The sequence below is a fragment of the Citrobacter sp. Cf136 genome (genome assembly GCF_030333815.1).
Taxonomy (GTDB): Bacteria; Pseudomonadota; Gammaproteobacteria; order Enterobacterales; family Enterobacteriaceae; genus Citrobacter; species Citrobacter freundii.
In genome coordinates, this window is record NZ_JAOWFE010000030.1 from 57,672 (window position 1) to 158,895 (window position 101,224).

A 101,224-nucleotide genomic window follows, 5' to 3' on the forward strand; every position below is an offset into this window, starting at 1 on the left:
CCTGAACCGTGGCATCATCGACACCATTGAGGCTGCTGAAGGTTTGTGTAGTCGCGATTTGCCCTGGCAGGAAAAGCGTCAGCAGAACCTGGCAACGGCGCTGGGGAGCGGAAAGTACAGATGGCGGAGCAAGCGTTGACATCATCTGTAGGGTCTCCCGTAAGTATGTTTGATAAGAATAGCTAAAGTTTGCTCATAGATTTGAGGAATGGAATGCTTTCCACCAGGAATGCTGGAGAGCGTCACAGAATTTTTAACGTGCGGAACAGATAGCGGGAGTGGAACGCAGCGCGTTAATCCGCTTTTTCACTGTTTTATCTTTTTGTTGAGATATAAAAAAATGCCAGAGGGGGGAATGCTGGCGGAGGGAGGTATGAACATGCTATCGCAGAGAAGTGAAAAACCTAAAGTGAACGTAGCAATACGACGGAGGCAACAGATTCATTACCTCCGTAACAGCTGTCTGGCGTTACTTCTCACGACTCAACGTTAATCCCACATCGCCGCCCGGATGTACCGCCAGCAGCGTTTCCTTTGAGTAGCCGCTTTCGCTCATCAGACAGGCACAGGCGGCGTCAAAGATAGCCAGCACCAGTAAAATAGAGGTGGTAGCCAACATGTTCAGCGGGTCGGCCTCTCGCTGAACGCCTGTGGAAATCACTAGCCTCGAGGCTTTAGCAATGGCCGAATCGGCGTTTTCAGTCACGCTCAGGATGGGCACATTCCTTGCAGCCAGTCCGGGCAGCAGCCGGGTGAGCTCGTCCGAATTACCCCCGCGTGACAGCATAATCACCAGGTCGTCGGCGCGTAAAAAACCGAGATCGCCATGCGCTGCATCCGTCGCGTTGAGGTAAATCGCTGGACGTTCCACGCAGGCAAGCATATGCGCGACTTTACGCGCTGCAATGCCAGAGGTACCGACGCCGGTGACGACGATTTTGCCCTGACAACCGCGCAGCTCCGCCATCAGCGACTGCCAGACAGGTTCAGTCAGATGCTGCCCCAGACCCGCCAGGGCATCGCTATAGAGCTGGAATACGCCGCTGGCCTGAGACCAGGAGTTACTCATGCGTCCTCCTGCATCAACTGGCGGTATTTCATATGATCCTGATACATCTCGTGGAATACCCGATATTTGCGATCGTAGTACTGCTTAATGCGATTAGTCTGCGGGGTAACCGTTTTACCAATCCGGCTCATCGCTGACATTGCTTCCGGGAAGGTATCGAACACGCCCGCGGCGATAGTTCCCATCATGGCGCCACCCAGCAGCATGGCTTCGCTCTCTTCAGGCAGCAGCATCGCACAGCCGGTGGCGTTGGCATGCTCCTGAACGAAGATCGGGTTTTTCGTCCCGCCGCCGCTGGCCATAATGGTATCGATGGTGTAGCCGCTTTGATTCATCGTTTCAATGATATGACGGGTTCCCAGCGCAATGGACTGGATGGTCGCGAGGTACTGTAACGCCATATCTTCCGGCGTGCGCGACAGCTTCAGTCCGGTGATAGCGCCTGTGAGCGTTGGGTTGGCGCGCGGTGAACGGTTGCCGTGGAAATAGGGCAGGATGTGCATATCGCGGGTTAAAAATGCGATATCTTCCGGCTCACCGGCCATTTTACGCAGCAGCGCATTCAGCACTTCATAAATGGTCTGCCCTTGAGATTTCGCCTGGGTCAACAAGGTTTCGTAACAAGGATGCGACTGAATAACGTGGTCGATTAACGCTCCGGTTGCCGACTGTCCACCTTCGTTAAGCCAGTATTCTGGCAGCACTGCTGAGTAGTAAGGACCCCAAACGCCGCCGATAAAACGCGGCTCTTTGGAAATCGCCATGTGTCCGGTAGAGGTGCCGCCAATCAGCGCGACGCGGCGGTCAAAATCCGCCACCTCGCCAGAGACACCGCTCGCGCCGAGCGTGCCGAGCGTACCGGCGTGGGCATCGATGATCGAGACGCTGACAGCGGTCCCCGGAATCAGCCCCATTTCGCTGGCGGCGCGCGGAGAAAGACCATGACCGAGCGGTTCGCCCATGGTTTTCACGTAGCGACCAATTTTGGCAGCATCATGTTCCAGCAAGTCTTCCAGCCCAATCTGGCGGAAATAGCTGTCATCCCATTTGTCTTCATGGCCCATATAGGTCCATTTACACACCGTCGAGCACAGTGAGCGCGTGTCATCGCCCGTTGCGCGCCAGGTCAGGAAATCGGGCAGGTCAAAGTAGTATCCCGCATTGGCCCAGGTGTTGGGCATATGTTGCTTCAACCACAGCAGTTTGGGCGTTTGCATTTCCGGGGAGATAATACCGCCAACGTAGTCCAGCACCCGATGATGCAGGGCGTTAATGCGCTCAGCCTGAGTAATGGCGCGGTGATCCATCCACACAATGATATTCTGTTCGCTGCGCCCGGACGGACTAATGGTCAGCGGTTTACCTTCTTTATCCAACACCACCAGTGAACAGGTCGCGTCAAAGCCCAGACCTTTCACCTGGATAGGGTTGATATCCGACTGGTTAATCGCATCGCGAACCGCGTTACACACTGCCTGCCAGATGTTATCGGAAGACTGCTCAACAAAATCGGCCTGCGGGCGGTAAATCTCGATGGCCCGACTGGCCTGGCCGACCATTCTGCCGTTGAGATCAAACACGCCAGCACGGGCGCTTCCGGTTCCGACATCCACACCAATAAAGTAACTTGCCATAATTTTTTCTCCTGAAATCAGGCTTTACGATTCTGTAATGCGATAAAGAGGATCAGCACCGCGCCCCACAGCGCCATCGTCAGATAGCTGCTGACCCCCAGCAAGTTAAGGCCGCTTTCCAGCATTTGCAGCACAATCAGCGCCAGGACCAGGCCGATAATGCGTCCGAAGCCGCCATCCGGATTGATGCCGCCGAGTACGGAGGCAAGGATGGTGACCAGCAGGTAGGACTCACCGTATCCGGCTTTTGCCGAGTTGAATTTCGCCATCATCAGAATGGCGGCGACCCAGCCGAGCAGGGCTGAAATCACGTACACGGAAATTTGTACCCGTACGGTATTCACACCACTGTAGCGGGTAGCCTGTTCATTGGAGCCGACGAGATAAAGACTGCGCCCCAGCGTGGTGTGCTCCAGCAGTACCCATAGCAGGATTGCCACCAGGAAAAAGAGCAACAGCGCCACCGGAATACCCGCAATCGTGGCGTTGCCAAGGTACTGAATGGCAATCGGGAAACCCGAAATCACCGTCCCGTTGGAGAGCAGAATATTCAGCCCGGAGATAAGTGTCATCGTGCCGAGGGTGGCGAGAATCGGTGAGACGCCGACCCAGGCAATCAGCGCGCCGTTGAGCGTACCGATAGCCACCGCCACGGCTGCACCTGCCAGCAGCGCCAGCACCAGAAACAGCGGGTTATCCGGATGGGTAACGATAATCGCTGCCATTACCAGCGAGCAGGCGTTCGCCCCGGCAATAATTGACAGGTTAATGCCGCCGGTCAGCATGGTCATACCCATCCCGAGGGCCAGCATACCGAGGATCGGTAACTGTGAGCCTATCGACTGGAAGTTAGCGACGCTAAAAAAACGGCTGCCGAGCAGGGCTGAGAAAACCAGGGCGACGACCACAATAATGACGCATTGCAGACGAATGATGGCATCACCGGGTAAAAATCTGGCGATTGTTTTCATCTCAAAGCTCCCTTGCCAGTTTGCGTTTTTCGTTCCAGGCCGTGGCACTGATGCTGACCAGGATAATGGCGCCGCTGAATACGGTGTGCCAGTAAGAGGAGACGCTGAGTAGCGTCAGACCATTTTGTAAGAAGGCGAGCAAGACAACGCCGAGCAGGGTTCCGGTCAACGTACCGCGCCCGCCGCTCATGCTGGTTCCGCCGAGTACGACCGCCGCCAGCACCGTCAGCTCAAAGCCGAGCAGCGAATTGGGTGCAACTGACTGGGTGATTTGCGCCTGAACCACGGCGGCAACACCTGCCAGAATGCCCATATAGCCATAGACGTAGAAATGCAGCTTCAGCAGATTCAGCCCCAGGCGTGAGGCCGCGTCGCGGTTGCCGCCCATGGCGTAAACCTGACGGCCAAGACGGGTATAGTTCATCAGCACTGCGGTAAAGACGATCACCGCCGCCAGGCACAGCAGAGGCAGGGTGAGGCCGTAGTCGTAGCCATCTGCCGCGGTGAAGGAGAACCAGTTAATGCCGTTCATAAACCAGTCAGGGAAACCGTACAGCCAGGTGCCTTTGGTGGCGTAAACCAGAAGGCCGTAGTAGACGTTCAGCGTGGCAATGGTAATGATGATTGCCGGAACGCGCAGCCAGTAGACCAGGAAGCCATTAATCAGCCCAAGCAGCAGGCCCACCGCAATCGCAATGGTTAACGCCAGAGCGAAGTTGCCGCCGTGGCCGATCACCCAACTGGCCATCGCATACTGGGCAATCGCGGTCATCGCCGGAAATGAGATATCGATCCCACCGGAAATCAGCACCACAAACAACCCGCAGGCGAGAATGCCGAGAATCGCGTAGCTGGTGGCCACATCTGTTAGATTGCCGAGCGAGAGGAACTCATCGGTGCTGACACTTAGCCCAACCGCCAGCGCCACGACCAGCAGGCCCAGCCAGAATTCATGTTGCCCGATTAAACGGGACAGATGCATCTTATTCATTGATTACCTCGACCACTTCAGCAATCTCCTCTTCACGGCAGTGATGAGGATTAAATTCCGCCACCAGTCTGCCGCGACGCATCACCAGCACGCGGTGGCTGTTGTAATATGCTTCCGGAATTTCATCGCAAATCATCAGCACCGCCATACCTTGTTCCGCCAAATCGCGGGCTATCTGGTAAATGCCCTCTTTGTTGGCGATATCCACGCCGACGGTAGGCGAGTCGAGGATCAGGATGCGGGGATTGGTCGCCACCCATTTGGCAATGGCGATACGCTGGGCATTGCCGCCGGAAAGGGTTTTGACCGGCAGGTGCGGATCGGACACTTTGATATTCAGTTCGCGGATTAAATCGGCGACCAGCTTTTGCGCTTTACTATGATCGAGCAAGCCGCTACCGGTGTGCAGTTGATCAAACACCGTGACGATGGTGTTGTCGTAAATCGACTGCTCCATGATCAGCCCCTGCGTCAGGCGATCTTCTGAGACGTAACCGATCCCGTGCTTAATGGCGTCGTGGTTATTACGAAGCGTGACCGGCTGACCGTTAATACGCATCTCGCCGCTTTCCGGCTGGGTCATGCCGAACAAACTGAGGCAAAGTTCGGTACGCCCGGCGCCCAACAGGCCGACAATCGAGACAATCTCGCCGCCATGTAGCGACAGATTAATGTTCTGGTATTTGCCTCTGCGGCTGAGGTTGCGCAGCTCCAGCAGGGGTTCTCGATCGTCGAATGATTTCTCCGGCAGCGGGCTGTAGTGGAAGCGTTGTCCGGTCATCAGGAAAGCCAGCTCGTGACTGTCCAGTTCGCTGGCAGGATATGTGCCCACCAGTTTGCCGTCGCGCATGACGCTGATACGGTCTGCCACTTCCATCACTTCATCCAGACGATGGCTGACAAACACCACGCAAATGCCGGCTGCTTTCAGTTCGTTAACCACCTTCAGCAGGCCATTGACCTCCTGGCGGGTTAGCGAGGCGGTGGGCTCGTCCATAATCACCAGACGCGCATCTGCGGCAATTGCCCGGCAAATAGCGACCAGCTGTCGGTCGGCAATCGAGAGTTTTTCTACTTTTTTATCGGGATCGATATTCACCCCGATACGTTTCATGGCTGCCAGCGCCTGCTGTTTCATAGCACCACGACGCACCCAGATATCACCACCCGGCAGATAGCGGTTGACCGCGATATTTTCTGCGACGCTAAAGTTGGGGAACAGCGACAGGTCCTGATAAATAACCTGAATGCCATAATGGGAAGAGAGCTGCGGCGTCAGGTGATGGAACAATTTTCCGTCGAGTAAAATCTGCGCGCCTTTTTCCGGGTGATAAACCCCGGAGATCACTTTAATAATGGTACTTTTACCACAGCCGTTTTGACCCGCCAGACAGTGAACTTCGCCTTTTCTCAGCGTCAGATTCACGTTATCCAGCGCCAGCACGCCCGGGAATTGTTTGCTGATATTCTCAAGAGTGATAAATGCGGTGGTGTCTGCCATGGACAATACCCCTGCGAGCGCCCTGACGGACGCTGAGTGTTAGTTTGGTTGATAGCGCCGACCAGACGGTCGGCGTTAAGGTTCCCTGGTGTTGGCTAAAGCCTTAGAAACCAAGTGATTGTGCGTTGTCTTTGGTGACTTCGAGGATCTTGTTAAAGCGGATCACTTTCTTCTCCGTGTCGATATCGGCTTTCCCTAAACCGTCGATACTCAGATCTGCATTGACTTCTTTGCCCTGCAACAGCTGATCGGCAACCGTTACCAGCGCATAGCCCGCATCTTTTGGATCCCACAGCAGCGCTTTTTTGATATCTCCACGCATCAGGTAAGGCGCAGCCTGCGCTGGCATGGCGATCCCGACAACGGCGATCTTATCTTTGGCGCGTTTTTTCTGCACAGCCTGACCCGCACCAATTGGACCCAGTGAGCCGAAGCCGATAATGCCCTTCATCTGCGGATAGGTTTTCATCAGATCCAGCGTGGTGGCGTAGGATTTATCAATGCTTTCCGCGACCGGCAGGCGTGAAGTGACCTCGAACATTTCCGGATATTTTTCTTTCTGGTACTTAATTGCATAATCCGCCCACGCGTTATGCAGTGGGACCGTCAGCGAACCAACATAGATTGCATACCCGCCTTTGCCGCCCATATTTTTCGCTAACTCATCGACGTTGGCTTGTGCGTATTTTTCACTATCGATGGTTTCGATATCCCACTGACCGATTTGCTCGTCCGGGGATTCGTGCGTCAGGACCACAATGCCTTTATCGCGCGCTTTTTTCAGTACTGGCTCAAGAACCTTGGCATCGTTCGGTACCACGATGATTGCGTTGACGTTTTTGGCGATCAGATCCTCAATCACTTTGACCTGCTGTGCCGGATCCGGCGTAGATGGACCGGTCTGGTAAGCGTTCACATCCAGTTTTTTTGCTGCTTCGTTAACACCGGTTTCCATGCGGTTAAACCAGGGAATACCAGTGACTTTGGCAACCACAGCAATTTCATATTTTTCCGCCGCAAAGGACGTGCCGGACAACATGCATGCAGAAACCAGGGTTGCACTGAGTAATGCGAGTTTGAATTTCATAGTTGTACCTTTCGTAGGGGGCAGGACATGTCACGGCGTGAAGTTAACAACGAATGGAAGAGGGAATGAATCATAAGTTTGGAGAATGTGATGCACGCCCATTATTGTGAATTTATGGAAATAAAATGGTTAACAATTAGTTAAATTTGCATGGTTTTACATTCAAACGTTCAAATTAAGTGTTAATAAAACATTAAAATGAAACTATTGATTAACATTTTATTATCATTTGACTTAGAGTTTGACGCCGAAAAGGTGTTTGGGTGGAATTTCCCGAAGAAGAAATTATCGAAATTGAGAACTGAATCGATACCGGAAAAGGGTGCTCAACTTTTTTTCGTTCAATGGTATCCTCGGCACACTTGCGCCAAATACGGCATCATTATTTGTGGCGGTGTTGATTTTTATCGTGGAGAACTCATGCAAGGCGTTAAACGTATCAATATGACGTTGTTTCTCGCTGTCCTGTCTTTTGGCGCAGGTGCGCATCCCCACAGCTTTATTCATCTGAAAACCGAAGTTGTGAGCGAAAATGATCGGTTCGTCGCGCTAAAAATGCGCTGGACGATGGATGAAATCACGTCGGCGGATCTGCTTTACGACGCGGGGGATGCTAAACCTGGTGATGAAATTTGGAAAAAACTGGCGGCGGAAGTGATGGCCAACGTTCTCGGGCAGCACTATTTCACCGAAGTGTGGCACGATGGGAAAAAGGTAAAGTTTAAAAACAGACCGACGGAATATGGCATGGCGCGTGAAGAACACCAGGCGGTGCTGACGTTCGTTCTGCCGCTGGCCGAAGCTCAACCACTGAGCGGTCAAAAATATACTATTTCAACCTTCGATCCGACCTACTACGTCGATATGAGCTATGACAAAGACAGCGACGCCCGACTTTCGCAGACCATAAGCCAGCAATGCCATATTTCAATGCATACGCCGACGCCGAATGAACACATGTTAAGTTTTGCGCAGTCGCTGGATAAAGAAGACGCACCGCCGGAGGATATGGAGTTGGGTAAACAGTTTGCACAGACGGTGACGCTGCAATGTCAGTAGTTTATCAACAACGCGCAGCCAGACGCCGTTGGCTCACGCTATGGCCGCTGGCGGTCTTTTTGTTGCTGGCGACAGGCGGGGGGCTGTGGTTGTGGCAAGCCTGGCCTCAGGTAATGATGCACAGTGTCGTCTGGCAGCGCGACGTTAACCAGCAGATGAGCGGGTTGCTGAAAGCGGTTGCCGCCAACCCCACACGTGCGGGCGGATCTCTGCTGTTGTTTAGCTTTATATATGGGGTATTGCACGCATTGGGGCCGGGGCACGGCAAAATCGTCATCACGACCTGGCTTGCGACGCATCCGTCGAAGCTCAAGTCGAGCATTGGGCTGACGCTGGCGTCTTCCCTATTGCAGGGGCTGGTGGCAATAGGACTGGTGGTTGTAGTCCTCACGGTGCTGCAACTGCCTGCCCGACAGCTGCATATGAGCAGTTTCTGGCTGGAGAAAGGAAGTTATGCGCTGGTTGGCATGTTGGGCGTTTTATTGTGTGTCCGTGCGCTGAAGAAATTGCGCCAGCTGCTGATGCGCCCGAAATTCACCGCCTTTACGCCGCACCATGTGCATCACGAGGGCTGCAGCTGCGGGCATCAGCATTTGCCCAACCCGGAACAACTGCAAAGCGGCGATGACTGGCGCGCCCGGTTGATGATTATTCTCTCTATGGGCATGCGTCCCTGCTCTGGCGCAATTATGGTGCTGCTGTTCAGTAAAGTGGTTGGCGTCTTTAGCTGGGGTATGGCGTCGGCGTTGGCGATGGCGGCAGGAACCTCTTTGACGATTACGTCACTGGCTTTGCTGGTACATAGCTTTCGCTCATTGGCGGTGAAAATTAGCGGGCATAAAGCGCCGGTGCTGTGGCGACAGATTGGCTGGACGACGCTGGCGTTAGCCGGTGGTGCGGTGCTTATTGTTGCTGCGGTAGTGATGTGGATGAGCGCGGTGCCGGTAGGGCGAGGGATAAGACCGTTTTAGGTTAGTGAGCGGAATGGTATGACTTGTAGGCCGGATAAGACGCGAAAGCGTCGCATCCGGCACCACAGCAGATTAGCGCTTCAGCGCATCACTCAGTTCGTCACGCATGTTAGCCAGCATGGCTTTAACAACGCGCGGGTTACCTGCAACGATGTTGCCGGTTGCCAGGTAGTTATGACCACCGGTGAAGTCGCAAACCAGTGCGCCAGCTTCACGTGCAATCAGCTCACCTGCTGCGAAATCCCATGGTTTCAGACCGATTTCGAAGTAACCGTCAACGCGCGCAGCGGCAACGTAAGCCAGATCCAGCGCAGCAGAACCTGTGCGGCGGAAGTCAGCGCACTCGGTAAACATTTTGCCAAGAATTTTCATGTAAGAAGCGGCGTGCTGCTTCGCTTTGAACGGGAAACCGGTGGCGATGATGGTGCCGTCCAGATCGCGGGCGGTGCTGCCACGCAGACGATAGCCGTTCAGCTGTGCGCCCTGGCCGCGAGTGGCGGTGAACAGTTCGTTACGCATTGGATCGTAAACAACGGCGACTTCAGTACGGCCTTTAATGCGTACTGCGATAGATACCGCGAAGTGCGGCAGACGTTTTACGAAGTTAGTAGTGCCATCCAGTGGATCGATAACCCATTGAACATCCTGATCTTCACCTGCGTGCTCACCACTTTCTTCGGTGATGATGGTGTGCTGTGGGTAAGATTTGCGAATAGTTTCGATAATAATCGCTTCGGCGGCTTTATCGACGTTAGTCACGAAATCATTGCTGCCTTTCTGGCTGGTTTCTACAGAGTCTGGGGTTTCGTAGTGTTTGGCAATTACATTACCCGCCTTGCGCGCTGCGCGCACGGCGATGGTCAGCATCGGATGCATCGGTCTCTCTCACTGGATGTTAAAGAACGGGAAAACGGCGCAGAGTATAGCAGCGAGTTCGGAATATGTCTTCGTTTTATGATAATATGCCCGAATAATCTTTAGCCGAAGAAATACAATGCTGCAAAATATTCGAATCGTGCTGGTGGAAACCTCTCACACTGGCAACATGGGCTCTGTAGCCCGCGCAATGAAAACCATGGGTTTAACCAATCTGTGGCTGGTAAATCCACTGGTTAAACCGGACTCTCAGGCCATCGCTCTGGCGGCAGGTGCCAGTGATGTAATCGGCAGTGCACAGATCGTCGATACTCTTGATGAAGCGCTGGCAGGTTGCAGCCTGGTAGTAGGCACCAGTGCGCGCTCCCGTACGCTACCGTGGCCGATGCTGGATCCGCGTGAATGCGGTTTAAAAAGCGTCTCTGAAGCGACGAATTCGCCCGTAGCGCTGGTGTTTGGTCGTGAACGTGTTGGCCTGACGAATGAAGAACTGCAGAAGTGCCATTACCACGTCGCTATTGCCGCGAACCCGGAATACAGTTCGCTGAACCTGGCGATGGCGGTGCAGGTCATCTCTTATGAAGTGCGCATGGCCTGGCTGGCAACGCAGGAAAGTGAGAAGACCGCAGAATACGAAGAAGCTGAGTATCCGCTGGTCGATGATTTAGAGCGTTTTTACGGTCATCTGGAACAAACGCTGCTGTCGACCGGATTTATCCGTGAAGGGCATCCGGGGCAGGTGATGAACAAGCTGCGCCGTCTGTTTACGCGTGCGCGTCCTGAGAGCCAGGAGCTGAACATTTTGCGCGGAATTTTAGCTTCAATTGAGCAACAGAATAAAGGCAAGTAAACGTAACGCCTCCGGCAAGTAAAAATGGCACTGAAGGTTAAATACCTGACTAAATTAGTCAAGTAAATAGTTGACTGATTTAGTCGGGAATGTCAGACTTGCCCCTGCTATGCAATACCCCCATTTTACAATAAAAAACCCCGGGCAGGGGCGAGTTTGAGGCTAAGTAAGACATGAGACTGACATCAAAAGGGCGTTATGCCGTGACCGCAATGTTGGACGTTGCGCTCAACTCCGAAACGGGCCCGGTACCGTTGGCTGATATTTCTGAACGTCAGGGAATTTCCCTGTCATATCTGGAGCAGCTGTTTTCCCGTTTGCGTAAAAACGGTCTGGTTTCCAGCGTACGTGGACCAGGCGGCGGGTATCTGTTGGGTAAAGATGCCGGCAGCATCGCAGTAGGTGAAGTAATCAGCGCTGTGGACGAGTCTGTAGATGCGACCCGTTGCCAGGGCAAAGGCGGTTGTCAGGGCGGCGATAAATGCCTGACCCACGCGCTGTGGCGCGATCTGAGCGATCGTCTGACCGGTTTCCTCAACAACATTACGTTGGGCGAACTGGTGAATAATCAGGAAGTCCTGGATGTGTCTGGTCGCCAGCACACCCATGACGCTCCACGCACTAATCGTGCACAAGACGCGATCGACGTTAAGTTACGCGCATAATAAAAGTATTTTAGAATCAGGCCGGGGTGTTACACACCCCGTTAACTCGGTCGTACATCCAGCCGGTTGCCTGATTCCTTGCATTGAAGCGATGTACGGAGTTTATAGAGCAATGAAATTACCGATCTATCTCGACTACTCCGCAACCACGCCGGTGGACCCGCGTGTTGCCGAGAAAATGATGCAGTGTCTGACCCTGGACGGAAACTTTGGTAACCCAGCGTCTCGTTCACACCGTTTCGGCTGGCAGGCTGAAGAGGCGGTAGATATCGCCCGTAACCAGATTGCTGACCTCGTGGGCGCTGACCCGCGTGAAATCGTCTTTACTTCCGGTGCGACTGAATCCGATAACCTGGCGATTAAAGGTGCAGCCAACTTTTATCAGAAAAAAGGCAAGCACATCATCACCAGCAAAACCGAACACAAAGCCGTGCTGGACACCTGTCGTCAGCTGGAGCGCGAAGGATTTGAAGTCACCTACCTCGCCCCGCAGCGTAACGGCATTATTGACCTGAAAGAACTTGAAGCGGCAATGCGTGACGACACCATCCTCGTGTCCATCATGCACGTGAATAACGAAATCGGCGTGGTGCAGGATATCGCGACTATCGGCGAAATGTGCCGTGCGCGCGGCATCATCTATCACGTCGATGCGACCCAGAGCGTGGGCAAACTGCCTATCGATCTGAGCCAACTGAAAGTTGATCTGATGTCCTTCTCCGGCCACAAAATCTATGGTCCGAAAGGTATCGGTGCGCTGTACGTGCGTCGTAAACCGCGTATTCGTATTGAAGCGCAGATGCACGGCGGCGGTCACGAGCGCGGTATGCGTTCCGGTACGCTGCCTGTGCACCAGATCGTCGGCATGGGTGAAGCTTACCGTATCGCTAAAGAAGAGATGGAAACCGAGATGGCGCGCCTGCGCAGTCTGCGTAACCGTCTGTGGGACGGCGTGAAAGATATGGAAGAAGTGTATCTTAACGGCGATCTCGAGCAGGGCGCACCGAACATTCTCAACGTTAGCTTCAACTATGTTGAAGGCGAATCGCTGATTATGGCGCTGAAAGATCTGGCTGTATCCTCCGGTTCTGCATGTACTTCTGCAAGCCTGGAGCCATCCTACGTGCTGCGCGCGCTGGGGATGACCGACGAGCTGGCACACAGCTCAATTCGTTTCTCTTTAGGTCGTTTCACTACCGAAGAAGAGATTGACTACGCCATTAATCTGGTTCGCAACTCCATCGGCCGCCTGCGTGACCTTTCTCCGCTGTGGGAAATGTACAAACAGGGCGTGGATCTGAACAGCATTGAATGGTCACATCACTAATCGGTACCGATAAGGAGAATTCAGCATGGCTTACAGCGAAAAAGTAATCGATCATTATGAGAATCCACGTAACGTGGGTTCTTTTGACAACAGCGACGAGAACGTGGGCAGCGGCATGGTGGGTGCACCAGCCTGTGGCGACGTGATGAAGTTGCAGATTAAAGTCAACAATGAAGGTATCATTGAAGACGCGCGTTTCAAGACTTACGGCTGCGGTTCCGCTATTGCTTCCAGCTCTCTGGTTACCGAATGGGTAAAAGGGAAATCTCTGGACGAAGCACAGGCGATTAAAAACACCGATATCGCCGACGAGCTTGAACTGCCACCGGTGAAAATTCACTGCTCTATTCTGGCTGAAGACGCGATTAAAGCCGCGATTGCGGATTACAAAAGCAAACGTGAAGCAAAATAATTAAGAGTTGAGGTTTTATTATGTCGATTACCTTAAGCGACAGTGCAGCAGCGCGTGTAAATACCTTCCTGGCAAACCGCGGTAAAGGGTTTGGTCTGCGTCTGGGCGTGAGAACCTCCGGCTGCTCAGGTATGGCCTATGTACTGGAATTTGTTGACGAGCCCGCGGCTGAAGATACCGTGTTTGAAGACAAAGGCGTTAAAGTTGTGGTCGACGGTAAGAGCCTGCAATTCCTCGACGGTACGCAGTTAGACTTCGTCAAAGAAGGTCTGAACGAAGGGTTTAAGTTTACTAACCCGAACGTGAAAGACGAATGTGGATGCGGCGAAAGCTTCCACGTGTAACGCGCTTACCGATAACCCCACCGTGGTCGCCTGCGCGTGGGGTTTGTTTTACCTGACTCTCTGGTTTTGCTCCCGTGAACAACAGAGAATCGATGCCCTGAGAATGTTATGGACTACTTCACCCTCTTTGGCTTGCCGGCCCGTTATCAGCTCGATACTCAGGCGCTGAGCCTACGTTTTCAGGATCTACAACGTCAGTATCATCCTGATAAATTTGCCAGCGGTTCCCAGGCGGAACAACTTGCTGCGGTTTCGCAGTCCGCCACGATCAACCAGGCCTGGCAAACGCTGCGTCATCCTTTGATGCGCGCCGAATACTTATTGTCTTTACACGGCTTTGACATCCGTAGCGAGCAGCACACGGTGCGCGATACCGCGTTCCTGATGGAACAACTGGAGCTGCGGGAAGAGCTGGACGAAATTGAACAGGCAAAAGACAGTCAACGTTTAGATGCGTTTATGCAGCGCGTCAGCGAAATGTATAACGTTCGTCATCAACTGATGGTGGAACAGCTGGATAGCGAGACGTGGGACGCAGCGGCAGATACCGTGCGTAAGCTGCGTTTTCTCGATAAACTGCGAAGCAGTGCAGAACAACTCGAAGAAAAACTGCTCGATTTTTAATTTCCGGAAGCGAAAATGGCCTTATTACAAATTAGTGAGCCTGGTCTGAGCGCCGCGCCGCACCAGCGTCGTCTGGCGGTAGGTATCGATTTAGGCACCACCAACTCCCTGGTTGCGACCGTACGCAGCGGCCAGGCCGAAACGTTGGCAGACCATGAAGGTCGCCACCTGTTGCCGTCAGTGGTTCACTATCAGCAGCAGGGTTATTCTGTCGGTTACGATGCCCGCGCCAATGCTGCGCTGGATACGGCAAACACCATCAGTTCGGTAAAACGCATGATGGGCCGCTCTCTGGCGGATATCCAGGCGCGTTACCCGCATCTGCCATATACGTTCCAGGCAAGCGAAAACGGCTTGCCGATGATTGAAACCGCTGCCGGATTGCTTAATCCGGTGCGCGTCTCCGCGGATATTCTGAAAGCGCTGGCCGCGCGGGCAACCGAATCACTGTCCGGCGAACTGGATGGCGTAGTAATCACCGTTCCGGCTTACTTTGACGATGCACAGCGTCAGGGGACCAAAGATGCCGCGCGTCTGGCGGGCCTGCACGTATTGCGTCTGTTGAACGAACCGACCGCAGCAGCGATTGCCTATGGTCTGGACTCCGGTCAGGAAGGCGTGATTGCGGTCTACGATCTTGGCGGCGGTACTTTTGATATTTCTATTCTGCGCCTGAGCCGCGGCGTGTTTGAAGTGCTGGCGACCGGCGGTGATTCCGCGCTCGGCGGCGACGATTTTGACCATCTGCTGGCCGATTATATTCGCGAGCAGGCTGGCGTGGCCGACCGTAGCGATAACCGCGTACAGCGCGAACTGCTGGATGCTGCTATTGCAGCGAAAATCGCGCTTAGCGACGCTGATTCTGTAACGGTTAACGTGGCGGGATGGCAGGGTGAAATCACCCGTGAAACCTTTAATGAACTCATTTCCGCACTGGTCAAGCGTACGCTGCTGGCCTGCCGTCGCGCGCTGAAAGATGCGGGCGTGGAGCCGCAGGATGTGCTGGAAGTGGTGATGGTCGGTGGTTCAACTCGCGTGCCATTGGTGCGTGAACGCGTCGGTGAATTTTTTGGCCGTACGCCGCTGACTTCTATTGACCCGGACAAAGTGGTCGCTATTGGTGCGGCAATCCAGGCAGATATTCTGGTCGGAAATAAACCGGACAGCGAAATGCTGCTGCTGGACGTTATCCCGCTGTCCCTGGGACTGGAAACCATGGGCGGTCTGGTGGAGAAAGTGATCCCACGTAACACCACGATTCCGGTGGCGCGCGCGCAGGACTTTACCACCTTTAAAGATGGCCAAACCGCGATGTCCATTCACGTAATGCAAGGCGAGCGTGAGCTGGTGCAGGACTGCCGTTCACTGGCGCGTTTTGCGCTGCGCGGCATCCCGGCATTGCCAGCTGGCGGCGCACACATCCGCGTGACCTTCCAGGTGGACGCCGATGGCCTGCTGAGCGTCACCGCTATGGAAAAATCCACCGGCGTTGAGTCCTCAATTCAGGTTAAACCGTCCTACGGTCTGACCGACAGTGAAATCGCCTCCATGATTCAGGATTCGATGAGTTTTGCCGAGCAGGACGTTAAAGCCCGTATGCTGGCAGAACAGAAAGTCGAAGCGGCACGCGTACTGGAAAGTTTATCCGGTGCGTTGAACGCTGATGCCGCGCTGTTAAGCGCCGCAGAACGTCAGGCTATCGACACCGCCGCCGCGCATTTGAGCGAGGTTGCACAGGGTGACGATGTTGACGCGATAGAACAAGCCATTAAAAACGTAGACAAACAAACCCAGGAATTCGCCGCTCGCCGCATGGACAAATCCGTCCGTAGCGCGCTGAAAGGCCATTCCGTGGACGAGGTTTAATATGCCAAAGATTGTTATTTTGCCTCATCAGGATCTCTGTCCCGATGGCGCAGTTCTGGAAGCTGAGACCGGCGAAACCATTCTTGACGTTGCCCTGCGTAACGGTATCGAGATTGAACACGCCTGTGAAAAATCCTGTGCCTGCACAACCTGCCACTGCATCGTACGTGAAGGTTTTGATTCTTTGCCGGAAAGCACAGAAGAAGAAGACGACATGCTGGATAAAGCCTGGGGACTGGAGCCGGAGAGCCGTTTAAGCTGTCAGGCACGTGTCACCGAGGACGATTTAGTGGTCGAAATCCCACGTTACACAATCAATCATGCACGTGAGCATTAACAGAGGGTAGTATGGGACTGAAGTGGACCGATAGCCGTGAAATCGGCGAGGCGCTGTACGACGCGTTCCCCGATCTCGACCCCAAGACCGTTCGTTTCACCGATCTGCACCAGTGGATCTGTGACCTGGAAGAGTTCGATGATGATCCACAGGCATCGAACGAAAAAATCCTTGAGGCCATTTTACTGGTCTGGCTGGACGAAGCCGAATAAGTCAACGGGCTGCCCACGGGTGGCCCGTTTTCCTGTATGCGCGAAAATAAGGATAAATAAAATGACAGAAGCCATGAAAATTACGCTTTCCACGCAACCCGCTGATGCCCGCTGGGGTGAAAAGGCGACATACAGCATTAATAATGATGGCATTACCCTGCACCTGAACGGAAAAGATGACCTCGGCCTTATCCAGCGCGCCGCCCGTAAAATTGACGGCCTGGGTATTAAACATGTCCAACTGGATGGTGAAGGCTGGGATACCGAACGTAGCTGGGCGTTCTGGCAGGGCTACAAAGGACCAAAAGGCACCCGCAAAGTTGAGTGGGCCGCTCTGGATGAGGCGCAGCGCAAAGAGCTGGATAACCGCCTGAAAATTATTGACTGGGTGCGCGATACCATTAACGCCCCGGCAGAAGAGCTGGGCCCGGAACAGCTGGCGCAACGCGCAGTAGACCTGCTGTGCTCTGTTGCCTGCGATAACGTCTCTTACCGCATCACTAAAGGCGAAGATCTGCGCGAGCAGAACTACATGGGATTGCATACCGTAGGTCGTGGCTCCGAACGTCCTCCGGTGCTGCTGGCGCTGGATTACAATCCAACTGGCGATAAAGAAGCCCCGGTTTATGCCTGCCTGGTGGGTAAGGGAATTACTTTTGACTCCGGCGGATACAGCATCAAGCAAAGCGCATTTATGGACTCGATGAAGTCTGATATGGGCGGCGCGGCAACGGTGACCGGCGCGCTGGCGTTCGCCATCACCCGTGGTCTGAACAAGCGCGTGAAGCTGTATCTGTGCTGCGCGGATAACCTGATCAGCGGCAACGCCTTTAAGCTCGGCGATATTATTCACTATCGCAATGGTAAAAAAGTTGAAGTGATGAATACCGATGCCGAAGGGCGTCTGGTACTGGCCGATGGACTGATTGACGCCAGCGCGCAAAAACCAGAATTGATCATTGATGCTGCGACGCTGACCGGCGCGGCGAAAACTGCGCTGGGCAACGATTACCATGCGCTGTTTAGCTTTGACGATCAACTGGCTGCCCGTCTGCTGGCAAGCGCGGCGCAAGAAAACGAGCCGTTCTGGCGTCTGCCGTTGGCAGAGTTCCACCGTAGCCAACTGCCGTCTAACTTTGCCGAGCTGAATAATACCGGCAGTGCGGCCTATCCGGCGGGTGCTAGCACCGCGGCGGGTTTCCTGTCCCATTTCGTGGAAAACTATCAGCAAGGCTGGCTGCACATCGACTGCTCTGCAACCTATCGCAAAGCGCCAGTTGAACAGTGGTCTGCGGGCGCAACTGGTCTGGGTGTGCGCACGATTGCAAATCTGCTGATTGCCTGAACGGTGTTTTTGTAGGCCGGGTAAGCGAAGTGCCACCCGGCATTTTGCCTGATGGTGACGCAGTGCGTCTTATCAGGCCTACAACCCATATACATAATTTGTGATCTCTATGTCCGAAACGAAAAACGAATTAGAAACCCTGCTGGAGCAAGCGGCGACAGAGCCTGCGCATCGTCCGGCATTTTTCCGTACTTTACTGGAGTCTACCGTCTGGGTGCCGGGTACAGCCGCAGAAGGCGAGGCGGTGGTTGAAGACAGCGCCCTCGATCTTCAGCACTGGGAAAAAGAAGACGGCACGACCGTGATCCCGTTCTTCACCTCCCTGGAGGCTCTGCAGCAGGCGGTTGAAGATGAGCAGGCATTTGTCGTCATGCCGGTGCGTACATTGTTTGAAATGACGCTCGGCGAAACGCTGTTTCTCAACGCGAAACTGCCGACCGGCAAAGAATTTATGCCGCGTGAAATCAGCCTGCTGATGGGGGAAGAAGGGAATCCGCTCAGCACCCAGGAAGTACTGGAAGGCGGTGAATCGCTGCTCCTCTCTGAAGTCGCTGAACCTCCGGCGCAGATGATTGACTCGCTGACTACGCTGTTTAAAACCATTAAGCCGGTAAAACGCGCGTTTCTCTGCTCGATCAAAGAAAGTCCGGATGCCCAACCCAACCTGCTGATTGGCATTGAAGCGGATGGCGATATTGAAGAGATTATTCATGCCACGGGGAGTGTTGCAACGGATACGTTACCGGGTGATGAACCGATTGATATTTGCCAGGTGAGGAAAGGTGAGAAGGGCGTGAGCCACTTTATCACTGAGCACATCGCACCGTTCTATGAACGTCGCTGGGGCGGTTTCCTGCGCGACTTTAAACAGAATCGGATTATCTAAATTGTAAGCCGGATAAGCGAAGCGCTATCCGGCATTTCCAGCTTTATAATATCGGTTCTACCGGTAAATCGTTGCGAGCACCCCACTCGCTCCATGCGCCGTCATACAATGCGACGTTAGAAACGCCCAGCGTGGCAAGTGCCAGCACCACCACGGCAGCCGTTACGCCGGAGCCACAGCTGGCGATAATCGGGCGGTCAAAGCTCACGCCGTGACTGAAGAAAATAGCATCCAGTTCGTCGGTAGTTTTCAGCTCGCCGTCACGAACCAATTCTGTCCACGGTACATTAAGCGCACCGGGCACATGACCACGCTTCAGGCCAGGACGAGGTTCGTCAACTTCTGCGTTAAAACGCGCAGCCGGACGGGCATCGACAATCTGTGCGGTTTTTTCATGACTGGCCAGCAGTACATCGGTAACACGCACAACAGCGCCAGGCGTAAAGGCCACGTTAAATTCACCTTCAGGTAAATCCTCATCGCCTTCTTTGAGCATTAGATCATCGCGCTTCCAGCCTGCCAGACCGCCCGCCAGAATGGAGACATTTTCGACGCCAAATGTCCGCAGCATCCACCATGCGCGTGGCGCGGAAAACAGATTACCGTCATCGTAGATAACCAGATGCTTATCCTGATCAACGCCCAGCTCGCGCATCGCAACGGCAAAAGCTTCCGGGCGTGGCATCATATGCGGTAGCGGTGAGGTATGATCGGAAAGCGCTTCAATATCAAAAAAGACTGCGCCAGGAATATGGCCCGCACGATACTCCTCGCCAACGTCGCGATCTTCCTGTCCTGGAGGTGCCATTCGGGCATCAAGAATTTGTATTTCCGGGTCGTCAATGTGTTCGGCAAGCCAGTCGGCAGCGACAAAGAAGGCGGTGGTCATAGGCATCTCCATTTTTACCAGGTTTTGGCAAATTGTCGGATGTTTACCGTAAAGCGACAAGTAAAACAGGCTGATTTGTCAGGTGAATCCACATTAATCACTAAAATTAAGACAACGTTGTTCAGTTACTGACTTCCACCGCCGGAAATCTGACGCATAATAGTTGTTCTACGTAGCTAACGGGCCACTACGGCCAGGGATGAAAAATGAAACATTTACGCGTAGCGGCCTGCATGCTGATGCTGGCACTGGTCGGGTGCGATAATAATAACGAAAAATCACCGACGGCTGCGAAGCCTGATGCGCCTGCGCCACAGACAGCGCCAGCAAAAGATAAGGCTCAATTACAAAAACTGATGCAGCAAAGCCAGGGCAAGTCGCTGACGCTGCTGGATGCCTCAGAGGTCCAGCTCGACGGTGCGGCAACGCTCGTGTTGACCTTCTCCATTCCCCTCGATCCGGATCAAGATTTTTCCCGCGTCGTGCACGTTGTTGATAAAAAAAGCGGCAAAGTGGATGGTGCCTGGGAGCTGGCGCCAAATCTGAAAGAGCTACGCTTACGCCATCTGGAACCTAACCGGGAACTGGTCGTTACCATTGAGCGTGATTTGCTGGCGCTGAATAAAGCGACGTTCGCTATTGATTATGAAAAAAACATTACCACTCGCGACGTCCAGCCAAGCGTAGGGTTTGCCAGTCGCGGCTCGCTGCTGCCGGGAAAAGTGATTGAAGGGCTGCCGGTGATGGCCCTTAACGTTAATAGCGTAGATGTGAACTTCTTCCGCGTGAAGCCTGAGTCGCTCGGTGCGTTTGTCAGCCAGTGGGAATACCGCAATTCGTTGACTAACTGGGAATCTGACAATCTGCTGAAAATGGCGGAACTGGTGTATACCGGACGCTTTGACCTCAATCCTGCGCGCAACACCCGTGAGAAGCTGCTGTTGCCGCTGAGCGATATCAAGCCGTTGCAGCAAGCAGGTGTTTACATCGCGGTGATGAATCAGGCTGGACAATACAACTACAGTAATGCCGCTACGCTGTTCACGCTCAGCGATATTGGTGTGTCTGTACACCGTTACCATAATCAACTGGATGTCTTTACGCAGAGTCTGGAAAACGGCGCCGCGCAGCAGGGGATTGAGGTCACGTTACTCAATGAAAAAGGACAGACGTTGGCGCAGGCTACCAGCGACGCTCAGGGTCATGTCAAACTGGAGACTGATAAAGACGCGGCTTTATTGCTGGCCCGCAAAGACGGGCAAACCACGCTGCTGGATCTGAAGCTCCCGGCGTTGGATCTGGCTGAATTTGATATTGCCGGTGCGCCGGGATACAGCAAGCAGTTCTTTATGTTCGGCCCACGCGATCTCTATCGTCCTGGCGAAACGGTGATCCTCAACGGATTACTGCGTGACAGCGATGGCAAAACGTTGCCCGACCAGCCGGTGAAGCTGGAGGTCGTGAAGCCCGACGGACAAGTGTTACGCTCGGTGGTTAGCCAACCGGAAAACGGCTTGTACCGCTTTAGCTGGCCGCTGGACACCAACGCGCCAACCGGCATGTGGCATATTCGGGCTAATACGGGCGACAACCAGTCACGGATGTGGGATTTCCACGTCGAAGACTTTATGCCGGAGCGAATGGCGCTCAATCTCACCGCAAGTAAGATCCCGGTGGCACCAACTGATGACGTGAAGTTTTCGGTAGTGGGCTACTACCTGTACGGCGCGCCCGCTAACGGCAATGCTCTGCAAGGGCAGCTTTTCCTGCGCCCGCTGCGCGAAGCGGTGCAGGCATTGCCGGGGTTCCAGTTTGGTAATATTGCCGAAGAAAATCTTTCCCGCAGCCTCGATGAAGTTCAGCTCACGCTGGATGACCACGGACGCGGCGAAGTGACCACCAACAGCCAGTGGCAGGAGACGCATTCCCCGTTACAGGTGGTTTTGCAAGCCAGTCTGCTGGAGTCGGGGGGCCGTCCGGTGACGCGTCGGGTTGAGCAAGCCATCTGGCCTGCGGATACGCTGCCGGGCATTCGTCCGCAGTTTGCAGCGAAAGCCGTCTATGACTACCGCACCGATACCACCGTGAATCAGCCTATCGTTGATGAAAACAGCAACGCCGCTTTCGACATTGTGTATGCCGATGCGCAAGGCAAGAAAAAAGCGGTGTCCGGTTTGCAGGTGCGTTTGATCCGCGAGCGACGAGATTATTACTGGAACTGGTCTGAAGGCGAGGGCTGGCAATCACAGTTCGATCAAAAGGATCTGGTTGAAGGTGAGCAGACTCTGGATCTTAAGGCCGATGAAACCGGTAAAGTCAGCTTCCCGGTTGAGTGGGGCGCCTATCGTCTGGAAGTGAAAGCTCCGAATGATGCGGTGAGCAGCGTACGCTTCTGGGCCGGTTATAGCTGGCAGGATAACAGCGACGGCAGTGGGGCTGTGCGTCCCGATCGCGTGACGCTGAAACTGGACAAACCCAGCTATCGTCCCGGTGATACCATGAAGCTGCACGTTGCCGCTCCCGCTGCTGGCAAAGGTTATGCGATGGTGGAATCCAGCGAAGGCCCGCTGTGGTGGCAAGAAATAGACGTACCGGCGGATGGTCTCGATATCTCCATCCCAATCGATAAAACCTGGAATCGCCACGATTTGTATCTTAGTGCGCTGGTGGTTCGTCCTGGCGACAAGTCCCGTTCGGCAACGCCAAAACGGGCGGTCGGTTTACTGCATTTGCCGTTAGGTGACGAAAACCGTCGTCTGGCGCTGGCGCTGGAAAACCCGGCGAAAATACGTCCAAACCAGCCGTTGACCGTCAAGATTAAAGCCAGCGTCAAAAATGGCGACGTACCAAAACAGGTTAACGTGCTGGTCTCTGCCGTTGATAGCGGGGTGCTGAACATTACCGATTACGCCACGCCGGATCCGTGGCAGGCGTTTTTCGGGCAAAAACGCTATGGCGCGGATATTTATGATATTTACGGCCAGGTGATCGAAGGGCAAGGACGCCTGGCGGCGCTGCGCTTTGGTGGTGATGGCGATGAATTAAAACGCGGCGGTAAGCCACCGGTTAATCACGTCAATATCGTGGCGCAACAGGCGCTGCCGGTCACGCTTAACGAGCAGGGCGAAGGTACGGTGACGTTACCTATTGGTGATTTCAACGGCGAGCTGCGGGTAATGGCGCAGGCCTGGACTACGGATGACTTTGGCAGCAGCGAAAGCAAAGTGATTGTCGCCGCGCCAGTAATTGCTGAGCTGAATATGCCGCGCTTTCTGGCGGGGGGAGATACGTCGCGCCTGACGCTGGACGTGACTAACCTGACTGACAAACCGCAAACGCTGAATATTAAGCTCGCGGCCAATGGTTTACTGGAGCTGATGGGGCAAGATCCCGCACCGGTAAATCTGGCTCCAGGCGTAAGGACTACGCTGTTTATTCCGGTGCGCGCGCGGGAAGGGTTTGGCGATGGCGAAATTCAGGCAGAAATTAGCGGTCTGACTTTACCGGGTGAAACGCTGCCTGTTCAGCATAAACAGTGGAAGATTGGCGTGCGTCCGGCGTTCCCGGCGCAAACCGTTAATAACGGTGTCGCACTTCAGCCGGGCGCGACCTGGCAGCTTCCGGGCGACGAACTGACCAATTTCTCCCCTGTGACGATGCAGGGGCAACTGCTGTTCAGCGGTAAGCCGCCGCTAAACCTGGCGCGCTATATCCGCGAACTGAAAGCGTACCCTTACGGTTGTCTGGAGCAAACGGCGAGCGGGTTGTTCCCATCCTTATACACCAACGCAGCGCAATTGAAGGCGTTAGGTATTGTGGGCGACAGCGATGAAAAACGTCGCGCGGCAGTTGATATTGGGATTTCCCGTTTAGTGCAGATGCAGCGTGATAACGGCGGTTTTGCGCTGTGGGATAAAAACGGGTCGGAAGAGTACTGGCTGACCGCGTATGTCATGGATTTCCTCGTCCGGGCAAATGAACAGGGCTACAGTGTCCCGGTAGAGGTGATTAACCGGGGCAACGAGCGGCTACTGCGCTATTTGCAGGACCCGGGCATGATGTCGATTCGCTATACCGACGACTCTTCAGCAAGCCGGTTTGCCGTACAAGCCTACGCCGCGTTGGTTCTGGCACATCAGCAAAAAGCTCCGCTCGGCGCATTGCGTGAGATCTGGGAGCGTCGTGCGCAAGCAGCCTCTGGTTTACCGCTGTTACAACTGGGGATCGCGCTGAAAAATATGGGCGATGCCAACCGCAGTGAACAGGCGTTGACGCTGGCCCTGAATACACCGCGCCGCGATACGCAACAGTGGATGGCGGATTACGGCAGTGCGTTACGGGATAACGCGTTGATGCTGGCCTTGCTCGAAGAGAACAAGATCAAACCTGACGTGCAGAATACGCTGCTGAACACGTTGTCAGAACAGGCCTTTGGACAGCGCTGGCTCTCGACGCAGGAAAATAATGCGTTGTTCCTTGCCGCGCGTACGTTACAGGATTTGCCTGGTACGTGGCAGGCGCAAACTTCACTCTCGGAACAACCATTAGCAGGGGATAAATCGCTAACCCGCAATCTGGATGCCGATGCGCTGTCTACGCTGAGCGTCACCAATACCGGTAATTTACCGCTGTGGTTGCGTCTGGATGTGAGTGGTTATCCACAAACCGCACCGACGCCTGCCAGCAACGTTCTGCATATTGAGCGGCAAATCCTGGGAATTGACGGAAATAGCAAATCGCTAGATTCGCTGCGTAGCGGCGAACTGGTGCTGGTCTGGCTGGAGGTAAAAGCCAGCCAGAACGTGCCGGATGCGCTGGTGGTCGATTTACTGCCAGCAGGGCTGGAACTGGAAAACCAGAATCTGGCCAACGGCAGTGCCAGCCTGCAGGATAGCGGCAGCGAAGTGGCGAATCTGCTCAATCAGATGCAGCAGGCAGATATCCAGCACGTTGAGTTCCGTGACGATCGCTTTGTCGCCGCGGTGGCGGTCAACGAAGGACAACCGGTTACGCTGGTGTATCTGGCGCGGGCGGTAACGCCGGGGACCTACCGGGTTCCTGTCCCGCAGGTGGAATCAATGTATATTCCGCAGTGGCGCGCGACCGGTGCGACAGAGGGACTTTTGATTGTCAGACCGTAAATGATACGCGGGTTGGGTAAACGCGGCTGCTGGCTCTGGCTGGCAGCCGTTGCACTATTGTTTGTGGCGGCGGTTTGGGCGGCAGATAAAATCTGGCCGCTGCCGCTGCACGAAGTCGATCCGGCGCGGGTCGTGGTGGCGCATGATGGTACGCCGCTGTGGCGCTTTGCCGATGCGGATGGTATCTGGCGGTATCCGGTAACGATTGATGAGGTGTCGCCCCGCTACATTGAGGCGTTAATTAACTACGAAGACCGCTGGTTCTGGAAGCATCCCGGCGTCAATCCGTTTTCAGTACTGCGCGCGGCATGGCAAGACCTCTCCTCTGGGCGTGTGGTTTCTGGCGGCAGTACGCTCACCATGCAGGTCGCACGATTACTCGATCCCCATCCACGAACCTTTGGCGGCAAGTTTCGCCAGCTCTGGCGCGCATTGCAGCTGGAATGGCATCTCTCCAAACGCGACATCCTGACACTGTATCTCAACCGCGCGCCGTTTGGCGGTACGCTGCAGGGCGTGGGGGCGGCAAGCTGGGCTTATCTTGGTAAATCACCCGCGCAATTGAGTTACTCCGATGCCGCGCTGCTGGCTGTTTTACCACAGGCACCGAGCCGTCTGCGTCCGGATCGCTGGCCGGACCGTGCTGAAGCGGCGCGTAATAAAGTGCTCGAACGTATGGCGACCCAGGGCATTTGGTCAGTCAGGCAGGTGCAGGAATCACGCGAAGAACCGGTTTGGCTGGCGCCCAGACAAATGCCGCAGTTAGCACCGTTATTCTCGCGCATGATGTTGGGAAAAAGCCGAAGCGATAAAATCGTGACTACCCTTGATGCCGGATTGCAGCGTCAACTGGAAGAGCTGGCGCAAAACTGGAAGGGGCGCTTACCTGCGCGCAGTTCGCTGGCGATGATCGTGGTCGATCACACCGATATGAGCGTGCGTGGCTGGGTGGGGTCGGTAGATATGAATGACGACTCCCGCTTTGGTCATGTGAATATGGTGAATGCGATCCGTTCGCCTGGCTCAGTGCTGAAGCCGTTTGTTTATGGCCTGGCGCTGGATGACGGACTCATTCATCCCGCTTCGTTATTGCAGGATGTCCCGCGGCGAACCGGGGACTATCGACCGGGGAATTTTGACAGCGGTTTTCATGGCCCGGTGAGCATGAGCGAAGCGCTGGTGCGCTCGCTGAATTTACCCGCCGTGCAGGTACTCGAAGCCTATGGCCCGAAGCGTTTTGCCGCATCGTTACGTAACGTCGGCTTACCGCTGTATCTGCCCGCAGGGGCTGCGCCGAATCTGTCGCTGATTTTAGGTGGCGCGGGGGCAAGGTTGGAAGATATGGCTGCAGCGTACAGTGCCTTTGCCCGCCAGGGAAAAGCGGGAAAACTGCGTCTGCAGCCGGGTGATCCACTACTGGAACGTCCGTTGATGTCGGCGGGCGCGTCGTGGATTATTCGCCGCATTATGGCTGACGAAGCGCAACCGCTGCCGGATAACGCGCTGAGCAGAGTGGTCCCTCTGGCGTGGAAAACGGGTACCAGCTATGGCTATCGCGATGCCTGGGCGATTGGCGTTAATGCGCGTTATGTGATCGGTATCTGGACCGGCAGGCCCGACGGTACGCCAGTTGTGGGGCAGTTTGGTTTCGCCAGTGCCGTGCCGTTGCTCAATCAGGTCAACAATCTTTTGCTCTCTCGCGGGACAAATCAGCCGGAAGATCCACGCCCTGAATCCGTGAGTCGTGGTGTGGTGTGCTGGCCGGGCGGGCAATCTCTTGCCCCCGGTGACAGCAACTGCCGTCGCCGTCTGGCAACCTGGTTACTGGATGGCAGTCAGCCGCCAACGTTATTATTGCCCGAACAGGAAGGGGTTAATGGCATTCGTTTTCCTGTCTGGCTGGATGATGATGGTAAACGTGTGGCGGCGGATTGCCCGCAGGCGCACGAGCAAACGTTAATCGTTTGGCCTTTGCCGCTGGAGCCATGGCTACCGGAATCAGAACGCCGTGGGGCGAGATTACCGCCAGTTTCTGCCACATGTCCGCCGCTGGGACAAGACGCTTCGCAGCCGTTGCAGTTGACAGGCATTCGTGATGGCGCGATTGTGAAGCGTTTACCCGGTTCTGCTCAAGCCTCATTACCGGTGCAAACCAGCGGTGGGAGCGGTGAACGCTGGTGGTTTCTTAACGGTGAAAGGCTGGATGAACGCGGACGTCGTCTTACGTTACGGCTGGCGACTAAAGGGGATTATCAACTGCTGGTGATGGATGATGCAGGCCAGGTAGCGACGGTGAGATTTTCGATGCAGTAGACCAGTTAGTGACTGTTTGTTGCTAAAATTCATCTTATTTTAAAGAAATGTTACCTTCATCAATAGTCAATTGCCGGGATGCTCTTTATAATCCGCGCCAGGTCGTACATCTATATAGACAACAACAGAACACATTACAGAGGTTATCATGGCTATTGAACGTACTTTTTCCATCATCAAACCAAACGCGGTGGCAAAAAACGTTATTGGGAGCATCTTTGCGCGCTTTGAATCAGCAGGGTTCAAAATCGTCGGGACTAAAATGCTGCACCTGACCGTTGAGCAGGCGCGTGGTTTCTATGCTGAGCACGATGGCAAACCGTTCTTTGACGGTCTGGTTGAATTCATGACCTCTGGTCCGATCGTTGTTTCTGTTCTGGAAAGCGAAAATGCCGTACAGCGTCATCGCGATCTGCTGGGCGCAACCAACCCGGCGAATGCGCTGGCCGGCACTCTGCGTGCAGACTATGCTGACAGCTTCACCGAGAACGGTACTCACGGTTCCGACTCCGTTGAGTCAGCGGCGCGCGAAATCGCCTATTTCTTTGGTGAAGGTGAGGTTTGCCCGCGCACTCGCTAATCTCCCGCGTCTTTCACGTCGCAGATGCGTTGGCTGCGTTCGTTTACCCCGGTCACATAGTTTTCTATGCTCCCGGGGATGCTCGAACTTGCCGCCTTCCTGCGACGCGAAATCCTTTGGAGATGAATTAGCGATTTACATATTATTTTCGCTAATGCTTCGTGCAAACGTGGCATCCCTGCGCCAGACTTTGTACAATGCAACGCCCCGGAAGAGCAGATCGCTTGCCGGGGCGTTTCTTTTTAACCCTCCACGGGCCACAACGTGTAACAACGAGGCCGGAAAAAATTATGTCTGAATTAGTTAACACCTCTGAAGTCGTCATTCCTGCGGTTCCAAATAAAAATGGAAAAATTAACCTGCTGGATCTGAACCGTCAGCAAATGCGCGAATTCTTCAAAGAGATGGGCGAAAAACCGTTTCGTGCCGATCAGGTCATGAAGTGGATGTACCACTATTGCAGCGACAACTTTGATGACATGACTGACATCAATAAGGTGCTGCGTAACAAGCTGAAAGAAGTGGCTGAAATTCGCGCCCCGGAAGTGGTGGAAGAGCAGCGTTCTTCTGACGGTACGATCAAATGGGCTATCGCTGTTGGCGATCAGCGCGTTGAAACGGTGTATATCCCGGAAGACGATCGTGCGACCCTGTGTGTTTCTTCACAGGTCGGTTGCGCATTAGAGTGTAAATTCTGCTCTACGGCGCAACAGGGCTTTAACCGTAACCTGCGGGTATCGGAGATCATTGGCCAGGTCTGGCGCGCGGCGAAAATCGTCGGCGCGGTCAAAGCAACGGGCGTGCGTCCTATCACCAACGTGGTGATGATGGGGATGGGTGAGCCGCTGCTCAACCTGACCAACGTAGTGCCGGCGATGGAAATCATGCTGGATGACTTCGGTTTTGGGTTGTCCAAGCGTCGCGTCACGCTCTCCACCTCGGGCGTTGTCCCTGCGCTGGATAAGCTGGGTGATATGATTGACGTCGCGCTGGCGATTTCTCTGCATGCGCCGAACGATGAAATTCGTGACGAAATTGTACCGATCAACAAAAAATACAATATCGAAACATTCCTTGGCGCGGTTCGTCGTTATCTGGAGAAATCCAACGCTAACCAGGGCCGTGTGACCATTGAGTATGTGATGTTAGATCACATCAATGATGGCACTGAACACGCGCATCAGCTGGCAGAACTGCTGAAAGATACGCCGTGTAAGATCAACCTGATCCCGTGGAACCCGTTCCCGGGCGCGCCGTATGGTCGTAGTTCTAACAGCCGTATCGATCGTTTCTCCAAAGTGTTGATGAGCTATGGTTTCACCACCATTGTGCGTAAAACACGTGGCGATGACATCGATGCAGCCTGTGGTCAGTTGGCGGGCGACGTTATCGACCGTACCAAGCGTACTTTGCGTAAGCGTATGCAGGGCGACGCTATCGACATTAAGACCGTTTGATGTTGGCGCACTACGGTATAATTCTTGTACCGTAGTGCAACGTAAGCCATATGAGGTTTTTTGTTGTCGTCGTCAGGTCAATAATAACGGTGCGTTTTTGTCGACTTTAAGGCAGTATGTAACGGCGTAACAAGTGTTTAGCCCTCAGGTTTACGCCGTTTTGTCATTGATAGTCTGACCGTTTTATACTGTCTGACGAAGGTTAACTGACCAGATGTTTCGCGGTGTGGGTGAGCATTGTGGCTCGCCGGCATCAGAACCCAAATATTACGCAGCTGTAGCGAATGAATACTGAAGCCACGCACGACAAAAATGAAACACTATCCACCGGCATTCGTCTGCGCAATGCCCGTGAACAACTCGGATTCAGCCAGCAGGCAGTCGCGGAGCGACTTTGCCTGAAGGTCTCCACGGTACGCGATATTGAAGAAGATAAGGCGCCAGCCGATCTTGCTTCAACATTCCTGCGCGGGTATATCCGTTCTTATGCGCGTCTGGTGCATATTCCTGAAGAAGAACTGTTGCCAGGGCTGGAAAAACAGGCTCCGATTCGTCCTGCCAAAGTCGCACCGATGCAGAGCTTCTCGCTCGGTAAGCGTCGTAAGAAACGCGACGGCTGGTTAATGACCTTTACCTGGCTGGTACTGTTTGTCGTTGTCGGACTGACTGGCGCCTGGTGGTGGCAGAACCATAAAGCGCAGCAGGAAGAGATCACCACCATGGCCGATCAATCCTCCGCTGAGTTGAATGCCGGTAAAGAGGGTGCGCAGAATGTACCGTTAGATACCAGCGCTGCAGCAAGCCAGGATACCACGTCGGCTGCTGAAAATGGCGCGGTAACGGATTCAGCGTCAGCGCAACAAGATACCGCAGCGGCTCAGGCCCCGGCTGCTGATGCGCAACAAAACGCCGTCGTTGCCCCTTCTCAGGCTAACGTCGATACTGCAACCACAGCGCCAGCTACCGCGGCACCGCTGCCGACCGATCAGGCAGGTGTGACTACACCTGCAGCCGATCCTAACGCGCTGGTGATGAACTTTACCGCCGATTGCTGGCTGGAAGTCACCGATGCGACCGGTAAAAAACTGTTCAGCGGGATGCAGCGTAAAGATGGCAATCTGAATTTGACCGGTCAGGCACCGTACAAACTGAAGATTGGTGCTCCGGCGGCAGTGCAGATTCAGTTCCAGGGTAAACCTGTCGATCTGAGTCGTTTTATCAGAACTAACCAGGTTGCGCGTCTGACCGTTAATGCCGAACAATCACCGGCTCAGTAACAGACGGCAATGCGGGAGATTTTTTAATGCATAACCAGGCTCCAATTCAACGTAGAAAATCGACACGCATTTACGTTGGGAACGTGCCGATCGGCGATGGTGCGCCCATCGCCGTACAGTCTATGACTAATACGCGTACCACGGACGTGGAAGCGACGGTTAATCAGATTAAAGCGCTGGAACGCGTAGGCGCAGACATTGTTCGTGTCTCTGTACCGACAATGGATGCCGCAGAAGCGTTCAGGCTTATCAAACAGCAGGTTAACGTCCCGCTGGTTGCCGATATACACTTCGACTATCGTATCGCACTGAAGGTGGCGGAATACGGTGTTGATTGCCTGCGTATTAACCCAGGTAATATCGGCAGTGAAGAGCGTATTCGCATGGTGGTGGATTGCGCTCGTGATAAAAATATTCCTATCCGTATCGGCGTCAACGCCGGATCGCTGGAAAAAGATCTGCAGGAAAAATACGGTGAACCGACGCCTCAGGCGCTGCTGGAATCCGCGATGCGCCACGTGGATCACCTCGATCGTCTGAACTTCGATCAATTCAAAGTTAGTGTTAAAGCGTCTGACGTTTTCCTCGCCGTAGAATCCTATCGCCTGCTGGCGAAACAGATCGATCAACCGTTGCATCTGGGGATCACCGAAGCTGGTGGCCTGCGTAGTGGTTCGGTGAAGTCCGCGATCGGCCTTGGCCTGCTGTTATCTGAAGGGATCGGCGATACGCTGCGTGTTTCTCTGGCGGCCGATCCGGTGGAAGAGATCAAAGTTGGTTTCGATATCCTGAAATCGCTGCGCATTCGCGCGCGCGGGATCAACTTCATCGCTTGCCCAACCTGTTCGCGTCAGGAGTTTGACGTTATTGGTACGGTTAACGCGCTGGAGCAACGCCTGGAGGATATCATTACGCCAATGGACGTTTCGATCATCGGCTGCGTAGTAAACGGCCCTGGTGAAGCGCTGGTTTCTACGCTGGGCGTGACGGGCGGTAACAAGAAAAGCGGCCTGTATGAAGACGGCGTGCGTAAGGACAGACTCGATAACGACGACATGATTACGCAGCTTGAAGCCCGCATTCGTGCCAAAGCAAGTATTCTGGACGAAGCGCGTCGTATCGACGTGCAGCAGCTTGAAAAATAACAACGTGATGGGAAGCGGCATGCTTCCCGTGTATGATTGAACCCGCATGGCGCCCGCATTGTTCGGGTTAGCGCTGAGGGTTCATTTTTATATTCATAAAGAGAATAAACGTGGCAAAAAACATTCAAGCCATTCGCGGCATGAACGATTATCTGCCTGGCGAAACCGCCATCTGGCAGCGCATTGAAGGCACTCTTAAAAACGTGCTCGGCAGCTACGGTTACAGTGAAATCCGCTTGCCGATTGTAGAGCAGACCCCGTTATTCAAACGCGCGATCGGTGAAGTCACCGACGTGGTTGAAAAAGAGATGTATACCTTTGAGGACCGTAATGGCGACAGCCTGACGTTGCGTCCTGAAGGGACTGCGGGCTGCGTACGCGCCGGCATCGAACATGGTCTCCTGTACAATCAGGAACAGCGTCTGTGGTATATCGGGCCGATGTTCCGCCACGAACGTCCGCAGAAAGGACGCTATCGTCAATTCCATCAGCTGGGTGTCGAAGTGTTTGGCCTGCAAGGCCCGGACATCGATGCAGAACTGATTATGCTGACCGCTCGCTGGTGGCGCGCGCTGGGTATTTCTCAGCATGTCAGCCTGGAGCTGAACTCGATCGGTTCGCTTGAAGCCCGCGCTAACTACCGTGATGCGCTGGTTGCCTACCTGGAACTGCACAAAGAGAAACTGGACGAAGACTGCAAGCGCCGTATGTACACCAACCCGCTGCGCGTTCTCGACTCCAAAAACCCGGAAGTACAGGCGCTGCTCAACGACGCGCCTGCACTGGGCGACTATCTGGATGACGACTCGCGCGAGCACTTCGCGGGTTTGTGCAAACTGCTGGAGTCCGCAGGCATTGCCTACACCGTCAATCAGCGTCTGGTTCGTGGTCTTGATTACTACAACCGCACCGTATTTGAGTGGGTCACCAGCAGCCTGGGCTCTCAGGGTACCGTGTGTGCCGGTGGTCGTTACGACGGTCTGGTAGAGCAACTTGGCGGTCGTGCAACGCCTGCCGTGGGCTTTGCTATGGGTCTGGAACGACTTGTTTTGTTAGTTCAGGCAGTTAATCCGGAATTTAACGCAGATCCTGTTGTCGATATATACCTGGTCGCTTCAGGGGCGGACACGCAGTCGGCAGCAATGACGCTTGCAGAACGTCTGCGCGATGAAGTTCCTGGTGTGAAACTGATGACAAACCACGGTGGCGGCAACTTTAAGAAACAGTTTGCCCGTGCCGATAAGTGGGGCGCCCGCGTTGCACTGGTACTGGGCGAGTCCGAAGTGGCTGACGGTACTGTTGTAGTGAAGGATTTGCGCTCTGGTGAGCAAACGGCAGTAGCGCAGGATAGCGTTGCCGCGCATTTGCGCACTTTACTGGGCTAAGGAGAAGGACAGCGTGGAAATTTACGAGAACGAACACGACCAGGTTGATGCGGTAAAACGCTTCTTTGCTGAAAACGGCAAGGCGCTGGCTGTTGGGATCATTTTAGGGGTTGGCGCGCTGGTTGGTTGGCGTTACTGGACCAGCCATCAGACGGAGTCCGCACGCTCTGCTTCTCTGGCGTATCAAAATACGGTGACTGCGGTTAGCGCGGGTAAACCGGACAGCATTCCTGCCGCTGAGAAATTTGCTGCAGAGAATAAAAATACCTATGGCGCGCTGGCTTCACTGGAACTGGCGCAGCAGTTTGTTGACCAAAATGAACTTGAGAAAGCCGCAAGCCAGCTGCAACAAGGCTTGGCTGCGACCAGCGATGAAAATCTCAAAGCAGTGATAAACCTGCGTCTGGCTCGTGTTCAGGTTCAGCTTAAACAGGCTGATACCGCGCTGAAAACACTCGAAACCATTAAAGGTGAAGGGTGGGCGGCCATTGTTGCCGATCTGCGTGGTGAAGCGTTGTTGAGTAAAGGCGACAAACAAGGTGCGCGTAGCGCATGGGAAGCGGGTGTGAAAAGCGATGCCTCTCCTGCTCTGAGCGAAATGATGCAGATGAAAATCAATAATTTGTCCATCTGAGAGGGACCCGATGCAATTGCGTAAATTACTTCTGCCAGGGCTGCTTTCCGTTACCCTATTGAGCGGCTGTTCACTGTTTAGTGGCGAAGAAGATGTCGTTAAGATGTCCCCATTACCGGTGGTTGAAAACCAGTTTACTCCGTCTACGGAATGGAGCACCTCTGTAGGAAACGGTATTGGTGATTTCTATTCCAATCTTCATCCTGCGCTGGCGGATAACGTTGTCTATGCTGCCTCTCGCGCTGGTGTAGTTAAAGCGTTGAACGCAGGCGACGGCAAAGAAGTCTGGTCTGTGAATCTGGGTGAGAAAGATGGCTGGTTCTCCCGTGCATCTGCACAGCTTTCTGGCGGTGTAACCGTGGCCGGCGGTCATGTTTATATCGGCAGTGAAAAAGCACAGGTTTATGCGCTGAACACCAGTGACGGTACTACCGCATGGCAGACGAAAGTCGCTGGTGAAGCGCTGTCTCGTCCTGTTGTGAGCGATGGCGTGGTATTGATCCACACCAGCAACGGTCAGTTGCAGGCCTTAAACGAAGCCGACGGCGCCATCAAATGGACCGTTAACCTCGACATGCCTTCTCTGTCTCTGCGTGGCGAATCCGCTCCGGCAACCGCCTTTGGCGCAGCTATTGTTGGCGGTGATAACGGTCGCGTAAGCGCTGTGCTGATGCAGCAGGGCCAGATGATTTGGCAGCAGCGTATCTCTCAGGCGACAGGCCCAACGGAAATCGATCGTCTGAGCGACGTTGATACCACGCCGGTTATCGTCAATGGCGTTGTTTACGCGCTGGCTTATAATGGTAACCTGACGGCGTTGGATCTGCGCAGTGGTCAGATCATGTGGAAACGCGAACTGGGCTCGGTGAATGATTTCATCGTCGACGGTAACCGTATCTACCTGGTTGACCAGAACGATCGCGTGCTGGCACTGACCACCGATGGCGGCGTGACGCTGTGGACGCAAAGCGATCTGCTGCACCGTCTGCTGACGTCCCCGGTATTGTATAACGGCAATCTGGTCGTCGGTGATAGCGAAGGCTACCTGCACTGGATTAACGTTGACGATGGCCGTTTTGTTGCCCAGCAGAAAGTTGACAGCTCAGGTTTCCTGACCGAGCCGGTCTCTGCTGATGGTAAACTGCTGATCCAGGCGAAAGACGGTACGCTGTACTCTATTACGCGTTAATCGTCGCGGCCGCTCGCTTTGAAAAACGGCTCCTGGTGCAGGGGCCGTTTTACTGTTTTTAACAACGGAGCAAAAATGTGCCCGTTGTCTGATGATTTTTTAAATGAGGCTTTAAACATGGTACCTGTGGTCGCGCTTGTCGGGCGCCCTAACGTTGGCAAATCCACGTTATTTAACCGTCTAACTCGCACCCGAGATGCGCTGGTTGCGGATTTCCCGGGTCTGACTCGTGACCGTAAGTACGGTCGTGCGGAAATTGAAGGCCGCGAGTTTATCTGTATTGATACCGGCGGTATTGATGGCACCGAAGACGGTGTTGAAACCCGTATGGCGGAACAGTCGCTGTTGGCTATCGAAGAAGCGGACGTTGTGCTGTTCATGGTGGACGCGCGTGCTGGCCTGATGCCAGCGGATGCAGCTATTGCGAAACATCTGCGCTCGCGCCAGAAACCGACGTTCCTGGTAGCCAACAAAACTGACGGACTCGATCCTGACCAGGCGGTTGTTGATTTCTACTCTCTGGGTCTGGGTGAAATTTATCCGATCGCGGCGTCCCATGGTCGTGGCGTTCTCAGCCTGCTGGAGCATGTTCTGCTGCCGTGGATGGATGACGTTGCTCCGCAGGAAGAAGTCGACGAAGACGCGGAATACTGGGCGCAGCTGGAAGCCAAAGAAAATGGCGAAGAAGAGCCTGAAGATGATTTCAATCCGCAGGATTTGCCGATCAAACTGGCGATCGTGGGTCGCCCGAACGTAGGTAAGTCCACACTTACTAACCGTATTCTTGGCGAAGATCGTGTGGTGGTTTACGACATGCCGGGGACCACGCGTGACAGTATTTATATTCCGATGCAGCGCGATGAGCGCGAATATGTGCTTATCGATACCGCGGGCGTGCGTAAGCGCGGCAAAATTACCGAAGCGGTAGAAAAATTCTCAGTTATCAAAACGCTGCAGGCGATTGAAGATGCCAACGTGGTGATGCTGGTGATTGACGCGCGCGAAGGGATTTCCGATCAGGACCTGTCGCTGCTGGGCTTTATCCTCAACAGTGGGCGCTCACTTGTTATCGTTGTGAACAAGTGGGATGGTCTGACGCAGGAAGTAAAAGAGCAGGTCAAAGAGACGCTGGACTTCCGTCTGGGCTTTATTGATTTTGCACGCGTACACTTTATCTCTGCGCTGCACGGCAGCGGTGTGGGTAATCTGTTTGAATCGGTCCGTGAAGCGTATGACAGCTCCACCCGTCGCGTGAGCACCGCGATGCTGACGCGCATCATGACCATGGCAGTAGAAGATCATCAGCCGCCACTGGTGCGTGGTCGTCGTGTGAAGCTGAAATACGCCCACGCGGGCGGTTATAACCCGCCAATCGTGGTGATTCACGGCAACCAGGTCAAAGACCTGCCGGATTCCTACAAGCGTTATCTGATGAACTATTTCCGCAAATCTCTGGACGTAATGGGCACGCCGATCCGTATTCAGTTCAAAGAAGGGGAAAACCCGTTTGCCAACAAACGCAATACGCTGACTCCGACTCAGATGCGTAAACGTAAGCGTTTGATTAAACACATTAAAAAAAGCAAGTAATCGTTGCTGATGCAGATAAAAACCCGCGCTTGTCGCGGGTTTTTTTTCGTTATTCCAACGTCAACCTCAGCCCGCGCAATGTCAATCACTATTCGTTTTTTACCAAGTTTAAATCTAAGAAAGTAGACAATTGTCGAGTTTTCATCTTAAAGTCCCCCGGTTGGTACTAGACAAAACTACTGCCAGGTTATCAAATGGTTAAATAAATCTTCGCCGCATGTAAAAAATCGACCAGCTACGTAACTGGTCGGCGTACATCGCGGTGTTTACACGCACGACGACATAACTTTCGGGAGAATTATGCAATCCTCTGTTAATCAAAAAGAAAGCCGAACTTTCTTCGGTCATCCTTATCCGCTCGGCTCATTGTTCTTTACTGAGATGTGGGAGCGTTTTTCGTTTTATGGCATTCGTCCGTTACTGATCCTGTTTATGGCGGCTACCGTTTATGACGGTGGCATGGGACTGGCGCGTGAAAATGCCTCGGCGATTGTCGGTATCTTTGCCGGTACCATGTATCTTGCTGCGCTGCCAGGTGGCTGGCTGGCGGATAACTGGCTTGGTCAGCAAAAAGCGGTGTGGTATGGCTCCATCCTGATAGCACTTGGTCACCTGTCGATTGCACTCTCGGCCATCATGGGTGACAACCTGTTTTTTATTGGCCTGATGTTCATTGTGCTCGGTTCTGGCCTGTTCAAAACCTGTATCTCGGTGATGGTGGGTACGCTGTATAAAAAAGGCGATGCGCGCCGTGACGGCGGTTTCTCGCTGTTCTACATGGGTATCAACCTGGGTTCCTTCATCGCGCCATTGATCTCCGGCTGGCTGATTAAAACTCACGGCTGGCACTGGGGTTTTGGTATCGGTGGTATCGGAATGTTGGTGGCATTGCTCATCTTCCGTATCTTTGCCGTTCCGGCGATGAAACGCTACGATAGCGAAGTGGGCCTGGACTCGACCTGGAACAGCCCGGTTGTGAAACGTAATGGTGTAGGCGCGTGGCTGCTGGCGCTGGCAGTTGGTGTAGCAATTGTTGTTACCCTGATTGCGCAGGGAGTGATTGTGATTAACCCGGTCGCGGTTGCCAGCATGCTGGTGTACGTGATTGCCGCGTCAGTTGCGCTTTACTTTATCTATCTGTTCGTCTTTGCGGGGCTGAACCGTAAAGAACGCGCCAGGCTGCTGGTTTGCTTTATCCTGCTGGTTTCCGCTGCGTTCTTCTGGTCTGCCTTTGAGCAGAAACCTACCTCGTTCAACCTGTTCGCCAACGACTACACTAACCGTATGATCGGCGATTTTGAAATCCCGGCAGTATGGTTCCAGTCGATTAACGCTTTGTTCATCATTCTGCTGGCCCCGGTATTCAGCTGGGCGTGGCCAAAACTGGCGAGCATGAATATTCGCCCAAGCAGTATCACCAAGTTTGTCATCGGCATTCTCTGCGCAGCGGCGGGCTTTGGCGTGATGATGCTGGCGGCGCAAGACGTGCTGGCAAATGGCGGCGCGGGTGTTTCTCCATTCTGGCTGGTAGGCAGTATCCTGATGCTTACGCTCGGCGAGCTGTGTCTGAGCCCAATTGGTCTTGCGACCATGACGCTGTTGGCACCGGAAAGAATGCGTGGACAGATGATGGGTCTGTGGTTCTGCGCCAGTGCGCTGGGTAACCTGGCCGCGGGTCTGATTGGTGGTCATGTGAAGGCCGACCAACTTGATATGCTGCCAGATCTCTTCGCGCGCTGCTCGATTGCGCTGCTTATCTGCGCCGCGGTACTGATCGTTCTCATTGTTCCGATTCGTCGCATGCTGGAGAATACACAGACTAAACCGGCAACTAGCGCCTGATAGCACCTCGATGATGCCGGGGCAGACGTTATGCCCCGGTAATTCAACTTTTGAGGTGAGAACATGCTGTTAGGGTTTGTTGGGCTGGGCGCAGTCGTTGAAACGGCATACTTGCCCGCATTACGTAGCCTCTTCGGTGATTCATTACGCTGTGTGGGGTTTGATGTTCAACCCACAAAACAGCCAGCAGGCGTGACGCGTTGTACGTCGCTCGAAGAGCTGCTTACTCAGCCTCTTGATACCCTGTTCATCACGACCGCATCCTTGCATCACCTTGAGGTGCTTGAACAGGCCCTGGCCTCTCCCATCGCACGTATCGTGGTTGAAAAACCTATTGTCGCCACGCTCTCCCAAATTGAAAAACTGAAAATGCTGCTGGCTCAACCAGCCGCTGCCGATCGTGTACTGGCACTCGACCACTGGATGGCGCGCATCGAAACGGTGAAACGAGGGTTGGTCAGCACTTTTGCCGAGATTGTGAAAATCGAAGGTTTTTTGCAGGAGCCAAGTGGATTTAACGCTGCAGGGGAGCCGATAGCGCTTAACTTTGCCACCGGTGAACCGGACACGCGTGAACTTCGCCACCCGGATGGCGTGATTCTGGATATCGGTACGCACGTGCTAGCAATGCTGCGGGAAACGGTACGGTATCTGGGAGGGAATAATGAGATGGTGCTGCGGTTAGTGAGTGCTAAAGACCGTCTGGGACGTGATATCCCCCAGAGTGACCTGACCACGGCAGAAGGCGAGGCGCATCTTCAGGGGCAGATTAGTGGCATTCCACTGGATATCTGGCTCAACAAATATGCGGGGCCAGCTGGTGGGCAAAAAGGTCTGCGGCTTTATCTGCGTGACGGACGTATTATCAGCCATGACCGACGCGGTACAGAAGATGTACTGGAAGTGATTGACGGCGAGGTGGTACAACGCTGGAGCATTACCGGTACGATTTACGCCCATTGTCTCGCTGAGCAAATTCTGGGAGCGCAAAGTTTGTTTGAACATTGTCCGCAGGAGGTGAGCCAAACGACACTGCGCAGGCTGGAAGAAGTGGAGTGCCTGTTAACATTGCAGCAGCAGTTACGTGGGCCACATTAAGTGCATGGTGTTAAAATAAAAGCAGCAATACATTTTCTGTATAAGGACACGATATGTCGATTACCTGCCCGGATTGTCATGCAGAGCTGGAGCCGCAAAATGGTGTGGCGCACTGCGAGCATTGTCACAAAGATATTCAACTGGAAGCGCGTTGTCCGGAATGCCATCTGCCACTGCAAGTATTAAAAGCCTGCGGAGCGGTGGATTATTTCTGTCAGAACGGCCATGGCCTTATTTCGAAGAAACGCGTGGAATATAATGTCATAATATAAATTACATTATGAATAACTTTTGCTGATTAATATTTATTATGAATGCTAATCAGCTTTAATTATTATTACAAATGTTTTATCTTGCTTTGATAATCTGGCTGATTTTTTAGGATTATATTTAGGTTATAAAGGCATTCATTAGGTTGAATCATAAATATAATGTTCCTGTTGTACAGCAACTTTGTTAATACAGGAACATGTTATGGCCCGAAGGGCGCGCTTTGTTATCTTGCTTGTTCTATTCGTTTCTGGTGCAGTTATTGCCGGGGACAATATTGTTGCGCCTGCAGCAACCAATAACATAAGTGAGTCTACGTTGCCCGATCTCGGCAGTGAGTCGGTACTAAAAGAACAGCATAATAACGAAGATCAATCCATTAAAGAGAAAGGTGCCGACTATTTTATTAACTCTGCGACACAAGGCTTTGAAAACCTGACGCCTGACGCGTTGAAATCACAGGCGCAAAGCTATTTGCAAAATCAAATTACCTCCTCCACGCAATCGTATATAGAAGGGTTAATGTCACCGTACGGAAAAGTACGGACAAGTTTATCTGTTGGCGAAGGTGGCGATCTTGATGGTAGCTCTCTCGACTATTTTGTTCCCTTATACGATAACCAATATACATTGATTTTTAGCCAAGTCTCCGCGCAGCGTAAAGAGGACCGGACCATTGGAAATATCGGTTTTGGCTTGCGTCAAAATGTGGGGGATTGGTTACTCGGCGGCAACGCTTTTTATGACTACGATTTTAGCCGTGGGCACCGTCGCTTAGGTTTGGGCACTGAGGCATGGACAGATTATCTGAAGCTCTCTGGCAACTATTACCATCCACTTTCTGACTGGAAAGAGTCTGAGGATTTCGAGTTTTATGAAGAGCGCCCTGCTCGGGGATGGGATATTCGGGCTGAAAGCTGGCTGTCATTTTATCCACAGATCGGTGGGAAATTAGTCTACGAGAAGTACTATGGCGATGAAGTGGCATTATTTGGTACCGACAATTTACAAAAAAATCCCCATGCGGTAACCGTTGGTCTCAATTACATGCCAGTGCCGATGGTCACGTTGGGTGCAGATTACAAAGCCGGTACCGGAGATAATGCCGACCTTAGCATCAACGCAACCGTCACTTATCAGTTAGGTACGCCCCTGGCGGCTCAGCTTGATCCGGAAAACGTAAAAATTCAGCGATCTTTAATGGGCAGTCGTACCGATTTTGTCGAGCGTAATAATTTTATCGTTCTTGAATACCGTGAAAAAGATCCCCTTGATGTTGCGTTATGGCTCAAAGCCGATGCGACCAATGTCCATCCTGAATGCGTAATTGAAGACACGCCTGAGTCTGCGGTGGGACTGGAGAAATGTAAGTGGACGATCAATGCGCTTGTCTCTCATCACTACAAAATCATCTCCGCCTCCTGGCAGGCAAAAAATAATGCCAATCGCACATTAGTGATGCCAGTAGTAAAAGCTGATGCCCTCACTGAAGGGAATAATAACCGCTGGAATCTGGTCCTCCCTGCGTGGGTCAATGCGGATACAGAAGCACAGCGTACAGAGTTAAATACCTGGAAAGTGCGCATGACCCTGGAAGATGAAAAGGGGAATAAGCAAAACTCGGGTGCTGTGGAAATTACCGTCCAGCAGGATCGTAAAATCGAATTGATTGTCGATAACGTCGCCGACGCCGATCGTACCGATCATAGCCATGAGGCCAGCGCTTTGGCGGATGGCGTCGATGGTGTTGTGATGGACCTGGTGCTGACTGATTCATTTGGGGATACGACCGATCGTAACGGTAAAGTGCTGGTGGATGAGGCTATGGCACCTGAACTCTATGACAGCAATGACAAAAAGGTGTCGCTTTCCTCCACAGCTTGTACCGCCGAATTGCCCTGCGTCTTCATTGCCAGCCGTGACAAAAAGGGGGGAACCGTCACGCTCTCCAGTACGCTTCCTGGTACGTTTCGCTGGAAAGCGAAGGAAGACGCCTACGGCGACAGTAACTATGTTGACGTGACGTTTACCGGTGATGCGCTTGATGCGTTGAATGCGCTCATTTATCAAATGAAAACATCTTCTCCCGTTAATTTGAGCGGCAAACAAGATAGGCATCCTGTCGTCAATAATACCTATCGATTTGTACTGTGGCGTGATGCCAATAAAGACGGCGTTTTCCAGATGTCAGAACAACTGGCAGAAGATGAAATGGCGCTTTATGACTATCAATGGGAATTTACCGGGCAAAGCGTGACGGGAAATACCGGAGCACAAGCCAATACCCGCAATGAAGATCTGGTGTTGCCAGCAACAAATAGAGAGGCTGCGCAAAAATTCGCTGCTCATGAGCAGGATGGTATTCAGGGCTATGGCATACGCGTGGTGTATAGCCAGAAATAGTGTCAGCGTAGTGGCTGACCAGCCAGTCGCTGAATGTTGAAGAAAAAGGAGAGTCTTGATGCAATTAGTATTAAAACGGCGGCTGACGAAGGTCGCACTGGCGTTGGCTGTGGCAGGGTATTGTGCTGTGCCTGCAGTCGCGGCTAATGGGAATCTGAAAGCCGGTCAGTGGCAAAGCGCGACAGAAAGTACCGGTACTATTCAAGGGACTATCCCGTGGATTACACGGGCTGCAGATAAAACGGCGGAAACGGATAAAGCACATGTCACGGTGACGATTGACCGTGGTAGTCGAACCGTGGCAACTGAAGGTGACCGGCAGTTTCACGCGGGCGACAAAGTGAAGGTCAACTGGGCTATCGGCGATACGGAAGGTGACCTGGATGCGGATAACACGGCGACCAAAGCGACTGTGCAGTGGATGAGCTATAGCGATCAGAATGGCGGCGATGCACAAGAGATAGGTACAAAAGGCAGCGACACCTATGAAATTCAGGCTGCGGATGCCGATCGCTACATCGGTATTAAAATTACGCCTACCACAACTACCGGCGATCCGAATGTTGCCACAGAATTGCTGCTAAACGATCTGTCGACCAACGCTGGCGGTGGTTCTGACGATGATGACATTCCGGAAGGTCCGGTGGTCGATGAAAATGTCCACGTCGTCATCTACGAGGCGGGTACAACAACCAATCTGTTGGGCACGAGCACCAAACTTAAAACCAACACCACCTATAAAGTGCTGCTGTGGAAAGATAAAAACGCCAGTCGCTCTTACGATGCAGGTGAAGAAGTTACCAGTGATTACAACTACCGCTGGAAATTCACCGGTAACAGTCTGCAGTTGGGCACTGTGGGTGGGATTGTCAACGCTACCTACAACAATAGCGATCTGGTTATTCCGCTTACCAACGCCGAAGCGAAGGCTGCCTTCGATAATGCCGATGGCGTTACCCTCGGCAACGATGGCGTCCAGGGATATGGCTTGTCTATCGACTACCAACGTAAATAAAACCGTGCAAGACCGCTTCCTTGGGGAGCGGTTTTTCCGCGCCCTTTGTTTAGCTCGGGGTTAAGCAAAGTGTGTTGAAACGCGAACACAGAATAAATGGGTAGTGACTGCTCAAGGATGGGGGATCTGGCAGGTGAATAAAGTTTATCGCTCTTTACTGGCGTTAGCTCTGTTAATGGGTGCAGTGCCGGTACTTTCTGCACTAAAAAGTGGGGCATGGCAGGAGTTGCGCACAGCTACGGATGCGATAAACGGCACCCCGCCGACGGCGGACAGCGCGTTCGTTCCGGTTTATCAGGGCAGCGTTGTCCTCTCTCCCGGTGAAGCGCACGCTGTGGCCTTCAGCGCGATGCCCCGCGACTTCAGCGTTGACGATTCAGCCAGCGCACTGCAGCTGGCTAATCCGCTCGATACCGAGGGCGATCTGTTCGCCATACCGCCGCTGCGCTGGGAAAGCGAACAGACGCCCGCTATCAGTTTAGTCTGGGCAGATGCCGCCACACCGGATGAACCGCTTAACCCGCAGCCGGTCGCCAATAAAACGTTCTGTGCGCAGAATATGGCCGGCGGGCATTACGTGGTCTGGCCACAACTGGAAGATAGCAGTGCGCTACCCGCGCTTTACCTCATTACGTCGACGGGAACACCGAACAGCAATACGGTTGCTTTAACCGAACAAAAAGTGGCGATTGACGTAGCTACCGCCGTGGGCGAGCCACTGTCACTCAGCGCCGTGCCGATGGACGACACGTTAAAAGCAGCCAAGGTCAAAGCAGGGGAAAGTATCACGCTGACCGTTACCACCCGCGATTGCGCCGGTAACGTGGTGGGCAATACCGCATTTATTATTACCCGCAGCGATGCGCTTAACCGCCAGAACATCGTCAACAATAATGCACCGGTACACGTTGGTGATACGGAACTGACCACCACGGCGACGGAATACCACGGTGTTACGGGCGCTGACGGCAAAGCGACAGTGACCGTCACCCAGGCAAACGGTCCCGGCGTAAAAACTACCCTGACGGTGATGCCGGCAAACAATACGGCGCTAAAAGACAGCGTCGATGTCATTTTCACCACCCTGACCAGCCCGGACAGCGACAAAGCGGCGATGTGGGGGCATATGGAAGAAAGCGCTACGGCAAACGTCGATGGCGTCACCTATACCTTCACGCGTCCAAAACTGGCAGCGGAAACCAGTGGCACTAGTGCTACTTTTGCTACCAGCAATGAAAGTTGGGCGCAGTTTACCTGGGATAGCGCGGATAACCACTGTGCCATTTTGCCGGATGCCGAACAGCTGGTAGCGCTGCGGGCCGCCCACAGCACCGCGGCGGCCTATCCCGGTTGGCCAATTGATACCTACTGGTCGTCCACGAAAGATCAGCTCGATATTTATCACTACGCTACCAGTATGGGGAGTGGGGCGGTGATACGAGAAAGCAACAGTACGGCTTTACTGGTGAGCTGCGTGGATAAAGCGCTGCCTTTAGCGTATCCACAAATCACGCTTTCTCCCGATGCGCCATACAAGGCGGAAGTCGGCGAGACGATTGATGTGATAGCCAGCGTGGTTGACCGGAATACCAATAAACCGTTGCCTTATCGCTATCTTGAACTGTTTGTCGACCCCGCCTCTAACCGTAAAGGGGAGCATAAAGATGAGTGGGATTATCTGCGGGTCGTTGTCCGTAGTGATGATATGCGTGCATCGTCCCCGGAACACTATACCGGGGTAACGGACGCGAACGGTCAGGTACATTTGTCGTTAAGTCATGACAATGGGATAGGGGTAGAAACGCCGATCCGCATTGTGATGGCGGATGATGAAGGCGCAAGCATCACGTTCCCCTTTAATGTGATTTTTACGGTGATAACCAGCCCAGACGTTGACGGGGCGAATATGTATGGCCATATGCAACGGGGTATTGTGGAGAAGGGTAATCTCTACAAGCGTCCGCTATTGGCGTTCGAAACAAGTCATAAAACCGGTCAGCAAAGTGAAAATAGCGAAGAATGGGCCACCTTCGATTCTCTGATCTCTGCCACGAATCAGTGCGGCGCAGGTCAGGTCCCCGACACGGGTTCTCTTGAAACGCTCTACAGCGCACATCCTGATAATAAAATCCTGACAGAACACGGCTGGCCGACGGCGTCTGATGCTTATATGGCCGATGATGCCACGCAGATGGCGTACTTTAATCTGGACGATGGTAGCAAGGGGGTCGGTGGCTCAGCCCACTATCTGACCTGTTCAGCCAATGAAATGGTGGCTCAACTGAGCGTCTATTTCAATGACGATGTTTCGTTACGCCTGCCCGTCGCCAAAACAGGCGAGCAAATCAAAATGAACGTCCATTCGCAAAATGCGTTGAACGGAGCAACGATAGCTAATGTGAAGTTTTCAGTCACCATGGGGCTCGGCAAAAATCGCAGCGGGATGACCACCGGCTTTACTGACCCAAGTCAGGGGGAATTGCTATTTGACAGCGTTGCCTATGGCGCGGGTACATCTTCAATGACGTATGAGGGGATGACGGATGCGAACGGTGACGCGCAAATTATTCTTGAGCAGACACGCGGCGTGGGGTTAATCACACAGCTAAGCGTAGTACCGATTGATTCACTGCTAAACTCGCCTATCTCGCGTAGCGTGAAGTTTACCGTTCCGACAAGCCCGGATACGCCAAAAGCCCATATGTGGGGGCATATGGCGGACGTCATAACCGTGGATAATCTCACGTTTGAACGCCCGAAACTGGCGGCAGAGTCAGGGGCAACCCGAACCCAGGATGAAGCGAATGAAACCTGGGCTCGCCTCACACATGCCGATGCGCTGGGAAATACCGCAGCCGGGGGATGTGCGCTTAATCGTCTGCCACGTATCGACCAGCTTACCACTTTGTACAATGCCAACAATGACGGCGAGATACATACGGTTGCCGGATGGCCTGTGGGGCTGGGCTACTGGTCCGTCACGTACGCCAGCCAGTCCAGCTGGCAACAGATATCGTTGTCGGGTGGAGAGGTGACGGCGGGGGGCGATGTTTCGGATTACGTCAGTTGCCTGACCAGCGATAACCCGGCGGCGGCGTCCATCACCATTGAACCGGTGGATGCGTCGCAATGGTATGACAACAACGTTAATAGCGTACATGCGGTAAGAGTGAAGAAAGGCGAGACGCTACAACTGAAGGTCACGGTGAAAGACGCCAATGGAAACCCTGTGCCGCAAGCGCCTTTTGTCATGAGCCGTGGTGATGGTTTTACCCGACAGAATGTTAAACATGCCGCTGGCAGCGGTGATGGTATTGTGTCGCCGGTGGTCATTGACGGCGAATCTGTTAACGACACGGCGACGAAAATCGGCGGCCTGACGGGCGTGGACGGTAGCAAAATCATCAATGTGACCCGCCCGGATACGCATGGCACTAAAGTGGCGATAACGGCGGCGCTGTACGGCAATGCCAGCGTGAGTGCCAGCCTCGACACCATCTTTACGGTGGTCACCAGCCCCGACTCGGACAAGGCGACGCTGTGGGGGCATATGACGGACACGCTGACGGCGGCAGACGGTACGAGCTACCACCGGCCGCTGCTGTACGCGGAGCTGAGTAATACCCTCAATGTGATGAGTTATACGGAAGATAACGAGGCGTGGTCCCGGTTTTACGGCCCTGATGGCCGCAAAAACAATGCGGAGATGTGCGCGGCCGGGTATTACCCTGCCATCGACGCTCTGGACGCGCTTTATCGCCAATACCCGGACAGAAGCATCAAGACGGCACAGGGCTGGCCGATAGACTACTCCTACTGGAGTGGTAGCTATGTGAGTAAGTTTTCTTCTGAAGCGCCCATCGATTTTTATGTCGTCGATCTGGATGATGGCAGCCATCATTCGGTGTCGGCGACGGATACCAGCGCCATGCAGTACCAGATTTGTACGAGTACGGGGGCTGCACAGGCAACGATGATCGCGCTGACCTCGACGGTGGCAATAGACAAAACCGCGCAGGCGGTGAAAGTGAAGACGGGTGAAAGAGTGCCGTTAACGATCACCACCACGGATGCTGCCGGCAACCCGGTAGGGAACGCTGTGTTTACCCTGACGCGAGACCGAGGTTCGATACGCGGCAGCAGTGCGCTTACTTCCTGGACCATACCAACCATGGAGCTGGTGCTGACCGGACAGGCGCCGCAGACCTGGCTTTATAACGGCACCTATTATGGGGTCACCGGCTCGGACGGCACGCTGTCTCTTGATGTAGGTGAAGATACAGGGCCGGGGTTGAAAACGGTGTTGAACGCCAGCTTGTATAAAACCCCAGCGGCAACCTCGTCGCTGTCGACAGTGTTTACCGTACTCACCAGTCCAGACAGCAGTAAAGCCCAGATGTGGGGGCATATGCCGGAGACTTTCACCGCCAGCAACGGCGCGGAATTTATGCGCCCAAGGCTGAGGTATGAGCTGAATTCAACCACGGATACGGAGTCGGTCATACAAAACAATGAAATGTGGTACACGGTGAAAAATGTGAATAGCGGGCGCGGGGCCTGCACGATGAACCAAATGCCGACGGCGGCCGATTTAACGTCGCTGTATAACGATCACCCGGATAGCGCATTAACCGCTGATTACGGTCTTCCGATGATCGCCTCGTATGGGTGGTGGGCGGGTGATAAGACGCTAAGCGGGCAAACGTCTTTATATCAATACATTAATTTTCGTAATGGTGTCATGAACACAACGACATCTTCGTCCCCGACCAACGTAACGCAGTTGTGTCTGACGGCAAAACGTGAGTATGCCATTACGCTTGACTCCTCCACTCTATGGAATGAGACGTACGCAAGCTTCATGAGTAAGAAAGGTGAAACGTTACCGCTAACGGTTAGCGTAAAAAATGCTGCCGGCATCCCACAGGCTAATACCGTGGTGGTGGTGGGGCGTTCTTCATCGACCACGCGCGCCAGTACGGTGATAACAAACAACCCGGCTTACATGACCTTGACGCCCGTTACGCCTGAGGGGAGTGCGACGAGTTTCAATTCCGGTTCGTCGAAATGGTATGGGATGACGGATGCTGATGGTAAAGCGCAATTGACGTTAGCGCAGGACAATTCGAGCGGCCTGAAAACGACGGTAACCGCCACGGTGGAGGGAGACAGTTTATCCACGGTGAGTAAAAACGTGATCTTTTCCGTTCTCACCAGCCCGGACAGCGATAAGGCTGCCATGTGGGGCCATATGCCGGAAACGGTGACGAACAGCGCTGGCGTCACATTCCATCGCCCTTATCTTGCTGCGGAGACGTCGGGTTATACTTCCAGCGTTGCCAGTAGCAATGAACGCTGGCCGTTGAGGTTGCAATCTACCACGCTGACGACCGGGAAGTCCGACTGTGATGAGGCGTATCAGCCTTTATTAAGCGATCTGCAAACATTGTATGCAGATAATCCCAGCGGAGTGTTGTTTGAACGTTATGGTTGGCCGGTGAATGAAAAATGGTTCTGGTTTGCGGTAGATCGCGCGGCGAATACCGGGAACTATCAGTCTATGCGGCTGGATGTGGGGAACGTATCGTCAAGCAGTTCTGCGAGTAATACAGGGGCGCAGGTTTGCCTGGTCGACCCGCATTCACCGGTACCTGCGACGATTGAACGGACTTCCAGTATTGCCCTCGATAGGTAAGCGATGCGGTGAAAGTCAAAAAAGGCGAAGAGATCCCGCTCACCGTCACCATGAAAGACAGCAGCGGCAATCCGTCTGCGAAACCAGCAGCGATGGCGTAGTCTTTAAGCGACCACTGTTGATGAATGAAGCGCCGTCGCATGATAACACCTTTGGTCCTATCGCTATGGGTGATGAAATCTGGACGCTGTTTAACCATGACGGTGCGGGGCTGGCGAGTAAATCGGGTTGCCCCGAAAACTATCAGCCGACATTGAGTGAGTTGCAAAAGCTGTATAGTAACTACCCTGGCGGTCAGATAGGGGAACGGTTTGGCTGGCCGATTGATCGCTCTAATTTTTCTTGGTGGGTTTCCGACCGAGTGGGCAAGAATGACCAGACCATCAATCTTACCAGCGGCTATGTGAATGCAACGAAAACGGCAAGCGATAATCAGGCACTGGTTTGCCTGGCGAACCCGCACGCTTCCGCTGCGATGATGACGCTATCTCCCCCGCGATAGATACGAATAGACAGACGGCAGCGGGCTACTTAGCTTTTGGCTGGCGCTTTTTCCCGGCAGCCGTTACCGTTTTTATCTCGCTTTCCACCCAGCCGTCGTTCAGTCGGGTGGTGAGCAGGTTGCCGGGTCTGGCCTGTTTGGTTTTCTTTAGCACTGTGCCATCGCTTGTTGTCGTGACGCTATAGCCGCGCGCTAACGTTGCCAGTGGGCTGACGGCTTCCAGATGCGTGACCGCGTTGCCGAAACGCTCGCGCTGCTCGCTTAGCCGCGCGCGAATATTTTCCGCCAGTCGATATTCCAGTTGCTGAATACGTGTTTGCGCGCGGTGGATACGCGGCTGTGGGTTCTGCTGGTTCAGCCGCTGCAGCATGCGCTGCTGACGCTGATTGGCCTGTTTAATTTTATTCTCAAGTGCGAAGTTCATTCTCTGACGCAGTCGTTCCAGCACGGTCTGCTGGCGGGCCAGACGCAGCTGCGGATGCTGCTGTTGCAAGCGGTGATTAAGCTGGGTGAATCGGCGAGTTCGGTTGGCGAGATAGTAATCCATCGCCATTTCCAGACGTTGCTGACCATGCTGAATTTGACGCAGCAGTTCGAGCTGATTGCGGCTGACAATTTCTGCAGCCGCCGACGGCGTTGGCGCACGCAGATCGCCGACGAAGTCAGCGATGGTCACATCGGTTTCATGGCCGACGGCACTCACCACCGGAATGCGGCTGGCAAATATCGCCCGTGCTACGCGCTCGTCGTTAAAGCTCCACAAATCTTCCAGCGAGCCGCCGCCGCGCCCGACGATTAATACGTCACACTCGCCACGGGCGTTTGCCAGCTCAATTGCGCGCACAATCTGCCCCGGCGCATCGTCGCCCTGGACAGCGGTTGGATAGATAATAACGGGCAGGGAAGGGTCGCGGCGTTTCAATACGTGGAGAATATCGTGTAGCGCTGCCCCGGTTTTCGAGGTGATCACCCCGACGCAGTGGGCCGGCGATGGCAGCGTTTTTTTGAACTGCTGATCGAACAGCCCTTCAGCCTGCAGTTTGGCCTTCAGTTGCTCATACTTCTGTTGCAACAGACCTTCACCCGCAGGCTGCATGCTCTCAACAATTATCTGGTAGTCCCCACGCGGCTCATACAATGTAATGTTGGCGCGCACCAGCACCTGTTGCCCGTGCTGCGGACGGAACGTTACCCGGCGGTTGCTGTTGCGAAACATCGCGCAGCGAACCTGAGCGGTGTCATCTTTGAGCGTGAAGTACCAATGACCGGAGGACGGCTGAGTGAAATTGGAGATTTCACCGCTGATCCACACTTGCCCCATTTCCTGCTCAAGCAGCAAACGAACCGTCTGATTCAGGCGGCTTACGGTAAAAATTGAGGTGGTCTGAGAGGATAACATGTGAGCGGGATCAAATTCTAAATCAGCAGGTTATTCAGTCGAAAGTAACATGCTCACAGAGGAGCGCAAGGTTTTTTTGCAAAAAAGTGTGGATGCAATCGGTTACGCTCTGTATAATGCCGCGGCAATATTTAATAACCTCCCAGGTGAGATATTGCCCATGCTACGTATCGCAAAAGAAGCCCTGACGTTTGACGACGTCCTCCTCGTTCCCGCTCATTCTACCGTTCTGCCGAATACTGCTGACCTCAGCACCCAGTTGACGAAAACCATTCGCCTGAACATTCCTATGCTCTCCGCAGCAATGGACACCGTGACGGAAGCGCGCCTGGCAATTGCCCTGGCCCAGGAAGGCGGCATCGGTTTTATCCACAAAAACATGTCCATCGAGCGCCAGGCTGAAGAAGTTCGCCGCGTGAAGAAACACGAATCTGGCGTGGTAACTGACCCACAGACCGTACTGCCAACCACTACTCTGCGCGAAGTGAAAGAACTGACCGAGCGTAACGGCTTTGCAGGCTACCCGGTGGTGACTGAAGATAACGAACTGGTCGGTATCATCACCGGCCGTGACGTGCGTTTTGTGACTGACCTGAACCAGCCGGTTAGCGTATATATGACGCCAAAAGAGCGTCTGGTGACCGTTCGTGAAGGCGAAGCGCGCGATGTCGTTTTCGCCAAAATGCACGAAAAACGCGTTGAGAAAGCGCTGGTTGTTGATGACAGCTTCCATCTGCTCGGTATGATCACCGTTAAAGATTTCCAGAAAGCTGAACGTAAACCTAACGCCTGTAAAGACGAGCATGGTCGTCTGCGCGTGGGCGCTGCGGTTGGCGCGGGCGCAGGTAACGAAGAGCGTGTTGACGCGCTGGTTGCCGCGGGCGTTGACGTACTGCTGATTGACTCCTCTCACGGCCACTCTGAAGGCGTACTGCAGCGTATTCGTGAAACTCGCGCTAAATATCCTGATCTGCAGATTATCGGCGGTAACGTTGCGACTGGCGCAGGTGCTCGCGCGTTGGCTGAAGCTGGCTGCAGCGCTGTTAAAGTGGGTATTGGCCCTGGCTCCATCTGTACTACCCGTATCGTGACCGGCGTCGGTGTTCCGCAGATCACCGCCGTTTCTGATGCCGTTGAAGCGCTGGAAGGCACCGGTATTCCGGTTATCGCCGATGGCGGTATTCGTTTCTCCGGCGACATCGCTAAAGCGATTGCTGCTGGTGCTGCCGCAGTGATGGTTGGTTCCATGCTGGCGGGTACTGAAGAATCCCCGGGCGAAATCGAACTGTACCAGGGCCGTTCTTACAAATCTTACCGCGGTATGGGTTCTCTGGGCGCGATGTCCAAAGGGTCTTCTGACCGTTACTTCCAGAGCGATAACGCCGCTGACAAACTGGTCCCGGAAGGTATCGAAGGCCGCGTAGCCTATAAAGGCCGCCTGAAAGAGATCATTCACCAGCAGATGGGCGGCCTGCGCTCCTGTATGGGGCTGACCGGCTGTGGTACTATCGACGCGCTGCGAACGAAAGCAGAGTTTGTACGCATCAGCGGTGCGGGTATTCAGGAAAGTCACGTTCACGATGTGACCATCACCAAAGAGTCCCCTAACTACCGCATGGGCTCCTGATAAGTTTCCGCGCCCGGCTATATGCCGGGCGAATTTGTTTCACTTGCCTCGGAATTAGCGTCAATGACAGACAATATTCATAAACATCGCATTCTCATCCTCGATTTTGGCTCGCAGTACACTCAGCTGGTTGCACGTCGCGTACGTGAACTGGGCGTCTACTGTGAACTGTGGGCATGGGATGTTACGGAAGCACAAATTCGCGAATTCAACCCAAGCGGTATTATTCTTTCCGGTGGCCCGGAAAGTACCACTGAAGAAAACAGCCCGCGTGCGCCGGAATACGTTTTCAATGCGGGCGTGCCGGTGTTCGGCGTGTGCTACGGCATGCAGACCATGGCAATGCAGCTCGGTGGTCATGTTGAAGGTTCTAACGAACGTGAATTCGGCTATGCGCAGGTTGAAGTTCAGACCGACAGCGCGCTTGTCCGCGGTATTGAAGACTCCCTGACCGCAGACGGCAAACCGTTGCTGGATGTGTGGATGAGCCACGGCGACAAAGTGACTGCCATTCCGGAAGGTTTCGTGACCGTTGCCAGCACCGACAGCTGCCCGTTTGCTATCATGGCGCACGAAGAAAAACGCTTCTATGGCGTGCAGTTCCACCCGGAAGTTACCCACACCCGTCAGGGCATGCGCATGCTGGAGCGTTTTGTGCGCGACATCTGTCAGTGTGAAGCGCTGTGGACGCCGGCAAAAATTATCGATGACGCCGTTGCCCGCATTCGTGAGCAGGTTGGCAATGACAAAGTTATCCTCGGTCTGTCCGGTGGCGTTGACTCCTCTGTGACGGCGATGCTGTTGCACCGTGCGATCGGTAAAAACCTGACCTGCGTGTTCGTCGACAACGGTCTGCTGCGCCTGAACGAAGCCCAGCAGGTAATGGATATGTTTGGTGACCATTTCGGCCTGAACATCGTTCACGTTGAAGGCGAACAGCGTTTCCTCGACGCGCTGAAAGGCGAGAACGACCCGGAAGCGAAACGTAAGATCATCGGCCGCGTATTCGTTGAAGTGTTCGACGAAGAAGCGCTGAAGCTGGAAGACGTTAAGTGGCTGGCACAGGGCACTATCTATCCGGACGTGATCGAATCCGCGGCATCTGCCACCGGTAAAGCGCACGTTATCAAATCTCACCACAACGTGGGCGGTTTGCCGAAAGAGATGAAGATGGGTCTGGTTGAGCCGCTGCGTGAGCTGTTCAAAGACGAAGTGCGTAAGATTGGTCTGGAGCTGGGCCTGCCGTACGACATGCTGTACCGTCACCCGTTCCCGGGACCGGGGCTGGGTGTACGTGTGCTTGGCGAAGTGAAGAAAGAGTACTGCGACCTGCTGCGTCGCGCGGATGCTATCTTCATTGAAGAACTGCACAAAGCTGACCTGTACAACAAAGTCAGCCAGGCGTTCACCGTGTTCCTGCCGGTACGTTCCGTTGGCGTCATGGGCGATGGCCGTAAGTACGACTGGGTTGTTTCCCTGCGTGCAGTAGAAACCATCGACTTTATGACCGCGCACTGGGCGCACCTGCCGTATGATTTCTTAGGCCGCGTCTCTAACCGCATCATTAACGAAGTGAACGGCATTTCCCGCGTCGTTTATGATATCAGCGGTAAGCCACCGGCTACCATTGAGTGGGAATAATAGCCCTTTCTGTTAGCGGTTTCTGAACCGGTAATATGTAAAAAAACCCTCTTTTTATAGAGGGTTTTTTATTGCGCTCATACCGAAGCGCTGTGAATTAATCAACCAACTGTAGCTGGGGTTGAGATTGGGGGGCTACGTTCTCAACGCGAATATCCATCTGCGGATACGGCAGAGAGATATGGTTGGCGTCCAGGGCTTCTTTAATGTTTTCCAGCAAATCGTAATAGGTATTCCAGTATTCGATGTTGGGCACCCATACGCGGACGTAAAAATTCAATGCTGAAGCGCCCAGTTCGCCCAGACGAACGGTTACCCCACGTTGCTTATCGATGCGGGTATCCTGATCGATAATATGGTTAATCACGCGCTTAACGTCAGCTATCCGGCTCTGATAGCCGACGCCAATCACCAGATCGATACGGCGGAAAGGGTGGCGGGAATAGTTAATGATATTGTCAGCGATGATCTTACCGTTTGGAATGACCACTTCTTTGCTGTCGGCGGTGAGCAGGGTGGTGGAGAAAATATGTACCTTTTCCACCGTTCCGGTGACTGCCCCAATTTGTACCACTTCTCCGGCGCGGAATGGACGCAGGGAGACCAATAGTACGCCAGCGGCAAAGTAGGAAAGCGATCCTTGTAGCGCGAGTCCAATGGCCAACCCGGCGGCACCAATGACGGCAATAATGGAGGATGTTTCGATACCGACGCGACCCAATGCGGCAACAACGGCAAAGGCGAGAGTAATGTAACGTACCAGCGCGGTGAAGAACTGGATAATGGTTCGGTCAACTTTACGTTTTAAAAGTAATTTTTCCAGACCACTGGAGATCAGGCGAGAGACAAATTTACCGACAAACAGTAAAATTACGGCGGCAACGATATTCCAGCCGAATTGAATAACCGCATCGCTGTGTCCAGCGATCCATTCAAGACCGCTGCTTATTTTCGGAAATAATGAAAAACCACTCATGGTATTACCCTGTAGAATTTAAAATGGTAATGATTCAAATAAGCATTTAATTTCATACATAATATTAATGCTTTCACCTGTGATATTTTCTGGTGATATTAATTGGCGTCTATTTGAACACAGTGTGTCTTTTTATACCCAGTAAATCGGAACGTAAAAATGAGCGCGAATGGTGCAGTGAAGTGAGATTAAAAGATTGTGAATTTGTGCGAAAAACACGGTCTGTTATCGGATAACTCCGTGCGTGTGGTGGGTAAGGCAGCGTATTGTTTCATCACTCAAATCCCTTACCGGATGGTTAAATGTCAGGCGATTAGCCATCCGGTAAGGAATCTTAATGCTGAGATATTACAGGTGCGAGCGATCAGCGCGCGTCGGTTTGAGCAGGAGATGCCTGTTGCGGCTGGGTGATCTGCTGAGAGTCTTTTTTGTTCTGGTGGTGGTGCCACGCACCTATAGCGGAGTAGACGAAGCGTCCGAAGAAGAAGAGAAAGCTGATAAGCAGTACGATCCGGATCATGCGACTATTAAATCGGTGTCGTTTGCGTAGGCTGGTAACCTGGCTCACAAAAGGTTCCTTGTAGTGTACCCAACTGAGGGCGATACTCACATTAAGGCATACTGTGAGGCAATGGTCAATTTTTCGTTATGTAAAATTGCTTCAGTTGTTTTATCCTCATATGTTATGAAAATTAATATTATTATTTGCATTAATAATGAATTAACGATAAGAAACGATGAAAATAGTAATAATTGATTAATGAGGGGCTTTTTTTTTTGATATATATCAAACGTCACCCTTTACTGATAACTAAAATTGATGAGACATAGTAATGTATTTAACTTCATCATTTTAGAGTCAGGTGGGATGCCTGTCTGAATACCCCCTGCAGGATGTGCGGGATTCTACTGAGCATCTATGAAACTCAATAAAAATTATATTTGTATGAGAGATAGATGGTGGGCGTTACCTCTCATCATACCATCTTTGCTGTTGCCTATATTGAGCACTGCCAATACCTATGCCCATATTAGTACTGGGACCGTAATTCTTTTCTACATGCCTTTGGCGTTGATGATTAGCCTGATGCTATTTTTTGGCTGGGCGGCATTGCCGGGAATTATCATTTCCATTATCTGCTACAAATATCCGCAGGTTGGGTTATTTGAAACGCTCTCAATAATTTCGCACTTTATTGTAACGATAGTGCTGAGTTGGGGAGGGTATAAAGTATTTGCACCCCGGCGGAACAACGTGTCTCACGGTGACTCCCACCTGATGTTTCAGCGCATGTTTTGGCAGGTCTTCTGCCCGGCGACGCTGTTTCTGATCCTCTTCCAGTTTGCCGCGTTTGTGGGTGTTTATGAGAGTAAATCCGGCATGGTGGGGGTTATGCCCTTTAATACTGGCACGTTGATCAACTATCAGGCTATGCTGGTCGGGAATCTGATTGGGGTTCCTTTGTGCTACTTTATTATTCGCACGATCCGCAACCCTTTGCATGTCAGAGGCTATTTTTCTCAATTAAAGCAGCAGTTTGATACCAAAGTTACCAAAACTGAGGTTGCGGTCTGGCTGATTATATTGGCTGTACTTATGGCATTGCTGTGTATGCCGTTAAATGAACAAAGCTCAATATTCAGCACAAATTATACTCTGTCGTTGTTGCTACCTGTCATGCTCTGGGGAGCAATGCGTTACGGTTACAGATTTATTTCGCTGATATGGTCTGTCGTACTTATTACCGCAATTCATTATTACCAGCGCTATATGCCCTGGTATTCTGGCTACGATACCCAGCTTGCCATTACCTCATCGAGTTATCTTGTTTTCTCCTTCATCGTGAACTTCATTGCCGTACTGGCAACGCGCCAACGCTTTGTTACCCGGCGCAACCATCGTCTGGCATTCTTTGATCCGATGGTGCATCTGCCAAATTTGCGCGCATTGAACCGGGATTTGAAAAAAACGCCATGGTCAGTGCTCTGCTTTTTGCGTGTTCCGGGCATGGAGCTACTGGTAAAAAATTACGGCATTATGCTGCGTATCCAGTACAAGCAAAAACTCTCACAGTGGATAACGCCACTGTTGGCACAGGATGAGCATGTCTATCAGTTATCGGGTAATGACTTAGTTTTGCGTTTTAACACCGAGTCGTATCAGGAGCGCATTGAAGCCCTGGACAGGCATATCAAGCAGTTCCGTTTTATTTGGGATGGCATGCCATTACAGCCGCAGGTGGGGATCAGTTTTTGCTATGTCCGTTCTCCTGTTAACCATATCTATCTGTTACTGGGAGAGTTAAGCACCATTGCCGAGCTTTCTCTGGCGACCAATTCACCAGAGAACTTGCAGCGCCGAGGCGTCATGCACTTGCAACGTGACCTGAAAGATAAGGTTGCGATGATGAATCGTCTACAGCTGGCGCTGGAGCACAATCGCTTTTTCCTGATGGCGCAGCCGATTTTTGGCGTACGCGGCGACGTTTATCATGAAATCCTGCTGCGTCTTGAGGGAGATGACGGTGAAACTATCCCGCCTGATTGCTTCTTGCCGATCGCACATGAGTTTGGCTTGTCGTCCAGCATCGATATGTGGGTGATTGAAAATACGCTGAAGTTTATGGCACAGAATCGGGAAAAAATGCCCGCCCGTCGGTTTGCCATTAACCTGTCACCCACTTCGATATGTCGCGCCCGACTTCCGCATGACATCAAGCAGCTACTGGTTAAGTACAAGGTTGAAGCGTGGCAGTTGATTTTTGAAGTCACGGAAAGCAACGCCTTAACCAATGCGGAACAGGCACAGGCAACGTTACTGCAGCTGCAATCACTGGGCTGTCAGATTGCGATTGATGATTTTGGTACGGGTTACGCCAGCTATGCGCGGCTGAAGAATGTGAGTGCCGATATCCTGAAAATTGATGGCAGCTTTATTCGCAGTATCGTTTCGAATAGCCTCGACTACCAGATCGTGGCCTCTATTTGCCATCTGGCTCGGATGAAAAGAATGCTGGTGGTTGCGGAGTACGTCGAAAGTGAAGAAATACGCAGTGCGGTAATTTCGCTGGGGATTGACTACATGCAGGGGTACTTGATTGGTAAACCACAGCCATTGCATGAAACGCTGGAAGAACAGGCGCCAGACGCGCTGGCACCTGTTCTGAGTTTATGCGGCGATATCGGGTGAGGTTTCTTCTTCAATTTTGAGACGCCAGCCGGTTACGCCCTCCCAGTATTGCTGCTCTTTTTCCAGATCGAGCAGCACCAGCGCATTTTGGCTAAACCAGTCATGCGGGAAACGTAAGGTCCAGTGGTTGTCGTCGGTTATCAGAGTCAGGGTTGGCGGCGTGGTGGTCGCCTGACGCTGATTATTCAGCAGCACGCCCAGGCGTAACAGTTGAATTAACGGCAGAAACTGTTTTTTCTTGAACAGTGTAAAGCGGGGCAAGTCATCCAGTTTCACCGCTTTGCGATGATAACGAACTAATGTTGCCATCATCAGTTGTTGTTCCTGATTAAACCCCGGTAAATCGCTGTTTTGTAAGATATAAGCAGAGTGGCGATGTAAGCCGCTGTGGTTGATGTTCAGCCCAACCTCATGCAGCATCGCTGCCCAGCGCAGTAATGCTTCCAGTTGAGGATTGGCCAGTTTGGGCTGTTGCGTATGCCACTGGTCGTACATTTGCATCGTTGTTTCCAGTACGCGCCGGGCCTGTTCACTGTCAATGTTGTACTGGTTCGCCAGACTGCTGGCGGTACGGCTGCGAACGTCCTGGTGGCGAAAACGTCCTTCCATCTCGTACAGTACGCCTTCGCGTAGTGCGCCATCAGAAAGGCGAAGTTCGCGGATAGCCAACGCGTCAAAAACGCCGCACAGAATCGCGAGTCCGGGTACAAACACTGCTTTTCGTTCTTCTGACAATCCCGGCAAGCTGAGCGCATCAAATGACGCATGCTTCAGCACTTCAGATGTCAGTTTGTCCAGGCGTTCGGGGGTGATAAAACCGTCTTTTTCCCCCATCTCCAGCAGCACTTCGTGTGCCGCTTTAATCGTGCCTGACGCGCCCATTGCGACGTTCCAGCCCTGAATGCGAAACTGCCACGTTAAGGTTTCAAGCTTTTGCGCTGCCGCCATGCGGGCACGCTGGAAGTTTTCCCGGCTGATAACACCGCCCGGGAAATACATCTGGGCAAAACTGACGCAGCCCATACGGCGGCTTTCGACCAGCTTGGGTTCGAAATCTTCGCCGATCACCAGTTCTGTTGAGCCACCGCCGATATCGATAACCAGCTTGCGGCCTTTTTCCGGCTGAGTGTGCTCCACGCCCATAAAAATCAGTCGGGCTTCTTCGTTACCGGAGATAATCTCAATCGGGTAGGGGATGACTTTTTCCGCTCGCTTGAGAAAATCGGTCGCATTCAGCGCCTGACGCAAAGTATGGGTTCCCACGATGCATACGCTTGACGGGGGAAAGCCCTGCAGGCGTTCGGCGAACAGCGACAGGCAGCTTAATCCGCGTTCCATTGCCTCTTCGCTCAGCTTGTTATCTTCGCCGAGACCATCCGCCAGATGAACGCGCTGTTTCAGCCGCCCGATAATCTGCATTGCGCCATCTACCACGCGGGCAATGACCATATGGAAACTGTTTGAACCAAGGTCGACCGCAGCAAATTCCTGCGGTCGTGGAGTCTTGTCGTGTATTGGCATAGCGTTAGTCAGGTTGCTCGAGTGATTTGATGTAGTCGTAAATCGCCAATTGTGACTGAACTTTACGGCGGTTTCCGCGTGGTACGTAGCGATTACTGAGTTCTTTATCGATGAAGCGAGCCTTCACCGTGTCGCTGAACAGGATATCGATAATATCCAGCACGCGCTGCTTAAGGCGCGGGTCCAGCAGCGGAGTGGCGACTTCGATACGATAGTCGATATTGCGGGTCATCCAGTCTGCAGAGGAGAGGTATACCTGCTTATCGCCACCGTTTTCGAAAATATAAACCCGGTCGTGTTCAAGGTAGCGGTCGACAATGCTTATCACGCGAATATTATCGCTGATGCCTTCCAGGTTCGGGATCAGAGAGCACATACCGCGAATCAACAAATTAACCGGTACGCCTGAGCTTGAGGCCGCATAGAGACGATCAACCAGGCCTTTATCGACCAGGTTGTTCAGTTTTAGCGTGATACCGGAAGGCTGGCCTTGCTGCGCATTGGCGATCTCTTTGTCGATCATCGCGTACAGCAGACGGCGTGAGTTCTGCGGAGAAACCAGCAGATAATCGAACGTCACCGGACGATACGGGTTTTCGATGAAGTTGAACACCCGACGAACCTCGTTGGTGATGCGTGAATCAGCGGTAAGCAACGAGTAGTCGGTGTACAGCCGCGCCGTTTTTTCGTTGAAGTTGCCCGTCCCGATATGCGCATAGCGCACGACTTCATCACCTTCTTTACGCGAGATAAGGAACAGTTTGGCGTGAATTTTCAGACCCGGCGCGGAGAAGATGACGTGAACGCCCGCTTCGGTCAGACGCTTGGCCCAATGAATGTTGGCTTCTTCATCAAAGCGCGCCTGTAATTCCACTACCACGGTGACTTTTTTACTGTTATGCGCGGCATGGATCATCGCGTCGATGATGCGCGAGTCTTTCGCCACACGGTAGATGTTGATCTTTATTGCCAGTACGCTCGGGTCGAAAGACGCCTGGCGCAACAGTTCAAGAACGTGCTCAAAGGTGTGGTACGGGTAATACAGCAGCACATCGCGCTCGCGGATTGCATCAAATCCGTTACGGAATTTCTCATTGTCGAACCAGATGTGGCGCAGACGCGGCAGCGGCTTATTCACCAGGTTGGCTTTGCCAACGTTGGGGAAGTTAATAAAGTCTTTGAAGTTATGGTAACGGCCGCCGGGAACAATCGAGTCGTAGCGAGAAATCGTCAGTTTTTCACGTAGCACCTCGACCAACGCATTGGGCATGTCGCGCTGATAGACGAAACGCACAGGCTCTGCGGTCAGACGCTGTTTCAGGCTGGAGGACATCAGCTCCATCAGGCTCGATTCCATCTCGTGCACCAAATCGTATTCGGCGTCACGGGTCATTTTCATCGAATAGGCGTTAAGTGCGTCGTAATCAAAGAACCCTTTGAAAATATCGTCAAGGCAATAACGTAAAATGTTGTCCAACAGGATCATCGGTTTGCGACGACGCGGAGTTTCCGGCGGCAGATTCACAAAACGGGGAACCTTGTCAGAAGGGATTTCCAGCAGCGCGTAGCGGATTGTATCGCCGCGGATAATCTCTACCGCCAGATAGGTGTAGTCATCTTTCAAAAACTGGACTAAATCCGTCTCGCGGTTAATCAGGATCGGCGTGATGTGCTGGCGAAGATATTGCTTGAAGTAATGACGCAACCAGCTCTGCTGATTGGCCGATAGCTGGCGTTCATTGATTAAGAAAATCTGATTGCGCGCCATCTCCAGCAGCAACTCGTTGTACAGACCGTCAAATTCCTGATCGGCTTTTAATACGCGGGCCTGGATTTTGCCTAACAGATGGCGGGAGTGAGAGTTTGAACCCTGTTCTTCGCTAATAATGATTCGGCGCTTCAGTTCGGCAAAACGAACCTTATAAAACTCGTCGAGGTTATTGGAATAGATGCCTAAGAAACGCATCCGTTCGATCAACGGGTTTGACTTATCAGCAGCTTCCTGGAGTACACGTTCGTTGAACGCTAACCAACTGAGTTCTTTCTCGATGTATAGCTTTTCCTGACCCATTACCACTTTTACTCCGTTTCATTCACGGGACACTACCGATTTATTATGGCGAGCATTGCTCTCAGATGTCCAACTGTGCCAGAAAAATATGACAATAAACCGTCTGATAGCAAAGAGAAAGGGGGAGCGTAGATGAATACCGGTGGTATTAACCGGAAAAGGTAGTTATGCCTGTAAGCCGGATGGTGACATGCGGCTTACAGGTTGAATTTTATTATTCGTCGGCGGCGTAGCCTTGTGGCGGTAGGCGGATGCCATCCAGCCATGCAGCGTTATCACGCATTTTCAGGCGACCATCAATAAACCAGCTTACCACCAGTGGGTAAATGGTATGTTCCTGAGCCTGAACCCGCGCCGTGACATCATCTTCGCTGTCGCCTTCAAATACCGGAACCTTGGCCTGGAGAATAACCGGTCCGCCGTCCAGTTCATCAGTGACGAAGTGGACGGAGGTACCATGCTCTTCATCGCCGTTTTCCAGTACCTGGCGGTGCGTATGCAGGCCGGGATACTTTGGCAATAAAGACGGGTGGATATTCAGCAATCGTTCAGAATAGTGCGCGACAAACGCCGGGCTGAGGATGCGCATATAACCGGCCAGCACCACTACATCCGGCGCCCAGGCGTCAATTTCTTGCATCAGTTGGCGGTCGAAGGCTTCGCGACTGGCAAACTGGGCGGCTTCCAGCGAGTGTGCCGGAATATTCGCTTCGCGTGCGCGCTCAAGGCCGAACGCATCGGCCTTGTTACTGAATACTGCACGTATGGTGCCATTGATTTTTTTCTGTTCACAGGCGTCTATTATCGCCTGCAAATTGCTTCCGTTACCGGAAATGAGCACCACAATGTTTTTCATTCAATGACCACACGCTGTTCGGAATCAGAAGCTTTGATGATACCGATTTTCCATGCGTTTTCACCTTTCTCATTGAGCAAAGCCAGGGCTTTGTCCACTTCCGGAGCTGGCAGGGCGATAACCATACCTACACCGCAGTTAAAGGTGCGATACATCTCATGTTGGCTGACGTTACCCGCCGTTTGCAGCCAGTTGAAGACGGCTGGCCACTGCCAGGAAGACTCGTCGATCACGGCCTGCGTGTTGTCTGGCAGAACGCGTGGAATATTTTCCCAGAAGCCGCCGCCGGTCAGGTGGGCAATGGCGTGCACATCAACCTTCTCGATCAGTTCCAGAATGGATTTTACGTAAATGCGGGTCGGAGCCAGCAAGTGGTCGGCCAGCGATTTACCTTCAAGCTCGGTGGTTTCCGGGTCACAACCGCTGACTTCAACGATTTTACGCACCAGAGAGTAACCGTTGGAGTGCGGACCGCTGGAGCCGAGCGCAATCAGTACGTCGCCGTCAGCCACTTTAGAACCGTCGATAATCTCTGATTTTTCGACGACGCCAACACAGAAACCTGCCACGTCGTAATCTTCGCCGTGGTACATCCCCGGCATTTCAGCTGTTTCCCCACCGACCAGCGCACAGCCAGACTGCAGGCAGCCTTCGGCAATCCCGTTAATGACGCTGGCTGCGGTGTCCACATCCAGTTTGCCGGTTGCATAGTAGTCGAGGAAGAACAGCGGCTCAGCGCCCTGAACCACGAGGTCGTTGACGCACATTGCGACGAGGTCAATGCCGATAGTGTCGTGGCGTTTCAGATCCATCGCCAGACGCAGTTTTGTACCAACGCCATCAGTGCCGGAAACCAGTACCGGTTCACGATATTTTTGCGGCAATGCGCACAGCGCACCGAAGCCACCCAGACCACCCATAACTTCCGGACGACGCGTTTTCTTTACTACGCCTTTGATTCGATCAACCAGAGCATTACCTGCATCAATATCAACACCGGCATCTTTGTAGCTAAGAGAGGTTTTATCGGTCACTGCCTGCTTCCCCACATGTTTACTTGCAGTAAAAGTTAAATTCGGCGCAATTCTAACAGGGAAAGCAAACGTTTGCGAGCCTGCTCTGCATCAAGTTTTATCTGCTGGTTTTTTCAGCATTTTACAATCATTTATCTATTTGTTTGAACTGCGCCACGAAAATGAAACCGGGTACAGCCTTGTGCTTGAAACCTGCCAGCCGAATGCACAGTATCGTACTGAAACCGGTTTCTGTTTTCTGTTGCGGGCCTCATTTGGAGCGTTTTGCGCAGAGTCATCACGATAGGGGAAGGGGATGTCAGGATTTAAAGCAGATTTCATGTGGGGTGGCGCTGTCGCCGCTCATCAACTGGAAGGTGGCTGGCAGGAGGGCGGTAAAGGAATTAGCGTTGCCGATGTCATGACGGCGGGGGCGCATGGCGTGGCGCGTGAAATTACTGACGGTGTGATTGCCGGTAAAAACTACCCTAACCACGATGCCATCGATTTTTATCATCGCTATAAAGACGACATCAAGCTGTTTGCCGAAATGGGGTTTAAATGTTTTCGCACTTCTATTGCCTGGACGCGGATTTTCCCTTTAGGTGACGAAGCGCAACCCAATGAAGCTGGCCTGCAGTTCTATGATGATCTGTTCGACGAATGTCTGAGATATGGCATTGAACCGGTGATTACGTTGTCGCACTTCGAGATGCCCTACCATCTGGTGACGGAGTACGGCGGCTGGCGCAACCGTAAGCTTATCGACTTTTTTGTCCGTTTTGCCCGGGTGGTTTTCACTCGTTACCAGCACAAAGTGAAGTACTGGATGACGTTTAATGAGATTAACAATCAGGCAAATTATCACGAAGACTTCGCGCCCTTTACTAACTCTGGCCTGAAATATCTGCCTGGTGAAGACCGCGAGCCGGTCATGTACCAGGCGGCGCACTACGAGCTGGTGGCAAGCGCGCTGTCGGTGAAGGTCGCGCGTGAAATTAACCCGGCGCTGCAAATTGGCTGCATGATTGCGATGTGCCCAATTTATCCGCTGACCTGTGCGCCGAACGACATGATGATGGCGATGAATGCTATGCACCGGCGTTACTGGTTTACTGACGTCCATGTGCGCGGCAAATACCCGCAGCATCTTCTCAATTACTTTGCCCGTCGTGGCTTTGAACTGGATATCACCGAGGAAGACCGTCAGGCGCTGACCGAGGGCTGCGTTGATTACATCGGCTTTAGCTATTATATGTCTTTCGCGACCCAGGCAACGGCGGACAACCCACAGCTGGATTACGACGAGTCGAAAAGCCTGGTTTCTAACCCGTACGTGCAGAAGTCGGACTGGGGCTGGCAGATTGATCCCGTCGGTCTGCGCTATTCGCTGAACTGGTTTTGGGATCATTATCAGTTGCCGCTGTTTATTGTTGAAAACGGCTTTGGGGCGATTGACGTGCAGCAGGCCGACGGCTCGGTGGATGATTCCTATCGTATTGACTATATGGCCGCCCATATCCGCGAAATGAAAAAAGCGGTGGTGGAAGATGGCGTGGATCTGATGGGTTATACCCCGTGGGGCTGTATTGATTTAGTCTCGGCCGGGACGGGGGAGATGAAAAAACGCTACGGCTTTATCTATGTTGATAAAAATAATGACGGGAGTGGGACATTAGCACGCTCGCCGAAGAAATCTTTTTCATGGTATCAAAACGTCATCCAGAGTAATGCTGAAAATCTATAAAATTCATAGCATTGATAACAACCCCCCGCACTTATTGTGGGGGTTGTTTTATACTCATCATCCAGACGCAAACGATTTTGGTTGATCCATATCAAGCGTATGCAGTGTTGCGCCAGAGACGAAAAGCGGTATAATCCGGCGATTTTTTTTGTGGTTGCCACTCGTCTGAGGAAAGGAGAAGAGTATGAAGATCGTGGAAGTCAAACACCCACTCGTCAAACACAAGCTGGGACTGATGCGTGAAAACGACATCAGCACTAAACGCTTTCGTGAACTCGCCTCGGAAGTTGGCAGCCTGCTGACTTATGAAGCAACCGCCGGTCTGGAAACCGAAAAGGTGACCATCGAAGGCTGGAACGGCCCGGTTGAAGTTGACCAAATCAAAGGTAAAAAAATCACCGTTGTGCCAATCCTGCGTGCGGGCCTGGGCATGATGGAAGGCGTTCTGGAAAACGTTCCGAGCGCGCGTATCAGCGTGGTCGGTATGTACCGTAATGAAGAGACGCTGGAGCCGGTTCCGTACTTCCAGAAGCTGGTTTCTAACATTGATGAGCGTATGGCGCTGATCGTTGACCCGATGCTGGCAACCGGCGGTTCCGTTATCGCTACCATCGACCTGCTGAAAAAAGCAGGCTGCAGCAGCATTAAAGTCCTGGTGCTGGTTGCAGCGCCGGAAGGTATCGCGGCGCTGGAAAAAGCGCACCCGGATGTTGAGCTGTACACTGCCTCCATCGATCAGGGACTGAACGAGCACGGATACATTATTCCGGGGCTCGGCGATGCCGGCGATAAGATTTTTGGTACCAAGTAAACGAATAAGTGAAAAGAAGCCGACTTTAAGAGTCGGCTTTTTTTTGAATAAAACAACCCAATCGCTAATAACAAACAACACTCAGAGGAAAACACTATGACGCGCCGTGCTATCGGGGTGAGTGAAAGACCGCCGCTTTTACAGACAATCCCGCTTAGTTTACAGCACCTGTTCGCCATGTTTGGCGCAACGGTACTGGTGCCAGTCCTGTTTCATATCAACCCAGCTACCGTTCTGCTGTTTAACGGTATCGGTACTTTACTGTATCTCTTTATTTGTAAAGGTAAAATTCCGGCTTACCTCGGTTCAAGCTTTGCGTTCATTTCCCCGGTTCTGCTGCTGCTGCCGCTAGGGTATGAAGTGGCGCTGGGCGGTTTCATTATGTGTGGCATCCTGTTCTGCCTGGTTTCGTTCATCGTTAAGAAAGCCGGTACTGGCTGGCTGGATGTAATGTTCCCGCCTGCGGCGATGGGCGCAATCGTTGCCGTTATCGGTCTGGAACTGGCGGGTGTCGCTGCGGGTATGGCGGGATTGCTGCCTGCGGAAGGACAAGCGCCAGACTCAACAACCATCATCATCTCAATGGTGACGCTGGCGGTGACAGTATTTGGTTCCGTGCTGTTCCGTGGCTTTATGGCGATTATCCCGATTTTGATTGGGGTGCTGGCCGGGTACGCGCTCTCCTTCGTGATGGGCGTCGTGGACACCACGCCGATAGCGCAGGCTCACTGGTTTGCTCTGCCGACGTTCTACACGCCGCGCTTTGAATGGGTCGCTATTCTGACCATTCTGCCTGCGGCGCTGGTGGTTATTGCTGAACACGTCGGCCACCTGGTGGTAACGGCGAATATCGTGAAAAAAGATTTGATTCGCGATCCTGGCCTGCATCGTTCTATGTTTGCTAACGGCCTGTCGACGGTGATCTCCGGCTTCTTCGGTTCTACGCCGAACACCACGTACGGCGAAAACATCGGCGTCATGGCGATTACCCGCGTTTACAGTACCTGGGTTATTGGCGGTGCGGCGATTTTCGCCATTCTGCTCTCCTGCGTGGGTAAACTGGCTGCGGCGATCCAAATTATTCCACTGCCGGTCATGGGCGGTGTCTCTCTGCTGTTGTACGGCGTGATTGGCGCTTCCGGTATTCGCGTGCTGATCGAGTCAAAAGTTGACTACAACAAAGCACAGAACCTGATCCTGACCTCGGTCATTTTGATCATCGGCGTCAGCGGCGCGAAAGTTCACATCGGTGCTGCTGAGCTGAAAGGCATGGCGCTGGCGACCATTGTGGGTGTCTGTCTGAGTCTGATTTTCAAAGTTATCAGCCTGCTGCGTCCAGAAGAAGTGGTGCTCGACGCCAAAGATGCCGACACTGAGCAACAGTAAACCTTTGACCGGGCGGCGATGCTGCCCGGTTCTATCGCGACGCATTTCTGTGTTAAACTCAACGCGATTTTATGAAATCCTGGGTTGAGGTATCTCTGAACACACCGGCACAGCTCTCTTTGCCACTTTATCTTCCTGACGACGAAACTTTCGCAAGTTTCTGGCCGGGGGATAACTCCTCTTTACTGGCTGCACTGCAAAACGTGCTGCGTCAGGAACATAGCGGGTATATTTATCTCTGGTCGCGTGAAGGCGCTGGCCGTAGTCATTTGCTGCATGCAGCCTGTGCGGAACTGTCCGCGCGCGGCGATGCGGTAGGCTACGTGCCGCTCGACAAACGCACCTGGTTCGTCCCCGAGGTGCTCGACGGGATGGAGCATTTATCGCTGGTATGCATCGATAACATCGAATGTGTGGCTGGTGATTCACTGTGGGAAATGGCGATCTTTGATCTCTACAACCGTATCCTGGAGTCGGGGAAAACACGCCTGCTGATCACCGGCGATCGTCCACCAAGACAGTTGAATCTGGGATTGCCAGATCTCGCTTCGCGTCTGGACTGGGGGCAAATCTACAAGCTGCAACCACTTTCCGATGAAGATAAGCTGCAGGCGTTGCAATTACGCGCCAGACTTCGCGGATTTGAACTGCCGGAAGATGTGGGCCGCTTTCTGCTTAAGCGTCTGGATCGGGAAATGCGTACGCTGTTTATGACGTTGGATCAGCTTGATCACGCATCGATCACCGCCCAGCGTAAGCTGACCATTCCGTTCGTAAAAGAAATTCTGAAGCTGTAAGCGCCGCAGCCAAATGACTGCGGCAGGTTTCGGTTAACCGACGATTTCCAGTACCTGCTCCGGCGGGCGTCCAATTCGAGCCTGACCTTTGGCAACTACGATCGGGCGCTCCATCAGTTTCGGGTTTTCCACCATTGCCTGAATCAGCGCATCTTCACTCAGATTTTTGTCCGCCAGGTTAAGCGATTTATAGAGATCCTCTTTCTGGCGCATCAGCTCACGCGCGCTGGACATACCCAGCATCTGCAGAAGTTCACGCAGGGTCGCGGCGTCAGCCGGGGTTTCCAGATACAGCACCACTTCCGGGTCCACGCCATTGGACTTCAGTAATTCCAGCGTTTCACGGCTCTTGGAGCAGCGTGGGTTATGGTAGATTTTAATCGCGTCTGACATGACTTCTCCTTGCATAACAATACTGCCGGATGGCGGCCAAAAGACCTTATCCGGCCTACATATCGCGTCTGACGTAGGCCGGATAAGACGCTACAGCGTCGCCATCCGGCAAGGGTTCGATAATTACATCTTCGTGTAGGGTTTAAAGCGTTCTTGCAGCTGGCGTAGCTGGTCGATACGGGCATCGTATCTGGCCTGTTGCTGGCTACCCAGTTTCACCTGAGAGCTTGCGCTGCTGAGCATCGAAATCGCCTGATCCAGACGTCCGGCGAGGGCATACCCCTCCGCCCGCGCCGCCAGCTCCTGATCGCGGTTGTTCAGGTTGGCTTCCGTTTGCGCTAACAGATCCCAGCCGTTAGGGTCGTCCTTATGGTTAAACGTATAGCGATTCAGGATGGTTGCCGCCTCTTTGGCTTGCCCACCCTGTAAATACGCATTCGCCAGGTTGAGTTGCAGTACTGGGTTAGTGCGCAGGTCACGGGCGTTTTTCAGGCGGTTAATGGCATCACTGGTTTTCTTCTGGCCGAGATCGATATCCGTTGCCAGGTCGAGATACCAGGCATTGTTCGCGTCTGCAGCCAGCAGCGGTTGCAGCGCTTTACGCGCCTCGTCATATTTGCTGGCTTCCATCGCCTGCAATGCCCGGCCATATTGTGCCGCACGTTGCTCACGTACGTTGCCTTTCGACCAGTTACTCAGCAGGTCATCGGTCAACTGGTTACGACCAGAGTTGTACATGCCCAAGGTTCGTGCCTTAGCCAGATAAAAATCTTCTGACGACTGGACGACCACCGGACGCATCTGGTTGGCGCGGTTACGGGCATCCGACAGGCGGCTTTCAGGCAGGGGGTGAGTCAGCAAAATTTCCGGCGGACGCGAAGAGTAACGGGCCTGATCGAGCAGTTTTTCGAGGAACGTCGGCATGGCCTGGGGATCGAATCCCGAGCGTTGCAGCACCTGAATACCGATGCGGTCTGCTTCCTGTTCATTTTGTTGCGTAAAGCTAATCATCCCCTGACGTGTACCCGCCAGCGTACCGGTCAGCGCCGCCATACCCGCCTGCGGGCTAGCCATCGCTAATAAAATTGAACCTAGCGCACCTACCCACGTTAGCGGCGCACTGCGTTTCTGATCTTCCATTGCACGCGCCAGGTGACGTTGTGTGACGTGGGAAATTTCGTGTGCCATAACCGATGCTAACTGGCTTTCGTTGTCGGAATAGCGGAACAATGCGGAGTGCAAGACAACGTTGCCGCCAAAGAAAGCAAAGGCGTTGATTTCATCGTTGTTGATCAAAAAGAATGTGAAGGGTGTTTTTACCGAGTCGGCGTGCGAGACCAGACGCATCCCCAGCGCATTAATGTATTGGGTGAGCAATGGATCATTAATTAATGGCGCACTGCCGCGCAGTTGGCGTACGTAATAATCGCCCATCTGCATTTCCTGTCCTATGGAAAGCGTACTGCCTGCCGACGTTCCCATATCAGGCAGGGTGTCCGCAGTATCAGCAAATGCGGGCGCAACCTGACCGATAGTCAGTGCGGCAATGAGGGTAGCAACCAGGTTTTTTTTCAACTGCCTGAACATAACCTCTGTCCTGTATTCTTTTTTGAGATAGCCATTTGACCAATGCTGTGAAGTATCGTTCACACTCCGCAAGCTTACGGAGTGTAACTGCGAAACCTGACGATGAACACCCAGGAAAAATGTCTTTTCACTTTGCGTAATCAGCCATAAAAAGCGAAGTCTTTTTTGTGACATTTCGATACAATTCGGGATCGCAATCCCGCTATTGGGTTCATGGAAGGGTTTTATGCTCGAAATGTTGATGCAATGGTATCGTCGCCGCTTTAGCGACCCCGAAGCCATCGCCCTGCTGATTATTCTGGTTGCCGGTTTTGGCATCCTGTTCTTTTTTAGCGGTCTTCTGGCGCCGCTACTGGTCGCCATAGTGCTGGCGTACCTGCTTGAATGGCCGACTGTGCGGCTGGAACATATTGGGTGTTCACGGCGTTGGGCGACATCGATTGTGCTGGTGGTGTTTGTCGGTATTTTGCTGCTGATGGCCTTTGTGGTGATGCCCGTTGCGTGGCAGCAGGGTATTTACCTGATCCGCGACATGCCCGGTATGCTCAATAAATTGTCTGATTTTGCCGCCACCTTGCCAAGACGTTATCCGGCGCTGATGGATGCGGGCATCATTGATGCGATGGCGGAAAATATGCGCTCGCGAATGCTCACCATGGGCGATTCGGTGGTGAAATATTCGTTAGCCTCACTGGTTGGATTACTGACCCTGGCGGTCTATCTGGTTCTCGTCCCGTTGATGGTGTTCTTCCTGATCAAAGATAAAGGACAGATGCTGAACGCCGTGCGCCGGGTGCTGCCGCGTAATCGTGGGCTTGCGGGGCAGGTGTGGAAAGAGATGAACCAGCAAATCACCAACTATATTCGCGGAAAGGTGCTGGAAATGGTGGTGGTCGGCGTGGCGACCTGGCTCGGCTTCCTGCTGTTTGGTCTCAACTATTCGCTGCTGCTGGCGGTGCTGGTAGGGTTCTCTGTGCTGATCCCGTATATCGGCGCTTTTGTGGTGACGATTCCGGTGGTCGGCGTGGCGCTGTTTCAGTTCGGGCTTGGCACCGAGTTCTGGAGCTGTTTTGCCGTGTACCTGATAATCCAGGCGCTGGACGGCAATCTGTTGGTTCCCGTGCTGTTCTCCGAGGCGGTCAATCTGCATCCATTGGTGATTATTCTCTCCGTGGTGATTTTCGGCGGTCTGTGGGGATTCTGGGGCGTATTCTTTGCGATCCCTCTGGCGACGTTAATCAAAGCGGTAATGCACGCCTGGCCGGATGGTCAGGTCGTTGACGAACCCTAATCTGCAAGATCCGGCGATATCATGTCGCCGGATCCGAACTTGTCTGACCTCTATCCACACTTTCTGAATAATCTCTTCTGCTGTCGTTTTTCTCCGCATTTGTCTTTAACTTGACCTGCGTGATGTCTTTCTGTCACGCAAGGAATAAGACCAACAGGAGAGCAAAATGGGTCACAACACACACACGCAGCAAAAGGTGGGATGGGGCGGTTATCTCGCTTTTTTTTATTACGATTATCCTTTTTTCCGGCATGTTTGCGAAAAGTACCGAATGGTGGCGGGTCTTTGACTTCACCGTCCTCAACGGCGCGTTTGGGCAGATTAATGCTGCAGGCGATACGGCGGTCTCTTTTCGCGGCTCTGGAGGGATGGGAGCCAAAGACGGCTTCTTATTCGCGCTTGAGCTGGCACCTTCCGTCATTCTTTCACTCGGGATTATTTCCGTCACCGAAGGGCTAGGTGGTTTACGTGCGGCACAACAGCTGATGACGCCGGTCCTGCGCCCGTTACTCGGTATTCCCGGAGTTTGTTCGCTGGCGCTAATTGCGAATTTGCAAAATACCGATGCCGCGGCCGGGATGACCAAAGAGATGGCGGAAGAGGGTATTATTACTGAACAGGAGCGTGCCATTTTTGCCTGCTGGCAAACCAGCGGCAGCGCGTGTATTACCAACTATTTTTCCTCTGGTGCTGCGCTGTTTACGGTGGTTACCGTTCCGGTGATTACGCCGCTGGCGGTGATCCTTGTCTTCAAATTTGTGGGTGCGAACCTGCTGCGTTTGTGGATTGCGCAGCTGGAAAATCGCCGTCTGCAGCAGGAGGTCTGAGATGACAACGCAGGTACGTAAAAACGTCATGGATATGTTTATCGATGGCGCGCGGCGCGGGTTTACAATTGCTACTATCAGCCTGTTACCTAACGTGGTGATGGCGTTTGTGATTATTCAGGCGCTGAAGGTGACGGGATTGCTCGAGATTGTCGGGCGGGTGTGCGAACCGGTGATGGCGTTGTGGGGGCTACCGGGGGAATCTGCCACCGTGCTGCTGGCGGCGGTGATGAGTATGGGAGGCGGCGTCGGCGTTTGTGCCAGTCTGGTTGTTGCTGGTACGCTTTCGGGACATGATGCGACTGTATTGCTACCGGCAATCTACCTGATGGGCAATCCGGTGCAAAATGTGGGACGCTGCCTGGGAACTGCGGGGGTCCATCCCCGTTACTACCCGCTGATTATTGCGGTATGCGTCATTAATGCGCTGATCTCTATTTGGGTTATGCAGGTAATTGCCTGACAAGGAAGGTTATGAACTGTTCAATTCTTGATTTGACGTTGTTCCAGCAGGGACACGTGTACGCACCGGAAGATTTAGGGCGACAGGATATACTGGTCTCCGGCAGTAAAATTGTTGCCATCGCCCCGTCAATTTCTCCTGAAGACTTTCCCGGTTGCGAGTGTATCAATCTTGACGGCGCGATTGTGTGCCCAGGATTTATCGATCAACACGTCCATCTGATTGGCGGAGGCGGGGAAGCAGGGCCGCATACCCGCACGCCGGAAGTGCGCTTGTCACGCCTGGTTGAAGCTGGTGTAACTTCGGTGGTGGGTTTGCTGGGTACCGATGGCATTACCCGTCATCCGGAATCGCTGCTGGCAAAAACCCGCGCGCTGGAGTTTGAAGGCATCAGCGCATGGATGCTTACTGGGGCGTATTCTCTGCCTTCCCCGACGATCACCGGCAGCATCGATCGTGACGTGGCGCTGATCGATAAAATCATTGGCGTGAAATGTGCGATTTCGGACCATCGTTCCTCAGCCCCAGATACCTCGGTGCTGGCAAACATGGCAGCGCAGTCGCGCGTCGGTGGATTGTTAGGACGCAAACCGGGGATCAGTGTATTCCATATGGGCGATAGCCCGCGCATGCTGGAACCGTTGTACCAGATCCTCAACTGCTGCGATGTGCCGATTACTAAACTGTTGCCGACACACGTTAACCGTGCGGAACCGTTGTTCCAGGCGGCGCTGGAGTATGCCCGTAAAGGCGGTTATATCGACATTACCAGCAGCATTGATGAGCCCGTCGACCCCGCCACGGCTATCGCCACGGCGCTGCGGCAGAACGTGCCACTGTCGCGCATTACGCTTAGCTCGGATGGCAACGGCAGCCAGCCGGAATTTGATGAGTTAGGTAATCTCATCGGTATCGGTGTCGCGGGGTTTGAATCACTGGCTGAAACGGTGCGCCAGTTGGTGAAAGTTCATGCCATACCGCTGGAACAGGCGCTCTGTCCGCTGACGCGTACGGTCGCAGAATTTTTGGGGCTCGAACATAAGGGGCGCCTGGCGGTGGGATGCGATGCGGACATTCTGGTGCTTAACGATGCGTTGGAGGTTAATCATCTTTGGGCGAAGGGAAAAGCCGTGGTCAGAGAGAAGAAAGCCTGCGTAAAAGGGACGTTTGAATAAACGTTTATGCGGATGTCAGCCTGAAAAAGTACAGATTCACGTTTATGCCGGGTGGCGGCTACGCCTCACCCGGCCTACAAGTTTCGCAATATTAATAAGCTGCGTAGGCCTGATAAGCGAAGCGCCATCAGGCTTTTTCCAGCAAAACGTAAATCAGGCGTTCTCTTTCAGCCAGTTCAGTACCACGTCGTGGTGATTGCTGGTTTTGAAGTCATCGAACACGTGCTCAATTTTGCCTTCGGCATCAATCAGGAAGCTGATGCGGTGGATGCCATCGTAGGTTTTGCCCATAAATGACTTCTCACCCCAGACGCCGAACTGCTCGCAAACCTGGTGATCTTCATCGGACAGGAGCGTGAAATTCAGGACTTCTTTCTCCGCGAATCGGGAAAGCTTCTCTGGTTTGTCGGTGCTGATCCCCAGCACCTCAACACCAGCTTTTTTTAACTCATCCATGTTATCGCGCAAGCCGCAGGCCTGTACGGTACAGCCGGGTGTCATGGCTTTCGGGTAAAAATAAACCAGAACACGCTGTCCCTGGAAGTCGGTTAAATTTACTTGTTCTCCGTCTTGATCCGGCAAGCTAAATTTCGGTGCGATATCACCGGCTTTCAGTGGGTTCATTACTTAACTCCATCCTGTTCATCATGCTGTGAGTAATTGACGACGTTAATACTGCCTTGCGCATTGAGTTCTGTACAGAGTGCTTTAAACGCATCTTCAATATTTGCCGAATCATGTGACGCAGGACTATGTGCGGTAATTTGAATAAACAACTGCGCCGCCTTTCCATTCTCAGCCGGTTGCGTGCGTGAAACCAGTTCCGCAATATTCATTTGGTGGCTGTCAAACAGTGCGGTGAAGCGTTCAATCAAATGGGGAGAATCAGGGACATCGACCTGCACCCATACCGTAGCAGGCATCGCCGGACGAGGGCGCGCGGTCGTGCGCTTCATCACAATGAGTAAATCCAGCTCTGCGCCTTTTAATGGCAGGGTTGATTCAATCAGGGTGATGGCATTCCAGGTGCCCGACAGCAACATGATAAACGTGAACTCATCACCCAGCATGGCCAGTCGGCTGTCTTCGATATTACAGCCGCAACTGCTGACATGACGTGTGATGGTGTTCACAATTCCTGGGCGGTCGGCACCCAGCGCAGTAATGACCAGATAGTGTTGCGATGACGATGTCAAACCTGTTCTTCCTTTGAGCGGTGAGGTAATCATAAGGAAAGCATAAAAAAAACATGCATACAACAATCAGAACGGCTCTGGTCGCTTGCTTTTATTGTCGTACCAAACGTACCATTGAGACACTTGTTTGCACAGAGGATGGCCCATGTTCACGGGAAGTATTGTCGCGCTTGTTACGCCGATGGATGAGAAAGGTAAAGTCTGCCGGTCGAGCCTGAAAAAACTGATTGATTATCATGTCGCCAGCGGCACCTCGGCGATCGTTTCTGTTGGCACCACCGGTGAGTCCGCCACCCTGAGTCATGATGAACATGGCGATGTGGTGATGATGACGCTGGAGCTGGCTGACGGGCGTATTCCGGTTATTGCCGGAACCGGCGCCAATGCGACCGCGGAAGCCATTAGTCTGACGCAGCGTTTCAACGACAGCGGTGTTGTTGGCTGCCTGACGGTGACGCCTTACTACAACCGCCCAACCCAGGAAGGTTTGTTCCAGCATTTCAAAGCCATCGCTGAGCATACTGACCTGCCGCAAATTCTGTATAATGTGCCGTCCCGTACTGGCTGCGATATGCTGCCGGAAACCGTTGGTCGTCTGGCGAAAGTTAAAAATATTATCGCTATTAAAGAGGCCACGGGGAACTTAAGTCGCGTTCACCAGATCAAAGAGCTGGTTTCGGACGACTTTATTCTGCTCAGCGGTGATGACGCGACCGGACTGGATTTTATGCAGCTCGGTGGTCATGGCGTGATTTCCGTAACGTCTAACGTTGCGGCACGTGATATGGCTGAAATGTGCAAACTGGCGGCAGCCGGGCAATTTGCCGAGGCGCGGGTGATTAACCAGCGTCTGATGCCGTTACACAACAAACTATTTGTCGAACCCAATCCTATTCCCGTGAAATGGGCGTGTAAGGAATTGGGACTTGTGGCGACCGATACGCTACGTCTGCCGATGACGCCAATCACGGACAATGCTCGTGAAATCGTCAAAGCGGCGCTTAAGCATGCCGGTTTGCTGTAAAGTTTAGGGAGATTTGATGGCTTACTCAGTACAAAAGTCGCGCCTGGCCAAGGTTGCGGGTGTTTCGCTTGTTATGTTGCTCGCGGCCTGTAGCTCTGACTCGCGCTATAAGCGCCAGGTGAGCGGTGATGAATCCTATCTGGAGGCCGCACCGCTTGCTGAGCTTCATGCTCCAGCTGGGATGATTTTGCCGGTTATGTCGGGCGACTATAATATCCCGGTAACCAACGGCAGTGGTGCCGTGGGTAAAGCGCTGGATATTCGTCCACCGGCTCAGCCGTTAGCGTTAGTCACTGGCGCTCGCACGCAAATCGCAGGCGATACCTCAACGTTGCTGGTGGAAAATGGTCGTGGTAACACGCTGTGGCCGCAGGTCGTGAGCGTCATTCAGTCTAAAAACTACACGATCACCAAACGTGATGATGCCAGCCAGACGCTGACCACCGACTGGGTTGACTGGAACCGTCTGGATGAAGACGAGCAGTACCGTGGACGTTATCAAATCTCGGTTAAACCGCAGGGCTATCAGCAAGCGGTAACGGTGAAACTGATTAACCTCGAGCAGGCGGGTAAACCCGTAGCCGATGCGGCATCAATGCAGCGTTACAGCGCTGAGATGATGAACGTTATCTCTGCTGGTCTGGATAAGAACGCCACCGACGCCGCGAATGCCGCGCAGAACCGCTCTGCAGCCACCATGGATGTTCAGAGCGCAGCCGATGACACCGGTTTACCAATGCTGGTGGTACGCGGGCCGTTCAACGTGGTGTGGCAGCGTTTGCCAGCAGCGCTTGAGAAAGTGGGGATGAAGGTAACCGACAGCACCCGTTCTCAGGGTAGCATCGCGGTGACCTACAAACCTCTGTCTGATAGCAGCTGGCAGGAGCTGGGCGCAAGTGACCCAGGTCTGGTATCCGGCGACTATAAACTGCAGGTCGGTGATTTAGACAACCGCAGTAGCTTGCAGTTTATCGATCCGAAGGGGCATACCCTGACGCAAAGCCAGAACGACGCGCTGGTCGCCGTCTTCCAGGCAGCGTTCAGTAAGTAAAAATAAAGGGCTGGATAACTCCAGCCCTTTTTTTCTGATATGATACGCAAACGTGTGCGTCGGCAGAAAAACGCAATATTTATCGTTAATTCACACCCAGGAGTAATAAAGATGCAAAAGCAAGCTGAGTTGTATCGTGGTAAAGCGAAGACCGTATACAGCACGGAAAACCCGGACCTGTTGGTGCTCGAATTCCGCAATGATACGTCAGCAGGGGATGGCGCGCGCATTGAACAGTTTGACCGTAAAGGCATGGTGAACAACAAATTCAACCATTTCATTATGACTAAACTGCAAGAAGCGGGTATTCCTACCCAGATGGAGCGACTGCTTTCTGATACCGAATGTCTGGTGAAAAAGCTGGATATGGTACCGGTTGAATGTGTGGTACGTAACCGCGCGGCAGGCTCTCTGGTTAAGCGTTTAGGCGTTGAGGAAGGTATTGAACTGAATCCGCCGCTGTTTGATCTGTTCCTGAAAAACGATGCTATGCACGATCCAATGATTAACGATTCCTATTGCGAAACTTTTGGTTGGGTGAGCAAAGAGAATCTGGCACGTATGAAAGAGCTGACCTACAAAGCTAACGACGTGCTGAAAAAGATGTTTGATGATGCTGGTCTGATTCTGGTCGACTTCAAACTTGAGTTTGGTTTGTATAAAGGTGAAGTCGTCCTGGGTGATGAATTCTCACCGGACGGTAGCCGCCTGTGGGACAAAGAAACTCTGGATAAAATGGACAAAGATCGCTTCCGCCAGAGTCTGGGCGGCCTGATCGAAGCCTATGAAGCCGTCGCGCATCGCCTGGGTGTGAAGTTAGACTAATCTTCCCCTGAGCCGGCGATCGCTCTCCGGCTCATTAACCCCACCTGATTTGATTACTATTTCTTATGGTAATCCTGTTCCGAACCGCCTACGATCATCATCATAATGAATAAAAAGTTGAGGTGATTATGCGCTGGCAAGGGCGTCGTGAAAGTGACAACGTGGAAGACAGACGAAACAGCTCTGGCGGCGGCCCCTCTATGGGTGGGCCTGGTTTTCGTCTGCCCAGTGGTAAAGGCGGTATCATCCTGCTGATTGTGGTGCTGGTGGCGGGTTATTATGGCGTGGATCTCACCGGATTAATGACCGGCCAGCCGGTCTCCCAACAACAATCATCACGCTCCATCAGCCCAAACGATGATGAAGCGGCAAAATTTACCTCGGTGATTCTGGCTACAACAGAAGATACCTGGGGACAGCAGTTTGAAAAAATGGGCCGCACCTACCAACAGCCGAAGCTGGTGATGTACCGGGGCGCGACGCGCACCGGCTGCGGCGCGGGCCAGTCCGTGATGGGACCGTTTTATTGTCCGGCAGATGGTACGGTATATATCGACCTTTCATTCTATGATGACATGAAAAACAAGCTGGGCGCTGATGGTGATTTTGCGCAGGGCTATGTTATCGCCCATGAAGTGGGTCACCACGTGCAGAAACTGCTGGGTATTGAACCGAAGGTTCGCCAGATGCAGCAGAACGCCTCACAAGCTGAGGTGAACCGTCTTTCCGTTCGTATGGAACTGCAGGCGGACTGCTTTGCCGGTGTCTGGGGCCACAGCATGCAGCAGCAGGGCGTGCTGGAGTCTGGTGACCTGGAAGAGGCACTAAACGCCGCACAGGCCATTGGTGACGATCGCCTGCAACAGCAGGGACAAGGACGCGTCGTACCGGACAGCTTTACTCACGGAACCTCTGAACAGCGTTTTACCTGGTTCAAACGCGGTTTTGATAGCGGCGATCCGGGACAATGTAATACCTTTGGTAAAGGTATTTAAGATACAGAGGCAGGGATGTCCGATAACACGGCGCTGAGGGCGTTAACCGAACAGATGGCTCGTGAGGGGATCCGTCGTTTGCTGATTATCAGCGGCGAGGAGAACTGGTGTCAGGGGCAGGCGTTAGCGCTACGCGACATATTACCCGGCGACTGGTTGTGGGTAGGGGCGAATGCCCCTGCTGAACCGAACTGTACGCCACAGGCGCTGCAAACGTTACTGGGGCGCGAGTTTCGTCATGCAGTTTTCGACGCTGGGCAGGGATTTGACGCTGCGGCGTTTGCCGCCTTAAGCGGTACACTGCTTGCCGGCAGTTGGCTGGTTTTGCTGACCCCACCCTGGCATTCCTGGCACACGCATCCGGACGTGGATTCACTACGCTGGAGCGATTGTGCTGAGCCCATTCCCACACCGCACTTTGTTGAGCACGTCAAACGGGTGATTTCCCGCGATAGACAGGCTCTGCACTGGCAGCAGCATCAGCCGGTTTCCTGTCCGCACTTTCCTGCTCGCGCAGCCTGGCTCGCGGCAACCGGCGAACCCCAACCAGAACAGGCGATGATATTAAATCATTTGCTGGCTATGCCTCCCGGTGTGGTTGCGGTGACGGCCGCACGGGGTCGGGGCAAATCCGCTCTGGCAGGGCAACTCATAGCGCGGATTAACGGCACTGCGATTGTGACCGCACCTGCCAAAGCTGCAACGGATGTGCTGGCACAATTTGCCGCAGAGCGTTACCGCTTTATGGCGCCGGATGCACTATTAAGCAGTTCTGAAACCGCAGACTGGCTGATTGTGGATGAAGCCGCCGCGATCCCCGCGCCGCTGCTTCACCAACTGGTGGCGCGTTTTCCTCGTACGCTGTTAACCACTACAGTACAAGGCTACGAGGGAACGGGTAGAGGCTTCTTGCTGAAATTCTGCGCCCGCTTCCCCCATCTTCGACGCTATGAGTTGCAACAACCCGTACGCTGGGCGCAGGGATGTCCGCTGGAGCAAATTGTCAGCGATGCGCTGGTGTTTGATGATGAAACGTTCACGCATGCCCCATTGGGGGAGCTTCACTTCTCGGCATTTGAGCAACAGTCCTGGGATGCTAGCCCGGAGCTGCCGTTAGCGGTATACCAGTTGCTTTCCGGAGCGCATTATCGCACCTCGCCATTAGACCTGCGGCGAATGATGGACGCGCCTGGTCAGCATTTTCTTCAGGCATCAACCGCTGACTCAGTTGCGGGTGCTGTCTGGCTGGTCGATGAAGGGGGACTATCCGCAGAATTAAGCCAGGCCGTCTGGGCCGGATATCGTCGACCGAGGGGGAATCTAGTTGCACAGTCGCTGGCGGCGCACGGTGGTGACCCGTTGGCGGCGACGCTCGTCGGGAGAAGAGTCAGTCGAATTGCGGTTCATCCTGCGCGCCAAAGAGAAGGTATTGGGCAACAGCTGATTGTGCTGGCCCACCACTATTCCACATCGTGTGACTATCTGTCGGTCAGTTTTGGGTATACGGCTGAACTATGGCGTTTCTGGCAGTGCTGCGGTTTTGTGCTGGTGCGAATGGGAAATCACCGGGAAGCCAGCAGCGGCTGTTATACCGCCATGGCGTTGCTGCCGATCAGCGAAGCGGGAAAGCGCCTTGCCGAGCGGGAGCACCAGCATTTGCGGCGTGACGCGGAAATCCTTGCGCGATGGAATGGTGAGAGCATTCCGCTGGTCCCGCTGAAAGAGACTACGCTTAATGAGGATGACTGGGCTGAGCTGGCTGGGTTTGCCTTCGCGCATCGGCCATTATTGACGTCGCTAGGCTGTCTGAGTCGTCTGCTTGAGCACAGTGAATTACCTCTTCCGGCATTGCGCGGACGTATACAGGCTAAACGCAGCGACGCCGAATTGTGCCAACAGCTGAAGATCTCAGGTCGTAAAGCGCTGCTGGTCGTTCAGCGCGCCGAAGCGGCACAAGCGTTAAATCAGCTGGATGCTGAACGTGAACAGCGGCTACATAATCGCATTATGCAATGGCAATTTTTTCACTAACATCTTCAATTTCCTGGCATGGTCATTGCGGTTAAGCGGCGTAGAATGATTCTCATCAGTTAAGGAGATCGCCATGAAACATGACCATTTTGTTGTTCAAAGTCCCGATAAACCCGCTCAACAGCTACTGCTGCTGTTTCATGGCGTCGGGGATAACCCGGTTGCCATGGGTGAAATTGGCTCCTGGTTTGCGCCGCTGTTTCCGGATGCGTTAATCGTCAGCATTGGCGGGGCAGAGCCTTACGGTACGACTTCCGGACGTCAGTGGTTTTCGGTACAGGGCGTAACGGAAGAGAACCGCCAGGCGCGTATCGACGCGATTATGCCGGTGTTTATCGAAACCGTGCGCTACTGGCAGAAACAAAGCGGCGTTTCACCGCAGGCAACCGCGCTGATTGGTTTTTCTCAGGGTTCGATTATGTCGCTTGAGAGCATCAAAGCCGAGCCGGGGCTGGCGTCGCGGGTCATTGCCTTCAATGGTCGCTATGCCACCTTACCGGAGGTTGCAACTACCGCAACGACGGTGCATTTGATTCACGGTGGTGAAGACCGGGTGATAGAGCTCTCCCATGCCGTTGCCGCGCAGGAGGCATTAATTGCTGCGGGTGGGGATGTGACGCTGGATATCGTCGAAAACCTGGGGCACGCCATTGATGAACGCAGCATGCAGTTTGCGCTCGATCATCTGCGTTTTACCGTACCGAAGCACTATTTTGATGAAGCGCTGAGCGGCGGTAAGCCTCACGATGATGATGTGATTGAGATGATCTGATTGATAACCGTAGGCCGGATAAAACGCGAAGCGTTGCCATCCGGCACTTAACGCCCGGTGGTGCTAACGCTTACCGGGCCTACGTGACTTATTGGCCTGGAAATTATTTCTTCGGTTGATCCTTGTTCGGCCAATCGTCGTCGTCATCCCATTTATCGTTAAAGTCACGATGCGGGGGAAGCTCCGGTTTGTTGGCCAGATATTTCTTTGGATCGACGCGCTTGAGATCTTTGATAACGTTAAGCAGCACGCCTACCAGAAACACCAACACCAGAATCCACCAATATTTTGCTAGCCAGTCCATGTATTTTTCCTCTTGCAGGAACACTCATCAGGCGACGAGTTGCTCCATGATACGTTGATACATACGGGCAAGCAGCTGCAGGTCGGCGGCATTAACACATTCATTTATTTTATGAATAGTGGCGTTGACCGGCCCAAGTTCGACTACCTGTGCCCCCATGCGGGCAATAAAGCGCCCGTCGGACGTCCCGCCTGTAGTCAGTAACTGCGGTTTAATCTCATTATAGTGCTCAATGGCGTTCACTACTGCATCCACCAGTTTACCGCGTTCAGTCAGGAACGGCTGACCGGAAAGCCACCAGTCGACGGTATAGCGCAACTGATGTTTCTCCAGCAGCGCGTGAACCCGTGCTTTAATCATCTCATCGGTCAGCTCAGTGCTGAAACGGAAGTTGAACTGGATAAACAGTTCGCCGGGGATAACGTTGTTGCTGCCGGTGCCTGCCTGAATATTGGCAATCTGCATGCTGGTCGCCGGGAAGAACTCGTTACCCTGGTCCCACTCAATCGCCACCAGTTCGTTGAGCATTGGCGCCGCGCGGTGTACCGGGTTATCGGCCAGATGCGGATAGGCTACGTGCCCCTGCACGCCATGAATGGTCAGGTTGCAGGTCAGTGAACCACGACGTCCATTCTTGACTACGTCGCCAACGATTTCCGTGCTGGACGGCTCGCCAACCAGACAATAATCCAGTCGCTCATTACGCGCCATCAGTGCTTCAACCACCTTTACGGTGCCGTTTTTGGCGCTGGCTTCTTCGTCGGACGTTATCAAAAATGCCAGACGACCCTGATGGTTTGGATGCTGGGCGACAAAACGCTCTGCGGCCACGACCATCGCTGCCAGTGAGCCTTTCATATCGGCAGCGCCACGCCCGAACAGCATGCCATCGCGAATGGTCGGTTCGAACGGTGGATTGATCCAACGATCGACATCGCCGGCGGGCACTACGTCGGTGTGACCGGCAAATGCCAGGGTCTCACCTTTACCGCGCCATGCCCAAAAATTCTGTGTGTCACCAAAATCCATACGCTCAACGGTAAAACCTACCGCGCGCAGGCGTTCAATCATTAACGCCTGGCACCCGGCATCATCCGGGCTCAGGGAAGGACGGCGAATAAGCTGCTGTGTCAGCTCAATAACCGGGCACGACATAGACTACACCTCATTAAAAAACAGAGTATAACTGGATTCACTGAAACCAAGCAGCATAGGCTTACCCGGCGCGCAGAGCAATGGGCGTTTGATAATTGCTGGCATTTCAATCATCAATGCGGCGGCGGAAGCCGCATCGGTGATTTGACTGCGCGTGGATTCATCGAGTTTACGCCAGGTGGTTCCACGTGTATTGAGCAGCGCTTCCCAACCTAATTCGCTGATAAAGGACTGTAATAGCGTATTGTCAAGACCGTCGACGCGATAATCATGAAAGCGATAGTCAATACCTTGAGCTTCCAACCAGCGTCTGGCTTTTTTAATCGTGTCGCAATTCTTAATGCCGTAGAGGGTGATCATTTGAATCCTTATTAACTAATTTTGAATATCTATTCTTATGCTGATGAATGCAGATAATACATATTGTCATTCAGACGTTATAGAAAAATATAACATTGTTGGGCAATGGTTAATAATAATTCCTGAAAGTTCCAATAATCTGTGCTGAGCCACAATTCAGAATTTATCTGTTTGCATCAGCCTGTTTTTCCATCAGAATTGGCAAAGTAGTAGATAGCGTATGAATATTTCAAAATATTGCAGTAAGTCACATAAAATTTATGAGTATGGCGCATAGTGATGACATAAACCCCAAGCACGGGAGGATGTAATCACAACCATCGGTTAAATGTTCTTCTTTTGATGATGATGATTTTGTAGAATGCTCATAATAATAAGAGAGGTTGTTATGATTGAACGTGAACTGGGGAACTGGAAAGACTTTATTGAAGTGATGCTTCGTAAATAATTTTCTGGAAGAAATTCATATCCTGTAAAGGATAAAAAAAGGCGACTCAACGTAAGTCGCCTTTTTTGTGCCCGATTATTCCGGGCGCGGTTTCAACGGGAAGCGTCTGCGCACCAGCACAAAGAACAGGGGCACGAAGTAAATCGCCAGGATAGTGGCTGAAATCATTCCACCCATTACGCCTGTCCCCACCGCATGTTGACCGCCGGAGCCCGCGCCGCTGCTGATTGTCATCGGCAGGACCCCGAAGATAAACGCCAGCGACGTCATCAGAATCGGACGCAAGCGCTGGCGACAGGCGTGGAGCGTGGCATCGAGCAGATCGTGTCCTTTCTCGTTCATCTCATTGGCGAATTCAACAATCAAGATTGCGTTCTTCGCCGATAGCCCGATAACGGTAAGTAACCCGACCTGGAAGTACACGTCGTTTTCCAGACCGCGCATCCAGGTCGCCAGCAGAGCACCAATGACCCCCAGCGGCACAACCAGCATGACAGAGAAGGGAACTGACCAGCTTTCATACAGGGCCGCCAGACACAGGAATACCACCAGCAGAGAAATGGCGTACAGGGCGGGGGCCTGAGAACCCGACAGCCGTTCCTGATAAGACATCGCAGTCCATTCGAGGCCAAATCCGGTCGGCAACTGGCGCACCAGCGATTCCATTATGTCCATCGCTGTACCGGTACTGACGCCGGGCGCGGCTTCTCCGACAATCTCGACCGCGGAGTAGCCGTTGTAGCGTTCCAGACGTGGTGAACCGGTTTCCCAGCGCGACGAGGCAAAGGCCGAGAAAGGCACCATGCCACCGTTGTTATTACGGACGTACCACAAATTGATGTCGTCAGGGAGCATGCGATATTTTGCTGCCGCCTGTACGTAAACCTTCTTCACGCGACCGCGGTCCATAAAGTCATTGACGTAGCTGGAACCCCAGGCCGTTTGCAATGTATCGTTGATGTCGTCGATGGAAACGCCCAGTGCCTGGGCTTTGCGCTGATCGATATCAATTTGCAACTGCGGGCTGTCGTCCAGACCGTTATGACGAACGCGGGTCAGGGAAGAATCCTTCCCGGCCAGCTCAATCAGCTTGTCGCGCGCGGCCATTAACGCGTCATGCCCCGCACCAGCGTGATCCTGCAGCTCCATATCGAAACCGGCAGAGCTTCCGAGGCCACTGATAGCCGGAGGGCTACTGGCGAAGACGCGGGCTTCTTTAATCTTATTAAAAGCTTTGGTCGCACGTTCAATGATGGCGAAAGAGGTTCCGGTGGTGGTGTCGCGCTCATCCCAGTCTTTTAAACGGACAAACATACGCGCCACGTTTTGACCGTTCCCGCCAGGGCCTGAACCGACCGTGGAAAAGACCGACATAATGTTGTCTTTCTCATGGGTGAAGTAATACTTCTCTACTTCCTCAACCACTTTCAATGTTTGCTGCTGTGTGGAGCCGCTAGGCAGCTGTACCGAGGTGGTAAACATGCCGCGGTCTTCCAGCGGCAGGAAGGAGGTTGGCAGGCGCAGGAACAGGAAAACCATTCCGCCGAGCAGCAGGCCGTAGATCAGTATCCAGCGCAGGCTGCGGTGCAGGATCCTGGCAACGCCTTTTTCGTAGCGCTCGGCGTTGCGATTAAACATTCGGTTAAACCAGCCGAAGAAACCGGTTTGTCCGTGATGCTCGCCCTTATGCAGCGGTTTGAGCAGGGTGGCGCACAGAGCAGGAGTGAGGATCATCGCCACCAGAACAGACAGCACCATTGCGGAGACGATAGTAATCGAGAACTGGCGGTAAATAGCCCCGGTAGTGCCGCCGAAGAAGGCCATCGGGATAAACACCGCCGACAGCACCATAGCAATACCAACCAGCGCGCCCTGGATTTGCCCCATCGATTTCCGCGTCGCTTCCCGCGGTGTGAGCCCTTCCTCACTCATAATACGCTCGACGTTTTCCACTACCACAATGGCGTCATCGACCAGCAGGCCGATCGCCAGCACCATCGCAAACATCGTCAAGGTGTTAACGCTATAGCCAAAGGCGTAAAGCACGGAGAAGGTACCCATCAGGACGACGGGAACGGCGATGGTGGGAATCAGCGTGGCGCGGAAGTTTTGCAGGAACAGGTACATCACGAGGAATACCAGCGCGATCGCTTCCAGCAGGGTTTTTACCACGTCGATGATTGAGGCTTTGACAAAGGAGGTGGTTTCATATGCCACCTTATATTCCAGCCCATGTGGAAAATATTGCGACAGCTCGTTCAGACGGTTAATGACCAGTTCCGCCGTTGCCATTTCATTGGCGCCGGAGGCCAGTTTCACGCCCAGACCGGAAGCCGGGTTGCCGTTAAACCGGCTGAGGTAGTCGTACTTCTCGGCCCCCATTTCGACCGTTGCCACATCGCCCAGTTTAACTTCTGAGCCATCCTGGTTGACACGTAGAGTAATGGCGCGGAATTCATCCGGAGTCTGCAGTAGCGACTGGGCGTTGATCGTCGCGTTCAGCGCCTGCTTGTCCACCGAAGGCGTACCGCCAAGTTGTCCGACCGCAATCTGCGCATTCTGTGACTCGATAGCGTCGGTCACATCTTTAGCGGTCATCTGGAAACTGTTCAGTTTGGCCGGGTCAAGCCAGATTCGCATGGAGTACTGTGAGCCGTAAGCGTCAATATCCCCCACGCCGTTAATACGGCTGAGCGGATCCTGAATGTTACTGGCGACATAGTCGGCGATGTCCTGCTTATCCATTGAGCCATCGGTGGAGACAAAGGCGATTGTCAGAATATTGGTGTCCCCGGTCTTACGCACCGTGACCCCCTGATCCTGTACCGCTTGCGGCAGTTTACGCATTGCCGATTGCAGCTGGTTTTGCACCTGCTGGACGGCCTCGTCAGGATCGGTTCCGGCGACAAAGCTCAGCGTAACTGATGCCTGACCTGTCCCGCTGCTCTGTGACGACATGTACATCAGGTTATCGAGACCGGTCATGTTCTGCTCGATCACCTGGGTGACGGTGTTTTCCAGAGTCTGAGCCGAGGCGCCAGGATAGTTGGCGGTGACCCGTACGTTTGGCGGTGCCAGATCGGGATATTGCTCAACGGGTAGTGAAAAAATAGCCAGGGCTCCTGTCAGGCACAACAGGATAGCTAACACCCAGGCAAAAATGGGGCGATCGATGAAAAAATTCGCCATTAAAAGAGGACCTCGTGTTTCTGCGTATCGTTATGGGTATGGCTTGCTTCACTTTAGCGGCAAGGTACGGGTCAAACGTGGAGAAAAAAAGAAGATAATGTAAATTATCATGCCCGTTTACAGCATACCTTTCGTGCCAACGCCGTCAGGCCAGGATCCAGACCCGACGGCGCTTTGCGGTTCTTTACGTTAGATCACTGTCTGATTCAGCCGAGCGGAAACTGATGCTTACCAACGTTCCTCCTCCGGAAGGTTGAGAGAAGGTCAACGTGCCGCTTAGTCTTTCCGCCCGCTCACGCATAATATTTAGTCCATAGTGCCCTGTAGGCTCATGCGGCTCGCCAATACCGATGCCGTTATCGCGGATATAAACCGTGTGGTTGCCGTCCGGAGCCGTTACGCAACTGACGGCAATTTCGCTCGCACTGGCATGCTTAATGGCGTTCAGCACCGCTTCGCGGATGATCTGCAACAGGTGCACTTGCATTTGCGCATCCAACGCCTGCGTGGGTAACCGACAGTCGAGTGTGAGTTTAGCTGAGGTTTGATTTTGCAGCGTTTCCAGCATTTCATGCAGGGCGGAGGGTAAGTCTGCCTGTTGTAAGGTCAGACGGAAGGTGGTGAGCAGTTCGCGTAGCTGGCGGTAGGCATCGTTCAGCGCCTGGGAGAAATCCGCCATGATGCTTTGCGCTGGGGCGTTATCTTCCGGAATTGACCGCTTCAGCAGCGTCAACTGAATGCGTAAATAAGAGAGCACCTGTGCCAGTGAGTCGTGCAGTTCGCGTGCAATCGTCGCTCGCTCCTCCATTAACAACAGTTGCTGAAAATGTTTTTGTGCCTGGTTGAAGTACAACCCGCGTCCCAGCATTGAGGAAACGCTGTTAAGCAGCGGAGTAGAAGCATTGACGTTTGGACTTTGCCAGTGCAGTTCGCCGTAGACGGTTTCCTGCATAGTGACCGGCAGGATCTGCATCGGCAGCTCCAGGCTTTTAGTCCCTTCGCTAATCCGCCAGTTATCACCGACGGTGAGCTCAAGGAAATACGCGGCGTCATGTTCGCGGACGATCTGTAAAATATGGCGGAAGCAGTACACGTCAATCTGGCTGGTATTTAACGCCTGGGAGCACTGATACAACACCTCCAGACGGCGATTGGCTTCATGGAGATCGTGAGTTTTCTCGGCAACAGACGCTTCCAGCGAGCGATACAGCTTGTGTAATTCACTCGACATCTGGCTAAACGTTTTGCCCAGCAACCCCAGTTCATTGGGCAAACCGGTATCCAGCGGTGGGATATTAAACTGACCGTGTTCAATTTGCTGACTGGCCATCACCAGTTTATTCAGCGGACGCACCACCTGCTGGCGAATGCGCCGCAGGGTAAAGAAGACGAGGGTGAATATGCCGATCCCGCCCGCCAGCGAGATGCCAAATACCAGCATGACTTTACGCTCGGCATAATGTTGCAACGCCAGCACGAAGAGATCGATTTGATCGACGTAGTTGTTGATATTGGCCTGGTACCATTTTAAATCGCCGTCGATCAGGCGGGCATTCATTTCCAGCCAGTTAGCATGCAGACGTCCATAGCGGCTTTTTACCGCTTGTGGCACATACCACGCATTCAGATTCTGTAATGCCGGTGCGTTTAGCGCCTGCTGGAAAAGCTGGCGGTGGGCGTTAAGCTGCGAGCTCTGGCTTTGCAGATCGTAACCCAGACGGTAGCTTTGCATGCGCAATGAGCCAGCAACGTTGATGGCTTCGGCATCTCGCAAGCTGCTGGTCAGCGTGAGCAGCGCAATACCTGTTGAGAGAATTGACAGCAGCACTATGTAGAAAAAAGCTTTAGCCAGACTGGCCGAGACCGGACGCTTTACCGTCACTTGTGCATCCTCACACAATACACGTCGCGCCTGAAAACAGCGTGAACGATGCGGTGTATTTGATAAAGGTTAATAAAACGCCATGAAACTGGATGGTAACTGAAACACAATTTCATATGCGATGAAATAAATTGATCTGCCACAGGTTCTGCATAAATAGTTGTGCTTCCTGGGCAAATGAACATTGCCGCTTCCTTCCGTGTCGGTTAATAACACTCTTATAAAGAATAAGGTTTTTGCAACCAAAAAAGAAGGAAGCCATGAATCGTTTTATTATGGTCAATAGCCAGCAGTGCCTGGGATGCCATGCCTGTGAGGTCGCTTGCGTCATGGCTCACAATGGCGAACAGCATGTCCTGAGCCAACGGCATTTTCAGCCCCGAATTACCGTCATTAAACATCAGCAGCAGCGCAGCGCGGTGACCTGTCACCACTGCGAAGATGCACCCTGCGCCAGAAGTTGCCCAAATGGGGCAATTAGCCATGATAACGACAGCGTTCAGGTGAACCCGCAAAAGTGCATTGGCTGTAAATCGTGCGTCGTTGCTTGTCCTTTCGGCACGATGCAGATCGTACTCACTCCCGTCGCCAAAGGGAAGGTGAAAGCCACCGCGCACAAATGCGATCTGTGCCAGGGGCGTGAACAGGGGCCCGCCTGCGTAGAGAACTGCCCGGCGCAGGCGTTACAGTTGGTGACGGAAAACTCGCTTACCGGTCTGTCAAAAGCGCGCAGGCTGCGTACCGCAAGTCTGGAAAGCCAGCCATGGCACGCCAGCACTACCGATTTTGTTCCACATGTCATCACCAAACGTGAGCAAATGCAGGCAACGCCTGCGCGAGGTGAACCGGATAAACTGGCGATTGATGCCCGGAAAACCAGCTTTGAAGAGATCTATCTGCCGTTTCGTACGGCGCAGGCGGAGCGGGAAGCCTCTCGCTGCCTGAAATGCGGCGACCACAGTATTTGCGAATGGACCTGTCCGTTGCATAACCACATTCCGCAGTGGATTGAGCTGGTCAAAGCCGGAAACATCGATGCCGCGGTTGAGCTTTCACATCAAACCAACTGCTTGCCGGAGGTGACCGGGCGTGTATGCCCGCAGGATCGACTCTGCGAAGGGGCATGCACGGTGCGTAGTGAGCATGGCGCAGTCACTATCGGTAATATTGAGCGTTACATCTCCGATCGGGCGCTGAGTAAAGGATGGCGACCGGACTTAAGCCATGTGCAGAAAGTGGACAAGCGTGTTGCCATTATCGGCGCGGGTCCGGCGGGTCTGGCCTGCGCGGATGTGCTGGCGCGTAGCGGTATCAGTGCCACCGTTTACGATCGCCATCCTGAAATTGGCGGTTTGCTGACGTTCGGTATTCCGGCCTTCAAACTGGACAAATCGCTGCTGACGCGTCGCCGTGAAATCTTCAGCGCTATGGGGATTCATTTCGAACTTAACTGTGAAGTGGGTAAGGACGTCGCACTTGAAAAGTTGCTGGAGGATTACGATGCCGTGTTCGTGGGGGTGGGAACCTATCGTTCCATGAAGGCGGACCTGCCAAATGAAGACGCGCCAGGCGTATATGATGCGCTGCCGTTCCTGATTGCCAACACCAAGCAGGTGATGGGGCTGGATGAGTTGCCTGAAGAACCGTTTATCGATACCGCCGGACTGAACGTGGTGGTTCTGGGCGGAGGCGATACGGCCATGGACTGTGTACGTACCGCGCTGCGCCACGGTGCAAGCCAGGTGACCTGCGCCTATCGTCGTGATGAAGCCAACATGCCGGGTTCGAAAAAAGAGGTGAAGAACGCCCGGGAAGAGGGGGCAAACTTCGAGTTTAACGTCCAGCCGGTTGAGCTGGTGTTGCATGCCGATGGGCGAGTCAGCGGCGTGCGTTTCTTACGTACCCAACTTGGCGAACCTGATGCGCAGGGGCGTCGTCGCCCTGTTCCCATCGCCGGGAGTGAGTTTGTGATGCCCGCAGATGCGGTGATCATGGCGTTTGGTTTTCACCCACACGGCATGCCGTGGCTGGAGTCGCATGGCGTTAAGGTCGATAACTGGGGGCGCATTGCCGCCGATGTTGAAAGCGCATACCGTTACCAAACCAGTAACCCGAAAATCTTTGCCGGTGGCGACGCGGTACGCGGTGCGGATCTGGTGGTGACGGCCATGGCGGAGGGGCGGCACGCCGCCCAGGGGATCGTCGACTGGCTGGGCGTAAAATCAGTCAAATCTCACTAATCGGCGTCCAGGCCGGATAAGACGCGTTAGCGTTGTTATCCGGCAATGTGCCGCATGAATGCCTGATGGCGCTTTGCTTATCAGGCCTACATTGTTCCAAGACAAACCCGGTTTCACGGCGTAGTATTATTTCTCACTTCTTGCTGTGGAGCCGGTATGTCGCAAAAAATTACCCTCATCAAAGATAAAGTCCTCTCCGATAACTACTTCATCCTGCGCAATATCACCTATGACCTGACCCGTAGCACTGGGGAGGTGATTCGTCATAAACGCGAGGTTTACGATCGCGGTAACGGTGCCACAATCCTGCTGTATAACCCGGAGAAGAAAACGGTGGTCTTAATTCGCCAGTTCCGCGTCGCCACCTGGGTCAACGGTAATGAAGATGGTCAACTGATTGAAACCTGCGCCGGGCTGTTGGATAACGACGAACCGGAAGCGTGCATTCGCAAAGAGGCCATTGAAGAGACCGGCTTTGAAGTGGGCGAAGTGCGCAAACTGTTTGAGTTATACATGTCGCCGGGCGGCGTGACGGAAATAATCCACTTCTTCATTGCACAATACAGTGACAGCCAGCGAGCAAACGCTGGTGGCGGTGTGGAAGATGAAGACATTGAAGTTCTGGAACTGCCGTTCACACAGGCGCTGGAAATGATCAAAACGGGTGAGATCCGTGACGGTAAAACGGTGCTATTGTTGAACTATTTGCAGTCGTCGCATCTCATGGACTAATGCGTGGGATTTATATTTCTTTACAAATTTACGGCCAATCCGACAATTCTTATTGAGCCACATCAGTCGCGCAAGGAAGATACCGCTTAGGCTGTGTGTTTTGACTTCGGGGTTGTACCGTCCATGCGCTATCGCGTTATTCTCCTTTTCCTGCTTGGGTTGCTACCAGCCCGATTGCTCTGGGCTGCGCCCGCGCAACAGGCGTTTTCTGACTGGCAGGTGACGTGTAATAACCAAAATTTTTGCGTGGCGCGCAATACCGGAGAGCACCACGGCCTGGTCATGACCTTGAGCCGCAGCGCCGGGGCACATACTGACGCCGTGTTGCGTATTGAGCTGGGCGGGCTGGAATCGTCCAACGTCAAAGAGAGCGATATTGCGCCGCGTCTGTTGTTGGATGGTGTGCCGCTCTCGCTGAGCGGCGAGCACTGGCGTGTTACCCCATGGCAACTGATGACCGATGATCCCGCCACCATTAGCGCATTTTTACAAACCGTACAGGACGCGAAGGCGATTACCCTGCAAAAAGGTGCGCAAAATCTTTCGCTGGTCGGGCTAAAAGCCGCATTGTTGTTTATCGATGCCCAGCAAAAACGGGTTGGCAGCGAAACCGCATGGATCGAAAAAGGTGACGAGCCTCCGCTCAGTGTACCTCCTGCCCCCGCGCTGAAAGGCGTAGCGGTCATTAACCCAACACCAACGCCTCTTACACAGCAAGAGCGCAGTGAACTGCTGGACTATGGTAACTGGCGAATCAACGGTATTCGTTGCTCTATCGATCCGCTGCGTCGCGAGATGCGCGTCACGGCCCTAACGGATGATAAAGCGCTGCTGATGATTGGCTGTGAGGCCGGAGCGTATAACACTATCGATCTGGCGTGGGTGGTTTCACGTACAACCCCGCTGACTTCACGCGCGGTACGGTTAAGCCTGCCTTTTAAAACGGATGCGGAAAGTCGCGATATGGAGCTGACCAACGCTACGTTTGAAGAAAAGTCGCGGGAGCTGGTTACCCTCGCTAAAGGACGAGGGTTGGCAGATTGCGGTATCCAGACCCGCTGGCGCTACGATGGTCAGCGTTTTCGCCTGGTGCGCTATGCCCAGGAGCCAAGTTGTGATAACTGGCATGGGCCAGATGCCTGGCCCACACTGTGGATCACACGTTAAGCACCTTGTGTGCTTTGTCGACGATGTTATCTACCGTAAAGCCGAAGAACGGGAACAGCTTGTCTGCCGGTGCCGACTCCCCATAGCCCGTCATCCCAACAATCGCCCCTTTCAGCCCAACATATTTGTACCAGTAGTCGGCAATACCGGCTTCTACCGCCACGCGCGCGCTGACGTTTGCCGGCAGGACCGACTCCCGGTACGCCTCATCCTGGGCGTCGAAGATATCGGTTGAAGGCAGAGAAACTACACGTACGTTACGGCCTTCGCCGGTCAGTTTTTCCGCTGCCAGCAGTGTGATTTCCATTTCTGAACCGGTAGCAATCAGGATAACATCCGGCTTACCGCCGCCGTCCTTCAGCACATAGCCGCCGCGGGCAATTTGCTGCACCTGCTCAGGTGTGCGCTCAACCTGCGCCAGATTCTGCCGCGAGAGGATCAGCGCCGTTGGCCCGTCATGGCGTTCGACCGCTAGCTTCCAGCCTACTGCCGCCTCAACCTGATCGCACGGTCGCCAGGTACTGAAATTAGGTGTCAGGCGTAGGCTGGCGAGTTGTTCGACGGCCTGGTGCGTGGGACCATCTTCCCCCAGGCCAATCGAGTCGTGGGTATAAACCATGATTTGTCGGGCTTTCATCAGCGCCGCCATGCGCGCGGCATTACGAGCATATTCAACAAACATCAGGAACGTGGCAGTGTAAGGTACGAAGCCCCCGTGGTGCGCGATACCATTGGCAATTGCGGTCATGCCAAATTCCCGCACGCCGTAGTGGATGTAGTTTCCTGCATGATCCTCTTTAAGAGAGGAGGAGCCTTTCCAGATGGTCAGGTTGCTGGGTGCCAGATCCGCCGAGCCGCCGAGCAGTTCTGGCAGTATCGGCCCATAGGCGTTCAGGGTATTTTGCGAAGCTTTACGGGTGGCTATTTTGGCTGGGTTGGCTTGCAGGTCGGTAATATATTTCTGGGTTGTTGCTTCCCACTCCTTAGGCAGTCCGCCGCTCATCCGGCGAGTAAACTCTGCCGCCAGTTCCGGGTAGGCTTGTTCGTAAGCTGCGAATTTTTCCTTCCAGCCCTGTTGCGCTTTTTCGCCTTTCTCGCGTGCGTCCCATGCCCGGTAAATCTCTTTGGGGATTTCAAAAGCAGGATGATGCCACCCCAGTTTCTGCCGGGTCAGCGCCACCTCTTCTTCGCCCAGCGCAGCGCCGTGTGCTTCCTCTTTCCCGGCTTTATTCGGTGAGCCAAAACCAATCACCGTGCGGCAGATAATCAGCGACGGTTTATCGGTAACAGCCTGCGCTTCCTGAATGGCTTTTTTCACCGCCTCAGGGTCATGACCGTCAATGTCGTGCACTACATGCCAGTGGTAAGCCTCAAAGCGTTTTGCAGTATCGTCGGTAAACCAGCCTTCGGTTTCGCCATCAATTGAGATGCCGTTGTGATCGTAGAAGCCGATGAGTTTGCCAAGCCCCAGCGTGCCCGCCAGCGAACAAGCCTCGTGTGAAATACCCTCCATCAGACAGCCGTCGCCCATAAAGACCCAGGTAAAGTGGTTAACAATCTCATGGTCCGGCTGGTTAAACTGCGCTGCCAGCGTGCGCTCGGCAATGGCCATGCCGACGGCGTTGGCCAAACCCTGGCCCAGCGGTCCGGTGGTGGTTTCCACGCCCGGCGTGTAGCCAATTTCCGGGTGACCTGGCGTCTTCGAATGGAGCTGACGGAAGTTCTTTAATTCTTCGATCGGCAGGTCGTAACCGGAAAGATGCAATAGGCTGTAAAGCAGCATTGAGGCGTGGCCGTTGGACAGAATAAACCGGTCACGATCGTACCAGGTGGGATCTGTCGGGTTATGGCGTAGAAAATCGTTCCACAGCACTTCGGCGATATCGGCCATCCCCATTGGTGCTCCTGGGTGGCCGGAGTTAGCTTTTTGGACGGCATCCATACTCAGCGCACGAATGGCATTGGCAAGCTCTTTACGGGTCATAGGAAATACTCCTTGAAAAGTAAAGTGTTAGATGCGTGTTGTGATTCACACTTTTGGGAAAATTGCGGGCGTTGTCAGCAAAAAGCATAGCAGACAAGCATGGTATTGCTGGATTAAGCAGGTAACATGGCTGTTATAAATTGATAACAAATTCTTTCTTTGAATGGTGAGAGTTTGGGGACCTTCAAAGTTTGTGCCGTTGACTGAGGTGATAATGTGCGGCTCAGTAGAATGGTTACCCGCGCCACTTTTTTGATAGATACGTGAAAGGAACAACAAGATGGATGACCAGTTAAAACAAAGCGCCCTCGATTTCCACGAATTTCCAGTACCCGGTAAAATCCAGGTTTCTCCGACCAAGCCTCTGGCAACGCAGCGCGACCTGGCGCTGGCCTACTCGCCGGGCGTGGCTGCACCGTGTCTTGAAATTGAAAAGGACCCGCTGGCAGCCTACAAATACACCGCGCGTGGCAACCTGGTTGCGGTTATCTCTAACGGTACGGCGGTGCTGGGTCTTGGCAACATTGGCGCACTGGCCGGCAAACCGGTGATGGAAGGTAAAGGCGTTCTGTTTAAGAAATTCGCCGGGATCGACGTGTTCGACATTGAAGTCGATGAACTCGATCCGGATAAATTTATCAATGTGGTTGCGGCCCTGGAACCCACGTTTGGCGGTATCAACCTCGAAGATATCAAAGCGCCGGAGTGCTTCTACATTGAGCAAAAGCTGCGCGAACGCATGAATATTCCGGTCTTCCACGATGACCAGCACGGTACAGCAATCATCAGTACTGCCGCAATTCTGAACGGTCTGCGGGTGGTTGAGAAAAATATCTCCGACGTGCGCATGGTGGTGTCTGGCGCAGGCGCGGCGGCAATTGCTTGTATGAACCTGCTGGTAGCGCTGGGTATGCAGAAACACAATATTGTGGTCTGTGACTCCAAAGGCGTGATTTACAAAGACCGCGAACCGAACATGGCGGAAACCAAAGCGGCTTATGCGGTGGTGGATGACGGTAAGCGTACGCTGGATGATGTCATTGACGGCGCAGATATTTTCCTCGGTTGCTCCGGTCCGAAAGTGCTGACACAGGAAATGGTTAAGAAGATGGCGCGTGCGCCAATGATTCTGGCACTCGCTAACCCAGAACCGGAAATCCTGCCGCCGTTGGCAAAAGAGGTGCGTTCCGACGCAATCATTTGTACTGGTCGTTCAGACTACCCGAACCAGGTTAACAACGTCCTGTGCTTCCCGTTCATCTTCCGCGGTGCGCTGGATGTTGGTGCGACGGCCATCAACGAAGAGATGAAACTGGCGGCGGTGCACGCCATTGCTGAGCTGGCGCATGCCGAGCAGAGTGAAGTGGTGGCCTCTGCTTATGGCGATCAGGACCTGAGCTTCGGCCCGGAATACATCATTCCGAAACCGTTCGACCCGCGTCTGATCGTCAAAATCGCCCCTGCTGTGGCGAAAGCGGCGATGGACTCTGGTGTGGCAACGCGTCCGATTACCGACTTTGACGCTTACATCGATAAGCTGACTGAATTCGTCTACAAAACCAACCTGTTCATGAAGCCGATTTTCTCCCTGGCACGTAAAGCGCCGAAGCGTGTGGTGCTGACGGAAGGGGAAGAAGCGCGCGTACTGCATGCTACCCAGGAATTGATCACTTTAGGTCTGGCGAAGCCGATCCTGATTGGTCGTCCGAGCGTTATTGAAATGCGTATCCAGAAACTGGGGCTGCAGATCAAAGCGGGCGTCGATTTTGAGATCGTCAACAACGAATCCGATCCGCGCTTTAAAGAGTACTGGAATGAGTATTATCAGATCATGAAGCGCCGTGGGATCACCCAGGAGCAGGCGCAGCGTGCGGTGATTGCCAACACTACGGTGATCGGTGCAATCATGGTGCAGCGTGGCGAAGCGGATGCGATGATCTGCGGTACTATTGGCGACTACCATGAGCACTTCAGCGTGGTGAAAGAGGTGTTTGGTCATCGTGACGGCGTGCATACTGCTGGGGCGATGAACGCCTTGCTGCTGCCAAGCGGTAACACTTTTATCGCCGATACTTACGTCAACGACGATCCTACACCTGAGCAACTGGCGGAAATCGCTGTGATGGCAGCAGAGACTGTGCGTCGCTTTGGTATTGAACCGAAGGTGGCGTTGCTGTCGCACTCCAACTTTGGTTCCTCTGACTGCCCGTCGGCCAGCAAAATGCGCGAAGCGCTGGAGCTGATTAAGGCGCGCGCGCCAGAGTTGATGATTGACGGCGAAATGCACGGCGACGCCGCGCTGGTGGAAAGTATCCGTAATGACCGCATGCCGGACAGTCCGTTGAAAGGCTCCGCGAATATTCTGGTGATGCCGAATATGGAAGCGGCCCGTATTAGTTACAACTTACTACGCGTTTCCAGTTCTGAAGGCGTAACGGTTGGCCCGGTGCTGATGGGGGTTGCGAAACCTGTTCATGTATTAACGCCGATCGCCTCTGTTCGTCGTATCGTTAATATGGTGGCGCTGGCGGTTGTAGAAGCACAGACTCAGCCGCTGTAATTATGTTAGTGTGAAGTATGAACCCTTACCCTGGCTTGAATGGGGTAAGGGGGAATTTCATTGATATCATTAAAATTATGTTTTGTGATTTTTTATCATCTCTTTAGTTTATTGGTTTATCCTTTTCTTGTTTCGAATCTATCACTACGACCGTAAATTCTTCCTTGAAGTCACTTCCCGGACACTGAGTTCTCCACATCCAGCGTAAAACACAAACCATTTTGTGACATAACCTTGTCCTTGTATATCAGCCGATACTGACTGTGCCGCTGCCGATCACCACGCCGCCACAGTCAATTGCATCACCGGTTCTGGCGGCAGGCAGGCCGTCAATAAACACAGTGCCTGAACCACTGGCTATTTTTCGGGGGTGAGGTGGGTGTTTTGGTTTATCGTGAGGCGTCAGTGGGTCACTCATACGGGCAGCAGGCAATCCATCAATAAATACCGTGGGTGAACCCGCTGTAATGACAGTTTCGTGATAACCATCGTGCTGGGTACCTTTATCGTTAAGTCGGGCTGCTGTGGGCATATTGAACTCCTCATTGTTCATTTAGTGATAATCATGTTCATTTCTTCATGATTATTTTTTTATGACCTTTTAGCTTGTTTTCCGTAAATTGATAGTAAGAAGTATTCTTATTAGCATCAATAAGTATTGATACCTGATTGGTTCTAATTTCAAAATAGTAATCACTACTATTACCATTAAAGCCAAAGTTATTAAGAACGCGTCTCAAATTATTTTTATCGACCTCATATCGGGGGCACAGAAACCTCCGTTTTAATACCAATGGGTAATCAGTTTTCATCGAACATGATGAGCGCCAATTAAATATAGAAAACATTTTATTGTGCATGTTTTTTTCAGAAAACCATTCCTTTGTAATTATAGGGTATTCAAGAGAGCCGATTTGATATTGATGTTTTCCTGGAAGGAATTCATACGCTCGATTTAGTGGTATAGTATATGAAAAACTCTCACCCGATTCAATCTCTAACCACCAATCTTGTATATCATTACCAAAATCACAAGAATGACCTAAATAGTCCAATTTAACATTGTCTGTTGTGATTAAAAATGAAGAGCCGCATATTACACCAAAAAAAATGTCCCGCGCAGTGCTGGGTATACCCGATTTATAAATAAAATAGCTTTTATTACTTTTATTATTAAATGTAATATTGGCTATTACGTTATTTTTTTCTTGCCTCACTGCAAGAAAAACATCTATTGCATATTTTTTTTCTCGCCACTTACTTTCTTTTTCGCTAATTCTATAATAAGGATAGAGGTCAGCGATAGTAGAATTCGGTTGTTTCCGAATAAGATTCTCAAATGCTGAAGACTCACTCAGTGGATAAACTACTGGTTCAGCAGTAGATGCTTTTTTTCCCCAATAGATCTTTCCGTATCCATATTTTATGAGTGATACTCCTGTAGCATTGGCACCGGCTATTGACAGATTGAGGAGGTATAAAAAGAGAAGCATCCTCCCCCCTCTATTTATTTGTAATTTCGCACTCATTGTCATTTAACTCAAAATATAATTCAAAATTATAAGCATTTTTAAAAACATCAGGACTATGACTTTCTTTTAAATCTTTTCTATATTTAATATATATATTTTCTCCGTCTTCACTTATTGCGTGTTTATAGTCCCCATCATTTGGCAAATCATCAGTACCTACTCCACCCCATGGCCCTCTGGATTCTTTTTTGTTTTTTTCACTAGCCCATATTTCATCTTTGTTCTCAACTCTATAAAAATGGCTTATTTCATGGCAGAGCGTACTCGCTTTAGAATCAGCCCCCATTAGTTTTTTTGAATAAAAATTATATCCTATATTTATTTCAAGCTGTTCCTTATATTTATCTGGTGGGCATATACATGTAGCATCCCTCTTTACGAACGCCGAATACTCATTAGTAAAGGTGCGATTAACAAAATTGCCATATTTATAAACTCTTTTGTCAGGTACAGATCCTAGTTCGTTACTGCAGGGATCAACTTGAGATACTTCAACAGGATTGGAATCCACATGCAATTGTTCCATAATATAACACATTCTATCAACTGACTTTTTCATAAATTCGTACACGGACGTTTTTTCCACCTCTGGTCGGTGGTAAGTGTCAGTGTTTTCCATATCACAAATATAATATGTATGTTCAATCTCCTTATCACCTCTCACTCCCATTATTTGCTCAAATTCAGCCTGTTCAGTCTTCCCCCACGTAGCCAGATCCTTTTGTCTTTTTTTTAAAACCCGCAATGCGCATGCCAGAGAATCCGTCATCATCGTCACGAATTTATTAGTTACCATAACCGTTTGACCAAATTTCTTAGCGTATTTTTTTGCAGATATAGTTTCAGCTTTTGTGCATGCTCTTTGCACTGAATTTTCTTGTGCATCTTCCATTTTTATACCTAATTTATAACAAATTGCACATTAAAATAACATTCAAATCATAATGAGTGCGTGTTACCTTTCGCTTCTGAACTTAATATTCATTCATATACACCACCTTCAATCATATTAATACTCTGATGCAATAATCTGACCTTAATTTTCTGTTCAGTATCAGTGGTAAATATTTCTGTATAGCCTTTCTTATCTGTTTCACCCCGTGTCTGTGTACCGTTCTCAAAAAATGCGATATAGCGTGTCTCTGAATAAGGTATCCCGTCGTCGTCCGTAAAATGAAGCTGAAGGTAATGTTTTTCGATGTTATCTTGATCGTCTTTTTCATCATCTGGGCCATCCTCACTCCCAGTCCCGCTACCTTCTTTATCATCCGTGTCATCATCTTCATCCGCCAGCGCTTTCAGCACGCTTGGTTGCTGAGTTCTCGCCGGTGTTCCCGGATTTCCTCCGCCGTTCAGGTTGATTTTCGGCCCCATAATGTCCACGCCACCCGGATGGATGACCACAAACGAACCGCCCACCTTCAGGCTTATCCGGCTGCTGCTTTCCAGCACAATATCGTCCTGTACCTTGAGCCCCAGCGCGCCGCTTATCTTCTGCGCCAGGTCTCCCTTCACCTCCAGGCTCTTCATCCCTTTCACCAGGCTGATATGGTC

General features: G+C 52.9%; 80 protein-coding genes and 2 pseudogenes (1 of these 82 running past the window's edge). 52 read left to right on the forward strand and 30 right to left on the reverse strand.

The window, feature by feature from the left end:
• The 7 genes from csiE to OGV98_RS03720 all read right to left on the reverse strand — a co-directional run.
• Positions 1 to 145: the beginning of a stationary phase inducible protein CsiE gene (gene csiE, locus OGV98_RS03690; RefSeq protein WP_003037652.1), read on the reverse strand. 1,133 nt of this gene lie to the left of the window's left edge; the window shows 145 of its 1,278 coding nt (coding positions 1-145); its start codon is at positions 143 to 145; its stop codon lies beyond the left edge, outside the window.
• A gap of 324 nt (positions 146 to 469) precedes the next feature.
• Complete coding sequence (locus OGV98_RS03695; RefSeq protein WP_032949792.1) at positions 470 to 1,069, reverse strand: KpsF/GutQ family sugar-phosphate isomerase; 600 nt, start codon at positions 1,067 to 1,069, stop codon at positions 470 to 472.
• Positions 1,066 to 2,703 carry an FGGY-family carbohydrate kinase gene (locus OGV98_RS03700; protein ID WP_032937903.1) on the reverse strand — a complete coding sequence of 546 codons (1,638 nt, stop codon included), beginning with the start codon at positions 2,701 to 2,703 and terminating at the stop codon, positions 1,066 to 1,068. Before OGV98_RS03700 ends, OGV98_RS03695 begins: the two co-directional genes overlap by 4 nt.
• Positions 2,704 to 2,720: 17 nt before the next feature.
• Positions 2,721 to 3,674: an ABC transporter permease gene (locus tag OGV98_RS03705; RefSeq protein ID WP_044714636.1), complete on the reverse strand. Its 954-nt coding sequence runs from the start codon at positions 3,672 to 3,674 to the stop codon at positions 2,721 to 2,723.
• Between the two features lies 1 nt (position 3,675).
• On the reverse strand, positions 3,676 to 4,665 hold the full coding sequence (locus OGV98_RS03710; RefSeq protein ID WP_003037661.1) for an ABC transporter permease: 990 nt from the start codon (positions 4,663 to 4,665) through the stop codon (positions 3,676 to 3,678).
• On the reverse strand, positions 4,658 to 6,166 hold the full coding sequence (locus OGV98_RS03715) for a sugar ABC transporter ATP-binding protein (protein ID WP_044714634.1): 1,509 nt from the start codon (positions 6,164 to 6,166) through the stop codon (positions 4,658 to 4,660). Before OGV98_RS03715 ends, OGV98_RS03710 begins: the two co-directional genes overlap by 8 nt.
• A gap of 103 nt (positions 6,167 to 6,269) precedes the next feature.
• The gene (locus tag OGV98_RS03720) at positions 6,270 to 7,253 is read right to left on the reverse strand and encodes an autoinducer 2 ABC transporter substrate-binding protein (RefSeq protein ID WP_003037665.1); all 984 of its coding nucleotides are present in this window, start codon (positions 7,251 to 7,253) and stop codon (positions 6,270 to 6,272) included.
• Positions 7,254 to 7,673: 420 nt separating this feature from the next.
• Here OGV98_RS03720 and OGV98_RS03725 point away from each other — a divergent pair, with 420 nt between their 5' ends.
• Entirely contained in the window at positions 7,674 to 8,312 is a 639-nt protein-coding gene (locus OGV98_RS03725) for a DUF1007 family protein (protein ID WP_130714444.1), read from the forward strand.
• On the forward strand, positions 8,303 to 9,283 hold the full coding sequence (locus tag OGV98_RS03730; protein ID WP_202581076.1) for a nickel/cobalt transporter: 981 nt from the start codon (positions 8,303 to 8,305) through the stop codon (positions 9,281 to 9,283). Before OGV98_RS03725 ends, OGV98_RS03730 begins: the two co-directional genes overlap by 10 nt.
• Positions 9,284 to 9,355: 72 nt before the next feature.
• Here OGV98_RS03730 and suhB read toward each other — a convergent pair whose 3' ends face one another.
• Positions 9,356 to 10,159: an inositol-1-monophosphatase gene (gene suhB, locus OGV98_RS03735; protein ID WP_003037670.1), complete on the reverse strand. Its 804-nt coding sequence runs from the start codon at positions 10,157 to 10,159 to the stop codon at positions 9,356 to 9,358.
• Positions 10,160 to 10,277: 118 nt separating this feature from the next.
• Here suhB and trmJ point away from each other — a divergent pair, with 118 nt between their 5' ends.
• From trmJ to sseB, 11 genes are all read left to right on the forward strand, one after another.
• A complete protein-coding gene (gene trmJ, locus OGV98_RS03740; protein WP_003838431.1) occupies positions 10,278 to 11,009 on the forward strand; it encodes a tRNA (cytosine(32)/uridine(32)-2'-O)-methyltransferase TrmJ in 732 nt (243 codons plus the stop codon).
• Positions 11,010 to 11,182: 173 nt separating this feature from the next.
• Positions 11,183 to 11,674, forward strand: a complete 492-nt coding sequence (gene iscR / locus OGV98_RS03745) for a Fe-S cluster assembly transcriptional regulator IscR (RefSeq protein ID WP_003037674.1) — start codon at positions 11,183 to 11,185, stop codon at positions 11,672 to 11,674.
• Positions 11,675 to 11,786: 112 nt separating this feature from the next.
• Positions 11,787 to 13,001 (forward strand): cysteine desulfurase, encoded by a 1,215-nt coding sequence (iscS, locus tag OGV98_RS03750; protein WP_003838433.1) that lies wholly within the window; start codon positions 11,787 to 11,789, stop codon positions 12,999 to 13,001.
• A 25-nt stretch (positions 13,002 to 13,026) separates the two neighbouring features.
• Positions 13,027 to 13,413 (forward strand): Fe-S cluster assembly scaffold IscU, encoded by a 387-nt coding sequence (gene iscU / locus OGV98_RS03755; RefSeq protein ID WP_002913991.1) that lies wholly within the window; start codon positions 13,027 to 13,029, stop codon positions 13,411 to 13,413.
• Between the two features lie 20 nt (positions 13,414 to 13,433).
• Complete coding sequence (gene iscA / locus OGV98_RS03760; protein WP_003037681.1) at positions 13,434 to 13,757, forward strand: iron-sulfur cluster assembly protein IscA; 324 nt, start codon at positions 13,434 to 13,436, stop codon at positions 13,755 to 13,757.
• A gap of 108 nt (positions 13,758 to 13,865) precedes the next feature.
• Positions 13,866 to 14,381, forward strand: coding sequence for a co-chaperone HscB (gene hscB / locus OGV98_RS03765; RefSeq protein ID WP_003838436.1), 516 nt, complete (start codon positions 13,866 to 13,868; stop codon positions 14,379 to 14,381).
• A gap of 15 nt (positions 14,382 to 14,396) precedes the next feature.
• The gene (gene hscA, locus OGV98_RS03770) at positions 14,397 to 16,247 is read left to right on the forward strand and encodes a Fe-S protein assembly chaperone HscA (protein ID WP_202581077.1); all 1,851 of its coding nucleotides are present in this window, start codon (positions 14,397 to 14,399) and stop codon (positions 16,245 to 16,247) included.
• 1 nt (position 16,248) lies between these two features.
• Positions 16,249 to 16,584, forward strand: coding sequence for an ISC system 2Fe-2S type ferredoxin (fdx, locus tag OGV98_RS03775; protein WP_003037690.1), 336 nt, complete (start codon positions 16,249 to 16,251; stop codon positions 16,582 to 16,584).
• 11 nt (positions 16,585 to 16,595) lie between these two features.
• Complete coding sequence (gene iscX / locus OGV98_RS03780; RefSeq protein WP_003037694.1) at positions 16,596 to 16,796, forward strand: Fe-S cluster assembly protein IscX; 201 nt, start codon at positions 16,596 to 16,598, stop codon at positions 16,794 to 16,796.
• A gap of 61 nt (positions 16,797 to 16,857) precedes the next feature.
• The gene (pepB, locus tag OGV98_RS03785; protein WP_003037696.1) at positions 16,858 to 18,141 is read left to right on the forward strand and encodes an aminopeptidase PepB; all 1,284 of its coding nucleotides are present in this window, start codon (positions 16,858 to 16,860) and stop codon (positions 18,139 to 18,141) included.
• A 109-nt stretch (positions 18,142 to 18,250) separates the two neighbouring features.
• A complete protein-coding gene (sseB, locus tag OGV98_RS03790) occupies positions 18,251 to 19,027 on the forward strand; it encodes an enhanced serine sensitivity protein SseB (protein ID WP_003838442.1) in 777 nt (258 codons plus the stop codon).
• A gap of 43 nt (positions 19,028 to 19,070) precedes the next feature.
• Here sseB and sseA read toward each other — a convergent pair whose 3' ends face one another.
• A complete protein-coding gene (gene sseA, locus OGV98_RS03795) occupies positions 19,071 to 19,916 on the reverse strand; it encodes a 3-mercaptopyruvate sulfurtransferase (RefSeq protein ID WP_049002463.1) in 846 nt (281 codons plus the stop codon).
• Positions 19,917 to 20,122: 206 nt separating this feature from the next.
• On the opposite strand from sseA, the gene OGV98_RS03800 reads away from it, so the two are divergent.
• The 17 genes from OGV98_RS03800 (at position 20,123) to OGV98_RS03880 (ending at position 49,452) form a co-directional block, all read left to right on the forward strand.
• Positions 20,123 to 25,057 (forward strand): alpha-2-macroglobulin family protein, encoded by a 4,935-nt coding sequence (locus OGV98_RS03800; RefSeq protein WP_061548982.1) that lies wholly within the window; start codon positions 20,123 to 20,125, stop codon positions 25,055 to 25,057.
• Positions 25,058 to 27,370, forward strand: a complete 2,313-nt coding sequence (gene pbpC / locus OGV98_RS03805; protein ID WP_279279179.1) for a peptidoglycan glycosyltransferase PbpC — start codon at positions 25,058 to 25,060, stop codon at positions 27,368 to 27,370. It abuts the gene before it with no gap.
• 148 nt (positions 27,371 to 27,518) lie between these two features.
• Positions 27,519 to 27,950 carry a nucleoside-diphosphate kinase gene (gene ndk, locus OGV98_RS03810; protein WP_044714626.1) on the forward strand — a complete coding sequence of 144 codons (432 nt, stop codon included), beginning with the start codon at positions 27,519 to 27,521 and terminating at the stop codon, positions 27,948 to 27,950.
• A 290-nt stretch (positions 27,951 to 28,240) separates the two neighbouring features.
• The gene (rlmN, locus tag OGV98_RS03815; protein ID WP_003037713.1) at positions 28,241 to 29,407 is read left to right on the forward strand and encodes a dual-specificity RNA methyltransferase RlmN; all 1,167 of its coding nucleotides are present in this window, start codon (positions 28,241 to 28,243) and stop codon (positions 29,405 to 29,407) included.
• A gap of 284 nt (positions 29,408 to 29,691) precedes the next feature.
• Positions 29,692 to 30,684, forward strand: a complete 993-nt coding sequence (gene rodZ / locus OGV98_RS03820) for a cytoskeleton protein RodZ (RefSeq protein WP_286551039.1) — start codon at positions 29,692 to 29,694, stop codon at positions 30,682 to 30,684.
• A 26-nt stretch (positions 30,685 to 30,710) separates the two neighbouring features.
• Positions 30,711 to 31,829, forward strand: coding sequence for a flavodoxin-dependent (E)-4-hydroxy-3-methylbut-2-enyl-diphosphate synthase (gene ispG / locus OGV98_RS03825; protein ID WP_003838451.1), 1,119 nt, complete (start codon positions 30,711 to 30,713; stop codon positions 31,827 to 31,829).
• A gap of 110 nt (positions 31,830 to 31,939) precedes the next feature.
• The gene (gene hisS, locus OGV98_RS03830; protein WP_003835173.1) at positions 31,940 to 33,214 is read left to right on the forward strand and encodes a histidine--tRNA ligase; all 1,275 of its coding nucleotides are present in this window, start codon (positions 31,940 to 31,942) and stop codon (positions 33,212 to 33,214) included.
• 13 nt (positions 33,215 to 33,227) lie between these two features.
• Positions 33,228 to 33,848 (forward strand): YfgM family protein, encoded by a 621-nt coding sequence (locus tag OGV98_RS03835; RefSeq protein WP_003037727.1) that lies wholly within the window; start codon positions 33,228 to 33,230, stop codon positions 33,846 to 33,848.
• 10 nt (positions 33,849 to 33,858) lie between these two features.
• Positions 33,859 to 35,037 (forward strand): outer membrane protein assembly factor BamB, encoded by a 1,179-nt coding sequence (bamB, locus tag OGV98_RS03840; RefSeq protein ID WP_003838454.1) that lies wholly within the window; start codon positions 33,859 to 33,861, stop codon positions 35,035 to 35,037.
• A 117-nt stretch (positions 35,038 to 35,154) separates the two neighbouring features.
• Positions 35,155 to 36,627, forward strand: coding sequence for a ribosome biogenesis GTPase Der (gene der, locus OGV98_RS03845; RefSeq protein WP_003037733.1), 1,473 nt, complete (start codon positions 35,155 to 35,157; stop codon positions 36,625 to 36,627).
• A 300-nt stretch (positions 36,628 to 36,927) separates the two neighbouring features.
• The gene (locus OGV98_RS03850) at positions 36,928 to 38,469 is read left to right on the forward strand and encodes a peptide MFS transporter (protein ID WP_003037736.1); all 1,542 of its coding nucleotides are present in this window, start codon (positions 36,928 to 36,930) and stop codon (positions 38,467 to 38,469) included.
• 63 nt (positions 38,470 to 38,532) lie between these two features.
• Positions 38,533 to 39,567, forward strand: a complete 1,035-nt coding sequence (locus tag OGV98_RS03855) for a Gfo/Idh/MocA family oxidoreductase (RefSeq protein WP_202581079.1) — start codon at positions 38,533 to 38,535, stop codon at positions 39,565 to 39,567.
• A gap of 53 nt (positions 39,568 to 39,620) precedes the next feature.
• Positions 39,621 to 39,839 carry a zinc ribbon domain-containing protein gene (locus tag OGV98_RS03860; protein ID WP_003838464.1) on the forward strand — a complete coding sequence of 73 codons (219 nt, stop codon included), beginning with the start codon at positions 39,621 to 39,623 and terminating at the stop codon, positions 39,837 to 39,839.
• 202 nt (positions 39,840 to 40,041) lie between these two features.
• A complete protein-coding gene (gene sinH, locus OGV98_RS03865) occupies positions 40,042 to 42,240 on the forward strand; it encodes an intimin-like inverse autotransporter SinH (protein ID WP_202581080.1) in 2,199 nt (732 codons plus the stop codon).
• 58 nt (positions 42,241 to 42,298) lie between these two features.
• Entirely contained in the window at positions 42,299 to 43,255 is a 957-nt protein-coding gene (locus OGV98_RS03870; RefSeq protein WP_057101998.1) for a SinI family autotransporter-associated protein, read from the forward strand.
• A gap of 133 nt (positions 43,256 to 43,388) precedes the next feature.
• Positions 43,389 to 48,950: an adhesion domain-containing protein gene (locus OGV98_RS03875; RefSeq protein ID WP_420022592.1), complete on the forward strand. Its 5,562-nt coding sequence runs from the start codon at positions 43,389 to 43,391 to the stop codon at positions 48,948 to 48,950.
• A 121-nt stretch (positions 48,951 to 49,071) separates the two neighbouring features.
• Positions 49,072 to 49,452: an adhesion domain-containing protein gene (locus OGV98_RS03880; RefSeq protein WP_231040633.1), complete on the forward strand. Its 381-nt coding sequence runs from the start codon at positions 49,072 to 49,074 to the stop codon at positions 49,450 to 49,452.
• A gap of 25 nt (positions 49,453 to 49,477) precedes the next feature.
• Here the strand turns inward: OGV98_RS03880 and xseA are convergent, their stop codons facing one another.
• Complete coding sequence (gene xseA / locus OGV98_RS03885; protein WP_210943434.1) at positions 49,478 to 50,851, reverse strand: exodeoxyribonuclease VII large subunit; 1,374 nt, start codon at positions 50,849 to 50,851, stop codon at positions 49,478 to 49,480.
• A gap of 160 nt (positions 50,852 to 51,011) precedes the next feature.
• Here xseA and guaB point away from each other — a divergent pair, with 160 nt between their 5' ends.
• Both guaB and guaA read left to right on the forward strand, forming a co-directional pair.
• Positions 51,012 to 52,478, forward strand: a complete 1,467-nt coding sequence (gene guaB, locus OGV98_RS03890; RefSeq protein WP_003037756.1) for an IMP dehydrogenase — start codon at positions 51,012 to 51,014, stop codon at positions 52,476 to 52,478.
• 63 nt (positions 52,479 to 52,541) lie between these two features.
• Positions 52,542 to 54,119, forward strand: a complete 1,578-nt coding sequence (gene guaA / locus OGV98_RS03895) for a glutamine-hydrolyzing GMP synthase (protein ID WP_003037760.1) — start codon at positions 52,542 to 52,544, stop codon at positions 54,117 to 54,119.
• Positions 54,120 to 54,216: 97 nt separating this feature from the next.
• Here guaA and mscS read toward each other — a convergent pair whose 3' ends face one another.
• Together mscS and OGV98_RS03905 are read right to left on the reverse strand one after the other, a co-directional pair.
• The gene (gene mscS, locus OGV98_RS03900) at positions 54,217 to 55,095 is read right to left on the reverse strand and encodes a small-conductance mechanosensitive channel MscS (RefSeq protein WP_286551048.1); all 879 of its coding nucleotides are present in this window, start codon (positions 55,093 to 55,095) and stop codon (positions 54,217 to 54,219) included.
• Positions 55,096 to 55,459: 364 nt separating this feature from the next.
• Complete coding sequence (locus OGV98_RS03905; RefSeq protein WP_049002457.1) at positions 55,460 to 55,663, reverse strand: YfgG family protein; 204 nt, start codon at positions 55,661 to 55,663, stop codon at positions 55,460 to 55,462.
• A 351-nt stretch (positions 55,664 to 56,014) separates the two neighbouring features.
• Here OGV98_RS03905 and OGV98_RS03910 point away from each other — a divergent pair, with 351 nt between their 5' ends.
• Positions 56,015 to 58,285 (forward strand): bifunctional diguanylate cyclase/phosphodiesterase, encoded by a 2,271-nt coding sequence (locus tag OGV98_RS03910; RefSeq protein ID WP_044714606.1) that lies wholly within the window; start codon positions 56,015 to 56,017, stop codon positions 58,283 to 58,285.
• Here the strand turns inward: OGV98_RS03910 and ppx are convergent.
• The 4 genes from ppx to purM form a co-directional block, all read right to left on the reverse strand.
• Complete coding sequence (gene ppx / locus OGV98_RS03915) at positions 58,265 to 59,806, reverse strand: exopolyphosphatase (RefSeq protein WP_003037914.1); 1,542 nt, start codon at positions 59,804 to 59,806, stop codon at positions 58,265 to 58,267. The genes OGV98_RS03910 and ppx overlap by 21 nt on opposite strands.
• Positions 59,807 to 59,810: 4 nt before the next feature.
• Positions 59,811 to 61,877, reverse strand: coding sequence for a polyphosphate kinase 1 (gene ppk1, locus OGV98_RS03920; RefSeq protein ID WP_003037917.1), 2,067 nt, complete (start codon positions 61,875 to 61,877; stop codon positions 59,811 to 59,813).
• A 214-nt stretch (positions 61,878 to 62,091) separates the two neighbouring features.
• Positions 62,092 to 62,733 carry a phosphoribosylglycinamide formyltransferase gene (gene purN, locus OGV98_RS03925; protein WP_003838482.1) on the reverse strand — a complete coding sequence of 214 codons (642 nt, stop codon included), beginning with the start codon at positions 62,731 to 62,733 and terminating at the stop codon, positions 62,092 to 62,094.
• The gene (gene purM, locus OGV98_RS03930) at positions 62,730 to 63,767 is read right to left on the reverse strand and encodes a phosphoribosylformylglycinamidine cyclo-ligase (RefSeq protein ID WP_003838485.1); all 1,038 of its coding nucleotides are present in this window, start codon (positions 63,765 to 63,767) and stop codon (positions 62,730 to 62,732) included. The genes purN and purM overlap by 4 nt, the downstream gene beginning before the upstream one ends.
• 295 nt (positions 63,768 to 64,062) lie before the next feature.
• On the opposite strand from purM, the gene OGV98_RS03935 reads away from it, so the two are divergent.
• From OGV98_RS03935 to OGV98_RS03950, 4 genes are all read left to right on the forward strand, one after another.
• Positions 64,063 to 65,493 carry a 6-phospho-beta-glucosidase gene (locus OGV98_RS03935; RefSeq protein WP_057102003.1) on the forward strand — a complete coding sequence of 477 codons (1,431 nt, stop codon included), beginning with the start codon at positions 64,063 to 64,065 and terminating at the stop codon, positions 65,491 to 65,493.
• Between the two features lie 184 nt (positions 65,494 to 65,677).
• Positions 65,678 to 66,304 (forward strand): uracil phosphoribosyltransferase, encoded by a 627-nt coding sequence (upp, locus tag OGV98_RS03940; RefSeq protein ID WP_003037929.1) that lies wholly within the window; start codon positions 65,678 to 65,680, stop codon positions 66,302 to 66,304.
• A 96-nt stretch (positions 66,305 to 66,400) separates the two neighbouring features.
• On the forward strand, positions 66,401 to 67,690 hold the full coding sequence (gene uraA / locus OGV98_RS03945) for a uracil permease (RefSeq protein WP_003037932.1): 1,290 nt from the start codon (positions 66,401 to 66,403) through the stop codon (positions 67,688 to 67,690).
• A gap of 95 nt (positions 67,691 to 67,785) precedes the next feature.
• Positions 67,786 to 68,487, forward strand: a complete 702-nt coding sequence (locus OGV98_RS03950) for a DnaA inactivator Hda (RefSeq protein ID WP_211924219.1) — start codon at positions 67,786 to 67,788, stop codon at positions 68,485 to 68,487.
• Between the two features lie 33 nt (positions 68,488 to 68,520).
• Here the strand turns inward: OGV98_RS03950 and arsC are convergent, their stop codons facing one another.
• Positions 68,521 to 68,880: an arsenate reductase (glutaredoxin) gene (arsC, locus tag OGV98_RS03955; RefSeq protein ID WP_003037937.1), complete on the reverse strand. Its 360-nt coding sequence runs from the start codon at positions 68,878 to 68,880 to the stop codon at positions 68,521 to 68,523.
• Positions 68,881 to 69,003: 123 nt separating this feature from the next.
• Positions 69,004 to 70,467 carry a beta-barrel assembly-enhancing protease gene (bepA, locus tag OGV98_RS03960; protein ID WP_003037939.1) on the reverse strand — a complete coding sequence of 488 codons (1,464 nt, stop codon included), beginning with the start codon at positions 70,465 to 70,467 and terminating at the stop codon, positions 69,004 to 69,006.
• Positions 70,468 to 70,693: 226 nt separating this feature from the next.
• Between bepA and OGV98_RS03965 the strand changes: the two genes are divergently transcribed.
• From OGV98_RS03965 to iadA, 4 genes and pseudogenes are all read left to right on the forward strand, one after another.
• A complete protein-coding gene (locus OGV98_RS03965; protein ID WP_003037941.1) occupies positions 70,694 to 71,758 on the forward strand; it encodes an AI-2E family transporter in 1,065 nt (354 codons plus the stop codon).
• A 166-nt stretch (positions 71,759 to 71,924) separates the two neighbouring features.
• A pseudogene (locus tag OGV98_RS03970) lies at positions 71,925 to 72,585 on the forward strand (nucleoside recognition domain-containing protein).
• 1 nt (position 72,586) lies between these two features.
• Entirely contained in the window at positions 72,587 to 73,048 is a 462-nt protein-coding gene (locus OGV98_RS03975; RefSeq protein WP_202581112.1) for a YjiG family protein, read from the forward strand.
• Positions 73,049 to 73,059: 11 nt separating this feature from the next.
• A complete protein-coding gene (gene iadA, locus OGV98_RS03980; protein WP_061548990.1) occupies positions 73,060 to 74,223 on the forward strand; it encodes a beta-aspartyl-peptidase in 1,164 nt (387 codons plus the stop codon).
• A 153-nt stretch (positions 74,224 to 74,376) separates the two neighbouring features.
• Here the strand turns inward: iadA and bcp are convergent, their stop codons facing one another.
• On the reverse strand, positions 74,377 to 74,847 hold the full coding sequence (bcp, locus tag OGV98_RS03985; RefSeq protein ID WP_003037951.1) for a thioredoxin-dependent thiol peroxidase: 471 nt from the start codon (positions 74,845 to 74,847) through the stop codon (positions 74,377 to 74,379).
• Positions 74,847 to 75,419: a glycine cleavage system transcriptional repressor gene (locus OGV98_RS03990; protein ID WP_003037954.1), complete on the reverse strand. Its 573-nt coding sequence runs from the start codon at positions 75,417 to 75,419 to the stop codon at positions 74,847 to 74,849. The genes bcp and OGV98_RS03990 overlap by 1 nt, the downstream gene beginning before the upstream one ends.
• 145 nt (positions 75,420 to 75,564) lie before the next feature.
• Between OGV98_RS03990 and dapA the strand changes: the two genes are divergently transcribed.
• The 6 genes from dapA (at position 75,565) to ypfH (ending at position 82,117) form a co-directional block, all read left to right on the forward strand.
• Positions 75,565 to 76,443, forward strand: a complete 879-nt coding sequence (dapA, locus tag OGV98_RS03995; protein ID WP_003037957.1) for a 4-hydroxy-tetrahydrodipicolinate synthase — start codon at positions 75,565 to 75,567, stop codon at positions 76,441 to 76,443.
• Positions 76,444 to 76,459: 16 nt separating this feature from the next.
• The gene (gene bamC / locus OGV98_RS04000) at positions 76,460 to 77,494 is read left to right on the forward strand and encodes an outer membrane protein assembly factor BamC (RefSeq protein WP_003037961.1); all 1,035 of its coding nucleotides are present in this window, start codon (positions 76,460 to 76,462) and stop codon (positions 77,492 to 77,494) included.
• A gap of 111 nt (positions 77,495 to 77,605) precedes the next feature.
• On the forward strand, positions 77,606 to 78,319 hold the full coding sequence (gene purC, locus OGV98_RS04005; RefSeq protein WP_003037964.1) for a phosphoribosylaminoimidazolesuccinocarboxamide synthase: 714 nt from the start codon (positions 77,606 to 77,608) through the stop codon (positions 78,317 to 78,319).
• Between the two features lie 128 nt (positions 78,320 to 78,447).
• Positions 78,448 to 79,314, forward strand: coding sequence for a KPN_02809 family neutral zinc metallopeptidase (ypfJ, locus tag OGV98_RS04010; RefSeq protein ID WP_003037967.1), 867 nt, complete (start codon positions 78,448 to 78,450; stop codon positions 79,312 to 79,314).
• A gap of 15 nt (positions 79,315 to 79,329) precedes the next feature.
• The gene (locus OGV98_RS04015) at positions 79,330 to 81,345 is read left to right on the forward strand and encodes a tRNA(Met) cytidine acetyltransferase TmcA (RefSeq protein WP_106107839.1); all 2,016 of its coding nucleotides are present in this window, start codon (positions 79,330 to 79,332) and stop codon (positions 81,343 to 81,345) included.
• A 73-nt stretch (positions 81,346 to 81,418) separates the two neighbouring features.
• Complete coding sequence (ypfH, locus tag OGV98_RS04020) at positions 81,419 to 82,117, forward strand: esterase (protein ID WP_003037972.1); 699 nt, start codon at positions 81,419 to 81,421, stop codon at positions 82,115 to 82,117.
• Positions 82,118 to 82,220: 103 nt separating this feature from the next.
• Here ypfH and OGV98_RS04025 read toward each other — a convergent pair whose 3' ends face one another.
• The 3 genes from OGV98_RS04025 to OGV98_RS04035 are packed head-to-tail and all read right to left on the reverse strand — an operon-like array spanning position 82,221 to position 83,936.
• Positions 82,221 to 82,421, reverse strand: a complete 201-nt coding sequence (locus OGV98_RS04025; protein ID WP_003037974.1) for a membrane protein — start codon at positions 82,419 to 82,421, stop codon at positions 82,221 to 82,223.
• 27 nt (positions 82,422 to 82,448) lie between these two features.
• Positions 82,449 to 83,576, reverse strand: a complete 1,128-nt coding sequence (gene dapE, locus OGV98_RS04030; protein WP_003037976.1) for a succinyl-diaminopimelate desuccinylase — start codon at positions 83,574 to 83,576, stop codon at positions 82,449 to 82,451.
• Positions 83,577 to 83,579: 3 nt separating this feature from the next.
• Entirely contained in the window at positions 83,580 to 83,936 is a 357-nt protein-coding gene (locus tag OGV98_RS04035; protein WP_003835078.1) for an ArsC family reductase, read from the reverse strand.
• 388 nt (positions 83,937 to 84,324) lie between these two features.
• Between OGV98_RS04035 and ypfM the strand changes: the two genes are divergently transcribed.
• Positions 84,325 to 84,384 carry a protein YpfM gene (gene ypfM / locus OGV98_RS04040; RefSeq protein WP_001386977.1) on the forward strand — a complete coding sequence of 20 codons (60 nt, stop codon included), beginning with the start codon at positions 84,325 to 84,327 and terminating at the stop codon, positions 84,382 to 84,384.
• Between the two features lie 75 nt (positions 84,385 to 84,459).
• Here the strand turns inward: ypfM and acrD are convergent, their stop codons facing one another.
• Together acrD and narQ are read right to left on the reverse strand one after the other, a co-directional pair.
• Positions 84,460 to 87,573 carry a multidrug efflux RND transporter permease AcrD gene (gene acrD / locus OGV98_RS04045; protein WP_049002451.1) on the reverse strand — a complete coding sequence of 1,038 codons (3,114 nt, stop codon included), beginning with the start codon at positions 87,571 to 87,573 and terminating at the stop codon, positions 84,460 to 84,462.
• A gap of 184 nt (positions 87,574 to 87,757) precedes the next feature.
• Positions 87,758 to 89,455, reverse strand: a complete 1,698-nt coding sequence (gene narQ / locus OGV98_RS04050; RefSeq protein ID WP_202581118.1) for a nitrate/nitrite two-component system sensor histidine kinase NarQ — start codon at positions 89,453 to 89,455, stop codon at positions 87,758 to 87,760.
• A gap of 260 nt (positions 89,456 to 89,715) precedes the next feature.
• Here narQ and aegA point away from each other — a divergent pair, with 260 nt between their 5' ends.
• The 3 genes from aegA to OGV98_RS04065 all read left to right on the forward strand — a co-directional run bounded on the left by aegA (position 89,716) and on the right by OGV98_RS04065 (position 93,594).
• Positions 89,716 to 91,695, forward strand: a complete 1,980-nt coding sequence (gene aegA / locus OGV98_RS04055; RefSeq protein WP_003847242.1) for a formate-dependent uric acid utilization protein AegA — start codon at positions 89,716 to 89,718, stop codon at positions 91,693 to 91,695.
• A gap of 156 nt (positions 91,696 to 91,851) precedes the next feature.
• Entirely contained in the window at positions 91,852 to 92,427 is a 576-nt protein-coding gene (gene nudK / locus OGV98_RS04060; protein ID WP_003838513.1) for a GDP-mannose pyrophosphatase NudK, read from the forward strand.
• Between the two features lie 123 nt (positions 92,428 to 92,550).
• Positions 92,551 to 93,594: a DUF1176 domain-containing protein gene (locus tag OGV98_RS04065; RefSeq protein ID WP_106107844.1), complete on the forward strand. Its 1,044-nt coding sequence runs from the start codon at positions 92,551 to 92,553 to the stop codon at positions 93,592 to 93,594.
• Here OGV98_RS04065 and tkt read toward each other — a convergent pair.
• The gene (gene tkt, locus OGV98_RS04070) at positions 93,584 to 95,578 is read right to left on the reverse strand and encodes a transketolase (RefSeq protein ID WP_106902374.1); all 1,995 of its coding nucleotides are present in this window, start codon (positions 95,576 to 95,578) and stop codon (positions 93,584 to 93,586) included. The genes OGV98_RS04065 and tkt overlap by 11 nt on opposite strands.
• Positions 95,579 to 95,858: 280 nt before the next feature.
• Here tkt and maeB point away from each other — a divergent pair, with 280 nt between their 5' ends.
• Positions 95,859 to 98,138 carry an NADP-dependent oxaloacetate-decarboxylating malate dehydrogenase gene (gene maeB, locus OGV98_RS04075; protein ID WP_121571929.1) on the forward strand — a complete coding sequence of 760 codons (2,280 nt, stop codon included), beginning with the start codon at positions 95,859 to 95,861 and terminating at the stop codon, positions 98,136 to 98,138.
• A 247-nt stretch (positions 98,139 to 98,385) separates the two neighbouring features.
• Here the strand turns inward: maeB and OGV98_RS04080 are convergent, their stop codons facing one another.
• The 4 genes and pseudogenes from OGV98_RS04080 to OGV98_RS04095 all read right to left on the reverse strand — a co-directional run.
• The gene (locus OGV98_RS04080) at positions 98,386 to 98,670 is read right to left on the reverse strand and encodes a type VI secretion system PAAR protein (protein ID WP_031605187.1); all 285 of its coding nucleotides are present in this window, start codon (positions 98,668 to 98,670) and stop codon (positions 98,386 to 98,388) included.
• A 37-nt stretch (positions 98,671 to 98,707) separates the two neighbouring features.
• Positions 98,708 to 99,631 (reverse strand): hypothetical protein, encoded by a 924-nt coding sequence (locus OGV98_RS04085; RefSeq protein WP_044714582.1) that lies wholly within the window; start codon positions 99,629 to 99,631, stop codon positions 98,708 to 98,710.
• 10 nt (positions 99,632 to 99,641) lie between these two features.
• The gene (locus OGV98_RS04090; protein ID WP_044714581.1) at positions 99,642 to 100,562 is read right to left on the reverse strand and encodes a M35 family metalloendopeptidase; all 921 of its coding nucleotides are present in this window, start codon (positions 100,560 to 100,562) and stop codon (positions 99,642 to 99,644) included.
• Positions 100,563 to 100,651: 89 nt separating this feature from the next.
• A pseudogene (locus tag OGV98_RS04095) lies at positions 100,652 to 101,224 on the reverse strand (hypothetical protein); the annotation flags it as partial.

Bases quoted from the DNA above. Each gene is read 5' to 3' on its own strand.
- OGV98_RS03695 (WP_032949792.1), bottom strand. From the start codon at position 1,069: ATGAGTAACTCCTGGTCTCAGGCCAGCGGCGTATTCCAGCTCTATAGC.
- OGV98_RS03700 (WP_032937903.1), bottom strand. From the start codon at position 2,703: ATGGCAAGTTACTTTATTGGTGTGGATGTCGGAACCGGAAGCGCCCGT.
- OGV98_RS03705 (WP_044714636.1), bottom strand. From the start codon at position 3,674: ATGAAAACAATCGCCAGATTTTTACCCGGTGATGCCATCATTCGTCTG.
- OGV98_RS03710 (WP_003037661.1), bottom strand. From the start codon at position 4,665: ATGAATAAGATGCATCTGTCCCGTTTAATCGGGCAACATGAATTCTGG.
- OGV98_RS03715 (WP_044714634.1), bottom strand. From the start codon at position 6,166: ATGGCAGACACCACCGCATTTATCACTCTTGAGAATATCAGCAAACAA.
- OGV98_RS03720 (WP_003037665.1), bottom strand. From the start codon at position 7,253: ATGAAATTCAAACTCGCATTACTCAGTGCAACCCTGGTTTCTGCATGC.
- OGV98_RS03725 (WP_130714444.1), top strand. From the start codon at position 7,674: ATGCAAGGCGTTAAACGTATCAATATGACGTTGTTTCTCGCTGTCCTG.
- OGV98_RS03730 (WP_202581076.1), top strand. From the start codon at position 8,303: ATGTCAGTAGTTTATCAACAACGCGCAGCCAGACGCCGTTGGCTCACG.
- suhB (WP_003037670.1), bottom strand. From the start codon at position 10,159: ATGCATCCGATGCTGACCATCGCCGTGCGCGCAGCGCGCAAGGCGGGT.
- trmJ (WP_003838431.1), top strand. From the start codon at position 10,278: ATGCTGCAAAATATTCGAATCGTGCTGGTGGAAACCTCTCACACTGGC.
- iscR (WP_003037674.1), top strand. From the start codon at position 11,183: ATGAGACTGACATCAAAAGGGCGTTATGCCGTGACCGCAATGTTGGAC.
- iscS (WP_003838433.1), top strand. From the start codon at position 11,787: ATGAAATTACCGATCTATCTCGACTACTCCGCAACCACGCCGGTGGAC.
- iscU (WP_002913991.1), top strand. From the start codon at position 13,027: ATGGCTTACAGCGAAAAAGTAATCGATCATTATGAGAATCCACGTAAC.
- iscA (WP_003037681.1), top strand. From the start codon at position 13,434: ATGTCGATTACCTTAAGCGACAGTGCAGCAGCGCGTGTAAATACCTTC.
- hscB (WP_003838436.1), top strand. From the start codon at position 13,866: ATGGACTACTTCACCCTCTTTGGCTTGCCGGCCCGTTATCAGCTCGAT.
- hscA (WP_202581077.1), top strand. From the start codon at position 14,397: ATGGCCTTATTACAAATTAGTGAGCCTGGTCTGAGCGCCGCGCCGCAC.
- fdx (WP_003037690.1), top strand. From the start codon at position 16,249: ATGCCAAAGATTGTTATTTTGCCTCATCAGGATCTCTGTCCCGATGGC.
- iscX (WP_003037694.1), top strand. From the start codon at position 16,596: ATGGGACTGAAGTGGACCGATAGCCGTGAAATCGGCGAGGCGCTGTAC.
- pepB (WP_003037696.1), top strand. From the start codon at position 16,858: ATGACAGAAGCCATGAAAATTACGCTTTCCACGCAACCCGCTGATGCC.
- sseB (WP_003838442.1), top strand. From the start codon at position 18,251: ATGTCCGAAACGAAAAACGAATTAGAAACCCTGCTGGAGCAAGCGGCG.
- sseA (WP_049002463.1), bottom strand. From the start codon at position 19,916: ATGACCACCGCCTTCTTTGTCGCTGCCGACTGGCTTGCCGAACACATT.
- OGV98_RS03800 (WP_061548982.1), top strand. From the start codon at position 20,123: ATGAAACATTTACGCGTAGCGGCCTGCATGCTGATGCTGGCACTGGTC.
- pbpC (WP_279279179.1), top strand. From the start codon at position 25,058: ATGATACGCGGGTTGGGTAAACGCGGCTGCTGGCTCTGGCTGGCAGCC.
- ndk (WP_044714626.1), top strand. From the start codon at position 27,519: ATGGCTATTGAACGTACTTTTTCCATCATCAAACCAAACGCGGTGGCA.
- rlmN (WP_003037713.1), top strand. From the start codon at position 28,241: ATGTCTGAATTAGTTAACACCTCTGAAGTCGTCATTCCTGCGGTTCCA.
- rodZ (WP_286551039.1), top strand. From the start codon at position 29,692: ATGAATACTGAAGCCACGCACGACAAAAATGAAACACTATCCACCGGC.
- ispG (WP_003838451.1), top strand. From the start codon at position 30,711: ATGCATAACCAGGCTCCAATTCAACGTAGAAAATCGACACGCATTTAC.
- bamB (WP_003838454.1), top strand. From the start codon at position 33,859: ATGCAATTGCGTAAATTACTTCTGCCAGGGCTGCTTTCCGTTACCCTA.
- der (WP_003037733.1), top strand. From the start codon at position 35,155: ATGGTACCTGTGGTCGCGCTTGTCGGGCGCCCTAACGTTGGCAAATCC.
- OGV98_RS03850 (WP_003037736.1), top strand. From the start codon at position 36,928: ATGCAATCCTCTGTTAATCAAAAAGAAAGCCGAACTTTCTTCGGTCAT.
- OGV98_RS03855 (WP_202581079.1), top strand. From the start codon at position 38,533: ATGCTGTTAGGGTTTGTTGGGCTGGGCGCAGTCGTTGAAACGGCATAC.
- OGV98_RS03860 (WP_003838464.1), top strand. From the start codon at position 39,621: ATGTCGATTACCTGCCCGGATTGTCATGCAGAGCTGGAGCCGCAAAAT.
- sinH (WP_202581080.1), top strand. From the start codon at position 40,042: ATGGCCCGAAGGGCGCGCTTTGTTATCTTGCTTGTTCTATTCGTTTCT.
- OGV98_RS03870 (WP_057101998.1), top strand. From the start codon at position 42,299: ATGCAATTAGTATTAAAACGGCGGCTGACGAAGGTCGCACTGGCGTTG.
- OGV98_RS03880 (WP_231040633.1), top strand. From the start codon at position 49,072: ATGAATGAAGCGCCGTCGCATGATAACACCTTTGGTCCTATCGCTATG.
- xseA (WP_210943434.1), bottom strand. From the start codon at position 50,851: ATGTTATCCTCTCAGACCACCTCAATTTTTACCGTAAGCCGCCTGAAT.
- guaB (WP_003037756.1), top strand. From the start codon at position 51,012: ATGCTACGTATCGCAAAAGAAGCCCTGACGTTTGACGACGTCCTCCTC.
- guaA (WP_003037760.1), top strand. From the start codon at position 52,542: ATGACAGACAATATTCATAAACATCGCATTCTCATCCTCGATTTTGGC.
- mscS (WP_286551048.1), bottom strand. From the start codon at position 55,095: ATGAGTGGTTTTTCATTATTTCCGAAAATAAGCAGCGGTCTTGAATGG.
- OGV98_RS03910 (WP_044714606.1), top strand. From the start codon at position 56,015: ATGAAACTCAATAAAAATTATATTTGTATGAGAGATAGATGGTGGGCG.
- ppx (WP_003037914.1), bottom strand. From the start codon at position 59,806: ATGCCAATACACGACAAGACTCCACGACCGCAGGAATTTGCTGCGGTC.
- ppk1 (WP_003037917.1), bottom strand. From the start codon at position 61,877: ATGGGTCAGGAAAAGCTATACATCGAGAAAGAACTCAGTTGGTTAGCG.
- purN (WP_003838482.1), bottom strand. From the start codon at position 62,733: ATGAAAAACATTGTGGTGCTCATTTCCGGTAACGGAAGCAATTTGCAG.
- OGV98_RS03935 (WP_057102003.1), top strand. From the start codon at position 64,063: ATGTCAGGATTTAAAGCAGATTTCATGTGGGGTGGCGCTGTCGCCGCT.
- upp (WP_003037929.1), top strand. From the start codon at position 65,678: ATGAAGATCGTGGAAGTCAAACACCCACTCGTCAAACACAAGCTGGGA.
- uraA (WP_003037932.1), top strand. From the start codon at position 66,401: ATGACGCGCCGTGCTATCGGGGTGAGTGAAAGACCGCCGCTTTTACAG.
- arsC (WP_003037937.1), bottom strand. From the start codon at position 68,880: ATGTCAGACGCGATTAAAATCTACCATAACCCACGCTGCTCCAAGAGC.
- bepA (WP_003037939.1), bottom strand. From the start codon at position 70,467: ATGTTCAGGCAGTTGAAAAAAAACCTGGTTGCTACCCTCATTGCCGCA.
- OGV98_RS03965 (WP_003037941.1), top strand. From the start codon at position 70,694: ATGCTCGAAATGTTGATGCAATGGTATCGTCGCCGCTTTAGCGACCCC.
- OGV98_RS03975 (WP_202581112.1), top strand. From the start codon at position 72,587: ATGACAACGCAGGTACGTAAAAACGTCATGGATATGTTTATCGATGGC.
- iadA (WP_061548990.1), top strand. From the start codon at position 73,060: ATGAACTGTTCAATTCTTGATTTGACGTTGTTCCAGCAGGGACACGTG.
- bcp (WP_003037951.1), bottom strand. From the start codon at position 74,847: ATGAACCCACTGAAAGCCGGTGATATCGCACCGAAATTTAGCTTGCCG.
- dapA (WP_003037957.1), top strand. From the start codon at position 75,565: ATGTTCACGGGAAGTATTGTCGCGCTTGTTACGCCGATGGATGAGAAA.
- bamC (WP_003037961.1), top strand. From the start codon at position 76,460: ATGGCTTACTCAGTACAAAAGTCGCGCCTGGCCAAGGTTGCGGGTGTT.
- purC (WP_003037964.1), top strand. From the start codon at position 77,606: ATGCAAAAGCAAGCTGAGTTGTATCGTGGTAAAGCGAAGACCGTATAC.
- ypfJ (WP_003037967.1), top strand. From the start codon at position 78,448: ATGCGCTGGCAAGGGCGTCGTGAAAGTGACAACGTGGAAGACAGACGA.
- OGV98_RS04015 (WP_106107839.1), top strand. From the start codon at position 79,330: ATGTCCGATAACACGGCGCTGAGGGCGTTAACCGAACAGATGGCTCGT.
- ypfH (WP_003037972.1), top strand. From the start codon at position 81,419: ATGAAACATGACCATTTTGTTGTTCAAAGTCCCGATAAACCCGCTCAA.
- OGV98_RS04025 (WP_003037974.1), bottom strand. From the start codon at position 82,421: ATGGACTGGCTAGCAAAATATTGGTGGATTCTGGTGTTGGTGTTTCTG.
- dapE (WP_003037976.1), bottom strand. From the start codon at position 83,576: ATGTCGTGCCCGGTTATTGAGCTGACACAGCAGCTTATTCGCCGTCCT.
- OGV98_RS04035 (WP_003835078.1), bottom strand. From the start codon at position 83,936: ATGATCACCCTCTACGGCATTAAGAATTGCGACACGATTAAAAAAGCC.
- acrD (WP_049002451.1), bottom strand. From the start codon at position 87,573: ATGGCGAATTTTTTCATCGATCGCCCCATTTTTGCCTGGGTGTTAGCT.
- aegA (WP_003847242.1), top strand. From the start codon at position 89,716: ATGAATCGTTTTATTATGGTCAATAGCCAGCAGTGCCTGGGATGCCAT.
- nudK (WP_003838513.1), top strand. From the start codon at position 91,852: ATGTCGCAAAAAATTACCCTCATCAAAGATAAAGTCCTCTCCGATAAC.
- OGV98_RS04065 (WP_106107844.1), top strand. From the start codon at position 92,551: ATGCGCTATCGCGTTATTCTCCTTTTCCTGCTTGGGTTGCTACCAGCC.
- tkt (WP_106902374.1), bottom strand. From the start codon at position 95,578: ATGACCCGTAAAGAGCTTGCCAATGCCATTCGTGCGCTGAGTATGGAT.
- maeB (WP_121571929.1), top strand. From the start codon at position 95,859: ATGGATGACCAGTTAAAACAAAGCGCCCTCGATTTCCACGAATTTCCA.
- OGV98_RS04080 (WP_031605187.1), bottom strand. From the start codon at position 98,670: ATGCCCACAGCAGCCCGACTTAACGATAAAGGTACCCAGCACGATGGT.
- OGV98_RS04085 (WP_044714582.1), bottom strand. From the start codon at position 99,631: ATGCTTCTCTTTTTATACCTCCTCAATCTGTCAATAGCCGGTGCCAAT.
- OGV98_RS04090 (WP_044714581.1), bottom strand. From the start codon at position 100,562: ATGGAAGATGCACAAGAAAATTCAGTGCAAAGAGCATGCACAAAAGCT.